The sequence below is a fragment of the Blastocatellia bacterium genome, from assembly GCA_035275065.1.
In the GTDB taxonomy this organism is placed as follows: Bacteria; Acidobacteriota; Blastocatellia; order UBA7656; family UBA7656; genus DATENM01.
In genome coordinates this window covers 1-114,956 of record DATENM010000145.1, presented here as the reverse complement: position 1 = coordinate 114,956, position 114,956 = coordinate 1, and the positions used below count along the sequence as shown (strand labels likewise).

Annotated in this window: 109 protein-coding genes (1 of these 109 running past the window's edge); 29 read left to right on the top strand and 80 right to left on the bottom strand. The window is 60.8% G+C overall.

Annotation, left to right across the window (positions count from 1 at the left end):
- The 5 genes from VJ464_27110 to VJ464_27090 all read right to left on the bottom strand — a co-directional run.
- Positions 1-437 carry the 5' portion of a DUF3887 domain-containing protein gene (locus tag VJ464_27110; protein ID HKQ08822.1) on the bottom strand. 16 nt of this gene lie to the left of the window's left edge, so only the first 437 of its 453 coding nucleotides appear in the window; it begins with the start codon at positions 435-437; its stop codon lies beyond the left edge, outside the window.
- A gap of 259 nt (positions 438-696) precedes the next feature.
- Positions 697-2,577, bottom strand: a complete 1,881-nt coding sequence (locus VJ464_27105; GenBank protein ID HKQ08821.1) for a hypothetical protein — start codon at positions 2,575-2,577, stop codon at positions 697-699.
- Between the two features lie 12 nt (positions 2,578-2,589).
- A complete protein-coding gene (locus VJ464_27100; GenBank protein ID HKQ08820.1) occupies positions 2,590-10,416 on the bottom strand; it encodes a tetratricopeptide repeat protein in 7,827 nt (2,608 codons plus the stop codon).
- A 95-nt stretch (positions 10,417-10,511) separates the two neighbouring features.
- Positions 10,512-12,875, bottom strand: coding sequence for a VIT domain-containing protein (locus tag VJ464_27095; protein HKQ08819.1), 2,364 nt, complete (start codon positions 12,873-12,875; stop codon positions 10,512-10,514).
- A 153-nt stretch (positions 12,876-13,028) separates the two neighbouring features.
- Positions 13,029-15,035, bottom strand: coding sequence for a hypothetical protein (locus VJ464_27090; protein HKQ08818.1), 2,007 nt, complete (start codon positions 15,033-15,035; stop codon positions 13,029-13,031).
- 300 nt (positions 15,036-15,335) lie between these two features.
- Here VJ464_27090 and pgsA point away from each other — a divergent pair, with 300 nt between their 5' ends.
- The gene (gene pgsA / locus VJ464_27085; GenBank protein ID HKQ08817.1) at positions 15,336-16,121 is read left to right on the top strand and encodes a CDP-diacylglycerol--glycerol-3-phosphate 3-phosphatidyltransferase; all 786 of its coding nucleotides are present in this window, start codon (positions 15,336-15,338) and stop codon (positions 16,119-16,121) included.
- A gap of 102 nt (positions 16,122-16,223) precedes the next feature.
- Here the strand turns inward: pgsA and VJ464_27080 are convergent, their stop codons facing one another.
- Complete coding sequence (locus VJ464_27080) at positions 16,224-18,002, bottom strand: hypothetical protein (GenBank protein ID HKQ08816.1); 1,779 nt, start codon at positions 18,000-18,002, stop codon at positions 16,224-16,226.
- Positions 18,003-18,092: 90 nt separating this feature from the next.
- Here VJ464_27080 and VJ464_27075 point away from each other — a divergent pair, with 90 nt between their 5' ends.
- Positions 18,093-19,040: a hypothetical protein gene (locus tag VJ464_27075; GenBank protein HKQ08815.1), complete on the top strand. Its 948-nt coding sequence runs from the start codon at positions 18,093-18,095 to the stop codon at positions 19,038-19,040.
- Between the two features lie 79 nt (positions 19,041-19,119).
- Here VJ464_27075 and rpoD read toward each other — a convergent pair whose 3' ends face one another.
- The 3 genes from rpoD to VJ464_27060 form a co-directional block, all read right to left on the bottom strand.
- Entirely contained in the window at positions 19,120-20,811 is a 1,692-nt protein-coding gene (gene rpoD, locus VJ464_27070; GenBank protein ID HKQ08814.1) for an RNA polymerase sigma factor RpoD, read from the bottom strand.
- Positions 20,812-20,877: 66 nt separating this feature from the next.
- Positions 20,878-21,159 carry a hypothetical protein gene (locus tag VJ464_27065; protein HKQ08813.1) on the bottom strand — a complete coding sequence of 94 codons (282 nt, stop codon included), beginning with the start codon at positions 21,157-21,159 and terminating at the stop codon, positions 20,878-20,880.
- 441 nt (positions 21,160-21,600) lie between these two features.
- Positions 21,601-23,370, bottom strand: coding sequence for a Stp1/IreP family PP2C-type Ser/Thr phosphatase (locus tag VJ464_27060; protein ID HKQ08812.1), 1,770 nt, complete (start codon positions 23,368-23,370; stop codon positions 21,601-21,603).
- A gap of 279 nt (positions 23,371-23,649) precedes the next feature.
- On the opposite strand from VJ464_27060, the gene VJ464_27055 reads away from it, so the two are divergent.
- The 4 genes from VJ464_27055 (at position 23,650) to VJ464_27040 (ending at position 28,619) form a co-directional block, all read left to right on the top strand.
- Positions 23,650-25,104, top strand: coding sequence for an efflux RND transporter periplasmic adaptor subunit (locus tag VJ464_27055; GenBank protein ID HKQ08811.1), 1,455 nt, complete (start codon positions 23,650-23,652; stop codon positions 25,102-25,104).
- A gap of 114 nt (positions 25,105-25,218) precedes the next feature.
- Positions 25,219-25,917 (top strand): ABC transporter ATP-binding protein, encoded by a 699-nt coding sequence (locus VJ464_27050; protein ID HKQ08810.1) that lies wholly within the window; start codon positions 25,219-25,221, stop codon positions 25,915-25,917.
- A 142-nt stretch (positions 25,918-26,059) separates the two neighbouring features.
- Positions 26,060-27,295, top strand: coding sequence for an ABC transporter permease (locus VJ464_27045; GenBank protein HKQ08809.1), 1,236 nt, complete (start codon positions 26,060-26,062; stop codon positions 27,293-27,295).
- A gap of 61 nt (positions 27,296-27,356) precedes the next feature.
- Positions 27,357-28,619 (top strand): ABC transporter permease, encoded by a 1,263-nt coding sequence (locus tag VJ464_27040; GenBank protein HKQ08808.1) that lies wholly within the window; start codon positions 27,357-27,359, stop codon positions 28,617-28,619.
- Positions 28,620-28,652: 33 nt separating this feature from the next.
- Here VJ464_27040 and VJ464_27035 read toward each other — a convergent pair whose 3' ends face one another.
- From VJ464_27035 to VJ464_26975, 13 genes are all read right to left on the bottom strand, one after another.
- Complete coding sequence (locus VJ464_27035; protein HKQ08807.1) at positions 28,653-28,871, bottom strand: hypothetical protein; 219 nt, start codon at positions 28,869-28,871, stop codon at positions 28,653-28,655.
- A gap of 320 nt (positions 28,872-29,191) precedes the next feature.
- Entirely contained in the window at positions 29,192-30,019 is an 828-nt protein-coding gene (locus tag VJ464_27030) for a Yip1 family protein (protein ID HKQ08806.1), read from the bottom strand.
- Between the two features lie 195 nt (positions 30,020-30,214).
- Positions 30,215-31,210: a dipeptide ABC transporter ATP-binding protein gene (locus tag VJ464_27025; protein ID HKQ08805.1), complete on the bottom strand. Its 996-nt coding sequence runs from the start codon at positions 31,208-31,210 to the stop codon at positions 30,215-30,217.
- A gap of 11 nt (positions 31,211-31,221) precedes the next feature.
- Positions 31,222-32,262 carry an ABC transporter ATP-binding protein gene (locus VJ464_27020; GenBank protein ID HKQ08804.1) on the bottom strand — a complete coding sequence of 347 codons (1,041 nt, stop codon included), beginning with the start codon at positions 32,260-32,262 and terminating at the stop codon, positions 31,222-31,224.
- A gap of 27 nt (positions 32,263-32,289) precedes the next feature.
- Positions 32,290-32,916, bottom strand: coding sequence for a Uma2 family endonuclease (locus VJ464_27015; GenBank protein HKQ08803.1), 627 nt, complete (start codon positions 32,914-32,916; stop codon positions 32,290-32,292).
- Between the two features lie 9 nt (positions 32,917-32,925).
- Positions 32,926-34,524: a methylmalonyl-CoA mutase family protein gene (locus VJ464_27010; protein HKQ08802.1), complete on the bottom strand. Its 1,599-nt coding sequence runs from the start codon at positions 34,522-34,524 to the stop codon at positions 32,926-32,928.
- Positions 34,502-35,848, bottom strand: a complete 1,347-nt coding sequence (locus VJ464_27005) for a glycosyltransferase family 87 protein (GenBank protein HKQ08801.1) — start codon at positions 35,846-35,848, stop codon at positions 34,502-34,504. Before VJ464_27005 ends, VJ464_27010 begins: the two co-directional genes overlap by 23 nt.
- Positions 35,849-35,859: 11 nt before the next feature.
- Entirely contained in the window at positions 35,860-36,690 is an 831-nt protein-coding gene (locus VJ464_27000) for a phosphatidate cytidylyltransferase (GenBank protein HKQ08800.1), read from the bottom strand.
- Between the two features lie 76 nt (positions 36,691-36,766).
- Positions 36,767-37,591 carry an isoprenyl transferase gene (locus tag VJ464_26995; protein HKQ08799.1) on the bottom strand — a complete coding sequence of 275 codons (825 nt, stop codon included), beginning with the start codon at positions 37,589-37,591 and terminating at the stop codon, positions 36,767-36,769.
- Positions 37,592-37,706: 115 nt separating this feature from the next.
- Positions 37,707-38,441: a tRNA pseudouridine(38-40) synthase TruA gene (truA, locus tag VJ464_26990; protein HKQ08798.1), complete on the bottom strand. Its 735-nt coding sequence runs from the start codon at positions 38,439-38,441 to the stop codon at positions 37,707-37,709.
- A 254-nt stretch (positions 38,442-38,695) separates the two neighbouring features.
- Positions 38,696-39,274 (bottom strand): orotate phosphoribosyltransferase, encoded by a 579-nt coding sequence (pyrE, locus tag VJ464_26985; protein ID HKQ08797.1) that lies wholly within the window; start codon positions 39,272-39,274, stop codon positions 38,696-38,698.
- Positions 39,275-39,310: 36 nt separating this feature from the next.
- A complete protein-coding gene (locus tag VJ464_26980; GenBank protein ID HKQ08796.1) occupies positions 39,311-40,762 on the bottom strand; it encodes an ectonucleotide pyrophosphatase/phosphodiesterase in 1,452 nt (483 codons plus the stop codon).
- A gap of 44 nt (positions 40,763-40,806) precedes the next feature.
- Positions 40,807-41,565: a ribonuclease Z gene (locus VJ464_26975; protein ID HKQ08795.1), complete on the bottom strand. Its 759-nt coding sequence runs from the start codon at positions 41,563-41,565 to the stop codon at positions 40,807-40,809.
- Positions 41,566-41,908: 343 nt separating this feature from the next.
- Between VJ464_26975 and VJ464_26970 the strand changes: the two genes are divergently transcribed.
- The 4 genes from VJ464_26970 to VJ464_26955 all read left to right on the top strand — a co-directional run bounded on the left by VJ464_26970 (position 41,909) and on the right by VJ464_26955 (position 47,652).
- A complete protein-coding gene (locus VJ464_26970) occupies positions 41,909-43,183 on the top strand; it encodes an MFS transporter (GenBank protein ID HKQ08794.1) in 1,275 nt (424 codons plus the stop codon).
- Positions 43,180-44,157, top strand: a complete 978-nt coding sequence (locus tag VJ464_26965) for an alpha/beta fold hydrolase (GenBank protein HKQ08793.1) — start codon at positions 43,180-43,182, stop codon at positions 44,155-44,157. Before VJ464_26970 ends, VJ464_26965 begins: the two co-directional genes overlap by 4 nt.
- A 79-nt stretch (positions 44,158-44,236) precedes the next feature.
- On the top strand, positions 44,237-47,149 hold the full coding sequence (locus tag VJ464_26960) for a UPF0182 family protein (protein ID HKQ08792.1): 2,913 nt from the start codon (positions 44,237-44,239) through the stop codon (positions 47,147-47,149).
- Positions 47,150-47,259: 110 nt separating this feature from the next.
- Positions 47,260-47,652 carry a hypothetical protein gene (locus VJ464_26955; GenBank protein ID HKQ08791.1) on the top strand — a complete coding sequence of 131 codons (393 nt, stop codon included), beginning with the start codon at positions 47,260-47,262 and terminating at the stop codon, positions 47,650-47,652.
- Positions 47,653-47,783: 131 nt separating this feature from the next.
- Here the strand turns inward: VJ464_26955 and VJ464_26950 are convergent, their stop codons facing one another.
- From VJ464_26950 to VJ464_26930, 5 genes are all read right to left on the bottom strand, one after another.
- A complete protein-coding gene (locus VJ464_26950) occupies positions 47,784-49,730 on the bottom strand; it encodes an ATP-binding protein (protein HKQ08790.1) in 1,947 nt (648 codons plus the stop codon).
- A 60-nt stretch (positions 49,731-49,790) separates the two neighbouring features.
- Positions 49,791-51,038: an HD domain-containing phosphohydrolase gene (locus VJ464_26945; protein ID HKQ08789.1), complete on the bottom strand. Its 1,248-nt coding sequence runs from the start codon at positions 51,036-51,038 to the stop codon at positions 49,791-49,793.
- A gap of 57 nt (positions 51,039-51,095) precedes the next feature.
- A complete protein-coding gene (locus VJ464_26940) occupies positions 51,096-51,464 on the bottom strand; it encodes an STAS domain-containing protein (protein ID HKQ08788.1) in 369 nt (122 codons plus the stop codon).
- 141 nt (positions 51,465-51,605) lie between these two features.
- Positions 51,606-53,924 (bottom strand): ATP-binding protein, encoded by a 2,319-nt coding sequence (locus tag VJ464_26935; GenBank protein ID HKQ08787.1) that lies wholly within the window; start codon positions 53,922-53,924, stop codon positions 51,606-51,608.
- A gap of 20 nt (positions 53,925-53,944) precedes the next feature.
- Positions 53,945-55,588, bottom strand: a complete 1,644-nt coding sequence (locus VJ464_26930) for a diguanylate cyclase (GenBank protein HKQ08786.1) — start codon at positions 55,586-55,588, stop codon at positions 53,945-53,947.
- A 491-nt stretch (positions 55,589-56,079) separates the two neighbouring features.
- Between VJ464_26930 and VJ464_26925 the strand changes: the two genes are divergently transcribed.
- The 5 genes from VJ464_26925 to VJ464_26905 all read left to right on the top strand — a co-directional run bounded on the left by VJ464_26925 (position 56,080) and on the right by VJ464_26905 (position 61,166).
- Positions 56,080-57,237: a pyridoxal phosphate-dependent aminotransferase gene (locus tag VJ464_26925; GenBank protein HKQ08785.1), complete on the top strand. Its 1,158-nt coding sequence runs from the start codon at positions 56,080-56,082 to the stop codon at positions 57,235-57,237.
- Positions 57,238-57,270: 33 nt separating this feature from the next.
- Positions 57,271-58,056, top strand: coding sequence for a hypothetical protein (locus VJ464_26920; GenBank protein ID HKQ08784.1), 786 nt, complete (start codon positions 57,271-57,273; stop codon positions 58,054-58,056).
- 65 nt (positions 58,057-58,121) lie between these two features.
- Positions 58,122-59,351, top strand: coding sequence for a class I SAM-dependent RNA methyltransferase (locus VJ464_26915; protein HKQ08783.1), 1,230 nt, complete (start codon positions 58,122-58,124; stop codon positions 59,349-59,351).
- A 249-nt stretch (positions 59,352-59,600) separates the two neighbouring features.
- Positions 59,601-60,395, top strand: a complete 795-nt coding sequence (locus VJ464_26910) for a Crp/Fnr family transcriptional regulator (GenBank protein HKQ08782.1) — start codon at positions 59,601-59,603, stop codon at positions 60,393-60,395.
- Between the two features lie 90 nt (positions 60,396-60,485).
- Positions 60,486-61,166: a Crp/Fnr family transcriptional regulator gene (locus VJ464_26905; protein ID HKQ08781.1), complete on the top strand. Its 681-nt coding sequence runs from the start codon at positions 60,486-60,488 to the stop codon at positions 61,164-61,166.
- A 222-nt stretch (positions 61,167-61,388) separates the two neighbouring features.
- Here the strand turns inward: VJ464_26905 and VJ464_26900 are convergent, their stop codons facing one another.
- Positions 61,389-61,814: a hypothetical protein gene (locus VJ464_26900; GenBank protein ID HKQ08780.1), complete on the bottom strand. Its 426-nt coding sequence runs from the start codon at positions 61,812-61,814 to the stop codon at positions 61,389-61,391.
- Positions 61,815-61,898: 84 nt separating this feature from the next.
- On the opposite strand from VJ464_26900, the gene VJ464_26895 reads away from it, so the two are divergent.
- Positions 61,899-63,527: a SagB/ThcOx family dehydrogenase gene (locus tag VJ464_26895; protein HKQ08779.1), complete on the top strand. Its 1,629-nt coding sequence runs from the start codon at positions 61,899-61,901 to the stop codon at positions 63,525-63,527.
- 164 nt (positions 63,528-63,691) lie between these two features.
- Here VJ464_26895 and VJ464_26890 read toward each other — a convergent pair whose 3' ends face one another.
- The 4 genes from VJ464_26890 to VJ464_26875 all read right to left on the bottom strand — a co-directional run bounded on the left by VJ464_26890 (position 63,692) and on the right by VJ464_26875 (position 68,165).
- A complete protein-coding gene (locus VJ464_26890) occupies positions 63,692-65,251 on the bottom strand; it encodes a radical SAM protein (protein ID HKQ08778.1) in 1,560 nt (519 codons plus the stop codon).
- Between the two features lie 37 nt (positions 65,252-65,288).
- Entirely contained in the window at positions 65,289-66,854 is a 1,566-nt protein-coding gene (locus VJ464_26885; GenBank protein HKQ08777.1) for a radical SAM protein, read from the bottom strand.
- A gap of 230 nt (positions 66,855-67,084) precedes the next feature.
- Positions 67,085-67,804, bottom strand: a complete 720-nt coding sequence (locus tag VJ464_26880) for a Crp/Fnr family transcriptional regulator (GenBank protein ID HKQ08776.1) — start codon at positions 67,802-67,804, stop codon at positions 67,085-67,087.
- 178 nt (positions 67,805-67,982) lie between these two features.
- Complete coding sequence (locus tag VJ464_26875; protein HKQ08775.1) at positions 67,983-68,165, bottom strand: hypothetical protein; 183 nt, start codon at positions 68,163-68,165, stop codon at positions 67,983-67,985.
- Positions 68,166-68,536: 371 nt separating this feature from the next.
- Here VJ464_26875 and VJ464_26870 point away from each other — a divergent pair, with 371 nt between their 5' ends.
- From VJ464_26870 to VJ464_26860, 3 genes are all read left to right on the top strand, one after another.
- Positions 68,537-68,845: an RNA-binding protein gene (locus VJ464_26870; protein HKQ08774.1), complete on the top strand. Its 309-nt coding sequence runs from the start codon at positions 68,537-68,539 to the stop codon at positions 68,843-68,845.
- A gap of 112 nt (positions 68,846-68,957) precedes the next feature.
- Positions 68,958-69,485 (top strand): hypothetical protein, encoded by a 528-nt coding sequence (locus tag VJ464_26865; GenBank protein ID HKQ08773.1) that lies wholly within the window; start codon positions 68,958-68,960, stop codon positions 69,483-69,485.
- Positions 69,486-70,099: 614 nt separating this feature from the next.
- Complete coding sequence (locus tag VJ464_26860; GenBank protein HKQ08772.1) at positions 70,100-71,080, top strand: acyl-CoA desaturase; 981 nt, start codon at positions 70,100-70,102, stop codon at positions 71,078-71,080.
- 140 nt (positions 71,081-71,220) lie between these two features.
- On the opposite strand, the gene VJ464_26855 is transcribed toward VJ464_26860, so the two are convergent.
- The gene (locus tag VJ464_26855) at positions 71,221-72,573 is read right to left on the bottom strand and encodes an alkaline phosphatase family protein (protein HKQ08771.1); all 1,353 of its coding nucleotides are present in this window, start codon (positions 72,571-72,573) and stop codon (positions 71,221-71,223) included.
- A 481-nt stretch (positions 72,574-73,054) separates the two neighbouring features.
- Between VJ464_26855 and VJ464_26850 the strand changes: the two genes are divergently transcribed.
- The gene (locus tag VJ464_26850) at positions 73,055-74,659 is read left to right on the top strand and encodes an NAD(P)/FAD-dependent oxidoreductase (protein ID HKQ08770.1); all 1,605 of its coding nucleotides are present in this window, start codon (positions 73,055-73,057) and stop codon (positions 74,657-74,659) included.
- A 197-nt stretch (positions 74,660-74,856) separates the two neighbouring features.
- Positions 74,857-75,258, top strand: coding sequence for a BON domain-containing protein (locus VJ464_26845; protein HKQ08769.1), 402 nt, complete (start codon positions 74,857-74,859; stop codon positions 75,256-75,258).
- Between the two features lie 85 nt (positions 75,259-75,343).
- Here the strand turns inward: VJ464_26845 and VJ464_26840 are convergent, their stop codons facing one another.
- The 6 genes from VJ464_26840 to proC all read right to left on the bottom strand — a co-directional run bounded on the left by VJ464_26840 (position 75,344) and on the right by proC (position 80,619).
- A complete protein-coding gene (locus VJ464_26840; protein ID HKQ08768.1) occupies positions 75,344-75,904 on the bottom strand; it encodes a Uma2 family endonuclease in 561 nt (186 codons plus the stop codon).
- 89 nt (positions 75,905-75,993) lie between these two features.
- Positions 75,994-76,392: a DUF3037 domain-containing protein gene (locus tag VJ464_26835; protein HKQ08767.1), complete on the bottom strand. Its 399-nt coding sequence runs from the start codon at positions 76,390-76,392 to the stop codon at positions 75,994-75,996.
- A complete protein-coding gene (locus VJ464_26830) occupies positions 76,370-77,152 on the bottom strand; it encodes a HipA family kinase (protein ID HKQ08766.1) in 783 nt (260 codons plus the stop codon). The genes VJ464_26835 and VJ464_26830 overlap by 23 nt, the downstream gene beginning before the upstream one ends.
- 14 nt (positions 77,153-77,166) lie before the next feature.
- The gene (locus VJ464_26825) at positions 77,167-78,003 is read right to left on the bottom strand and encodes a nuclear transport factor 2 family protein (protein ID HKQ08765.1); all 837 of its coding nucleotides are present in this window, start codon (positions 78,001-78,003) and stop codon (positions 77,167-77,169) included.
- Positions 78,004-78,031: 28 nt separating this feature from the next.
- On the bottom strand, positions 78,032-79,804 hold the full coding sequence (locus tag VJ464_26820) for a DUF885 domain-containing protein (protein ID HKQ08764.1): 1,773 nt from the start codon (positions 79,802-79,804) through the stop codon (positions 78,032-78,034).
- Positions 79,804-80,619: a pyrroline-5-carboxylate reductase gene (gene proC / locus VJ464_26815; GenBank protein HKQ08763.1), complete on the bottom strand. Its 816-nt coding sequence runs from the start codon at positions 80,617-80,619 to the stop codon at positions 79,804-79,806. Before proC ends, VJ464_26820 begins: the two co-directional genes overlap by 1 nt.
- Before the next feature lie 240 nt (positions 80,620-80,859).
- Between proC and cysK the strand changes: the two genes are divergently transcribed.
- Together cysK and VJ464_26805 are read left to right on the top strand one after the other, a co-directional pair.
- Entirely contained in the window at positions 80,860-81,804 is a 945-nt protein-coding gene (gene cysK, locus VJ464_26810; protein ID HKQ08762.1) for a cysteine synthase A, read from the top strand.
- A 29-nt stretch (positions 81,805-81,833) separates the two neighbouring features.
- Positions 81,834-83,354 (top strand): shikimate dehydrogenase, encoded by a 1,521-nt coding sequence (locus tag VJ464_26805; GenBank protein HKQ08761.1) that lies wholly within the window; start codon positions 81,834-81,836, stop codon positions 83,352-83,354.
- A 132-nt stretch (positions 83,355-83,486) separates the two neighbouring features.
- Here VJ464_26805 and VJ464_26800 read toward each other — a convergent pair whose 3' ends face one another.
- The 3 genes from VJ464_26800 to VJ464_26790 all read right to left on the bottom strand — a co-directional run bounded on the left by VJ464_26800 (position 83,487) and on the right by VJ464_26790 (position 85,099).
- A complete protein-coding gene (locus VJ464_26800; protein HKQ08760.1) occupies positions 83,487-83,966 on the bottom strand; it encodes a redoxin domain-containing protein in 480 nt (159 codons plus the stop codon).
- Between the two features lie 95 nt (positions 83,967-84,061).
- Entirely contained in the window at positions 84,062-84,628 is a 567-nt protein-coding gene (locus VJ464_26795; GenBank protein ID HKQ08759.1) for a peroxiredoxin, read from the bottom strand.
- A gap of 75 nt (positions 84,629-84,703) precedes the next feature.
- Complete coding sequence (locus VJ464_26790) at positions 84,704-85,099, bottom strand: transcriptional repressor (GenBank protein HKQ08758.1); 396 nt, start codon at positions 85,097-85,099, stop codon at positions 84,704-84,706.
- Between the two features lie 150 nt (positions 85,100-85,249).
- Here VJ464_26790 and VJ464_26785 point away from each other — a divergent pair, with 150 nt between their 5' ends.
- The 3 genes from VJ464_26785 to VJ464_26775 all read left to right on the top strand — a co-directional run bounded on the left by VJ464_26785 (position 85,250) and on the right by VJ464_26775 (position 86,541).
- Positions 85,250-85,711 carry a peroxiredoxin gene (locus tag VJ464_26785; GenBank protein HKQ08757.1) on the top strand — a complete coding sequence of 154 codons (462 nt, stop codon included), beginning with the start codon at positions 85,250-85,252 and terminating at the stop codon, positions 85,709-85,711.
- A gap of 116 nt (positions 85,712-85,827) precedes the next feature.
- Positions 85,828-86,259 (top strand): glycine/sarcosine/betaine reductase selenoprotein B family protein, encoded by a 432-nt coding sequence (locus VJ464_26780; protein ID HKQ08756.1) that lies wholly within the window; start codon positions 85,828-85,830, stop codon positions 86,257-86,259.
- Positions 86,260-86,289: 30 nt separating this feature from the next.
- Positions 86,290-86,541 carry a hypothetical protein gene (locus VJ464_26775; protein HKQ08755.1) on the top strand — a complete coding sequence of 84 codons (252 nt, stop codon included), beginning with the start codon at positions 86,290-86,292 and terminating at the stop codon, positions 86,539-86,541.
- A gap of 19 nt (positions 86,542-86,560) precedes the next feature.
- Here VJ464_26775 and VJ464_26770 read toward each other — a convergent pair whose 3' ends face one another.
- The 3 genes from VJ464_26770 to VJ464_26760 form a co-directional block, all read right to left on the bottom strand.
- Positions 86,561-87,796 carry a hypothetical protein gene (locus VJ464_26770; protein HKQ08754.1) on the bottom strand — a complete coding sequence of 412 codons (1,236 nt, stop codon included), beginning with the start codon at positions 87,794-87,796 and terminating at the stop codon, positions 86,561-86,563.
- A 264-nt stretch (positions 87,797-88,060) separates the two neighbouring features.
- The gene (locus tag VJ464_26765) at positions 88,061-89,074 is read right to left on the bottom strand and encodes a redoxin domain-containing protein (protein ID HKQ08753.1); all 1,014 of its coding nucleotides are present in this window, start codon (positions 89,072-89,074) and stop codon (positions 88,061-88,063) included.
- Between the two features lie 48 nt (positions 89,075-89,122).
- Positions 89,123-89,755: a hypothetical protein gene (locus VJ464_26760; protein HKQ08752.1), complete on the bottom strand. Its 633-nt coding sequence runs from the start codon at positions 89,753-89,755 to the stop codon at positions 89,123-89,125.
- A 115-nt stretch (positions 89,756-89,870) separates the two neighbouring features.
- Here VJ464_26760 and VJ464_26755 point away from each other — a divergent pair, with 115 nt between their 5' ends.
- From VJ464_26755 to VJ464_26745, 3 genes are all read left to right on the top strand, one after another.
- The gene (locus VJ464_26755; protein HKQ08751.1) at positions 89,871-90,389 is read left to right on the top strand and encodes a gamma carbonic anhydrase family protein; all 519 of its coding nucleotides are present in this window, start codon (positions 89,871-89,873) and stop codon (positions 90,387-90,389) included.
- A 96-nt stretch (positions 90,390-90,485) separates the two neighbouring features.
- Positions 90,486-92,261 carry an aspartate--tRNA ligase gene (gene aspS / locus VJ464_26750; GenBank protein HKQ08750.1) on the top strand — a complete coding sequence of 592 codons (1,776 nt, stop codon included), beginning with the start codon at positions 90,486-90,488 and terminating at the stop codon, positions 92,259-92,261.
- Positions 92,262-92,431: 170 nt separating this feature from the next.
- Positions 92,432-93,604 carry a hypothetical protein gene (locus tag VJ464_26745; GenBank protein HKQ08749.1) on the top strand — a complete coding sequence of 391 codons (1,173 nt, stop codon included), beginning with the start codon at positions 92,432-92,434 and terminating at the stop codon, positions 93,602-93,604.
- Here the strand turns inward: VJ464_26745 and VJ464_26740 are convergent.
- The 35 genes from VJ464_26740 to tuf all read right to left on the bottom strand — a co-directional run.
- Positions 93,601-94,113 carry a carboxypeptidase-like regulatory domain-containing protein gene (locus VJ464_26740; GenBank protein ID HKQ08748.1) on the bottom strand — a complete coding sequence of 171 codons (513 nt, stop codon included), beginning with the start codon at positions 94,111-94,113 and terminating at the stop codon, positions 93,601-93,603. The two genes, VJ464_26745 and VJ464_26740, sit on opposite strands and share 4 nt — an antisense overlap.
- Positions 94,114-94,296: 183 nt before the next feature.
- Positions 94,297-94,911, bottom strand: coding sequence for a thiamine phosphate synthase (gene thiE, locus VJ464_26735; GenBank protein HKQ08747.1), 615 nt, complete (start codon positions 94,909-94,911; stop codon positions 94,297-94,299).
- Positions 94,912-94,937: 26 nt separating this feature from the next.
- Entirely contained in the window at positions 94,938-96,320 is a 1,383-nt protein-coding gene (gene accC / locus VJ464_26730; GenBank protein ID HKQ08746.1) for an acetyl-CoA carboxylase biotin carboxylase subunit, read from the bottom strand.
- Between the two features lie 100 nt (positions 96,321-96,420).
- On the bottom strand, positions 96,421-96,915 hold the full coding sequence (accB, locus tag VJ464_26725; GenBank protein ID HKQ08745.1) for an acetyl-CoA carboxylase biotin carboxyl carrier protein: 495 nt from the start codon (positions 96,913-96,915) through the stop codon (positions 96,421-96,423).
- Between the two features lie 206 nt (positions 96,916-97,121).
- The gene (gene rplQ, locus VJ464_26720; protein HKQ08744.1) at positions 97,122-97,655 is read right to left on the bottom strand and encodes a 50S ribosomal protein L17; all 534 of its coding nucleotides are present in this window, start codon (positions 97,653-97,655) and stop codon (positions 97,122-97,124) included.
- A 111-nt stretch (positions 97,656-97,766) separates the two neighbouring features.
- On the bottom strand, positions 97,767-98,777 hold the full coding sequence (locus VJ464_26715) for a DNA-directed RNA polymerase subunit alpha (GenBank protein HKQ08743.1): 1,011 nt from the start codon (positions 98,775-98,777) through the stop codon (positions 97,767-97,769).
- Between the two features lie 101 nt (positions 98,778-98,878).
- Positions 98,879-99,517: a 30S ribosomal protein S4 gene (gene rpsD / locus VJ464_26710; GenBank protein HKQ08742.1), complete on the bottom strand. Its 639-nt coding sequence runs from the start codon at positions 99,515-99,517 to the stop codon at positions 98,879-98,881.
- A gap of 276 nt (positions 99,518-99,793) precedes the next feature.
- On the bottom strand, positions 99,794-100,201 hold the full coding sequence (gene rpsK / locus VJ464_26705; protein HKQ08741.1) for a 30S ribosomal protein S11: 408 nt from the start codon (positions 100,199-100,201) through the stop codon (positions 99,794-99,796).
- A 53-nt stretch (positions 100,202-100,254) separates the two neighbouring features.
- A complete protein-coding gene (gene rpsM / locus VJ464_26700) occupies positions 100,255-100,638 on the bottom strand; it encodes a 30S ribosomal protein S13 (protein HKQ08740.1) in 384 nt (127 codons plus the stop codon).
- A 17-nt stretch (positions 100,639-100,655) separates the two neighbouring features.
- On the bottom strand, positions 100,656-100,769 hold the full coding sequence (rpmJ, locus tag VJ464_26695; protein HKQ08739.1) for a 50S ribosomal protein L36: 114 nt from the start codon (positions 100,767-100,769) through the stop codon (positions 100,656-100,658).
- Between the two features lie 123 nt (positions 100,770-100,892).
- Positions 100,893-101,660: a type I methionyl aminopeptidase gene (gene map / locus VJ464_26690; GenBank protein ID HKQ08738.1), complete on the bottom strand. Its 768-nt coding sequence runs from the start codon at positions 101,658-101,660 to the stop codon at positions 100,893-100,895.
- 53 nt (positions 101,661-101,713) lie between these two features.
- The gene (locus tag VJ464_26685; protein HKQ08737.1) at positions 101,714-102,394 is read right to left on the bottom strand and encodes an adenylate kinase; all 681 of its coding nucleotides are present in this window, start codon (positions 102,392-102,394) and stop codon (positions 101,714-101,716) included.
- Positions 102,395-102,398: 4 nt separating this feature from the next.
- The gene (secY, locus tag VJ464_26680) at positions 102,399-103,853 is read right to left on the bottom strand and encodes a preprotein translocase subunit SecY (GenBank protein ID HKQ08736.1); all 1,455 of its coding nucleotides are present in this window, start codon (positions 103,851-103,853) and stop codon (positions 102,399-102,401) included.
- Between the two features lie 109 nt (positions 103,854-103,962).
- Entirely contained in the window at positions 103,963-104,436 is a 474-nt protein-coding gene (gene rplO / locus VJ464_26675) for a 50S ribosomal protein L15 (GenBank protein HKQ08735.1), read from the bottom strand.
- 96 nt (positions 104,437-104,532) lie between these two features.
- Positions 104,533-104,736, bottom strand: a complete 204-nt coding sequence (rpmD, locus tag VJ464_26670) for a 50S ribosomal protein L30 (protein HKQ08734.1) — start codon at positions 104,734-104,736, stop codon at positions 104,533-104,535.
- A gap of 54 nt (positions 104,737-104,790) precedes the next feature.
- A complete protein-coding gene (rpsE, locus tag VJ464_26665) occupies positions 104,791-105,294 on the bottom strand; it encodes a 30S ribosomal protein S5 (GenBank protein HKQ08733.1) in 504 nt (167 codons plus the stop codon).
- A gap of 2 nt (positions 105,295-105,296) precedes the next feature.
- Positions 105,297-105,656: a 50S ribosomal protein L18 gene (gene rplR / locus VJ464_26660; protein HKQ08732.1), complete on the bottom strand. Its 360-nt coding sequence runs from the start codon at positions 105,654-105,656 to the stop codon at positions 105,297-105,299.
- 128 nt (positions 105,657-105,784) lie between these two features.
- Complete coding sequence (gene rplF, locus VJ464_26655) at positions 105,785-106,339, bottom strand: 50S ribosomal protein L6 (GenBank protein HKQ08731.1); 555 nt, start codon at positions 106,337-106,339, stop codon at positions 105,785-105,787.
- A 79-nt stretch (positions 106,340-106,418) separates the two neighbouring features.
- Entirely contained in the window at positions 106,419-106,811 is a 393-nt protein-coding gene (gene rpsH / locus VJ464_26650) for a 30S ribosomal protein S8 (protein ID HKQ08730.1), read from the bottom strand.
- A gap of 97 nt (positions 106,812-106,908) precedes the next feature.
- A complete protein-coding gene (locus VJ464_26645; GenBank protein ID HKQ08729.1) occupies positions 106,909-107,064 on the bottom strand; it encodes a type Z 30S ribosomal protein S14 in 156 nt (51 codons plus the stop codon).
- A 217-nt stretch (positions 107,065-107,281) separates the two neighbouring features.
- Positions 107,282-107,827, bottom strand: coding sequence for a 50S ribosomal protein L5 (gene rplE / locus VJ464_26640; GenBank protein HKQ08728.1), 546 nt, complete (start codon positions 107,825-107,827; stop codon positions 107,282-107,284).
- A gap of 99 nt (positions 107,828-107,926) precedes the next feature.
- On the bottom strand, positions 107,927-108,259 hold the full coding sequence (gene rplX / locus VJ464_26635) for a 50S ribosomal protein L24 (GenBank protein HKQ08727.1): 333 nt from the start codon (positions 108,257-108,259) through the stop codon (positions 107,927-107,929).
- Positions 108,260-108,361: 102 nt separating this feature from the next.
- Entirely contained in the window at positions 108,362-108,730 is a 369-nt protein-coding gene (gene rplN / locus VJ464_26630; protein HKQ08726.1) for a 50S ribosomal protein L14, read from the bottom strand.
- A gap of 118 nt (positions 108,731-108,848) precedes the next feature.
- Entirely contained in the window at positions 108,849-109,238 is a 390-nt protein-coding gene (rpsQ, locus tag VJ464_26625; protein ID HKQ08725.1) for a 30S ribosomal protein S17, read from the bottom strand.
- A 41-nt stretch (positions 109,239-109,279) separates the two neighbouring features.
- Complete coding sequence (gene rpmC, locus VJ464_26620; GenBank protein ID HKQ08724.1) at positions 109,280-109,480, bottom strand: 50S ribosomal protein L29; 201 nt, start codon at positions 109,478-109,480, stop codon at positions 109,280-109,282.
- On the bottom strand, positions 109,477-109,917 hold the full coding sequence (gene rplP / locus VJ464_26615) for a 50S ribosomal protein L16 (protein ID HKQ08723.1): 441 nt from the start codon (positions 109,915-109,917) through the stop codon (positions 109,477-109,479). Before rplP ends, rpmC begins: the two co-directional genes overlap by 4 nt.
- A gap of 83 nt (positions 109,918-110,000) precedes the next feature.
- Positions 110,001-110,657 carry a 30S ribosomal protein S3 gene (gene rpsC, locus VJ464_26610; GenBank protein HKQ08722.1) on the bottom strand — a complete coding sequence of 219 codons (657 nt, stop codon included), beginning with the start codon at positions 110,655-110,657 and terminating at the stop codon, positions 110,001-110,003.
- 2 nt (positions 110,658-110,659) lie between these two features.
- Positions 110,660-111,025: a 50S ribosomal protein L22 gene (gene rplV, locus VJ464_26605; GenBank protein HKQ08721.1), complete on the bottom strand. Its 366-nt coding sequence runs from the start codon at positions 111,023-111,025 to the stop codon at positions 110,660-110,662.
- Between the two features lie 3 nt (positions 111,026-111,028).
- The gene (gene rpsS, locus VJ464_26600) at positions 111,029-111,319 is read right to left on the bottom strand and encodes a 30S ribosomal protein S19 (GenBank protein ID HKQ08720.1); all 291 of its coding nucleotides are present in this window, start codon (positions 111,317-111,319) and stop codon (positions 111,029-111,031) included.
- An 81-nt stretch (positions 111,320-111,400) separates the two neighbouring features.
- On the bottom strand, positions 111,401-112,225 hold the full coding sequence (rplB, locus tag VJ464_26595) for a 50S ribosomal protein L2 (protein HKQ08719.1): 825 nt from the start codon (positions 112,223-112,225) through the stop codon (positions 111,401-111,403).
- 93 nt (positions 112,226-112,318) lie between these two features.
- Positions 112,319-112,648, bottom strand: a complete 330-nt coding sequence (gene rplW, locus VJ464_26590; protein HKQ08718.1) for a 50S ribosomal protein L23 — start codon at positions 112,646-112,648, stop codon at positions 112,319-112,321.
- Between the two features lie 2 nt (positions 112,649-112,650).
- Entirely contained in the window at positions 112,651-113,376 is a 726-nt protein-coding gene (rplD, locus tag VJ464_26585) for a 50S ribosomal protein L4 (protein ID HKQ08717.1), read from the bottom strand.
- 115 nt (positions 113,377-113,491) lie between these two features.
- Positions 113,492-114,121 carry a 50S ribosomal protein L3 gene (rplC, locus tag VJ464_26580; protein HKQ08716.1) on the bottom strand — a complete coding sequence of 210 codons (630 nt, stop codon included), beginning with the start codon at positions 114,119-114,121 and terminating at the stop codon, positions 113,492-113,494.
- A 94-nt stretch (positions 114,122-114,215) separates the two neighbouring features.
- Complete coding sequence (rpsJ, locus tag VJ464_26575) at positions 114,216-114,542, bottom strand: 30S ribosomal protein S10 (protein HKQ08715.1); 327 nt, start codon at positions 114,540-114,542, stop codon at positions 114,216-114,218.
- Positions 114,543-114,646: 104 nt separating this feature from the next.
- Positions 114,647-114,956, bottom strand: a 310-nt coding sequence (gene tuf, locus VJ464_26570) for an elongation factor Tu (GenBank protein ID HKQ08714.1), incomplete at its 5' end; no start/stop codon positions are given.

The window sequence follows — 114,956 nt, the reverse complement described above, 5'->3', positions numbered from 1 at the left end:
GCAACATCCGTTCGCGGCTGTTCAACGCGGGACTGTGCGCGTTGCTTGAAGGCGAAGCCGACCAGTTTCCACTCGCCGCTTTCGTCAATGAAATTCAGCGTCAGGTCGCCCCGCGTCTGTTCAAACGCGGCGCTATAGATCGGCGAAGCGACGCGATCTTTGCCTTCGCCTTCATAGGCCATCTTGATGCGCCGATACTCTTGCAGCTTGCCTTTGGCGGTCAGTTCTTTCAGGCTTTCCAGGATCGTTTCTTTCGTCTGGTTGTCTTTGAACTTCCGAGCGGCGTCCTTATAGATGGCGTCATACTGCGCGGCATTCAAGCGTTGCACAAACAGCGCCGCCGCCTTATCAATATCTCCGGGCGGCGCTTCGTGCGGCAGCATCGAACAGCCTGCCATGAAAAGCGACAACAAGAAAAGAGCCAGTACCTTCCGCATCAAATCCTCATTAATCCGAGTGTACATCACGATTTTGACGAGCAAGAAAAATACCAGCCCTGGCGTTGCCCTACAAGAGGCAGTTGCCAGTTGTCAGTTACCCAGTCCCGTAGGGACGAGATGTTTATAGTTGACGCCGATCATAAGAACGCCAGCCTCGTAGGGGCGAAATGTCAACATCGCGCTCCTACGGAGCTTGGATTCTTTTCCACACTGGTTGCTATAAACATGGCGTCCCTACGGGACTGCCTACTGCGTGCTAAAACGAATAGACCAGCCGTTCGCTGATGATCTGGCCGCTCGATTCGCGCCGCAACCGCATATCGCGGATGGTCGTCGCCGACACCAGGCTCGACACATTGTCGCTGAAGAATTTGACCTCGCTGGCGCTGTCGTCAGCACTCTCCTCTTCCTCTTGATCGGCTTTCTTGACTTTCGGCGCGGGCGGCGCGGTGACTTTGCCGTCGAGCTTGGCCATCAGCTTGTCGAAGACCGGCTTCGCCTCACTGACGCGCACCAGCGCGTAGAAGCTGACCGTCCCGTCAATGCGCGGCGCTTCAGCGGTCGCGGCAGCGGCCTGCGCAATGTCCGCGGCGAACTGCTTGCTCGAAGCTAGCACCAGATATTTTCCAGTGACCGTATAAGCCGCGCCTTTCTCCAGCAACGATTGGCCGAGCACGCGGACGCCAGCGTCATCCTGCCAGGTGAAGCGCGGGTCTACGCCGGCGACGACGAAACGCGCCCGCATCTCTTCGACGATGGCGCGTTCGAGCGCCGCGCGGTCTATCGCCGCTTCGCTCTTCATCTCAACAACCACGGCGCGCTCGAAGTGAACGAATGGCCGGTCGGGATCGGCTTTCGAGCGCGTCAGCTCGCATACCGCCACCGGCGCGAGCCTGGTCATCGCGGCGACGAACGAAGTCGGCCCGGTCTGCGGCGCGGCCTCTGCCTTGCCTTTGCGAGCCGGCGCGTTGCCGCGCGGCGGCGCTTGCTCGTCGTCAACGTCGACGTCAAAGCGCGCATCGAGCTGGCTGTAACGCTCTGTGCGCCCGCCGCTGTCGTCATCCGAGGAAGACGGGCGCGACACATCGGGCCGCGTCGGTTCGGCGGTCGGCAGGTGGCCGAACAGCGCACTGGTCACGGTATCGGCCAGGTCTTCGGCTTTGACCTGTGGATGAATCTCTGCGAGCTGGGCGTCGGCGGGCGCGAACTTCAACAGCGCCGCCGCGTCACTGCCTTTCAACGAGCCCGCTTCACCATCGGCCTGCGAACCGGCCCCCGGCCCCCGGCCCCCGGCCGCCAACTTGAAGTAACGCTGCTCGGTCAACCCTTGCGCCGTGATGCGCAGGTCGAGCAAGCCGCTTTCGATGCCGTTCAACTCTTTGCCGACGTTCTGATGAATCCAGTAGCTGTTGAACAGGCGGTCGCGGTTCAAGCGCGCCTGATCGAGCCAGATCGTCAGGTCGTGCGTGGCGAAACCTTTGGCCTGCTCGGCCAGCGCCATCACGTCGCCGAGCAGCGAATCCGCGCCGTTGGTCTTGACCGCGGCGAGGGCGCGGATCATCAAGCCTTCGCTCGTCGTCACGATCAACTTGCCGCCGACGTGCGCAAAACAGAATTGCTGGCTGAGCCTGCCGCCGTCGGTCTGCACGTCCTTGGCGTAGTAGATGCCGCCGTCGGCATTGCGCTCCTGAAACTGCGGCAGCCTTTTGAACATCGTGGTCAGCAGCGCCCGCTCGCGCGGCAGTTCGGTGACAAAGGCCATGTCGAGCTTGCCGATGTCATAGACCGCCACTGCCGACGCGCCGCCCGCTAGCTCCGTCAGCCGGTCTTCGTCAATGCCGAAGCCGAGCGCCTTTTCAAAGTCGCCGCGACGGTCTTGGAATTTCAAAAAGACGCGCGACTTCGAGAAGGCGGTGTAGCTCGGGCTGGCGTAAAACTTGTTGCGCACGGTCGAAGCCATCCACGCCTTCATCAACGCCGACAGGTCGCGCGCCTGCACATAAACGAGCGCGCCGCGCGGCAGCGCCCCGGCCAATCGCAGTTGATCGGCAAGGGGCCGCTGCGGCTGGCCGTCTGACGCGTGCCACAGCGCCGCAATGACAAGGACGAGAACGACAAACGCTCTTGTGGTTTTCATAACTATCACCTTCTATCTTCCGATCACCCGCGCGGTGAAGATCGCGCCCGACGTGTTCTGCTGATCGATGCGCAAGAGCTGCGCGCCGCGCGCCTGCCGTGCCTGTTCGGCGGCCAGCAGCTCGGCGAGCCGTTTTTCAATCGCGGTCTTCTCCTCAGGCTTGCGCGCTTCGATGGCGCGCAGCCGTTCGAGCGCGATGGCGCGATCCAACTGTCCGAGCCGCGCCGCCGATTCGACGAGCGCCGCGACCAGATCAACCCGCAGCCGTGCGACCGCCGCGTCGTTCAGCTCGGCGATGGTGCGCAAGCCTTTGCTGCGCGCCCGCGCCACGTCCATTGACGGCTGGAACGAAACTTCGACCTCTGCATTATTCGCCTGCTGATTCTCTGCGGTGAGCGCCCGGCGAACGGCTGTGCTAAGCAGCGCGCGCTTGTCCTGCTCGCTGCCTGAATCACCGCCCTCTTCGGCAAGCCGCACCGCCGCCAGGTCGCGCGAGGCGCGGCTGTAGAGCGCGATCAGTTGGGCGCGCGGGCCGGCCATCGCGTAGGTCACCGATTCGGTGACTTCGCCATCGGCGTCCAGGTAGAGCGCGCGCTCGAAGCTCGCCGTCGCCTCTGGCTGATTGTTCGCGGCAAGCGCGATGACGCCGAGCTTCAGTTGCGCCACCGCCGCCAGCGACCCCGCGGTGATGCGCGAAAGCGCGGCGCGCGCTTCGCCGGCGTTGCCCGCCGCTTCGCTCGCCGCTGCACTCGCCAGCAATGCGCCGGCGTCGCCCTGCGCGGCTTTCTGCTCAAAGAGCGATGCGGCACGCGAAGCGAGCGAGCGGTCAGCGCGAACCAGGTCGGCCACGGTTTCGGCGGCCTGCGCTCGGATGCGGTTCGGCGTCGCGCGTTCTGTAATTAAGGCCGCAATCCGTTCGAGCGCATCAGCGGGCTTGCCGGAAGCGGCAATCGCCCGCGCCAGCTCTAGCCGGTTGGTCGCGTCGTCAGGATTGGCACGCGCCAGTTGCTCGCGGAAATCAATCGCTTCATTGTAATGCGCGATGCGGGCGGCGGTTTCGGCGGCCAGTTGCAGGGCGCGCAGGTTGTCGGTTGAACGCTCGACCAGCAAGCGCAGCCAGCGCGACGCCTCTTCCGGGTGATTACGGCGCGCTTCGATTTCGGCCAGCCCCGCGAGGCTGCCTTCGTCAATCGCCCGCGACCGCGCCGCCACGCGATAAGCGTCATAGAGCAACGCATCGGCGTCGGCTTCGCGGCCTTCGGCGAGCAGCAGATTGTAAGCGTTAATACATTCGCCGTGAACGCGACTGCCGTCTTCTTGCTCAACTCCCGACGGCTTGCCCTCGGCGCTGTCCAGCCCGCAATACATCCGCAGCTCGGCAATGGCTTTGGCGGCATCTTTGCCGGCGCGCAGCTCGATCAGCGCCGATGCCAGCGGCACCCAGTTGTAACGCGTCTCTGCATCGGTCGGGCCGCTGTCGTCGCCGCCCTGCGCCTTGAGCGCCAGCCGTGCGTCAGACAGCTCATGCTTAATCGTCGCCACCAGCAGCCGCGCTTCGTCGAACTGGCGGTTGCGAATCATGTAATCGATGAACTGGCGGCGGAAGTCGCCGAGCGCCCGCGACGCTTCGCCGGTCTCATAACCACTGGTGCCAAACGTCGCCGCCGCATGATCGCTCAAGCGTTGATGGACGGCGCGATAGATGCTGGCCAGCGCCGATTCGGGCAACAGGTTCTCACCGATCAGCAACTCGCCAATCGAGGTATTCTCGCCAAGCTCGGTCATCGTGGTGTGGAAGAAAGTCGCCACGTCACCAGTGAGCCTGGCGTCGCCGCGCGCTCGATTCGCGATCTCGCGCACCAGCGGATCGAGGCCGCTGACATCGCCATCACTGTTCTTGCGCCGCGTCGCATAGTTGACGAAACTCACGATGAAGTTTTGCAGCGGCGGCAGCGCTTCGCGCAGCATGTTGTTATCGGCCATCAGCTTCAAGTAGGTCTGCGCATCGGCGACCGACACGCGCCCGCTCAACAAACGGCCCCACTGTTCGCTGGCGGCCTTGCGGTCGCCGCGCGCCATCGCCAGTAACCCGCGAGCGATGATGACATCGGTGCTCGCCGGCGCCAGCTCCGCGGCAAGCTCCGTGTGCGCCGCCGCCCGCGTCAGGTCTTTGTGGTCGAGATAGTAGGCCGCCAGCTCAAGCTGTGCCTTCTCGCTCGAAGGGTGGCCTTCGATCTCGCCGGCGATAAAGTCGAGGCTCTCTTTGCCGCGCTGCGGCGTCAGCCCCAGCCAGTAACCATAATTCCGCGCCGCCACGAACCAGTCATCGCCGACCAGCGTCTGGTTGCCATCCACCTTGCGGTTGAGCATGTCGCCGATGCTCTTGATGTCGAGGGCGCGCTTGAAGAACCCTTCGGTTTCCGCCGAGGTGTCGCGCATAAACAGGCCGACTTCGCCGCTGCGCGACGCCTTCCAGGCGACCGAGCGCGCCGCGCTGTTGATGGCCCGGCGGGCGAGCGCCTTGTCATTCTTCTCGATCAAGAAGTTGACGAGTTGCAGTTGATAAGGGCTGTCGGCGGCGGCGATGCGTTCCAGCTCGTCGCGCTGGTTCGCCGCATAGAGCAAGGTCAGATAGCGCTCGACCCAGTCCGTGTTAGTCGTCACTTCAGCGCCGCTGGCGCTCTGATAGGCCGCGCGCAACGATTCCAGCTCGCGCGTCGTGTCGCCTGCCAATCGGTACTGGGTGGCAATCTGGTTTTGATAATCGAAGCGATCTTTGTACGGGTCGCGCTTCAATTCACCGGCGATTACCTCGGCGGCCTTGGCGTAAGCCGCGTGGCGATCATAAAACGCCACCAGGGCGCGCAGCTCGCTGTAATAGCTGGTGTCCTGCGTGGTCGGCTGCGGCGCATTTTTCGGGCGGCCCTCGTAGGCCACGTCCTTCAAACGCGTCTGCAATCGCTCTTCGACTTCAACCAGATTGGCGGAGCGAGCAATGCCGAGATAGCGCCGCAGCTCGTCGGCATCCGTATAAGCCGTCAGCTTCGCCGTCTCGGCGGTGAGCGCCTGCGCGACGGCGGCAGCATCCTGCGAGCCGGCGTAATCGATCACGCCGCGGGCAAAGTCTGTTCGCAAGGCGCTATCGATATACTGCACGACGTTCTTGGCGCGATAGCTGTCCGTGTCCGACGAGTTACTGCCGATGGCGGCGTACTGCGAGCGCATGCGCGCGAGCTTTTGATAGACCTGCCCCGCCGGCTGTGTCCGAACCAGCGCCTGTACGTAACCGCTGATGGCATCGCCGCCGAGGTATTCGTCCTTCATCACCTTGGGATAAGCCGCGAGCGCCGTTTCATAGATGCGCACGGCTTCGGCGTACAGGCCCCACGAAGCGAGCCGCTGGGCGACGACGATTTGATCTGCGACCTTGGTCTCTTTCTTGGAAGCGAGCGCCTGCCGCAAGGTCTGCACCGCATCGTCGCGCTTGCCCTGTAACACCTGTATGCGCGCCACCTCTGTCAGCCACGATGGGTCGCGGCCCGCCAACTGCCAGCCCTCGCGCAAGACGGTGATGGCGTCGTCGTAGCGCCGCTGCCGGGTCAGCAGGTTCGCCAGCGTCAGCCGAAAATCGGTGCGCTCCGGCTCGTTGGTGACGGCGTTGCGATACTGCTCGGTCGCGCCCGCCAGGTTGCCGCGCCGCTCGTAGACGCGGCCCAGCACCACCTGCCAGCGATAGTTCTTATACGACTCTTTCGTCAGCTTCTCGTAGTAAGCCGTCAGCCGGTCGAGCAGGTTGTGCGCCTCGGCGTACTCGTAAGCCGTGGCCAGCCGCTCGGCGTCTTCGGGGAAGAGGTTGATGATCTCGATGTGCTGGTCCACGGCTTCGTTGAACTTGCCGAGCGCCGTGTAGGTGCGAATCAACCCGGCGCGCAGATCGGCGACCTGCGCTTTGGCGTCGTCGCCGGTGAGCCCCGATTCTTTCACGTCCTTGAAGGCGTCCTGATAAAGCGCCGCCAGGTCGTTCATCTTGTTCTCGGCTCCGAGCGTGCGCGCCAGCTCCGAAAAAACTTCCGTATCGCTGCGGTTCTCGTTGTAGAAAGCGCGCAGCGTCGCTTCGGCGTCCGTGAGCTTATTGGCTTCACTCAAGCGACGAGCGTACTGCAAGGTCAGCAATCGGCGGTTCGGCCCCTGCGCCCTGGCGAGCGTCCGCTTGTAGAGATCGAGCGCCCGGTCGAGCAAGCCTGCGCGCCAGTAGAACTGCGAGGCTTCTTCGACGACGCCGACGTTCGTAGGGTAATCGGCGACCAGCTTGTCGATGTTCTTGATCGCCTCGTCCACCTGATTGTGGCGTTCCAGGAAGGCCGCGAGCTGCAAGCGATAGGTCATCGCTTCGCGCTCGTCGCGCGCCACCTGAGTCAAGCGCGCGATGACCTGCTGCTCGTCTTCGGGCCGCAAGATATATTGGAAGAGATCGCGCACGCTTTCGAGAAACTCGACGTTTGATGAGCGCGATACTTCCGTGCGCAAGCCCGCGAGCGCCTCGGCCTGATGGTCGCGCTCGGCGTTGTAGAGCGCGTAGCCAATCACTAACTGCCAGTCGTCCGGTTTAGCCGTGCGCGCCTGGTTATAAGCGGCGGCGATCTTGTCAGCGAGGCCGGCGCGTCTGGAAAGTTGCGCCAGGCGTTTGGCCACGGTGCTGCGCCCGTCGCCGGGTTCCGGCAACACCTTGACGTATTCGGCGATGGCCGCGTCAATGTCGCCCTTGCCTTCATAGACCGCGCCCATGCGATAGGCATAGATGGTCGGGTCGCCGGTCTGGCTGCGAAGTTCCTTGAAGACGCGCAGCGCATCATCGAATTGATAGTAGTCCCAGAAGACCGTCGCGACTTCGAGATAGGTGTTGCGCTCGCCCGGCTCAAGCTGGGTCAGCTTGTTCCACTCAGCGCCGGCGCGCTTGAAATCGCCCAGCTCGGCATAGGCTTCACCGGCCTTGATGCGGTACGAATGCTCCGACGGGTAGATTTCGGCCATGTGCGACAGCACCTGCGCGGACTCTTCGTAGAGCTTGTCGGAGCGCTGGCCGAACGAGCGCGTCAGGTCAGCCAGCCGGTCGGCATACTGCGGCTCGCCCGGATAGAGTGCCGTCAGTTGCCGATAGGCATCAATCGCCTCGTCGTGATGCGACAGCCATAGCGCCGCGTCTGCCGCAAAGACGTGATAAGTCGTGACGGTTGCGCCGGTATTCTGACTCCTGACTCCTGACTCCTGACTTCTGGCTTTCTGGTAGCGGTCGCGCAGTTGGTTGTTGCTCGACAGGTAGGCGAGGAACGGCTCGCGGATCGAGCGGTCGGCGAAGTAATACTGCGCCGATAGCTGCGCCCACGGCCCAACCTCTTTGTTATTCGCCAGGTAAGTCAGCATGCCGCGCACGAAGAAAAGGTTTTGCGGGAAGCGCTGGTGCGCGTAACTGTAAAGGTCGAAGGCCAGCTTCTGATCCCAGTTCAGCGAATCGCCCGCCGCCGACGCGCCGTAACCGGCAAAGCGCAACAGGTATTCAGTGATGTCTTCTTCGTCAAAGATGCTGATGAGCTGCCGCGAATAACGCTGCAATTCCCTGCCGCGCTTCTGCCGCACATACCAGCGCGCCAGCCGGTGATACCAGGTGTTGGAATCGAACTGGCGAATCGCCGTGTTGTACGCCTTCAACTGCTCGTTGACCAGCTCGGCCGAGCCGAGCCAGCGCAGGAACCGTTCGTATAGACCTTCTTCGCCCGGATGCTTGCGGATTTCATTCCAGAAGAAGGTGACCGTTTCCGTCTTCTTCTCATCGGCGGCAAGCGACGCGACGTAACGCTCAAGCACGCTGCTGTAGGTCGGCCCGCGCTTGTCGCTTTCATCGCCGAAGTTGGTCGGCTCGTCCGCATCCACGTCGCTGTCGCCTTCGTTCGAGCTGGTTGCCGAGCTGTCTTCGGTCGGGTCGTAGGTGTCGCTGTAGGCTTCGATGTTATAGCGAATGCGGTCCACGAGTTTGTCAAAAGCCGGCGAGATGCCATAGGTCCAGCGCTTCGCCGTCGTCGCGATCAGCGGTCGCCCTTTGGGCCGCGAGCGCGCCAGGCGATCCAGCAAATCGTTCAGCACGGCGCGCTCGCCGGCGCGGTCTTTCAGCGCCACGTAGGCGTCGGCGATGCGCAGCGACACGTCCGTGTAATGCGGCGAGGTCGGATAGAGCTGTTGGAATTCGCGGCCCGCTTCAATCGCCAGCCGATGCTCGCCGAGGCCGGCGAAGACTTCGGTGACGCCGAGGTACATGTCTGCGAGGTACTTCGACTGCGCGTACTCCTGTTTGAATGCGGTGAAGATGCGATAGGCGAAGGCGCGGTTGAAATAGCTGGCCGCGGCTTTCTCTTGCGTCGCATATTCGCTCGCCGGGTTGGTGCCGGAAAGAATCAGCGACAGCACGCCGTTCATAAAGCCCGGGTGGGCGTCTACCTGCGCCACGTCTTTGTAGAGCGACAGGTCGCCCGCCGCCACCCGCGTCGGCGTGCCGGCGGCGTCGAGCATGACGCGGAAGAGCCGGTGCAAGGCTTCTTCGCGCGAGGCGCTGCCGGGCTGCAAGCCGCCCGTCAGGTAAAGTGTGTAGAGGTAGCGCGACGCCTGATCGAAGTCGCCTACGGAGGCGAACAATGCCGCGACGGTTTCAAGCTCGCGGCCATTCCACGACGCGCTCACGGCTGCTGGCTGTGCGTTGCCGCCCGTCGTCGCAGGGCGTGACGAGGCGCGACCGGCGCGGCGCGCTTCCAGGTCGCGCAGCAGGCGCGAGGCCGGCTCGAAGTTGCCTTCGTAAGAATAGATGCTGAACAGGCGCGCGACGGTGTTGAGGTCGCTCGCGGTGCGCGCCCGCTCCTGCAAGCCACGGCGCACCGCGCGGTAGCGACCGAAGCGGCGCAGCAGCTCGTAATAATCGCCGCTGATGGCGCGCGGCCACGTCGGATCGAAGGCCGCGTCATAAACCTGTTCGGCGGCGCGGCGGTCGCCTTGCGCTTCGAGTATCGCGGCGCGGGTCTTCAAGAAGTAAGCCAGTTGACCGGCGAACTTCGGCTGGAAGGTCGTCAGCACTTCCAGCGCCTCTTTGCGATTCTCGGCGAGTTGCAGCTCTTCAACGTAGTCTTTGACCGGTTGAATATTCGACGGGTCGGCGGCGACCAGCTCGGCGAAGAAATCTGCCGGCTTGTACTCTTTGAGCGAATAGGCGCGCACGATACCGGCGGCCTGTTTATAGATGGGTGCGCGCTCGGTCACCGGCAAGGCTTTGCCGAGCTCGACAAGCGTTTTGACTTCGTCGGCGAAGCGGGCGCGGTTGTGATAGAAGACCGCAAGCCGGCGCAAGGCATCGGGCGAGCGCCGGCGGAGGTCGGCATATTGCGCCATCTCGGTCGCGGCTTTATCGAATTGCCCGAGCCGTTCAGAGAGCCGCGCCGCGTGCAGGTGCAATCGCGCATCTTTCGGATACTGGACAAGCAAGGTGCCGACGCGCTCAAGCGCCGGGGCATATGGCCGCGCGACGGACGCCTGAGTGCCGAAGAACTCTTCTTTGGTGTAGAGGGCTTCGTCAACCGCCGCTTGCGGGGCGCGATTCGGGTCGGGCTGGCGCAAGGGCGCGGTGGCGGCGCTCTGGTTGCGATTCGCCGGCGGCTTGCCTTTGGCGGTGGCCTGGCCACCCGCAGCATTCGGAGTTGAGGTTTTCGCGCGCTGCGCCGCCCGCTGTGCAAACAGGGTGGCAACAGCAAGGGAAGCGACCGAAAGGACAATCGCGACGGTCAGAAAGATTCGTTTGCGCATAAGCACCTGCGATCAATAAATCGTGAAGACAAACCCGAAAACAAGAAAACGGTTGATGCCAGGCGGTTCGCTCGGAACCGGAAAAAGTCACGCGATCAACTGCCGCCAATCACTTCGACCATCACCTCGGCGACCGTCGAGTTGTGCGCGAAGTCTTCGGCGGTGACCTGAATCGTGTAGGTTCCCGATGGCAGTCCCGCGGGGATGCGCAGGTGGCCGACATTGGCTTTTGACTTTGCATCCCAAACGATGGGCACCGGCAGCGCGCCAAAGACGCGCGCCGCAATCACCCGCGTGTCGCTGTCGGCGCGCACAGTGATCGTTAACTCTTCGCCGGCATGGGCGACGGTTTGATCTAACTTCGGCTCAAGGCGCGGCGGGCGGCTATCAATGACGAAGCTCTTGTCTTCTTGATAGGCGCGGCCTTTGTTGTCGACCAGCAACAGGCGGCAATGATAGACGCCGTCGCTCATCTCGCGCGGCGCGACGAAGCGCGTCTCCCAGACATCTTCGCCCTTCAGATAAGTCAATCGCCTGGTCAAGCCGAAGGGGAAGACCGCGGTCACTTCAACAATCGCTTGATCGGCGCGAACCCGCAACACAGGGTCGCCGGGGCGAATCACGCGAGGCCGCAGCAGCGACCGCGGCGCCGCCAGAAACGACGTGTAGGGCGTCACGAACTTGTACTTCTTTGAGAGCGCGATGATCTCGTCAATCGCCTCTTTGGTCTCGCCATTCAAAGCGATCAGCCTGAGCAGCGCGTCCACACGCGCACGCGCCCACAGGCGCGGCACATGGTCGTGCGTGTCATCGCGCTCCGGCAGCTCGACCTGCTGATTGAGCCGCACCGCCTTGCCTTCACTGTTGCCGGTGATTGCGAGCTGCGCCGGGCCGGGCCGCTTGTAGCGACCGACGAACGACAGCCGTGTGCCGTCATAGGCAGTCGCCTCGTAATCGGGATAGACCTGATAGAAGTTCGCCGCGTCCGTATTGGCCAGCTTCAAGGTATCAATCGGCGCGCGGCCTATCTTGCTGACAAAGCCCTTGAGCTTGAATTCCAGATCGTCGGTCTCGCGCGACCAATCGAAATAACCGCGCGACGCCCGCGCCAGCTCGCCGAGCAATCGCAGGTTGGTGTCCGAGCCGATGCCGAATACGTACAGGCGGGCGCGCGACCCGGCGTCGTTGGCTTTCTGAAAGCGTTCCGTGAGCGTTTTCAATCGCGTCGTGCCGAGCGACGAGTTGCCATCGGTGATCATCACGATGGCGCGCTCCTTCTTGGCCGGCATCGCTTTCGACAATTGCGTGGCGCGTTCGAGTGCGGCGGCCAGATCGGTGCCGCCCGACAGGTAACTCGACTTGATGAATGACAGGGCGCGCTCGATCTGCTCGGGGCGCGCGTCCACCGACTTGTCGCTCAAGGCGGTGACATCATCGTTGAACAGCATGAGATTGAACGTGTCCTGCGGCGTCAACGAGCGCAGCAGCGCTTCGGTCGCTTCATAAGCGCGGTCGAGCTTCTCCCACTGCATCGAGAGCGACGTATCGAGCATGACCAGCACCGAGCGCGGTTCGGGCGCGGCGACTTCGCCGGGGGCGCGGCCCGCTTCATTGAAGACGACGCCCGCTTCGAAATATCCGTCGGGCTCGCGCTCGGCCAATCGCGGGTCGCGCAACTCGTCGGCGGTAATGCGCTCCGGCGCGCGATAGGCGAGAAACTCGAACGCCGTGTGCGGCACGTTCAGGCCGTAGCGGAACGAGAAGTCCTCGGTCAGTTGGATGTCGTTGCCCTCGAACGACGCAGACTTGTACTCAGGGCGGTTATCGATGAAGTTGAGCGGATAGATTTTGCTGCGCACGCTCAGATCGCTCATCGCAAACTTGCTGGCGATCTGTAATCTAAGCGACAGGTGGTTGACCGTCTGCGCGCCGTACTGGCTCGGCTTGAAGGGGAACGAAAAGTACGATTCGAGATTATCCACAGGCAGCGCTTCGGTGTATTCAAGCTCCAGGCGCTTGGTGCCATACGCCGGGATGGGCGTGATCTTGACCGTAAAGGCGGTGTCCGACTGATCATCGCGCTCCTGTTCGAGCAGTCCCGGATCGATGGATTGCAGCGCCAGGTCTTCGTAGATTTCTTCGGCGCGGCGCTTTTCAAGGATGACGCCGGGGATGCGCACGTCGCCGTCCCAGACCGCAAAGTCCGAGATCGAGGCGGTCGTCGGGATCAGGAAGACGTACTGGCCTTCCTGCACGCGGGCTGTGTGGTTGCCGAAGATTTGCACGACGCGGACGCGCGCGTACTGGTTATCGATCTTGATGTCGACCGTCATCTCGTCGAGCGAGAGGATTGCCGAGTCAGGCTTCTGGGCGCTGGTCGGAATCAGCACGCCTGACTGCGCCTGCGCCGCCACGGGAATCAGCAACAAGACCAGCAGCGCAGCCATTCGCCGTGCCATTAAACTCAGAGAGGTGCGTCCACTTGATTTCATAAGCATCCTGAAGCGCGGGCCGCTCACCCGCGAAAACCGAAGGCGGAAGTGGTGATTCGATCACGCTTGCCCTGAATGCGCGGGCCAACGTTGCAGGGGCGTTTGGCTCGCGCTCGCAGGCTATCCGACGACTCGCTTCTCAATCCTGACAAGGCCATTCATGGTGCCGATATAAACGTATCGGTCATCGCCTGTGATGGCCGTCACGCTCGGCGACGGCAGGCCGGCGCTGAGCCGTTTCCAACTCCGCGCGCGCGTATTATATACCAATAATCCTTTATCGCTAGTGCCGACATATAATCGCTCGCCGTCAAAGTACATGGCGTTCTGATTGACTTCGAATTTGCCGACATCGCGATCATTGGCAAAGCTGATCCACTCGCCGGTCGGCAGCAACGCATCAACGCCGCCGCCGTTGGTGCCGACATAAAGGGTGCCCTCGGCTTCCGCCAGCGCCGTCACCCAGTCGTGTGACAGGCGCGAGTTCGACGTCTTGTAGGTTCGCACGACGCGCATGCCCTCAAGCTCGATCAGCCCCGCCAGGCTGCCGACGAAGAGCCGCGAGCCCGCCGCCGCCGACGTATACAGGTGATTGCTCGACAGGCCGTGAAACGAGGTCAGCGACCGCGCCCGCCCGCCCGCCACTTCCGTCAAGCCGCCTGCCGTCGCCAGCACCATCGCGCCCGCCGCCGAGGTGTTTGCCGTCATCAAAGAAACGTGAGCAATGGCATCGCTGATTAAGCCATTCTTTTCGCGGGTCATCACCGTCTGTTGCCTTCGCCCATCAACAGTGACGAGGCCGCGCGACGTGGCAATCAGCGTCTGCCCGGATGCCGGGTCAAAAGTAATGAAGTTCACTTCACGGACGCGCTCGTCTTCGATGTGCGCCAGGCGCTCGCTGGTTTCCGGCGCGATCACATCAGCGCCGCGGTCGAAATAGCCGACCCACAGGTGGGCGGCGCCATCGAGCGCCACGCCGGTGATGTGGTCGCCGGTGATGATGCGCTCGCTGACCAGCGATGCCGCGACCGGCTCGAAGGCCGGCCCGCCCGCCCCCGCCTCGCGCACGAATGCGCCATCGCGCGTCAGCGCCCACAATCCGCCATCATCGGCAAAGACCGTCGTCGGCGCATTCGCCGGCAGGCCCGGCGTTTCCGACAGGCCGGTACGCGGTTCGTTCGGGCTCGACTTCGTCCGTTCGGCGTTGATGTCAAATAGGCCGCCGCTGAACAGCCCGGCAAACAGCCGCCCGCCGATCACCGCAATCGAAGTGACGTTCGGGCGATTGGTGATGGCTTTGATCTCGTTGGCATCGCTCAGGCCGACGACGCCGAAATCGGTCGCTACCGCGAGCCCGCCGTACTGCGAATCGCTCGAAGGCAGCGCGACCAGCCCTGTGACCCGCGGTGAGGGCAAGCCGTCGCTCGTCGTCAGGTGCTCGATGTGGCCTTCGCGCCAGATGTAGAGCCCGCTGTCCTGTGTGCCGATGTAGAGCCGCGAAGCAAACGGCAGCACCGCGGTCACTCGCGTGAAATCGGCTCCCGGAGCCGAATTGAAGCGGCGCGTGAAGCGTTGCTGTCCATCAAACTCGAACAAGCCGCCGTCGAGTGTGCCGATTAACAACTCGCTTTCTGTCGCCGTCAGCACGCTCACCCGCGTCGCCTTCGGCTTGACGAAGCGATAGCCGGTGAAGCCATTGCCGTCGAATGCCATCAAGCCGCTGGCTGCCGTGCCGATATAGAGCCGATCACGAAAGACCGCCAGCGCCGTCAGGTCGTTGTCGCTCAGGCCATCGAAAGTGGTGTAGCGGTGTTTGACCGTGCCGCCCTCGTCGAGCGCGATCAGCCCGCCTGAGGTCGCCAGATAGCGCGTGCCGGCAAAGACCGCCGTTGCCCTCGCATCAGCGGCGTTCAGATAAACCGTCAGCCCGTCCGTCACCGGCGGGCGCAAGCGCGTCTCTTCAACGGTGATTTTTTGCGCGGCGGCTTCGGCTTCCTGTTCAGCGCTGATATGACGATTCAGCCTGACCACATAAATCAACAGCCCCGCCAGCGCGAGGACAATCGCAATGCCTGCGGCGATGAGCGCGCCGCGCCGATTGAACAGTCGCTTGATCCAGTTCAACATTGAAGACTCGGATTAAAACTCACAACGATGGTGGCGCAAGCTAACCGCCTTGCGCCACAGACTGCGCAGTGTCGCATAAGCTGACCGCGCGGCGCTACCCCAATCTGAAACTCACCACTCAACGCAGCCTTAGATGCAGCAAATCGAAAAACGACTGCGGCTTGTGGCGAGCGGTTCTTGACAACCACCGCGGGCCGCCAATATAGTCAACTTGCCAACAAAAGATGTGCTGCTCGCGTTAATTTTAATCGAATCACGGTTGGTTTTCGTGCCCGCGAAACCGGCTCAGGGATAAGTCGCTTGAATCTGCCGAACGCGCTCACGCTCTCCAGAATCTTCATCGTCCCGCTGCTGGTCGTCGTCTTGCTGACGAAGTTCCCCAGCGACTGGTTCGACGTACCGCAACAGTTCCTCGGGCTGGCGCTGTTTGTCGGCGCGTCGATCACCGACTGGCTCGACGGCTACCTCGCCCGCAAGCGCGGCCAGGTATCAACGCTCGGCATCCTGCTCGACCCCATCGCCGATAAGCTGTTGATCTCGGCGGCGCTGATCTCACTGGTCGAAAACCGCATCGCCCCGGCCTGGGCCATCGTCATCATCATCGGCCGCGAATTCGCCGTCACCGGATTGCGCTCGATTGCCTCGGCTGAAGGCTTCACCATCAGCGCCTCGATGAAGGGCAAGTTCAAAATGCTGACGCAGGTGATCGCCATCACCCTGTTGATCTCCGGCAGCGTGCCGGGCGGCCCGTCCGGCTTGCAACCGCCGCCACACGTGCAGCCCGAAATCGCCTTCGCCTCGTTCTCGGAATCGGCGCGCACGCTGGGCGCGGTCATTAGTAATCGAGCGATCACGCTCGATGATTTCCGCGTCCTCTGTTATGGCGCGGGCAGGGCGATGTTGTGGGTCGTCGTCTTCTTCGCGCTCTGGTCAATGGTTGACTACTTCACCAAGTTCTATGGCAAGGTGCGCGACCGCATCGAAGTGCGCGAGCGCCGCAGGGTGCGTATCCTGCGCCGCCGCCGCCGCAAAACCACCACGGGCCTCCCCGCCGAGACCGTCAAGGCTGAAGGCCGCCGGCAATAGCCGCTCGCCTATCGAAGCCCTCCGTCTCGTCAACCTTAGTCTCGCCTCCACTCAACCGACAATGTGGCTACTACGGGCAGCATCGGCGGCAATCACGCCTGCTCATTTCTCGGCGTCCCCGCCGCCGCCGACCAGCGATGCCAGCAAGCCGAAGTTGCCGATGGCCGAGCGCGTTTCGTTGTAGATGCCATAGGCTCGGAACTCTGTAAAGCCGACGGTCGGCGGCAGGCCGTCCAAAGCTCTGCGAACCTGCTCTTGCTCCAACAGCTCGCGCGAGCCATCGGTCACGCGAGTCAGCCTTGAAACGGCGAGCAACAGCTCGCCGGCCCGCCGGTCTGCCGGCTTCAGTGAAACGATTGAAGTGCCCGGCGGACGCAGCGCCATCGCCGTTTGCAGTCTTTCATCCGCGGCCACCACACTGCCGGCACCTTGCGCCTCCAGCAACTGTGTGATCTGTGGTTGGGTCGCCAGCACCAGATAGCTGCCGATGAAAGCGGCGGCGCGGCCATCTTCATTCGACGACAGGCGCAGCTCTGTGCCGCCGACACTGTCAGTCGTGATCTTCGCATCGCCGCGCGTCAGGTAGCGCGTGATGAAGGGCGCGAGCCGGTCTTTATCCTTGACGCTCAAAAGCATGGCTTGCGAGCCGCCGTCGCCGAGATTGATCAGGGTGATTTCATGGCCGATGGCATCGCCGACCGACTCGCCGCCTTCAATACCGTATTGCTTACGCAGGTTGATGACGAACTCGCGCAGGGCGAGGCCGGCGACAATATCAACGTGGGGCGCGAGCTGTTTCAGGGCGCGCTCAGGCAATTCGCCGGCGCGCTCGATGTTCAGCAGCGTCACTTCTTCAGCACTGCGGGGGATCAATTGCGGTGACTTGAAACCGGCTCCCTGTGCCGGTTTCAGCGCTTCGGTCAGGGCTTCGCCGATGCCCGGCTTCAACGCCGTGAGATAGCGATCCACGACGCCGCCGTCCTTGAATTCGGCGCTGTAGAGCAAGCCGGCAACCGCCTGACTGGCCATATGCTCAAGCAGGCCGGTGAAGGAGGCGACGGTTTCGGGTTCCGCGGCATAGCGACTGGCGGCCAGCGGCGGCAACAAGGCGATCAGTTTGTTGATGCCGGTTTCGGTAATAAAGGCAGTGACGGCTGCGCCCGCGGCCATATCGGGCTTGAGCCGCGCAAGCGTTGGGTCTTCGGCGAGCGCCGGCGCGCGCCCGGCAATCGTGTCGAGCGTCGCCTTCATGGCTTCAAGGTGATTGGTCAACACGATGACTGAGCCGAGCGCCGCCGCCACCAGTGGCCGGTCGGGGTTCGCGCCGCGAAAGATGAGCAGCCGCGTGCCCTGGTGCTCCCCTTCTTCCTGGGCCACCGTCATGCCATAGATTCTTTGCGCGACGATGATGGCGCGGTCGTTGACCAGACGCGCGGCGGTTGCCGGGCGGGCGTGGGTCTCGATAATCAACGCCAGTCGCGGCTTGAAGTGCAGGTACGGCCCTTCGTCAGTCTGCCCGGTCTGCGCTTCAACATCGGTGAGCGCCAGCGCCAATTGAGCGCGGCCCGCCAGCACCACTTCTTCGGGGCCGAGTCCTGTGCGCCCGACGAGGTCGGCCATCAAGCCAATCTGTCGGAGCTGGCTCGACAGCCCGAGCGCCGGCCCCAGCTCGCGCCAGGCCCGTGTGCCAGTCAAGCCATCGGCGACATCCGCGAGGTTATTGATTTCGAGATAGGCAAGCGACGACGCCGCAACATAACGCTCCATCTCCACAGGCTGCGGCCTGCGCAAAGCGAAGTAGCAGGCGGTTGCGACAAGCACCCCGAGGATGACGGCGGTAATGATCAGGTTCTTTCGAGTGAGCCAGTCGCGCAGATTCATTCAAGCGCATCTTATCACGGCTGTGCTATAATCGCCGCAGCCCCACCGACTCAAAAAAGTGAAAGCGAGAAAGCCTTGAATCAAGATGTGATGAACTGCCCACGTTGCCGGCGGCGCACGGCGGCAGCGCGCGGCACTTGCATTTACTGCGGCGAGACCCTGCCGATCAGCAAGCTGACCAGCGCGCCGCCGCAACGCAACCTCGACGCCGCCGAGCTCGCCTTCAACACGATTCTCGAACCGCCGCGACTGGCCGCCGGCGAAACCGCCATCGCCGCGCTCGCCGCCGCGCTCAAGGTTGAAAGCGGCGAGGCCAGCGAGATGGTTGCGGCTAACAAGCGATTGCCCATCGCGCGGTCACTGACGCGGCAGGAGGCCGAAATGATTGCCGCCCTGGTGCGCGATTGCGGGCTGGCGGCATTCGTCGTTGCTGATGAAGAGCTGGCCGTCGAGCGCGAATTGATCCGCGCCCGACACATTGAGATTAAAAATAATGAAGTCGTCGTACAGCACAGCGGCGGCGTGTTGACCATTCCCGCATCAGCCCTGCGGGTGATCGTCGTCGGCTCGCTGCGCCAGAACCGCGTAGATTATTCGGAAGGACTGCGCGGCATGCGCACGCAATCGGCGAGCGTGTTAGAGACGGCAGAGTTTCGCTCGGACGAAGCCGTGCTTGATGTCTATGGCGGCTCGCTTGAAGAGAGCTTTCGCTTGCGCGCCGACGGCTTCGATTATTCGGGGCTGGTCGCGCCGCTGTCATTTCGCACCGAGCTTAATTTTCGCGCGGCCCTGCGCGCGCTCGAAAAAGCAGCGCCGCAAGTCCTCGTTGACGAAGATTTCGCCCGTCTACGGCGCTTGCTCGCGCGCGCCTGGCCCGAGCGCAGCCACAACGAAGCGCGCGGCGTGAAACGCAAAGGCATCACCTACCGGCCCGTCGCGATGTCGAGCCTGACCACAGACAACCGCGACCAGTTCGAGCGCTATTCCCGCCTGATGTTCCTATCGGCAACCCGCAACCTGAGCTTTCGCGCCCAATGAAAACGGCTGAATCGAATCGCTTGCCGGTGCAAGCTTCGATTCAGCCGTTTTGAGGTTCGGTGCTTTAATGATCCGCCGATCAACCGCACAAACGGGCGGCGGGAACGAACGAGCGCAGCTTGCGCGAGCGCGCCGCGTGGCTCAGCTTCCTGAGCGCCTTGGCTTCGATCTGCCGCACACGCTCGCGGGTGATCGAGAAGTGATGGCCGACCTCTTCGAGCGTATGCTCGTTGCCGTTAGCGCACAATCCAAAGCGCATCTTGATGACTTTCTCTTCGCGCGGCGAAAGCATACGCAAGGCTTCGTCGGTCGCTTCCTTCAGGTTGTGATCGATCAGGGCGTCTGCCGGGTTGACGCTCGATTTGTCTTCGATGAAATCGCCGAGGTGTGAATTCTCTTCTTCGTCAACCGGGGTTTCCAGCGATACCGGCTGCTGGGCGATGCGCAGGATGGTGCGCACTTTGTCTACAGGCAGCTCCATGCGCGCGGCGATCTCTTCGCAGCTCGGCTCGCGCCCCAGCTCTTGCACCAGCGCCCGCGTCGCCCGCGTCAAGCGCGTGATGGTGTCGAACATATGAACAGGGATGCGGATGGTGCGCGCTTGATCGGCGATGGCGCGGGTAATCGCCTGGCGAATCCACCACGTTGCATAGGTCGAAAACTTGAAGCCGTGCCGCCACTCGAACTTGTCGACGGCGCGCAGCAGGCCGATGTTGCCTTCCTGAATCAGGTCGAGCAACGGCAGGCCGCGATTTGAATACTTGTTGGCAATCGAAACGACAAGCCGCAGGTTGGCTTCGGTCAGCTCGCGCTTGGCCTCGTTCGCCTCATAATCCCCACGCTCGATGGCCCACAGCGAGCGCTCGACTTCGCTGAGGCTGACGCGCCAGCCGGATTCCAGACCGGCGAGCCGTTGTTTGGCTTCGCGCAGACTCTTCTTCAAGCCGCGCTCGTCCTGATTGCGGCGCCGGGCTTCGAGCAGTTGTGTCGTTTTCGCCACATTGCGACGGGCGTCGCGTCCGGCTTCGACCGAGCGGCGGATCAGGGCGACTAGCTGTCGATGCTGATGTCGCGCCAGGTCGAGTGCCCGCATCAATCGGCCCATCTCGACGCGCGCCCGGCAGAGGTTGGTGTAAATCTTTTGCCGGCGCGCAGAGCGCTTCGGCTCGCTGCCGAGCCGTTCGGCAAGCTTTGAGGCTTTCGCGTAACTCTTCTTGATGGCGGCCAGGTCGGCCAGGGCTTGCAGGCGGTAGGCTTCAAGCACGACCTCGTCAACGCCGTCTTGATCGCTGAAGTCAGCGACTTCGCGGATGCCGAGCTTGCCGCGCCGCAACTGCTCGCCAAGGTCGAGCAGGTATTCGACGCAGATCGGCGAGCGCGAAACGGCGCGCACGCCGCGCTGGTTGCCGCGCTCGATGCGCCGCGCCAACACGATTTCGCCTTCGCGGGTCAGCAAAGCCACCGAAGCCATTTCGCGCATATACAGGCGCACAGGGTCATACGAGCGATCCATCTGGCCCGGCGACAGATCAACCTCCGTCTCGTCGTCGAGGCCCGCCGGCAACGCCGGGCTTTCGATCAAGTTGGAGTCTTCCGAATCGGTGAAGCTTTCGTCGGAATCGTTAATGGCCAGCGTTTCCAGTTCTTCGGACGGGCTCGGTTCGGGCGGCAAGAGTTGATTAATGTCGCCGAAGGCAAACAGCGAAATCTCTTTGCCAGTCTCGTTGATGGTGTCGAAAACATTCGGGTAAGTTTGATTGGTGCCCGGCATGATGAATCTCCCCTGCGCGATAGAATGGCTGATGATCGGCTTTGCAGCGCGGCGTTAAGACTGAGTTTAGGCGACCCGCTGGCCAGCCCGCGTCCAACCGCCGACGCTGATGGCGCCGCCGGCATTGCGGCGTACGGCTCCGGTCGGCAGTGCTTCGCCCTGGGCATTCAGCCACATCAGGCGGACGCCGCGCGCCAGGCGCAATTCGGTGAGCGCCTCTTCCATCTCGCGCAGCAAGGCTTCGGCGTGACCGTCGCCGGCGCGCTCGGATTCAACTTCGCTCGCAATGACTGAAATCAGTCGGTCAAGCTCGCCCACTTCTTCGATGAGGTGTTGATGTCTTGGCATCGCTTCGTGTCCTTAATGTTTGCGGAATGGGAATTCTAAAACCCTGGGCGCAGGGTGGGTCACAGAATCAAGCAGGCTGTCGTGGCCGGCATGGCCCCCGTCATCCCGGCACGACAGCCTGCAATTCTGCTGCGTAGCCTCTGTTACAAAACAGCGAGCGACGTCGCCCCCTTGACCTCACTCGTTGCGCTTTTCAAAGAAGCTACGCCGCGACAAGGAGCAATGCTCGTGCCATCGCCAAGGCCCAATTGGGGTAGCATAACCGGCCTGGAAATAAAGCCGGCTGAAAACTCTAGGCCGGAGAGGGTAACGGATTCTGGAAGGCCGCCTGACAAAACTTGTCAAAGCAAGGAGTCAGGAGTCAGAAGTCAGGAGTCAGAATAAAAACCGGAGGCGGAGCCGACTTCCTCTTCCATTCTGTCTTCTGACTCCTGACTCCTTTTAGGATAGGCGCACGACGATGACCGAGGTATTGTCTTCGCCGCCGGCGGCGTTGGCGGCGACAACCAGCTCTTTGGCGGCGGCGTACGGGTCGGGGTTGACCATGAGGATGTCGCGGATGTGATCATCGCCCAGCATGCCGTTCAGACCATCGCTGCACAGCAGCAGGGTGTCGCCGCTCACCAGCTTGCGGCGGATGATATCAATTTCGATCTGATCGTCGGCGCCTATCGAGCGGTAAATGACATTGCGGTAGGGGTGAATGCGCGCCTCGCTGCGCGTCAGGTTGCCGGTATTGACCATGCGTTGGACCAGCGAATGGTCTTCGGTGAGCTGCTCGAATTTTTCGCCGTTGAGCAGGTAACAGCGGCTGTCGCCGACGTGCGCGATGCTCAGGACTTCGCCGACCAGCATGGCGACGGTCAAGGTGGCTCCCAGGCCGCGCTCGTCGGGGTTGGCGCGCGCGTAGGCCAGGACTTCGCGGTTGGCATGGACCACCGCCTGCCGCAACATTTCGGTCGTCGCCATCTCGTTGCCGTCGGCGATGGCCAGGCGCAGGCCGCCGGTCTGCGTCGGCGCGGCGATCTTCTCTTCGTGGGTCGAGCGCAAGCTCGCGGAGATCAGCTTGTCGGTCATCCACTCGGCGACGGCGCGCACCGAAACCCGCGAAGCGACCTCGCCCGCCGCCTCGCCGCCCATGCCGTCAGAGACGACATAGATGCCGATCTGCGTCTGCACAGACTCGTAATACTGCGTCAGGTTGAGCGCCAGGATGCTGTCTTCGTTCAGCTCGCGCACCAGCCCGACATCCGTGAAGTGGCCGGATTGCAGCACAACCGGGAGGTTCAGGTCGTTGAGCGCCGTGCGGAACTCTGCGGCGCTCTGAAAGCGCGCCTGCGGCTGATCCGCGAGCGCCCGCGTCAACAACCGCTCAAAGTTCGGGAAGACCGTCGCCACAGGGTAAAGGCAACTGGCCTCTTCGCCGCTCAAGCTCTCGCCGGTCAGCATGAATTGCAGCAGCGCCCCGATGGCGTAAACGTCCGAACGCACGTCGTAGACGGCATCATCTTCAAACAGTTCGGGCGCGGTAAAGCCGCGGCTCGGATAGATCGGCGCGTCGGCGACTGCCGACAGCATCTGTCGCGCCCGCTCAAATCCGACCAGCCGCACCTTCATTGCTTGATCGATGAAGACGCTGTACGGCTCGAAGCCGTTGAAGACCCAGCCATTGCGGTGGAATTGCTCGGCCAGCGTGCAGAGCTGGACGCCGATAGCGCGCGCCGTCTTCTCGTCCACTTGATCGATGTGGGCGACGGCCTGGCCGTGAATCTCTTCGAAAACCAGGTAAGCGGCTTCGCCTTCGACCGTATGCTCGAAAGGCTTGAACAGGCCGAAGCGCTCGAAGGCGGCGCCGGCCTCTTCGAGGCTGCCGGAGGTGCGGCCCGCGGCGCTGCCGGCGGCGGCATTCACAGGCGACAGCCCGGTCAGCGCGTCGTCATCGGTCAGGCGGCGCTCGACAATAGTGTAATTCGTGCCGGAAGCGTCCAGCGCCGTCGCCGAATAGGCGTTATAGGTTGGCGCCGTCCACAGCAGCAATTGAATCTTAAAGCGCGAAGCGATGATTTTGCCCGGTTCGGCGGGTGCCGGTGGCGGAATCGGCGCGGTCAAAGATGAGCCGAGCTTCGCGCCACAGACCTGGCAAAAATGCGCCCCCGGCTCATTGTCTGTCGCCCCACATACCGAGCAGGCGTTTTCTATATTTCTTGTCACTTCATCCATATAGCGGTTAACAAGCATAGCACAAGCGATCCGCTCTTTGTAATGAGCAAAATGACAAAGGCCAGCCGCTCCGGCTTTTTGACATGGCGGTGAATAGAGGGCTAAAATCTGGCTTTAGCCGGTTGCCTTTGGGCCGATGCCAAGCGGGCGCTTAAAATCATCGCTAAGTCGGTATCACTGCGACAAGATTCTTGAAACCTCAAGCAAAACAAGGGCGTAATACGAGTCGGTTAGATAATCGTAATTCAATTCGGAGGACAGACCCTTCTTATGGCACTCAATCGTAGGAAAAAGACCGTCATCATTGTGCTGGTGGTCGTCGGACTCATTACCATCATTGCTTTATCGAGAGTCTTTAAGAAACGCGACGGCGAGCCGGTGCAGGTCGGCAAGATCGAGCGCCGCACGCAATTGATCTCGAAGGTCACGGCGTCGGGCGAGATTCGCCCGGTACATATTTACAACCTGACCGCAGAGGTGCCGGGCCGCGTCGAAGCCATCTACGTCACCGAGGGACAGACCGTCAAGAAGGGTCAGCCGCTCGTCAAAGTTGACCCGACGCAATCGAGCTTCGCGGTCACGGCGGGCGAAGCCAGCGTCCGCGTCACGCAGTCCGACGTGCAGAACCAGCAGGTCGCTCTCGACCAGGCGCGCAACAACGTCAACCAGTCGAAGGCCAGTCTCGGCGCTGCCGAGGCCGAGCTTGAACGCTTGCAAGCCGACCTCCGTTATGCCGAAAGCGAGTACAAGCGCAATCAAGAGTTGGTCGAGAAGGGCGTCATCAATAAGTCGCAATTCGAGTCGGTGAAATCGCGCTACGACCAGGCGCGCGCCTCGGTCAACGCGCAGCAGGCGCGCATCAACCAGATCAAGGTGCAGGTCAAAGACTCCGAGCTGGCGGTCAACCGCGCCGAGGCGGCTTTGAACTCCTCAGAGCAGCGCGTCAAGCAGGGGCAGGCGACACTGGCGCAGCAGGCCGATCAGTTGAAGAAGACGACGCGCTTTTCGCCGATTGACGGCGTCGTTTCGAGCCTGCCGGTCAAGGTCGGCGAATACGCCCTGGCGAGTTTTTCGACAACGCCGCTGCTGACGGTCGCCGATATGTCGCAGATCAACACCGAAATTCACGTTGACGAGACAGACATCGCCGACGTGCAGTTAGGGCAGAAGGTCAAGGTCAAGGTTGACGCGCTCGGCGAGCAGGAGATCGACGGCGAAGTCATCGAGAAAGGCGCTTCGGCCATCACCAAGTCGGGACAGACCATCGCCTCGAACGCCAACTCGCAAGAGGCGAAAGATTTCCTCGTCAAGATCAAGCTGAGCCCCAACGAAGAAGTTCGCAACAAGCTGCGTCCGGGCATGTCTGCAACCGCGACGATTACGACGGCGATGGTTGAAAACGTCACCACCGTGCCGCTGCAAGCCATCGTGCCGCGCGAGCTGCCGAAGGACAAAGCCGCCGAGCCGCAAGCGCAACCGCAGCCGCCCGCCGACGGGCCCGCAAAGAAGAAAGAGGTCGAGGGCGTCTTCATCTACGACAACGGCAAGGCGCGCTTTGTCGAAGTCACTACGGGGATCAAGGGCGATCAGGAGATCGAGCTGAAGACCGGCCCGAAGGAAGGCGAGCGGATCATCATCGGTCCCTACAAGACGCTACGCAACTTGAAGGACGGCGACCTGGTGAAGGAAGAAGCCAAGCCCGCCGGCCCCGAGACCAAGAGTTAGTCGCTTGACCATTAAAGGCCACGCAACACGCTAATGACAAAGGATCCGAACTCAAATGAAGGCGACGCTATGATTGATGAAGCGGTGTTAGAGAAGGAACTCGCATACCTGGAAATGGCTCCCCCGCCGTCGGATATCGTCATCCGTACGGACGAATTGCGGAAGACCTACGTGATGGGAGCTGAAGAAGTCCACGCCTTGCGCGGCGCGACCTTCGAGATCGACCGCGGCGAGTACGTGGCCATCATGGGGCCATCGGGATCGGGCAAGTCAACCTTGATGAACCTGATTGGCTGCCTCGACACGCCGAGTTCGGGGCAGTACTGGCTCAACGGCAAGCAGGTATCAGAGATGGACGACGACGAGCTGGCCTACATTCGCAATAAAGAGATCGGCTTCGTCTTTCAGACCTTCAACCTGTTGCCGCGCGCCACGGCGCTGCACAACGTCGAACTGCCGCTGATCTATAACGGCACGCCGCGCAGCCAGCGCATCGAGATGGCCAAGCGGGCGCTGGAAAAAGTTGACCTGGCCAATCGCATGGATCACAAGCCGAACGAGCTGTCGGGCGGTCAGCGCCAGCGCGTCGCCGTCGCCCGCGCCCTGGTCAATAACCCGTCGATCATTCTGGCCGACGAGCCGACCGGCAACCTCGATTCGCAGACCTCGCAGGAGATCATGGGGTTGTTCGATCACCTCAACCGCCAGGGCAACACCATCATCCTGGTGACGCACGAGCACGACATCGCCGAACACGCGCACCGCATCCTGCACATCCTCGACGGTCGCATCAATAAGGACGAGCGCCGCTGAACCGCGCGCCCGCGCCGCAAATCAGACAAAGGCATCAGGCGGTAAGTCTGCCTGATGCCTTTGCGCTTTTCTGGCCCGCAGGTTAGGCGCGACGGCTCGCCTTTGCTATAATTGCCACACCGATTCACTTGGATCAGAACTCATGTACAAGTATATTGAAGCCGCCCACATTGCGCTCACCTCGATCCTGTCGCACAAGCTGCGCTCGTTTCTGACCCTGCTCGGCGTCATCATCGGCGTCGCCGTGGTGACGGCGGTGGCGACGGTCATTGAAGGCGCCAATGTGTATATCAAGGAGAAGATCGCGACGCTCGGGTCGGGCGTCTTCAGCCTGCAAAAAGCCAGCATCACCAGCTTTGGCGATTTTCAGAAGTTCATCGATGCCTGGAAGCGCAACCCCGACCTGTCGCTCGAGGACCTGGCGGCGCTGCGCGAGCAGGTCAACCTGGCCGACCAGATTGGCGCCACCGATGGCACCGCGCACACGATCAAGTATGGCAACATCGTGCTTGAGAACGTCGGCGTCAACGGGGTGACCCCGAACATGGTTCTGCTCACCAGCGTCGAAGTCGAGCAGGGGCGCTACCTGAGCGACTCGGACGACGAGAGCCACCGCGATGTCGCCTTCATCGGCTCGGAGGTCGCCGAGGGCCTCTTCCCCGATAGCGACCCGATTGGCAAAGAGATCAAGGTGGGGCGCGAGACCTTCACGGTCATCGGCGTCGCCAAAAAGCTCGGCTCGGTGCTCGGCCAGTCGCAGGACAATTTCGTGCAGGTGCCGCTCAATACTTTTATCAAGTCTTTCGGCAAGCGCAGCTCGAACAGCTTGCGCATCATCGTCCGCGCCCGCAAGGACGTGCCGGTGGAAAAGGTTCAGGATCAGGTGCGCGTCGTCATGCGCTCGCGTCACAAGCTCAATTACAATCAGCCGGACAACTTCTCGATTGCCACAGACGAAGTGACCGAGCAGCTTTTCGGGGCCATCACTGGCACGGTGGCGGCGGTCGCCTTCCCTGTCGTCGGCATTTCGCTGGTCATCGGCGGCATCGTGATTATGAACATCATGCTGGCGACCGTAACCGAACGGACGCGCGAGATCGGCATTCGCAAATCACTTGGCGCGACGCGGCGCGACATCCTGGTGCAGTTCCTCGTCGAGTCGGCGATGTTGTCAGGCTTTGGCGGGCTGATCGGATTGTTAATCGCCGTGACCTTAATGATGCTGGTCGGGCGGGTCGTGCCGATACCGGTATCGGTGCCGCTGTGGGCGCCGGTGGTGGCCATCGGCGTCTCAACCCTGACCGGCATTTTCTTCGGTCTCTACCCGGCGAACCGCGCCGCCCGGCTTGATCCGATTGTCGCGCTGCGCGCCGACTAGGGGCTGGGAACTAGGGGCTAGAGGCCGGATGTCTTTCTAGTCCCTGGCCCCTCAAAAGAATATGCATATACAAGAGATTGGCGAAAACATTCTGATGGCGTTCGACACGCTGCGGACGCACAAGGTGCGGTCGGCGCTGACGATGCTCGGCGTCATCGGCGGCACGATGACGGTGATTGCCATCTCGTCGTTCCTGACCGGACTGCGCGAGTTCGTGCTTGAGCAGACGAAGCGCTTCGGCCCTGATATCGTCTTTGTCACCAAGTGGGATAACATCGGCATCCGCTTCAGCCGCCCGTCGCAGGCCGAGCGCATGCGCAAGGATTTGACCATCGAGGACGCCAACGCCGTCGCCGAGCTGCCTTCGGTCATGGCCGTCAGTCCGACGATGATCGTCGGCTCGTTCGGGCCGGGCGGCACTCAGCCAGTCGTCAAGTATCAAGGATCGGAAGCCAATCGCCCAATCATCTTCGGCGTTTCTTCAAATTACGACATCGTGCGCAACGTCTTCATCGATCAGGGCCGCTTCTTCAGCACGGCAGAACAACAGCACCATGGGCAGGTGGCAGTCATCGGCTACGCCATCGCGGAGACGCTCTTCGGGTCGAACGACCCGATTGGCAAAGAGATCGATGTGGACGGCAAGGTCTATCAGGTCATCGGCGTGATGGAGAAAGCGCCGGGCGGGCTCTTCGGCGGCGACCCGGTTGAAGACCGCGAGCTGCTCGTCCCCTTCGACACCATGAAGCGCGACCACCCCGAAATCAAGGACATCACGATCAACGCGCGCGCCCAGCCCGACCAGTTCGGTCGCATGGTGGATCAAGTCACCGAGTTGATGCGCCGGCGGCGCGGCGTCGGCAACAAAGAGCCGAACAACTTCGGCGTCTCGACTCCGGGCAGCATCTTTGAAGTCATCGCGCAGTTTGCCGCCGTTGCCAGCTACATCGTCTTTCCGCTGTCGGCTGCCGGGTTGCTGGTGGGCGGCATCGGCGTAATGAACATTATGCTGGTGAGCGTCACCGAGCGCACCAAAGAGATCGGCGTGCGCCGCGCCATCGGGGCGCGCAAGGCGGATATCATCTGGCAATTTCTGACCGAAGCCATCACGCTGACGGGGATTGGCGGGCTGATTGGCATTTTCATCGGCTGGGTCGTCAGCCTTGGACTGCATCAGTTGGCGCCGACCTTGCCATCGGTGATTCCGTTATGGGCAGTCTTGATGGGGTTCTTTGTCTCTTGTTCGATTGGTTTGATTTTTGGCATCTGGCCGGCGATGAAGGCGGCACGGCTCGATCCGATTGAGGCGCTTCGTTACGAGTAGGGGCGAAGATGCGGCGTTTTGGCGTCGCGCCGCTCAATTCGTGACAATGTGATAGCCGACGCCTTGCGGGATGGGGCGCTGCCGGCCTGAGGCGCACTGTTGATCCTCTTCATCAAGCAACATCAGCATAGAGCATTCCAGGTCGACGACGGATGAGACATAAAGCGTGGGCCGTATGCCTTTAGCGGCGCGTTGAAAAAGCATTTGCTCGTAAACATCAACGATGTCAACTTCTGAATCATCAACTTTCATCCGCTTCCCACTCCTTCGTCAGTTGCTTTACACAAGCTTCACTGCATTCAAGAGCAATCACTGTGCCGAGAACAGGGTATACGTTCCGCCAGCGCCGAGCGTTACAAATCATCCGAGAAGGCGAAGACTCGCCGGATAAAGAGCGAACGAAGCAGGTAACTTTGAAGGCGTAGGTGGGAAAAATTGCACGATTAGGGAACAGCGGACGCGGCCCTAGGCTGGCCGATGTTCATACAACCCGACGAACATCAGCCAGCCTCACGCGTCATCTACATCAAGCGTGACGGGCCGGTTCAATCACAGCCTGGCTTCCACAAGAATCAACCGAAGAGACCTCGCCAACCGACCTTGACCAGCACAAACACGAGCCACAGGCCGAATACCATGCCGCCGGTCTTTTTCGCCGTGATCTTCCGGGAACCGGCGACGGCAGCCAGGCCAATGGACAACAGAATCAGGTACCAGATCGAGAAGATGTCGAGCGAGCCGGCGAAAGCCATGAGCGCCGGAGAACTGCCCGCCGGCAGAAAGGCCGCGGCATTCGAGGGCACAATGTTCAACCCCTGTGTCGGATCAACATTGTTGAGCGTTTCCTGATCCTGCACCATCACGACGACAATGGTCACAATGGTCTGCACCAACGCTGTCGCCAGGTAAGACCAGGAAACGACCGAAAGGATTTTCTTAAACGTCGTCTTTGCCTGAATCAACATCATGCCGAGAGCAAAGACGCCGGCGATAAACAGGTAAGCAATTGGCGTCCCGACCGCGCCAATGAGCGGGAAGATCGGCACCAGCTTTTTCGAAAACTCGACGCGCTGTTCGATCTGCTCTGGGGGGATAGATTGGCCCGTGCGGTCAAGCTGCCGTTGAATCTGCGAGCGGAAGATGCGGTCCCAGTCCGGTTTCACCTTCCAGTTAAAGAACAGGCCGGCGGCCACCGCCAGAATCATGCCTAAGATGATCGGCACGATAATCGTCGGCTTGCGGTTGATGTCCTGAAACGTCTCGCCGGGCGAAAAGAGGGCTCCGATCAAACGCTGCATGGCGTTCATGCGTGCCGGCTCTTCGGGTGGCGTTTGCGGCGCGGTCTGCGGCACGGCGTAAGCGGGCGCGCCCGTATCAATCTGGTTTTCGGTTTCGCTCATAAGCCATCTCCTGAGGGTAATGTAATAGACTTCAAGATTCGCGATGCTGAGAGACTACATCGGTTTAGTGATAAGTGACAAGTGATAAGAAAGAAGTGATGAGTGATGAGTGATGAGTGAAGCGAGCGAGGCGTTCAGCGCGTCCTCTTCTTACTCCTCACTCATCACTTTCCGCTCATCACTACTTGTCACCTGTCACTCGTCGCCGGTCCTGCCTGAGACCAGGCGGCAGGCGACGAAATGATCTTTTTCGACTTCGACAAGCTGCGGGTCGTCTTCGGCACATTGCGGCTCGGCAATCGAGCAGCGAGTGCGAAAACGGCACCCGGAAGGCGGCTTGATCGCCGTCGGAATCTCGCCCGCGAGCGGCAACCGTTCACGCCGCGCATCGGGGTCAGGGATGGGAATGGCCGAGAGCAACGCACGCGTGTACGGGTGAAGCGGGTTGCGAAAGATGGCTTCGCTCGGCGCCACCTCGACCAGTTTGCCCAGGTACATGATGCCGACGCGCGTCGAGATGTGCTCGACCACCGACAGCCCGTGCGAAATGAACAGGTAGGTCAAGCCCAACTGCTCCTGCAAGTCTTGAAGCAGGTTGACGATCTGTGCCTGGACGGAAACATCGAGGGCGCTGACCGGCTCGTCGCAAACGATGAATTTCGGGTTGAGCGCCAGAGCGCGGGCAATGCCGATGCGCTGCCGCTGGCCGCCGGAAAACTCATGCGGATAGCGCGCCGCATGCTCCGGCTTCAGGCCGACGCGCTCAAGCAGCTCGCTGACGCGCGCGCGGCGCTCGCCGCCGCTGCCGGCGCGATGAATCACCAGCGGCTCGGCGATGATCTGGCCGACCTGCATGCGCGGGTTGAGCGAGGCGTAAGGGTCTTGAAAGATGATCTGCATCTCGCGCCGCAAGTGGCGCAAGTCGCCTGCGTCTAAGGCGCGCAGGTCGCGCCCTTCAAAGTTGACTACGCCCGCCGTCGGCTCGATCAAGCGCAGGATGCAACGGCCCGTCGTTGATTTGCCGCAGCCGGATTCGCCGACCAGGCCGAAGGTTTCGCCGCGCCTGATGGTGAAGCTGACATCGTCAACCGCTTTCACCGTGTCGCCGCCTGCGCCAAGCAAGCCGCCGCCCGCCGGGAAGTATTTCTTCAGCCCTCGGACTTCGATTAAGTTGCCGTTGTTATCCTGCATCTTCTTGATGATCAATCCGCCGCGAGAAGACCTTCGCCGGCGCGCTCGGGATGCGTCATCGCCGCGTCGTCGCCGACCGATTCAAAGCGGATACAGCGCGCCCCGTGCGCCTCGCCCGCCGCGAGCAAAGCCGGCTCGGCTTCCGTGCATTCGCGGATGACATAGGCGCAACGCGGCGCGAACTTGCACCCGGCGGGCAGTTCGAGCAGGCTCGGCACCGAGCCCTCAATCGTTTGCAATCGCCGTTGCTTGATTCCCTCGTCGGTCAATCGCGGCACCGAGCGCAACAAGCCTTCAGTATAAGGGTGGCGCGGCGCGCCGAATAGCTCGCGCACCGGTGCTTCTTCGACAATGCGGCCCGCGTACATCACCGCGACGCGGTCGGCGGTTTCGGCGACGACGCCGAGATCATGTGTGATCAGCAGCATCGACAGCTTGAATTCGTCTTTCAAGGCGCGCAACAGTTCGAGAATCTCTGCCTGAATGGTCACGTCGAGTGCCGTCGTCGGCTCGTCGGCGATCAGCAAGCGCGGATTGCAGGCCAGCGCCATCGCGATCATCACGCGCTGCCGCATGCCGCCGGAAAGTTGGAAGGGGTAATCGGCGGCGCGGCGCTCGGCATCGGGGATGCGGACGCGGCCCATCATCTCGACGGCGCGAGCCCATGCCTGCTTGCGCGGCAAGCCCTCGTGAAGCTGCACGGCTTCGGCGATCTGGTCGCCGACCGTGTAGACAGGGTTGAGCGAGGTCATCGGGTCTTGAAAGATCATGGCGATCTCGCGCCCGCGCAATCGCCGCATGGCATCCATATCCAGCGACAAGAGGTTCTGATTATCAAACAGAATCTCGCCGCTGACGACGCGGCCCGGCGGCTGGATGAGCCGCATGATAGAAAGGCTGGTGACGGATTTGCCGCTCCCCGATTCGCCGACCAGCGCCAGGGTCGAGCCTCGCGGGATGGCAAAGCTGACATCATCGACGGCGCGGACGACGCCGGCGCGCGTCGGGAAGTGCGTGCTGAGATTCTTGATTTCGAGGATGTTGTCTTGCAATGTTAGAGAGTCCCGTTTCCCTTCCCGTTACCCTTCCTCGTCGTCCGTCTCTTCAGGCGGAAAGACGACACGTTCGTACACCTCCGACAGGCGCAGCTCACAATTTATCGAGTTGATGAACAGTTTTTGCTCTAACCCGGTATAGAGATAGGAAATCCAACCACCATCTGCCTGACGGATCAAATGCTCGATGACAGGCCGGGTCTGCGAGACCAACAAGTAATCGCTTAAGGTAGGACTCCATATTCGATACCGTTCAAACTTCTCACCACGATCAAAGCTTTCGGTCGATTCTGAAAGCACTTCAATGATGACGGTCGGGTTCAACACCACATCCGTATGCTTATCGTGGAATTGCGGCTCGCCGCATATAACAACAAAATCGGGGTAAGAGAACAAACCCTTCCTACTTCCGGGACGCGGAATCGGGCCGCTGCGGACTTTGGTGTCTTTTATTCTCATCCGGCAAGGCGTCCCCCTAAGTTGCGGGTGCAATAGTCCTGCTATATTTGCGGAGATGTCTCCGTGCGCAATGCTTTCACCCGACATCAAGATGACGTAGCCATCAAGGTATTCATGGCGCTCTTCTGCTTGCCGTTCCATCTCCAGGTACTCTTCAATCGTGTAAAGCAGTTCTGATTTTCTGATCGCCATGATGTTTCCTCACTCATAGCTCGCGCCGGTGTATTCGCCGAAGACGGCACGCAATCGGTCGGAGATTTCGCCGAGCGTCGCGTAGGCTTCGACGGCGCGGATGATGTGCGGCATCAGGTTCTCGTCGCTGCGCGCCGCCCGCTCGATTAAATCGAGCGCTTCGCCAGTCGCCGCTTCAGCGCGCCGGGCGCGCACGGCTCGCAAGCGCTCGACCTGCTCGCGCTCCAGCGCTTCATTGATCCGCAGGATGGGGACATCAGACTTTTCATCCATCGTGAAGCGGTTGACGCCGACGACAACCTGCTCGCCGGATTCGATGGCGCGCTGGTAATCATAAGCGGCGCGCTCGATCTCGCGCTGCACAAAACCGCTCTCTATCGCCGTCAACATGCCGCCGAGGTCATCAATCTTGCGAATGTAATCCGACGCCAGCCGCTCGATCTCGTTCGTCAGGTATTCAATGGCATACGAGCCGGCGAGCGCGTCCGCCGTGTCGGCGACGCCCGATTCATAGCCGATCACCTGCTGCGTGCGCAGCGCAATGCGCGCCGCATGCTCGGTCGGCAATCCCAGCGCTTCGTCCATCGAGTTGGTGTGCAGCGATTGCGCGCCGCCTAGCACTGCGGCCAGCGCTTGAATAGTCGTGCGCACGATGTTGACTTCGGGCTGCTGCGCCGTCAGCGACGAGCCCGCGGTCTGCGCGTGAAAGCGCAACATCAGCGAGCGCTCGTCGCGCGCCTGGAAACGCTCGCGCATGATGCGGGCCCACATGCGGCGGGCGGCGCGGAACTTGGCGACCTCTTCGAGAAACTCATTATGCGAGTTGAAAAAGAAAGCGATGCGCGGCGCGAATTCGTCAACCGCCAACCCCGCATCAATCGCCGCCTGCACATAAGCAATCGCGTCGGCCAGGGTGAAGGCGACTTCCTGCGCGGCGGTCGAGCCGGCTTCGCGAATGTGATAGCCGCTAATCGAAATCGTGTTCCAGCGCGGCACCTCGCGGGCGCAGTAGGCAAAGATGTCCGTGACAATGCGCAGGCTAGGGCGCGGCGGATAGATATAAGTGCCGCGCGCGATGTATTCCTTGAGGATGTCGTTTTGAATCGTCCCTGAAATCTTCTCCGGCGCAACGCCTTGCTTCTTGGCGACGGCGACGTACATGCCGAGCAGTATCGCCGCCGTCGCGTTGATCGTCATCGAAGTCGACACTTGATCGAGCGGGATTTGATCGAGCAAGCGCTCCATGTCGTCGAGCGTATCAATCGCCACGCCGACCTTGCCGACTTCGCCGCGCGCCATCTGGTGATCGGAATCGAAGCCCATCTGGGTCGGCAGGTCGAACGCCACAGACAGCCCTGTCTGACCCTGCGCCAGCAAGTAACGAAAGCGCCCATTCGATTCCGCTGCGGTCGCGTAGCCGGCATACTGGCGCATCGTCCAGAGCTTGCCGCGATACATAGTCGCATAAGGCCCGCGCGTGAACGGGTAGCGGCCCGGATCGTTCAGGTCGCGTTCATAATCAGCCTCGCCGTCCGCCGGGCGAAAGACCGGCTTCATCGCGATGCCGGAACTGGTCGCTTTGTCTTCATCGCGCGCTTTGGTGGTCATAACCGGCCTCCGACAGCCTTTCACGCTTGAGCTTAACAAACTGCTGCGCGGCTTGCCACACAGCCGTCGCGTAAACGATGAAGGCGGCCAGCAGGATCAGCGAGCGCGCATCGGCCCACGACGCAAAGCCTTCACCAAAGAGATTCTTGCTCGTCAGGTTCGACAGCGCAAAGACGGCGACCAGCACGCCGAACAGCAAACGTTTGTGGGCAAGGGTTGAGGCTTGAAGCGCGCGTTGAATGACGAAGGCGACAGGCAGAATCAGGATGACGAAGTGAGCCTTCCAACTGAGCGGCGACAGCATCACCATGCAACAGAAGAACGGCGCGGCGGCGGCCATCTCACTGCGCGCCACTGCCGCCGCCGCCAGCGCGACCAGCAGCAGAATCGCTGCCAGCGCCAGCGTCAGGGGGCTCGATGGCTGGCGCACCGAGCCATCCGCAGGCGCGTCGCTCACCTGCGGATGCTCGGCGGATTGCATGCCTTCGGTCAAACGGGCGACGAAACCGCGCAGCGATTGGTTGCCGCCATAGGCCAGGTCGAAGCCTTGCTGATTGCGCACCGTGCGGTTGAAAAATACGCCGAAGGTTTCGGTAGCGCGCGCTCCGAAAGGCAGGAAGCTGGCCGCGATCAACATGGCGGCGCAGAGGGCCGTGGTCGCCGCAAAAAGCCATCGCCGCTTCGCCAGGTGATAGCCCAGCAGCAGCGCCGGCGTCAGCTTGATTGCCATAGCCAGGGCCAGCGCCGCGACCGACCAGCGCCGCCGATTAGTCGCATAACAGTAAACGTGCGCGACCGCCAGCGCCGTAATGATGAGGTTGACCTGTCCGAGCTTAAAGTTATCGAGGATGAACCGCAAAAGGATCACGGCAGAAAGCAATGCGATCAGCCCTTGCCGCCGCGATGAGCCAGTCACCCACTCGACAACTGTACGAGCCGCGCTCGTCGCCCAATGAGTCGGCAAGGCGCTCGCCGCCCCTGCGCCTTCGCTCGTTTGCAAGCCAGCAAGGCCCGCGGACAGCCGCGCCGCAATGACCGCGGCCGTCAGGCTGATGAGAAACCAGACGTAGGCCGCCGCCGGCAGCGGCAGCCAGGCCAGCGGCATCATCAACTCGGCCAGCACCGGCGGATAGAGATAGGGCGTCCAGGCATGCAGCGATTCCTGGTACGGGTCGCGCCCGGCGAGCAGCTCGCTCGCCGCGAAGTAAAATACATTGAAGTCGTTTTCGTACTTGTGAGGATTCGTGCCGCTCTGCCGCGCGAAGTAAACGCCGCTTGCCAGCACGACGACGCAGGCGAGCGCAATGAGAAGGCGGCGGGTCATCTTCGTCAGGCTTACCACTTCGGCAGGAACCAGCGTGCGTAGTAATAAAGCAGCGGCGCGCAGAAGAGCAGGCTGTCAACGCGGTCGAGCATGCCGCCGTGACCGGGCAGCAGGTTGCTCGAATCTTTGACCTGCGCGCCGCGCTTCAGCATTGACTCAGCGAGATCGCCGACCTGCCCGACCACGCCGATGGCCGCGCCCAACAGCATCGCATGCAAGAGCGGTATCTCAGGAAAGAAGGTGTAGCGGCAAAGCGGCCCGACGAGGATTGCCGTGATGAGGCCGCCGACCGCGCCTTCAATCGTTTTGCCGGGACTGATGCGCGGCGCCAGCTTGTGGCGTCCGAGCGAGCGGCCCGTGTAAAACGCGCCGGTATCGGTGAGCATCACCATCGCAAAGAACATCGTCAGCAGTTTCGCCGCCAGGTGCGGCACCGGCGGCAGCGTCAAGCCATCGGTGATCATGCGCACGCCGACCAGATAGCCGGCCAACATCACGACGTAGATCACGCCCATCAAGGTCACCGCCACCGCGCCGAGCGTCTTGCTCAAGTCTTTCGCCGTCGCCAGCTCTATCGTCAACGAAACGATGACCAGCGCCGCCAGCACCGCGGCGATTCCGGCCAGCGCATCGGCAACAAAGCACGCCAGCACCAGCACGCCGGCAACATAACCCGGAATCACCTGCGCCCGATTGCCGATCTTTGCACAGATGTTATAAAACTCGCCGAGCGCCAGCAGCGCCGCGACACCCGCAAGGAGGACGAAGAAGTAAGGGACCTGGCTCCAGACGGTGTAAAGCAGAATAGGGAGCCCGACCAGCGCCGTGAGGATTCGTTTCATAGAAAGTGATGAGTGATGAGTGATGAGTGATGAGTGGCAGAACGTCGCCCGCTACTCATCACTCATCACTCATCACTTATTTCATATTCGCGGCCAGCAGCGCGGCCTTGTCTGCGGCATTGACGCCGCCGTAACGTCGGTCGCGTTTCTGGTACTCGATGATCGCTTCAAAGAAGCTGGCGCGGCAGAAATCGGGCCAGAGCGTTTCGGTAACATAAATCTCGGAATAGGCGATCTGCCAGAGCAGGAAATTCGAGATGCGCAATTCGCCGCTGGTTCGGATCAACAGGTCGGGGTCGGGCAAGCTCGCCGTATACAGGTGCCGCTCGATGTCGCGCTCGCTGATCTCTTCGGGATTGCGGCCACTTTGTTGGTATTCGAGGACGAGGGCTCGGCAAGCCTCGGTCAACTCCGAGCGCCCGCTGTAGTTGAGCGCGACGGTCAAGACCGTGCCGGTGTTGGCTTCGGTCTCACGCCGCGCGTATGCCAGTTCGCGGCGCACCGCCGGTTCCAGCTCGGCTTCGCGCCCAATGGTCTGAAAGCGAATGTTATTCCGCTTGAGGCTGCGAATCTCTTTGCGCAAAAACTCGCGCAGCAATCCCATGAGCGCCGTAATCTCCAGGCGCGGGCGCTTCCAGTTTTCCGTCGAGAAGGCGTAGAGCGTCAGGTAGCCGATGCCGAGCCGGGCCGTGGTTTCGACCGTGGCGCGCACGGCTTCGGCGCCGACGCGATGGCCGGCGACGCGCGGCTGATTGCGGCGACCGGCCCAGCGGCCATTGCCGTCCATGATGATGGCGATATGTCGGGGGAGATGGTCGAGGTGAATCTGCCGGAGCAGAAATTCGTCGCGTGAGCCGCTGGCGATCAGGCCGTCAAAGTTCTTCAGTACGTTGTTGCTCATCAGTCTAATCAGTGACAAGTGACGAGTGACAAGTGACAAGATGAGCATGCCGGCTGGGCCTTGCTAGGATAGCGACTTACTTCGTCTTGTCACTTGTCACTTGTCACTTGTCACTCTAATAGTCCACTCGCACCAGAGTCAAGCCATGCGCCGGAGCCTTCGGGCCGGCCTCACTGCGCTGGCGGCTGGCGAGCGCCGCGCCGACGCTCGCGGCGCGGCGACGACCGCGCCCGACGTCGATCAAGGTGCCGGCAATCGTTCGCACCATGTAACGCAGAAAGCCTTCAGCAGCCGCGGTGATGCGAATCCGCTGGCCGTCTTCTTCGATGTCGAGCCGTGTCAGCCGGCGCACGCGATCTTCGGTTTCATTTGCCGCGACGGTGAAGGCGCTGAAGTCATGCTGGCCGATGAGCAATTCAGCCGCGCGCCGCATCTCGGCAACATCGAGGGTGCTGCGATAGTGATAAACGTAGCGAAAGTCCGCGGGGCGGACGACCGGCGCGGTGCAGATCACATAGCGGTAGGTTTTTTCTTTGGCCGAGAAGCGCGCGTTGAATGACGAGTCGGCAAGCTCGACGCGCATGATGCGCAGGTCGCGATTGAGATTGCCGTTGACCGCATCGCGTAATTCGTCGAGAGCAAACTCGTGTTGCAGAAAGACGCTGGCCACCTGCGCCTCGGCGTGGACGCCCGCATCCGTCCGGCCCGCGCCGTGCAGCGTCACCGCTCGATGGTCGAGCAATGTCAGCACCCGCGTCAACTCGCCTTGAACCGTCCGCGCGTTGGCCTGCATCTGCCAACCGTGATAGTTCGTGCCATCATAAGCAATCGTCAGCTTGTAGTTCTTCATTCAGTGGTCAGTGGCCGGGAAATAGGAGGCAGGCAGCAGGCAGCAGGAGGCAGTTAGCCATGCAGAGTAAGCTCCGTTAGGAGCGCAATGTTTATAGTCACCAATGCCTTGATGATTCTAGCTCCGTTAGGAGCGCAATGTTGACATCGCGCCCCTACGGGGCTTGGATTCTTTTCCACGCTGGTTGCTATAAACATCACGTCCCTACGGGACTGCCTCCTGCTGCCTGCTGCCTGCCTCCTCACTACCGGCTACTACTTCCGACTTCCAGGCTTGATGGCCGGCGTGCCTTGCTGGCACAGCGGGCAGGTCGCCGGATCGTATGCCGGCACGTCGAGCGTCAGCAAGGCGACGCGGCGCACGCCAATGTCTACTGCGCCGCCTGAGCGGTCAACGACCGAGCCTGCGCCGACCACCACGCCGCCGGCGCGCGTCACGGCATCCATCGTTTCGCGAGTCGAGCCGCCGGTGGTCACAACATCTTCGACAACCAGCACGCGCTCGCCTTCTTCGAGACGAAAGCCGCGGCGGAGCGTCATCGCGCCATTCTCGCGCTCGCTGAACAGAGCGCGCACGCCCAGCGCCCGCGCCGCTTCGTGAGCCACGATGATGCCGCCGATAGCCGGCGCGACGACGGCGCTGATCGCTTCGTTGCTAAAGTGCGCGGCGAGCTGGCGGCCTACCCATGCAGCGCGCTCAGGGTGTTGCAAGACCAGCGCGCATTGCAGGTAACGCGGGCTGTGCATGCCGGAGGTCAACTGAAAATGACCTTCCAGCAGCGCGCCGGTCTCCTGAAACATCGCCAGGGTTTGTTGCTCGGTTTCTTTTTCCATTCTGACTTCTGACTCCTGACTTCTGACTTCTGACTCTTATTTGCCCTTCTTGTTTTTCGGCGGCGCGGGCGGAATCAGATCGGGCTTAATCAGTTCAGGCAGCGGCGAGCCTTCGGGGTTCTCGAATCGCAACCCGAGAATGGCCGCGGCCGTGGGGCCGATGTCGATCATGCGAGCCAGCGCGACCCGCGCGCCCAGCCGCGCGCCTGCGCCATAGACGATCAGCGATGAGCGCATCTCGGCGCGCGACGGCAACTGGCCGTGCGTGCCGTGATAATTCTTCGCCTCGTGAACCTCCGGGCCGGTCAGCTCTTCGCCGAACGAGAAGCCGGGCGCGGCCTCAAGCATCAGGTAAGCCGCGGGGATCGCGCCGAGCTTTTTCAGCTCTGCCTGATTCAGCACACGGCTGATCGGACTGCCATCACGTTGCGCCATCTCTGTGAACAGGGTCGTCACTTTTTTCGCAATCGCCTTGTCGTTGGCGTCCTTCAGCATGATGGCGCACGAGCCGCCTGCCGGCCACGCCGCCACTTGCCAGTCGGTCGGCTTGCCGCTGGCATCTAAGGTAATGAGCCGGGCTTTGGCGAGCGTGACGTTGGGCTCGAATTTCTTAGTGACCGGCGCGAAGCCGTGATCGGAGACGAGAAAGAAGGTCGTGCGGTCAAAGGTGCCGGCTTTGCGCGTCGCCGCGATGATGCGCCCGACATAACCGTCTAATCGCTCGGCGGTCTTCAGTGCTTCGGGCGAGCGCGGCCCGTAGGTGTGATGCGCGCCGTCAAGCTCGATCAGATGAACCAGCAGCAGGTTCGGCTTGTAGGTTTGAATGATATGCTCGGCGTAAGTTGTGCGCCGTCCATCGGTGGACTTATCGTCGCTCGGCTGTGCGGCGGTCGCTTTCTCGATCAGCCCCGGCGTTGAATACTGCAAGGTGCGCTTGCCGGTCTGTACCTTCTCTGTAGGGTCGGCGATCTCCGGCACGTTGTAATCGATCTCGGCGCCCGCCGTCACCGGCCAGCCGACGTTGGCCGTCGTCAGCCCGGCGCGCTTCGCCATAGACCAGAGAGTTTCGATCTTCAGGTCTTTCGAGAACCAGTACCACTCCTTCGTCTGCTCGGCGGGCGGCGCTTCAAAGATGCGGTTCTGGACGATGCCGTGCAGCGCCGGGCGCACGCCGGTGATCAGCGTCGTGTGCGCCGGGTAGGTCACCGACGGGTAGACGCCTTCGACGCCTTCGGCGTAAGCGCCGTTGAGCTTCATCTCTGTGAGCGTCGGCACCTTCAGCCCGAGCGGCGCGGGCGCGGTGTAGTATTCAGGAATCAAGCCGTCAATCGAGATCATCACCACATAGGCGTCCCGGCGCGCCTGCGCCGTTTGCGGGGCCGCATCGGGTCTGGCTGATTGAGCGGCCTGCGCCCGCAGCGGGAGGGCAAAAACCAAGATCAGCAGCAGCGCCGTGATGAGTCTGTGTGAGCGGGAGTGTTTTGTCATACGTTCAATCCCCATGCGGCGAATTCAAACGCCTATTCGCGCCGTTAGATTTCAACCTGAAGGCCATCTCTGCCGATGATGATGTCGCCAGAGTAGTCGCGGCGTATCTCGCGACTGACTTCTGCTTCGTCAACCTCGAAATAAAAGTGCGTGACGATCAAGCGTTCGGCTTCGGCCAAAGCCGCCATGCGCGCGACGTCGCGGATCGAAACGTGAGCGATGCCTTCGCGGCGCTCGCGGAACGAGCATTCCGAAATCATCGCCGTGGTTCTGGCGAAGAAGCGCGCCACCTCTTCGCTGTAATCGGTGTCGCCCGTGTAACAGATCACTTTTGCGCCGCTGGTCACGCGCGCGGCAAGGCTTTCGTCGGTGTGCGGCGTCTTGGTCACCGCGAGCCGGCTGTCAGCGGATAATTCGAGCTGCTCGCCGGGCGCGAGCAATTCTAGATTGACCGGGAACTTCGGCTCAAACAGCTTTTCACCGAATGCCTGGCTGAGCCCGGCCATCACGCGGTCTAATCCGCGCGGGCCGATGACGGTGAGCGGCTCGCGGCGCTCGCTTCGCATGCCGTACTTGAAGGCGAAGAAAAGCGACGCCAGCTCGCCGCAGTGGTCTACATGAAAGTGGCTGATGAAGAGGTGCGTCAGGCGCTCCCAGTCGCAGCCGTAACGCGCCAGCGCATGCACCGAGCCGGCGCCACACTCCATCATCAAGCGCACGTCCCCGCTTTCGATGAAGTAGCCCGCCGAGTTGCGCGCCCCGTCGGGCACCACCGTCCCCGAACCGAGTATCGTCAGCTTCATGTCAGCCTCTTAGGTGGTCGCGTGATACGGTGATTCTAGCACGCCGCCGCCGCGCCTTGCATCGCCGTCTGGTCAGGGTCTATTCATTCAGGGAAATTGAACCGCCAAGACGCCAAGGACGCCAAGGAAACGCCAAGTCTTCTTGGTGTTCTTGGCGTCTTGGCGGTTCATTCCCCGACCGTTTCTTGAGATTGAATAGACTCTGCCGTCAGGCCGCCTTCGTTGACAGACACGCTGCCGGTCTTCTAGCATCAAAGCTTGCTGCTGGCGCGTGACGCCATAGCTTTTACAACTCTTTTGCAACTCCGCGAAACCGCTCGCGACACAAAGCGTAGAAGAAAACGTGACCGCACCCAAAACCCACCAGGCAGGGGCAAGCAAGAAGGCGAAAGCCAAACCGCCCGCCGTCGAGCGCGCCGGTATCGTTATGGCGGTGCTGCTGCTCATCTTCTTTCTCGGCACCAGTGATAACCAGATGATCTCGCCGCTGCTGCCGCGCATCGCCGAAGACTTCGGCTATGGCACGAGCGTCGGCGAAGTCGGACGCCTGCTCTACCCGGCCTACGCGCTAGCCGCCGCCGCCGCGGCACTGCTCATCGGGCCGATGTCGGACAAGTTTGGCCGCCGCCGCTTCCTGCTTTATGCGGCCATCCTTTTCGCCGCCTCGCTGTTGGTGACGGCACTGACTCGCAATCTCTACCTGCTGGCCGCCGTGCGCCTGGTGACGGGGCTGGCGGCGGGGACGTTTTCGACCTGCTCAATCGCTTACGCGGCCGATTACTTTCCCTACGAGCGGCGCGGCGTGGCGATGAGCGTTGTCCAGGCGGGCTACTTTTTCGCCCTCGTGCTCGGCGTGCCGGTGGCCAATCAGCTTGCCAACTGGAAAAGCTGGCGACTGAGCTTTGCGCTGTTCGGCGTTGTCTCCCTCATCGCCTTCGCGCTGGTCGCCGCCTTGCTCCCCGAGGACAAGCACACGATGGCCGAGATGAATCTCGCATCGCGCATGGCACGGCGCTTCGACAACATCCGCGTCTCGTTTGAGGGCGGCTCGCGCGTCGCTTCCATCGCCGCGGCGTTTTTCGTGTCGGGTGGATTCGTCGGCTTCTTCTCTTATCTCGGCTCATGGTTGAAGCAAGGGTTGAATCTGTCGCCTACGGCGGTCAACAGCTTCTTCGCGCTGGTCGGCCTCGCTTTGCTTGCGGGGGCGTTTGTCGCCGGGCCTGTGGCCGACAAATTCGGCAAGCGCGGTCTGTCTATTCTTGCGACGCTCATTCTTGCGCCGACGCTGATGCTGATTCCGCGCCTGGGATGGGGCGTGGGGCTGTTTGCGGTCTTCCTGATTTCGGCGCTCGCCTTCGCATTCCGGCAAGGCCCGCTGCAAGCGCTGGCCACAGAGCTAGTGCCGCGTCGGGCTCGCGGGGCGCTCGTCGCCGTGCGCAACACGGCGTCGCAGGTCGGCATTGCGATGTCGACGCTTGCCAGCGGCGCGCTTTATGATAAGCTCGGGTTTACCGCCGTCGGATTGTTCAGCGGCGTGCTGACCCTGGCCGCCGCCGCTTGCATCTTGATGATGCACGAGCCCGAGGCCGAGCCGGCGGCGCAGGAGCCCAAGGCATGAGCGTTTCGCACGCTTCGTCGGAACCCGAAAGCCCAACCCGCCAATCCAAACCGCGCCGCCGCTGGCTCGTCTGGCTGCGCCGCGTCGTCATCCTGCTGATCGTCATTTTCCTGGCGCTCGTCTACGTCGTCTTTCCGCTGTGGGCGTCGGGACTGGTGACGCGGGCGACGACCCGCCCCATGGACCGCCGGCTGACTTCGACGCCGCGAGACTTTCAGGCGGAATACCGCGACGTCGAATTCACGACGGCGGACGGCGTGCGCTTAAGCGGCTGGCTGCTGCCAAGCCGCGAACGCCATGCGACGATTATCTTTTCGCATGGCCTGTTTCGCTCGCGGCGCGAGCTCTTGGAGCGCGCCGTTGACCTGTGGCGGCTCGGCTATGGCGCGCTGTTGTACGACGCGCGCAATCACGGCGACAGCGGCGCGGCGCGCGTCACGCTCGGGTATGACGAGCGCCTCGACGCCGAAGCCGCCGTGCGCTATTTGCGGGATGAGGTTCACACGACGGATAAGATTGTGCTGTTCGGCATTTCGATGGGCGCGATGACGGCGCTGCTGGCCGCCGCCGAAACGCCCGAAGTCGCCGCCGTCATCTCCGACAGCTCGTACCTGAATTTCAAAGACACCTCGGATCATCACATCCGCCTGTTTCTGCACCTGCCGGCCTTCCCGCTGGCCAACGAGATTCGCGCCTTGATGGAGCGGCGCGGCCAGTTCGACGGCGACAAGCTGGATGCGACAGATGCGGTGCGACGAATCGGCGAGCGGCCCGCGATGTTCATCGCCGCGGCTAACGACCCGCGCATGCCGCCGGACATTGCCGAGAAGCTTTATGACGTATCGGCGAGCGACAAACGCAAGCTCGCAATCATTGACGGCCCCGGCTCAGAGATTCACGGCCACGCCTATCAAGCCAACCCGCAACGTTACGTCAGCGAAATCGCGGCGTTCCTCAAGGACGCGCTGGAGTAGCGCAAGCAAGCAGCTTGCGCTGCGACCTACAACCTGCCGCGCTTTGCCTTTCCCATAAGGCAGGACTATGATGGCGGCTATGGAAGACGACTCGCTGTTTAACAAGAAGGTGATTGACGTCGGCCCGCCCCGCAAGCGGCGCGTCTGGTTGATCGTGCTGGCCGCCATCGTCGTCGCGCTGCTGCTGGCCGGCTCGAAACTGCTCAGCATCTATACCGACGCGCTGTGGTTTAACTCCATCGGCTTTTCGAGCGTCTACTGGTACAAGTTCCGCCTCGGCGCTTTGCTGTTCGTCGTCTTCTTCGCCGTCACCTTCGTCGTCATCAAGCTTGCCTTCTGGCTCTTGAGCCGCCTCTTTCCTGAGCTGACCGAGCGGCCACATCTACGCATCGCCTCGGCCGAAGACATTCGCGAAGTCAACTTCCTGCCCTTCATCTACCGGCCCGGCATCTGGCTGCTGTCGGTCGGCGGCGGGCTGATGGCCGGCGTTCAGATGAGCCAGGAGTGGCCCGAGTTCGCGCTCTTTTTGAATTCGCAAGCGGCGGGCGCTACGGATCCCATCTTCAACCGCGACGCCAGCTTTTATCTCTTCCGCCTGCCGGTCTATGACCTGCTCGCCGGCTGGTGGCAAACGCTCGCCGTCTTACTCTTCCTGGTGACGGCGGCGGCGGCGGCTTACGTCTGGTATCTGGAGCGCGTGCGTAACGAGGCGCGAACGCAGACACGCCGCCGGGCGACGATTGCCGTCAGCGCCGCCGGAGCGTTTGCGGCGCTGGCCCTTGCCGCCAGCACCTACCTTGATCGCTTCGAGATGCTCGCCAACCAGCACGACCTGTTCACAGGCATCAACTACACGGACGCCAACGTGCGCTTGAAAGCCCTGAACGTCCTGGTGATCCTGCTGATACTTTCGGCCATCGGTCTCATCATCAACGCCATCGCCTTGCGCCAGTTGCGACTGATCTGGTGGCTCGCGGCGCTCGTCGTTGTCGTCGCCGTTGTCGGCCTCGGCATCATCCCGCAGTCGGTGCAATCCTTTTCGGTGAAGCCGAACGAGCTGGCGAAAGAATCGCCTTACATCGAGCACAACATCAGCAAGACCCGCGAAGCCTTCGCGCTCGACCGCATACAGGATCGCCCCTTCGCCCCGGCGGCGACGCTCACCGCGCAGCAGATTCGCGCCAGCGGTGAAACCCTCGACAACGTCCGCTTGTGGGATCGCCGCGCCCTGCAAGCGACGCTCAGCCAGATTCAAGAGATACGCACCTATTATGATTTTCGCATGCCGGACGTTGACCGCTACGTCGTGAATGGCAAGCTGCGCCAGGTGATGCTGGCGGCGCGCGAAATGAACGTCGAGCAGTTGCCGGAACAGTCGCGCAACTGGATCAATCAGCACCTCGTCTACACGCACGGCTACGGCGTCACCATGAACACGGTCAACGAGTTCACTCCAGAAGGCCAGCCGCATCTCGTGCTAAAGAACATGCCGGTCGAAAGCGACGCGCCGGAAGTCAAAGTCACGCGCCCCGAAATCTACTTCGGCGAAGACACCACGGCGCACGTCTACGTCCGCACGCGCGCCCAGCAGGGGACGCAGCCCGAGTTCAACTACCCGGCGCCCGGCGACATCGATTCTTACACGATGTATGAAGGCGACGGCGGCATTCCGGTCGGCGGCTTCTTTCGCAAGCTGGCGTTGAGCCTCTATCTCGGCGACGGCTCGAACCTGTTGTTTAGCGACTACATCAACGCCGACAGCCGCGTGCTGCTACACCGCGAGGTGCGCAGCCGCGTGGCGCGCGTCGCGCCCTTCCTGATGTTCGATGACGACCCTTACATTGTCATCAACCACGAAGGCCGGCTCTTCTGGATGGTAGACGGGTTCACCGTCTCTGACCGCTACCCCTACAGTACGGCCTATGATGTCGGCGGTCGCCGGGTGAATTATATTCGCAACTCGGTCAAGGCGGTCGTTGACGCCTATGATGGCGCAGTGACGTTTTACGTCTTCGAGACCGATGACCCGATCATTCAAGTTTACCGGCGCATCTTCCCGGCACTGTTCCGCTCCGCCGATGAGATGCCCGAAGACTTGCGGGCGCACGTCCGCTACCCGAGCTTGCTGGTCAACGCGCAGGCGCAGGCTTACCTGCTCTATCACATGACCAACCCGCAGACGTTCTACAATCACGAAGACCTGTGGGCGACGGCGGCATCGGAAACGCCGATCAAGCAAGGCCAGGAGCCAGAGCCGATGCAGCCTTATCACGTGCTGATGGATTTGCCAGCCGAAGCCAATGCCTCGCTTGAGTTCTTGAACATCTTGCCGTTCACGCCGTCGGGCGGGCGCAGCAACATGATCGGCTGGCTGGCGGCGCGCAACGACGGCGCGAATTATGGCCGGGTCGTCGTCTACAGCTTCCCGAAGAACGTCACCGTCAATGGCCCTGCGCAGATTCGCGCCCGCATCAACCAGGACCCGCAGCTCTCGCAGTTGATGACGCTGTGGAGCCAGCGCGGCTCAGAGCTGTTGCGCGGCAACCTGCTGGTCATCCCGCTGGCCGATTCGCTGCTCTACGTCGAAGCCTTCTACCTTCAGGCCGAGGGCACGCAGTCGAAGCTGCCGGAGCTAAGGCAAGTCGCTATCGCGACGCAAGACCGGCTGGCTTATGGGCGAACCTTTGAAGAAGCCCTGCGCGCCCTGTTCCCCGAACTCGGCCCGTCAGCAAAACCATCCGCCCCGCCAACGTCCACGGCACAGGCATCCGCGCAACAACAACAGGCAGGCAAGCCGCAAGCGCCGACCGCACCCGCGCCGACCGCACCCGCGCCGAGCGCCGATGACGGGCGCTTGATTCAGCAAGCCGCACAGCTATTCACGGAGTACAAACGGTTGACCGCCGAAGGCAAGCACCGCGAGGCCGGCGAAAAGCTCGACCAGTTAGAGCAGGCGATCAATGAGTTGAATCGCCGTCGCGGCGGGCAATGATCCGCCCGCCTGCGGCGAGCAGGCAAAGCCAACCGTGGCGATGCCAAATTCAGAGTTAGTCATCTCTCTGTTCAACGGGCAACACATAACTTCATCAAGGGCAGCCGCGCATGCAACCGATGATTCAAACCTCCGATCTCCAGTCGGGTGTCGTCTCCTCCCCGGCCGAGGCGATGTTAAGTCGCGCCATCCGCGAAACGCTCAGGGCAGCAGCCAGAGACCGCGCCCGGCTTTTCGAGCGACTGGTCCGCGAAATCGAGAGCTACATGGCTGCCCATCCAGAAGAACGTCCCTGGACCTGCAAGGTCTACACAGGGACAGAGGGTTCGCGAATATTTCGGGGCGGAGTCGGCCATTCACTGGTGATCGACCCGGATGGCCGTCTTTGGCGGGCGCGGAGCTACGAGGATTTCGAGACGACCTACACCTTCAGCGCAGGCAACTGTGAGGTCGGCACGCTGACGCCGCGCTTCGATCAGATGCGGGAATACGTGTCTGAGTAAGCTTTGGCCGATGGAGATTGCAACGGTTCCGGTCGCGCGGAAAAGGCAGGGAGTCATTCAAGGCCGGAAGCCTAGGAGTCTCTGTTCCTCTGGCGCTGGTCTTTCATCACGCCGGCTGCGCAGCCGCCGGTTTACGCTTTGCCGGCGTGGCGGGCCAGACCAGCGACGACGGCGACCAGTCGGGTGGGATCAACCGGCTTTGAGATGTGGATTTGATAGCCGGCGGAGCGCGCCCGCAGGCTGTCCTCTTCCCTGGCATACGCGGTCAACGCCGCCGCGGGGATATTGCCGCCCTCTTCCGGCGCCAGCGTGCGCACCTTTTTGATCAACGCAAAGCCGTCCTCGCCAGGCATCCCGAGGTCAGAGATCAAGACGTGCGGCTTCCAGTCGCGGAAAGCGCCCAGGGCTTCCGAACTGGTGCCGGCGGCGTGGACTTCGGCGCCAGATTCGCTCAGCACCAGGCGAAGAATCTCGCGCGTGTCGGGGTCATCATCGACCACCAGCACGCGCAGCCCGCCCAGGTCCGCCGCGCCGGCCAGAAGTGCGCTCGCCGCTGCCGTTCGATCCCCGGAGGTTGAAGCAGCCTGTGGCGCGAGCGCCGGCGCGACACGGACATCGGCCAGCGGCAGGCGCACAGTGAAGACCGCGCCGCGCCCACGGCCCAGACTGTCCGCCGTCACCGTGCCGCCATGCAGCTCGGTCAGGTGCCGAACAATCGCCAGCCCCAGGCCGAGCCCGCCATGCTCGCGCGTCGTCGATGAATCGGCCTGGCGGAAGCGGTCAAACACATAAGGCAAAAACCGCGGGTCAATGCCGATGCCGCTGTCGCTGACGCGAATCTCGACCTGCGCGTCAACCCGCTTCAGCTCGACTTCAATCCGCCCATTCTCCGGCGTGAATTTGATGGCGTTTGATATCAGGTTCCAGACGATCTGCTGTAAGCGGTCGGCATCACCCAGGACAATATCGGCATCGCGGTCGAGCGCCGTCACAATCGTAATCGCTTTGGCGGTCGCCGCCGGGCTGTTCGTATCGATAGCCGCGTCAATGATGGGCGCCAGCTCGACGGCTTCCGGCTCGATGCGCAGCTTGCCGGTGATGATGCGCGAGACATCGAGGATGTCTTCAATGATTCTGGCCTGCCCTTGCGCGTTGCGCTCGATGACGGATGCCGCATTGCGCGTCGTCTGGTCATCGAGCGAGCGGCGGCTCAACAGGCTGGCCCAGCCGAGAATGGCGTTGAGCGGCGTGCGCAGCTCGTGCGACACGGTCGCCAGGAATTCATCCTTCAAACGATTCGCCGCCTCGGCCTCGCCACGCGCCGTCTGCTCGCGCCGCAAGAGCTGTTCGCGTTCTTTTTCAGCCAGGCGGCGCTCGCTGACGTCATGAAAGACAATGATGACGCCGATCATCTGGCCGGTCGGGTCTTTGATCGGCGCGCCGCTGTCTTCGATGGGAATCTCGCGGCCATCCCTGGCAATCAGCAGCGTATGATTGGCTAGCCCGACGACTTTGCCTTCCCGCTGGATGGCGGCAAAAGGACTTTCGACCGGCCCGCGCGCCTCTTCGCTGACGATGCGGAGAACTTCATGGAGCGGCTGACCGGTCGCCTCTGCCGCCGTCCAGCCGGTGAGCGCTTCGGCGGTCGGGTTGATAAAAGTGACCGCGCCATTCATGTCGGTCGCGATCACGGCGTCACCGATGCTCGCCAGCGACACGCGCAGGTACTCGCGCTGATCGCGCAAACGCCGCTCGGCGCTGCGGCGCGAGCCGGTGAAGAAGGCGAGCGCCGCAAAAAGCACCATGCGATTGACCATGGTGACGGCGTATCGCCAGGTAAAGGGCTGGGTGGCAAGAGAGAAATAATCAATCGCCACTTCGAAAGCGATGCCCACCAACAGGCCAGAGCCTTTCCCACCGTACCAGGCGCTGGCAATCAGCAAGGCGATAATCAGGATGGTCGGATCAATCGCCAGGGCGAACCAGCGCTTGAGACCAAGAAAGAACAGCAGCAGGGCCGCGAATGCCACCACCGGCAGCACGTAGCGCAACGTGACTGATCGCAGCTTCTTGTTCATCCGTAATTCCTTGAACCCAAACTCTACACCGTTTGCCGGCCCTGATTCCAGCAGACCGCTTCAACTGGCGAGCGGCTGGGCTTCGAATTCAAGGATCATCTCGCTCAGCGTAGCGATGATGGCGGGACGGTCGAATTTGATGCCGATCACCGGCAGGAAGACGCGCTCGCGGGTCGCGCCGGTAATCTCTTTCAGCAACAAGCGGCAGAACGCCGCGGCCACCGTGGCGCAAAACTGTGTGCCGGTGTTGCGCGACAGGTCGGCGAGCGCCCGATCCAATGGCAGCCGCGCCCGGTAAGGCCGGTCGGTCATCATCGCGTCGAACGAATCGGCCAGCGTGACAATGCGCGCCCCCAGCGGAATCTGCTCGCCGCTCAGACCCCGCGGATAGCCTGTGCCGTCAACCTTCTCGTGGTGCGACCCGGCCATCTGGGCGATCTCGTCCCACGGGTGGCGAATGTGCGAGAGGATTTCAAAGCCGGTGGCGGCGTGCTTGTTCAACTCTTTGAACTCGCGCTCGGTCAGCGGGCGCGGGTTGTTGATGATCGAGCGATCAACCGTGATCTTGCCGATGTCGTGCAGGTAGCCGGCGACGGTGATGTAATCGAGCTGTCGGCCCGCCATCCCCAGCTCGCGGGCGATGGCTTCGCAGTAACGCCCGACGCGCTCCGAGTGGCCGCTGGTGTAGGCGTCCTTCAAATCAATCGCCGCGCCGAACGCCTTGACCGTGTCGCGATAAATCTCGTGCATCTCGCGGTAGAGCCGCTGATTCTCTTCGGCCTTGCGGCGCAGCGAGACCATCAGCCGGTGGTTGTAAAAAGCGATGGCGATGTGGCGGGTGATGGTGTTGATGATCTCGACATCTTCGGCGTCGTAGTCTTCGCGGGTGAACTTTTCGGAAAGAAAGATCATGCCCATCAGCTCGCCGCGCGCCACCATCGGCACCGTCGTATGCGCGCGCAGGCGCTTGAAGACGTCGCTGTTGCGGTGGACGAACGCGGACAGGCCATTCTGCTCGGCCTCTAAGTTGACCGGCACGCTATGCCCGGTCAGTTGCGCGACCTCTTCGTGATCCAGGGTGATCTTCTGGCCGACGGCCTTTTGTAAGCCTTTGGCGGCGACGACTTTCAGTTGATGCGGCTCGTGGCTGTAGCGGGCAATGGCGCCGCGCGGGATGGCCAGCGTGCCCAACAGCATATGCAGCGAGGCGCGCACGACTTCGTCAAAGTCGTGCGTCGAGCTGATCTCTGTGCCCAGCTCGGCCAGGGCGCCGAAGTTGTGCAGCATCTTTCGCATGGTCAAACTCATGGGTGCAATCTCCTTGGTTCGTTAGAGGTGAGCGAAGTGCGTCGCGGTCGCGGCAGTTCAGACCGCCGCGCTTTGCAGCTCGCCATGCAGATTGGCTAACGCGGATTCTTCGCTGTCAGCGATCTGAATGTGCGACGCCAGACCGAGCATCTCGAACAGCTCGCGGTTCGACGGGCTCAAACTGGCAAGCACCAGCATGCCGCGGGCGTCGTTGACTACCTCGATGACGCCGAGCAGGATGGAGATGCCGATGCTGTTAATCAATTCGGTCTCGGCAAAGTTGATGACGATGTGGCGCACGCCGGCATCGAGCAGTTCCAGGCAGCACCGCTCGATGCTCTCGCCGCGCAACTGATTCAGGTAAGCGCCGGGATAAAGGACGGCAGCGCCTTCGACGCGCCGCATACGAATGTCTGTGGTATTCATGGCTTCCCCCAAGGCTTCAGGAGTGACAAGTGACAGGGGACAAGTGACAAGAAGAACTGCGCCCGGGCGTTCTTACCCGGAAGCGGAGTGACAACGTCTTGTCACTTGTCACCTGTTACTCGTCACCTTCTGTTGTCCTGCCTACTCTTCGGGGCGTTTCAGGTATTTGGTCATCACCAGGCTGGCGCCGTCGTCGGCGCGCTCGAAGTGGACTTCATCCATCAAGGAGCGGATGATCTGCAAGCCGCGACCGCGCTTGCGGGCGGCGGGCGAAACTGGCATCGCGGGGGCTGATGCGTCGTTTGCGCCGAAGGTTTTGCCTTTATTGGACACGGTGATTATAAGCCGATCCTCGTCAACTGCAAACCGCTGATAGATGCGGCGGTCGGGCGAATCCGAGTGCTCGGCGGCGTTGATGCAGGCTTCGATCAAGGCGGTCTTGATCTGGTTGATCGATTCCTGATCGAAGTCGGCGGCGCGGGCAATTTGTTCGACCGTGCGCGCGGCAATCAGCTCGGCCTCGCCTTCGATAGGAATGATTAGCTCGAACTCGCTGGCGGGGCGCTGATGGCCGCCGGTGGCGAATTTCACCAGACAATCTTCGATCAGGTCGAGCTGGCTGAAGGTCGAGCGGTGCGCCCGCAACGTCACCAGCCGCTCAGAGGCGACCGCCGAGAAGCCTTCTTTGCTGATGTACCAGCGCACCATGCGCGGCGCGGCGCGGTCACCCGCCAGGCGCGCGGCGGCTTCGAGCCGCTGGTCTATGTGGTTGAGCGTTTCGACATCAAGCGGCTCCTTCGAATTGATCAGGGCAATCAGCCAGACGACTTCATTGGCATCGCTGTAGATGCCGCCTTCAAAGCCGCTCGCGGCAAACAGCCGCCAGCCGATGCCGGGCTTTTCGCCGGCGCCATTATCATTGACCAGAACAATCTGCGGCAGGCGAACGCGCTCGGTGTCGTCGTCAAGCGCGCGCCGCACCTGCACACGGCTCATCCCACGGAATTGCTTTTCGTACTGCGCCAGGTCGAACAGGCTCGCCGGCACGCTCTGGAAATCGAAGCGCGACAGCAGCTCGATCAACTGCGACTCGACGGCGCGGTGATAGCGCGACATCATCAGGCGGTAAGAATGCTTGAGCTTTTCGCCGAGCAGCGTTTCGCCAGCCACGGGGCGGCGGGCGCCGGCGATCTCGTTGCGGTATTTCGAGCGCACAAAGTCTGCGAGCACCGTGTCATCGGCGGCGCGCAGGAACCCGTAGCTGATCTCCAGAAACTCGCGCATGTGGAGCTGCGCCAACAATGATTCGGCTTCATTGATCTCTTCGCCCATGCGCTCGACCACCGCGTCAATCGGCAACGCCTCGCTGCTTTCGAGCGTCAGGTTGAGCGCTTCGATGGCTGCGCGTTGCTGGCGCGAGCTTGGCGCGACATCGCGGAGCAGGGCGCACAAGTAATGATTGATGCGCCCGCCGAGGACTTCGTCCGTGTAGACGCGCTCGAACTCCATGAACGTCCTGAGACTCGCGCCGCGCGCCGCCGCGGCGTCCAGCACGGCGCGAATGTAAAAAAGGTCATGACCGAGCTGTTGAATCATCAATTCGACGGTCGAATCGCTAACCTCGACATCGAGCGCCACGGCCATGGCGCGGATCAGCTTTTCCATCGGCTCGTCGTCCATCGCTTCGATGGTGAGCAGCTCAAGGCGGCGGTAAAGCTCTTCGTCGGGCGGTATCAAATTTGTCATCACGCGCCGCAACCCGCAGAGCAGGTAAGCGGGCGCTGCCGGCCCCGCCTGCTCCGCGGTCAGGGCGCGCACCAGCTCGGCGCGGATCATGGGAGCGTCGGTCAGCAGATGAAAATTGTCGAGCATCACGAACGGCGAGAGCTGGGCGCGGGCCGCGACGACTGGCGGCGATTGCAAAGCCGAGCGCAGCATCAACGACGGATCGCCAGTCGCCATGGCGCGGTTGAAGGCGTCAACCATGGCCCGCACCCAGATGTAATCTTCCGGCGGCGCGGCGCGGGTAATCACCGCCAGCGGCTCGCTCGCGGCTTCGATCAGGCGTGGATCGTGGCGGCGGAAGGCGATGAACTGGGCGATGAACTGCGCGAAGAAATCGCGCGCCAGGCGCTCGCCGTCCAGACTGTAAGGCTTGAGCGCGTAATAGATTGGCACGGTCTCGATGGCTTCGCTGAACAAGCGGTCATAGGCTTTGCGCAGCAGCTCGGACTTGCCGACGCGCGGCGCGCCAAGCAGCAAGGCATTCGCAACGGGCCGCCCGCGCATGGTTTCGCGGCTTGCGGTCGGCTGGGCGTCGGCGTCGTTTTCGGCCGCCGGCGGGCGCAGCGCGGGCCGCCGGCGGCCGAGCGCCAGCAAGCGCTCAAGCTCGGCCTCGCGGTCGAAGAATTCGCCGTCGGCAAGCCGACTCATGACCTGTTTCGCGTCGCGGTGGTTCATCCGTCTCCGCTGACCGTCGCTCAATCTGCCGCGTCGTAAACGGCAACGCAGTTACGACCGCGCATCTTTGCCTGATAGAGGGCGCGATCGGCCGCTTCGATAATGGCCAGGGGGCTTTGTCTTGCGGGGCTGAAAGAAGAGACGCCAATGCTCAAGGTCACGCGGCCCATGCGCTCACCGCTTTCAGCGCAGTAAACGGTCTCGCTGACGGCGGCGCGCAGTCGCTCAGCGACGCGCACGGCGGTTTCCGGCTCGGTCTCCGGCAGGATGATGCAGAACTCATCGCCGGCAAAGCGCGCAGACATATCGATGGCGCGCACCAGTGTGCGCAACAACTGCGCCGTCTGGATCAACACCAGGTCGGCGTTCGTGTGACCGTACAGGTCGTTATAAGACTTGAAGTGGTCTACGTCAATAATCATGAACGACAGCGGCGTGTCGTAGCGCTTCGAGCGTTCGACCTCTTCGAACAGGCGGTCGCTCAGGTAGCGGCGGTTCGGCAAGCCCGTGAGCGGGTCTGTGAGCGACATGCGCTGATAGGCCTCGGCCTTGCGGTGCCACTCGGTGCGATCAATGATCAAGGCCAGGTGCGGCGACATCAACTCAAGGATGCTCAGGTCCTCGTCGTCGTAGGGCAGGCCGTCGCGGCGCTCCGTCAGGTTGATGACGCCGACCTTGCGGGAGCCCAGGGTGATCGGGTAGCTGATGAAGGATTTGCTGCGATAATGGCCGGCGCGCGTTTGCGGCAGGCGGGCGTCGGTCTCGACGTCGCGCACCACCAGCGGCAGCCCCGAAGCCAGCACCGCGCCGGCGACCCCTTCGCCGAGCTTGATGCGCACGGGCATCAACGTATGCTCGGCTCCCAGAGCCGCTTCCAGGGCAAGCTCGTTCGATTCCTCGTTGAGAATCATCAGCGAGCTGCGCTCGGCCTTGAGCATCTCGCTGAACTTGGCAAGCACGCTCTGGTAGACTTTGCCGGAGTCGAGCGACGCCGCGACGCCGCGCAGGAAGTTATAGAACTGGCCGATGGCGCGCTTGCGCGTTTCAAGCTGGTCGGTCAGCCGGATGATTTCCAGATGCGCGTCGAGTAATTCGGGCGAGGTCTGCGGGCCTGCGGCGGCGGGCGCTTCGGCGCGCGGCGCGTTGTGGAAGTGATACGAGGCCGTCGACTCCACAATCTCGGCGGCCTGCTTGAGGTCGCGGGTGTCGAGAAACTTGACATTTTTCAGGCACTCGCCGCTGTTGACCCCCGGCAGGTCGTCGTAATCGCCCAGGAAGCGCATGTACTCGGCGGTCGAGCTGAAGGCGCGCCCACCGAGAATTACCAGCTGGCGCTTGCCGATGGAAACCGGCATGGCGAAGCAGTGCAACCCGGCATGGCAGGTGTATTCGGTTAGCTCGCCGCTGGCCAGCGCCTGGTCATAGGCGTTGCCGCAATCGGCCTGGCACAACGGCGCGTAATCGGGCGCGACACGCATCGCCTTGCAGATGCTGTTGTCGTTTTCGATGCGCCCGATGGCGGCGCCATCCTGGCTCAAGGTGACAAGCGCAACGCCGTTCTTCTCGGCCAGCGAACGTTGCAGACGCAGCCACACAACCAGGGCATTGTCAGAGACAGACTCGTCTCTGGCCGCGACGGTTGGCTTTGCGGATTCTCTGGTCAAGCGTCCAGACCTTTCAACAACAACTGCTTTACATTCTGGATAACGCAGGTATGCGCCATCGAACGGCTCATACGTTCCTGCGCCTGAGCCGGCGAGATGGGACTTTCGACTGCGGACTGCAAAGCAGGGCTTGTCTGCTTATGAATAAAGGATGACGAGCAAACTCGAACGCATGATAACTGATCGCACGGGAATCAAATACCTCTGCTTGTTTTGACCCCTTTTGCAAAGTAACACAGCCGCCAGGGCTTTTTCAATAGAAACTTCCCTGCCCCATACGGGGTAAGGTAAAGGCAATAGGCAAAAGGCGTGTGATGGCCTGTGATGCGCTGACGCGCGCGGCGGCAAAAGGCAAAAATGCAGAGCCACTAGTGGCCAGGGGAGCGATTCGCTTCCGCCACTTTTCCCTCCAGTCGCCGGGATGGTTTGCTTGACAGGCCGCAGGCCGGCTTTTACCATCCATCGAGGAAACGATTGAGGGGAGGTTTGATTTGCAAACAAGAACAAAACGCCCACAGCCCGACATCCGCGCGATCACGCGCCTCGTGCCCGCGAGCGGCAATCTCGTGCAGGGACAGAACGAAGTTCGCCTGCACCCGGACCTTGAGCAAGCCGCCAAAGACGTCATCAGCGAAGGTCTCAACCATTACAGCTTTTTTGAAGGCACCGACAGCTTGCGCCGCGCCGTCGCCACCAAGCTGCAACAGCTCAACGGCGTCACCGTAGACCCCGACAAGCGCCCGCTCGAATTGATGATCACGCCGGGCGCGACCGGCGGCCTGGTGGCCTTCGCGCACACGTTCCTGCGCGGCAAAGCGGCGCTGGTCTTCGAGCCCTACTACCCTTATCACAAGCGCACGGTCGAAAGCGCCGGCGGGCGGGTCGATGTCTTCAAGCTGCGCGGCGACCGGCTAGAGCTTGACCTCGACGAGCTGCGCCGCGTCTGCCGCGACGCCGCCCGGCGCGCTGAATTTCCGTTGAAAGCCATCATTGTCTGCTCGCCCGCCAACCCGACGGGCCGCGTCATGACGCGCGACGAGCTGCGCGGCATCGGTCAGATTGCCGAAGAGTTGAACCTGCTGATTCTGTCCGACGAGGTCTATGAACATTTCACGCTCGAAGCCGACGATCATGTGGCCACGGCCAGCGTACCGGAAGCCGCGCCGCACACGGTGACGATCAGCTCGTTTTCAAAATCGTGGGCGATATCGGGCTGGCGATTGGGCTATGCCTATGGGCCGGGCGAGCTGGCCAGCCAGCTTGGGCCGCTCGGCAATCTTTACTACGTCTGCACGCCGACGCCGCTGCAACACGCGCTCTCGCGTGTGCTGGTCAAAGACACAAGCTATTACGACCGCCTCAGGGTAGACTTCGCCCGCAAGCGCGCCACTTTGAATGCGGCGCTCGAACGGGTGGGCTTTCAAATCTACCCGTCGCGTTCCAGCTTCTACACCTGGGCGCGCATTCCCGAACGCTTCACCGATGCCGTCGAGTTGAATGAGCGGCTGATTCAAGCGGGCGTCGCCGGCGTCCCCGGCAGCGCCTTTATGGACGAGCCGGAGCAGGACGTTTATATGCGCTGGTGCTTTGCGCGCGAAGACGCGATGCTGGAAGCGGCGGCAGAGCGACTGGTCAAGGCGCTATCCTGATTGGCAGATCAACCGACAGCGGGCCGAAGAACCTTGGACGATACAGTAGAGCAAGCCGGCGGCGCTGACCGGCTGAATTACTTCAACTACTTCACCGAAGTCGAAGAGGAGTTCGTGCGCCGCCGCGGCAAGCCGATGCTGGTCTCGCCGCTCGACTGGGCGCTGATTGAAAGCTGGAAGATCGCCGGCATCCCGCTGCACGTCGTCTTGCGGGCGATCAATAAATCCTTCGACTCCTACGACGCCCGCGCGCGCAAGTACCGCAAGGTTAATTCCATCTTCTACTGCCAGCAGGAAGTCGAAGCCTCGTTCGCCGAATACCGCTTGGCGCAGGTCGGCGGCGCGCCTCCTGGCAGCCTCACAGAGATAGAAGAGCCGGCAACCGCCGCGGCCGAGCGGCAAACGGTCGAGCCATTTCCGAAGCCTGTGCTGCTCGATTTCCTGTCGCGCTCGGACGCGGAGTTGCGCGCCGCGGCGGCGCTCGCTCAGGAGAGTAAGCGCGGCGAAGTCGACAGCGCCATCGAGCGGGCGCGGGCGCGGCTCGCAGAGATTCGCGCGACCATCGAGCAGGCAACCCGCGCCAATGCCGAAGCCATCGAGCACGACCTTGACGCCATTGATCGGATGTTGCTGGCGAGCGCGCGCCGTGCCCTCGGCGATGACGACTTCGCCCACCTGCGCGAAGAAGCCGAGGCGCAGTTACAGGCTTATCGCAAGAAGATGGACAAAGCCATCTACGAGCAGACGCTCGAAAACTTCGTCGCCCGCCGCCTCCGCGAAAGCAACGGCCTGCCGCGCCTGAGCCTCTTTTATCTCTGAGCCTTCTCTCGCCGCGCCCCCCGCGTCTCTTTCCACCGTCGCCGGCTAGCTGTTATGGTGGAAGAGTGACTACGCAATCGCTCAAACTGGACGACCACATTGAGGTGACCACCGAACGTCTCGCCTATGGCGGCGACGCCATCGCGCATCACGAGGGCTTGACGATCTTCGTCCCACTGGCCGCGCCCGGCGAGCGTTTGCGCGTGCGCGTCGTCGAGCGCAAGAAGAACTATGCCCGCGCTGTCGTTGACTCGATCATTGAACCGTCAGCGGAACGCCGCGCGCCCTTGTGCGCCTACTTTGGCGAATGCGGCGGCTGCCAGCTTCAGCACTTAACCTATGACGCACAGCTCGCGGCGAAATCCGGCTTCATTCGTGACGCGCTGACGCGCATCGGCAAGATCAGTTGGCCGCAAGAGATTGCCGTGTTGCACGCCGCCGAGACCGGCTACCGCGCACGCGCCCAGGTCAAGCTCGCAAGCGACAGGTCAACGGCGGATCAACCGCTACGCATCGGCTTCAATCGTTCGGCCTCAAGCGCGGTTCGCGATATTGCCAGTTGCCCTGTGCTGGTGCCGGAACTCGACGCCGCGCTTTCTCAGTTGCGCGAGGCGGCGAGTGATTCGACAGGCGCGGCGCGCGCCGATCTTTCACGCTTGCGTGAAGTCGAGATGGCCGCGGGCGACAACGGCATTGCCATCGCGCCGGCGGTGAGCGGCCTGCCTTCAGGGACAATCACTCGCACGATCCATGATCTGACCTACAAGTTCAGCCCGACGACTTTCTTTCAAGGCAATGCGCTGTTGCTTGAGGCGCTGACCGGCGAGGCGCTGGATGATTATGCGGGTAGTGTAGCGGTCGATCTTTATGCCGGTGTCGGGCTGTTCAGCTTGCCGCTGGCGCGGCGCTTCAACCGCGTCATCAGTGTCGAATCCGACCTGGAAGCGGTACGCTTTGCGCGGCAGAACATCGCGGCCAACCAGACCGCCAATGTCGAGTTGCGGCATACCCGCGTCGAGCAATGGCTCGCTGATTTCACAGCGCCGCGAACCACCGCGAGTGAGCCGGTTGAATTGTTGGTGCTCGACCCGCCGCGCGCGGGAGCCGCCGCCGCGCTCGCAGGCATCATCGCCTTAGAGCCGGCGCGCGTCGTTTATGTCTCGTGCGACCCGCCGACGCTGGCGCGCGATCTGCGCCGTCTGCTTGATGCCGGCTACAGGCTCGACCGCGTCACCGGCGTTGACCTCTTCCCGCAGACTTATCATGTCGAGACGGTTGCCCACCTGACCCGGTAGATCATGCCAATTACAAAAGCCCTTGCGGATTCATAAAAGTCCTTGCGAAAAACGACAGAAGTTCCCGCGAAAAAATATTTACTATAACGACTGCTTCTCTTGAACTATCGGAGGCTAAGCAATCACCCGTGCCGAGGGGGTTACTGTCCAATATTGCACGGCAATCATTCGCGATTGAGCATAAACTATTATTGGAGAAGATAATTGGTGATTTTTACCTAAACAACATCCGAAGCGGAGACCCTGCCTATGATCGAGCATAATCCCAACACGATTCTATTCCAGGAACAGATGCGCGACTCTTTGCGGCGTGAGACGCGCAACTCCAGCGCGATCAATATTGCCAAAAACGACTACGTCTACACGGTCGGCGAGGCAGTCGAGATGATCTACTTCATCGAAAGCGGCAAGGTCAAACTCGTCATGGTCTCGTCGGAAGGCAAAGAGTGCATGCTGGCGATCCACGGCACAGGGGATATTTTCGGTGAGTTGTGCCTATCGGGACTGAAGGGGCGGCTGGAAAGGGCGACCGCCATGGAAGACACGGTTTTGAAACGGGTCCACTGCGACCAGTTCCTTGAGCGGCTGGCCAAAGACTCTCTGCTGGAAGGCTTCATCAAATACCTGACGGTGCGCGTCGCCGACCAGCAGGAGGTCATCGCCAACTTGGTGACCGTCGATAGCGAGCAGCGGCTCGGGCAGACGCTGTTGCAAATCGCCAGAAAGCACGGTTTGAAAGACCCGCGCAGCATCCGCATCGAGCTGAGAATCTCACACGAAGAACTGGCCTCGATGGTCGGCACGACGAGGCCGCGCGTCAGCGTCTTTATGCAGCGCTTTCGCAACCTCGGCCTCATTGAGATGACCACCGAGCACCATCTCATCATCAAGGAGCACAAGCTGATGACTTACCTGGCGTCCATTGTCCAGTCCGCTGCATGCCAGCTGAATCCCCATCAAGGAGAAGATGATGACAGGATTTTATCGGGTCGTGTTAAGCGCCATACGGGGACGACGTACCAATGCAAGCGAGCGAATCGGTAGGCCGGGGCTGATGGCGATCCAATCAATCTCGTTATATACTGAGGGAGTCCGCTGTCCATGTATTCGGTAGCATCAACCGGTTAGAGGCCAATGATTCAAGAGACTCCTCAGGCTGACCGCTTCATTCAACAATTGCGCGATTGCTTGCGTCGCGACCTCCGGGACGCGCGCCCAAGCAAGGTCGCCAAACATGAAAACGTCTACACCTGTGGGGAACCGGGCGACACGGTCTACTTCATTGAAAGCGGCCAGGTCAAACTCGTCATGGTTTCACTTGAAGGAAGAGAGTGCATCTTTGCCGTCCACGGGGCCGGCGAGGTGTTCGGCGAGTTGAGCCTGTCAGGGTTGGGCGAACGGATTGAGACCGCGACGGCCATGGAAGAGACCAACTTAAAAGTCGTCCCTGCCTCGAAGTTCTTTTCGCTGCTGGGTAGTGCTTCGCTGCTTGAGGGATTTGTCCGCTACCTCGCCATGCGGATTGCTGAACAACAGCAGGTGATCGCTCATCTGGTGACCGTAGACAGCGAACAGCGCCTCGGCAAGACCCTATTACAACTGGCCCGCAGCCTCGGCAATCAAGGCCCTGATCGCTTACGCATCGAACACAAGATTAGCCAGGAAGAATTGTCTAAGATGGTCGGCACGACGCGATCACGGATCAGTGTTTTTATGCAGCGCTTTCGCAACCTCGGGCTGATCGAGACGAGCGACGAGCACTTCCTCATCATCAAAGAGAAGAAATTCACAGATTATCTGGCTCATATCGCCTAGCGTTGTGGGTCAGTCGCCGGCCAGCGGCCAATCATGCTTACCAGCATTCGCAATTATCTTCACACGATTGTTTAATATTGGACAGAAGCCCACCGCGCGGTGGGCTTATCATCTCAAACAGCAGCATGTTCAGGTTGAGGCGACTTCGCGCCTTTGACCAGCAAGTCGGGAGAAAAAATGAAAAGAATGACCTTGATGAAATCAATTCGTTTGCTCATTTCGTTATTGCTCGTCTTGAGCTTCGGTCTCGGCGTAGATGCCCAGAGGCGTGATCGAGACGATAGGTATCGGCGAGATGATGGCCGGTGGGAACGCCTCGGAGATTCGCGTGTCGATGGCCGGCAAGATCATGACACCATTCGTGTGAATGCCCGCGGACGGTTCCGAGCGATCCGGTTTTTTGTTCAGGGTGGGGACATTGAGGTCCAGCGCGTCGTGGTGCACTTCGAGAACGGCGCCGACACCGAGGTTCAGGTTCGAGAGCGAATCCGCAACGGCAGGACGACGAGGGCAATTGACCTGCCGGGGGACGAGCGCAGAATTCGCAGTGTCGAATTCTGGTATGGCAGGGATAATTGGGGCCGAAGCCGACCGCAATTGATCCTCTATGGGCGGCGCTGAAAGGCGACTCAAAATGGATGGCGGCATGGGCTTTTAAGACTTGCGGCGCGGCAGCGCTCGTTGCCGGAGTCTCTCAGCGCCGCCGATCATGCTATAGTTAGCCGCATCCGCATGAAACGAATCTCTAGCAACAAGGCAGACGCGCTTCAGCAGGTTTTTGAGTATCACCAGGCAACCAAGCATTACCCGCACCGCTACGCCGCGAGCCTGGGCTACATGGATTGGGCCAATCAGCCGAATCCCTTTCGCCGGTATGAGGGCGCGCCGCTAATCGCTCTGGAGAAAATCCCGCCGGCGGATGAGCCGCTGTACGATGAGGCCTTTGCTCCGGGCCGGGTGCGGCCAGCAGCGGTGAGCGTGCGCAGCGTTTCTCAGCTTTTCTTCGACAGCCTGGCAATCTCGGCATGGAAGCGCGCCGGTGATATCAGTTGGGCGCTGCGGGTCAATCCGTCGAGTGGAAATCTCCACCCGACCGAGGGCTACTTGATCTGCGGCCCCCTGCCGGGGCTATCAGATAACGCCACGGTCTGCCATTATGCGCCGAAAGAACATGGGTTGGAGCAGCGCGCAGAGTTTGCGTCAGGGGTGTGGGAAAGGCTTTGTGGGCGACTGCCAAAGGACACGCTGTTGATCGGGCTCACGTCCATTCACTGGCGAGAGGCATGGAAGTACGGCCACCGCGCCTATCGCTACTGCCAGCATGATGTGGGCCACGCCATCGGCGCGATGAGCGTCGCTGCCGCCGGGCTGGGCTGGCAGACAAGGATTCTCGACAACCTGGGTAGGGATGAGCTGGCGCTACTCACAGGCACATTTCTTGCTCACGACGCCGAAGCGGAAGAACCGGACGTGCTGATGGCGGTTGGTCCCTTTGTAGCCGAGACCACTGAAACCGGTCTGCCCGAAGACGCCGTTCGGGCTTTCGAATCTCTCGACTGGCGGGGCAGACCCAATCAACTGAGTAAGGCCCACGTGGAATGGGGCATGGGTGAGATAGCGGAAGCGGCTCGCAAGCCGCGTGGCGCGGGTCAGTATGAGAGCACTCAAAGGCCGCCCGAGCCGGAGTCATTGGAAGTTCGCCCAGTTTCTCTGCGCCAGATGATTCGTCAGCGCCGCAGTGCTGTGGCAATGGACGGACAGACGCGAATCTCGCGCGAGACGTTCTATCGCATCCTGCGAAGAACTCTGGCAGTCCCCGGTTCTCTTCCCTTCAGCACGCTTCCCTGGAAACCTCGCCTTCACCTGGCCATTTTTGTTCACCGCGTGGATGATCTACCGGCGGGACTTTACCTCCTGGTGCGCGACCCCACACAGAGAGAGGCGCTGGAAGCAGCGCTCACTCAGGCTGATCAGTGGCGTCGGCCACCAGGATGTCCAGAGCAACTCGAACTTTACTGTCTCATCCAGACCGAAGCAGGCGAGGCCGCCCGACAGATTTCTTGCCTCCAGGCAATCGCCAGGGATGGTTGTTTCAGCCTCGGCATGATTGCTGAATTTGAGGGGGCGATGCAACGCTACGGCGCGTGGTTTTATCCTCGTCTCTTTTGGGAAGCCGGGGTCATCGGCCAGGTGCTTTATCTGGAAGCTGAAGCGGCAGGCATCCGCAGCACCGGCATCGGCTGCTACTTCGACGATCCGATGCACGAAATACTTGGCCTCAAGGGCCGCAAATACCAGGACCTCTACCATTTCACGGTCGGCGGCGCAGTAGCAGACCATCGGCTGACTGAAGAGGAGTGAATCTGCAATTGATAATCCAAGCGCCGGCCAAGCGCCATTTCCCAGCCATCATGGAAATCGATGATGGAGGCAGCGTCAGAGAGGCACCCTGGTATTGTTCAATCGTTGCAATAGGCTGGGAAGAAGGAAGCATGCGCCGCCAATTCTGTTGAGCCAACGCCGCATTAACCGGTCCTCTCAAGGTCGACGGTCTGTTCAGCGACTTCAGGCCAGTCGCGCTTCTTGCGATTGATCCTTAACCCTTCGCCGACGAGCTTAAAAATGGTCCGCCGGTTTTGCGCAATCACTTTGATCCAGGCGAGCTTGCCCATCTGTGGGAAGTAGATGCCGCGAAAACACAGGCGCGCAATAAAAATATTGACGCGATGGCCGAGCGGCTTGTCGCTGATTGAGTCTACCGCTGCGGCGATGGCCTCGGGGCTGTAGGAACTCGACCAGGCGTGATTCACTTCCGCGTGCGTCTGCTCGATGCTCATCTTCAGCGGCGTATGCGCCATCTTGTAAGGTTGGAAGTCCAGCCAGTGCAGGGGCCGCGTCAATCGTCCTGCCACTTCTAACCGCTTGTAAAGCGGCGTCGAAGGAAAGGGGATGAGTGTGCCAAACACCGGCAATCCCGGCGGCCAATGGCGAATCTGCTCAAGCGTCCGGTCGGCGGCTCCCGGCCTGTCATTATCCATGCCAAAGATAAACGAGGTGATGGCGTGAATATCTCGCCGCGCCAGCCGTTCGAGCACGGCTTTATATTCGTCCGGCTTGTTGAAGCCTTTGTTGGCAATGGCGAGATTGGCCGTGTCTATCGATTCCATGCCGATGAATATCCACTTGCCGCCCGACGCCGCGATCAGGTCAACCAGTTCTTCGTCGCGCAGCAGGTTGGCGCTGATCTGCGCCACCCAGTTCATCTGCGCGCCGGCGGCGATAATGTCGCGCAGCAGCGACTTGGTGCGCTTGATGTTGATGGCGAAATTGTCATCAATGAAGAAGACGGCAATCTGCCCGCCTTCACGGCGAGCGCGGGCTTTCAGCCGCAGCATTTCCTCGACGACGCTTTCGTTTGAGCGAAAGCGGATCGAATCGCCGAAAAAGCCGGTCACCGTACAAAACTCACAGCCATATGGGCAGCCGCGCCCGGATTCAATCGGAATCAAGCTGAAGGTTCCCCACCCTCCGGCCAGACGCTTGAGAAGAGGCGCGAAGACTTTGGGAACGAGATTGAACTGATTCAGATCCATTGTCTCCCAGGGGATCGTCGGATAAGGCTGGAGGCTGGGCTTGCGCTCCTTGCCCGTTTCATCAACCGGCGCATAGACCTCTTTGAGCTGGCCGCGTGCGGCATCCGTAACGATCTGCGGCCAGGTCTCGTCGGCTTCACCGAGGGCCACCGCGTCGGCATGGCGCGGCCCGCCATTGCGCCCGAGCGCTTCATCCGGCACTTCGGTCACATGGGGCCCGCCCATCACGACAGGCACGCCTGTGGCGCGAATCGCATCGGCCATTCGATAGGCTTTCTGGATCATCCGCGTCATGGCGCCGATGCCGACCAGGCCGATCTGCTGCTCGCGCACGAATCGCGCGATGCCCTCTTCATCCATGCGTTGCGCGTTGCCATCGATCAGCAAGACCTCGTGCTCGGGCGGCGTCAGCGCCTGGAGCAGGAACATCCAAAGGTGCGGCATGAAGTTGCGCGTCACGCCATTGTCGGGATTGAAAAGTAAGATTCTCATCGTAGCCTTTCTGTCAGAACGGAATCATAGAAACGGCTCACACCACCTCTAAAACCGGGAGCACCAGCTTTTTGCGCCGGTTGAACTCTTCATCTTGAGCTGAAAGCGCCAGGCTCCTAGGCAATGGCGCGAGATCGAAATCGTAATACTTACGCCGCAGATGTTGATAGTCGCGGGCCTCGTCGAGGCGGAACCGGTAGATGCCGCCATCCATGGGATGCAAGCCCTGGCCGACCGCCAGGCGGACAAAGAAACTGTCACGGTATGCCCCTACGGTTCGCTCCCAGCCGCCCTCCCCTTCTCGCTTGAGTTTCTTCATTCGCCGCCAGGTTTCTGAAAGACTGTAGAACTGTTTGTAGCAATCAAAAAGCAATCCATGCAGGCGTTTTTTGCTCAGGTTTGGATGTGTCCAGGTCAGCCAGCTGGCGTCAAAACGATCCAGGTTCGGCTCCGTAATCAGGCCCGCTGCCAGGAACTCGTCATACTGCTCGGTCCCGGGAATGGGACACAAGATGTAATACCATGCGACATCCGGCGCCAGCTCCAACAGCACCCGCTGGTGCTCCCGAATGCTATCCTCGGTGTCGTCCGCAAAACCGATGATGTTGGACAAGTGCACCTGGATGCCGTTTTCATGGCACAGGCGGACGAGTCCGGCGTACTCTTCCGGGTGGTTATGCGCCTTGTGCATCTTCAGAAGGGTTCGGCGGTCAAAACTCTCTGTGCCCAAAAAAATGTGCGCACAACCGGCGCGCGCCATCAGCTCAATGAGTGCGGATTGTTTGAACACCTGCGTGTCGCACTGAGCAAAGAACGGCAGGCCGAGCTTCTCATCGATCATGGCCTGCAACAGCTCCGGGGCCTCGGCGTACTTGTTGAAATTGTCGGCAGTGAAAACAATATTTCGCACGCCCGCCGCCTTGGCCCGCTTTAAGCTCTCCATGGTGACCGAGATCGGCTGACTACGGACGACCTGTCCGGCAATTTTAATGACGGAACAGAACGTACAGGCATACGGGCAGCCGCGAACCGGATAGCAACCGCACGATTTATCGAGGTAACGGCGCAACCTTTTCTTGTCCGGCGGATTGACAATCGGCGCTTCTAACTCTTGCTGCCAGCGCTGCTCTTTGCCGTAGACGGGTTGTAGTTGGCCGTGCAAGGCATCCTCCAAGATGGTCGGCAGAACCAGCTCGGCCTCCGACAGGGCGAAGCTTACCCCCCGCCCCTGGAGCATGGTCGTGTCACAGGTCATGGCATGGGGCCCGCCGATAACGGCGTGCGAACCATGCTCGACGGCGTAGGCGGCCAAATCTAAAGCGCGATGGAGTTGGTGACTCTGCACGCCGACCAGGGCGACCAGATTTTGTACGTCACCGCCCGGTTTTTGCAGCAACTCAAGGTAGCGGAGATTCGGCTCGACGTATTCATCGATGGTATGCACTTCAACCGGCACGCCGGCCACCTCAGAGGGCGTGAGGCTGGCGATGTAGTAAATCGTGCTATTGGTCATAAAGCCTTTCCAGAACCTCTCCAATAAACCTCTTGGATTGTATTTCGAGGGCTTTATCACCACGACGCGCAGTTTCGACGGATTGGCCACGATTTTCCTTCCCAATGTGTGCCGTCCACATAGAAATCAGCGGATAGCGTATTTTACCGGTGATTGGCAGCGGCACTGCTTCGCCGCAGGGATGCCAGGCAGGCCGAGCAGCGGAATCCTTGCTTATATTTCATCATCTGCAATGCTCGACCGTGAATGGAAGCTGTGAACACAAAAGGTCCGCGGCTTCAACTGTAGCATACGTTTGATGGCAAACATAAGGGGTTCGGTTAAAGGCCAAGCCCGACACGCTCAAACTCCGCTTTGCTGATCCGGTAACAGTCGCACGACGCGGCGGCCAGGCGCTGGACGTCCAACACGGTGACGTTGCCGCGGCTATAGCGGATCAGCCCGGCTTTCTGCAACCCCCCGGCGGCGATGGTTACATCCGTCCGCCGCGCTCCCAACATGCTGCCAATAAACTCATGGGTGAGACACAACTCATCGGAACTCGTCCGATCTCTAATCATCAACAGCCATCGACAGAATCGCTGTTGGATCGGGTGAATGCGATTGCAGATCGCGGTCCGCGCCACCTGTATGAAGAGGCCGTGCATATATTGCAACAGAAGACCATGCAGGGCGCCATACTGGTTGAACTCGGCAATCAGCGCCGTCGCATTCATTCGCATTGCGTCGTCCGCCCCCTGCACAATCGTCTGATAGGGCAGTCGCTTGATGCCGGAAATGATTGAAATGCCGGTCACGCCTTCGTTGCCCACCATGCCGACTTCAATCGTCGTGCTATCTTCTGTCTTCCAGATGAGAGAGGCCACGCTTTTAATGGGGAAATAGACATAACGGATGGCTTCGTCAGCCTCATACAAAACATCTCCCAGTTTCAACGAAACGGGCTTTAGGCCAGAAAGTATGCGCTGATAATCGCCCCTCGGCAGAGAGGCGAGGATGCGATTTTCAGATCCTAATGTGACCTTGCGAGATGGCAGCATTCAGGGCCTCCGACTGCCTTGCGCTTGCCGCCGCCCGTCGGCAGCGTGCGGCTGATATAACCAAGCGATGCACAGGAGCTCCGTGGATGACGGTCGTTAATACCTCTCCTGTACATCGACTGGTGGACGCTTCTACGATACGCCAACTGTCGATTCAGCAATGTCGCACATTGCACACTCATCGAAATAAACACCCGATGCGCAGAGCGGGCAGGCAGCAGGGCCAGGCAATCGATGCCAGATACGCCGTGAGGTCGTTTTCCTTGATGATGAGGGGATGCGCTTCACTGATCTCGATCAGGTTAAGATTGCCGAAGCGCCGCATAAAGACGCTGATCCGCGACCGCGCCGTGCCGGCCATCGAGGCTAATTCCTCGCATGTGCCATCGTTCCCTGCGGGCGATTCTCAGGTACTAAACGCGTGCCACTCTCTGGCCCATCCCAGTTTAGGCCGGATACGGAACGGGCGCTGTGCAATATTGCACAACTGACGGAGCTGATTTCATCGGCATTGCGGCGGCGTCAGCGATCCAGGGTGCTGAGCTTTGCCATGGTCAGCGATTCGCTTTAATCCTCCGGCTGTGGTAATATGATTATGTTCGTTATGGCAGTGCGAGTGCTGCTGTCCTTCTCATTTCAGGAACGTCCCGCTGTTCGGAGAATGTTTGATTCCCAATTTCAGCCCATCCCGCAAAGCCTCGGAAATTCCTCCTAACCCGTTTCAGGAGAAACATGTCTAAAAGAATCTATGTTGGAAACCTGTCGTATCAAACGACAGAAAGCGACCTCACCACACTATTTGAGCAGGCCGGCGAGGTCGAATCGGCTTCGCTCATCACTGACCGCGACACCGGTCGGTCGAAGGGCTTTGCCTTTGTGGAGATGGGCCAGGAGGCTGCCGATAAAGCCATCACCCAGTTCAACGGCACGGAACTCAATGGCCGTGCGCTGACCGTCAATGAAGCGCGCCCGCGCGAGGAGCGTTCGAGCAACGGCGGGGGCCGCAAAGGCGGTCGCGGCAGCTTCGAAAAACGCTACTAAATCCAGCTAAGAAAGAAACCTGATGGATGGGATAAACGGAATAATACGCTGTTTATCCTATCCGTCTCTTGAGCCTAAATATGTTGCAGGCAACCTGGGAGGATAGATGACAATGAAGACGGATGATGTCCTTATTTATAAAGATGCGCAAATGGCTTCACGCTATGGCACCGGCGTCGTAACCTCGGTAACTGCCGATGAGTACACCATACTCTGGTCAGGGCGCGGCTTGACGAAATACAAGCGCGCGATCCTGGACGAGAAGTTGGAGCAGACCCTTCAACAAGTAGACAATCGGGCGGGTTTCCCAAAGCAGCGGCACCTTCAGCTAGGCCAGGCCAAGGTCAAAGTTGCCTTCAACGAGAACTATGATCGCGCCAAGCTTGCCTTGCTGTGTAAGCAGCTGAAGCTGGCCGAGGCGCGCCGGGCAAAAGAGGTGGCAGACGGACTGGTCGCACAGCTTTTCACCAAGAAGCTTGCAATCCGTGGCACAACCAAAGCGATCTTATGTGAGCTGGCCGGATTATGTGATACCGGAGAATCCGCCGCCTGTCATGAAGCCCGCAATATCAGCCGCGAACTATTCTTCGGTTATATACTGCAAAAGTCTGATTTCCAGGAACTCGATCCCCATAGCTGAAGGATTGTCGTTATCACGATTTGCCTGAACTTCCCTTTGAAGTGAGCCCGAATCTGCCTTGATCGGTTTGTCCCGCTGAACCTATCGCTCGATGCAGACGACCTGCGGGCAGTCTCGGTAGCAAATCGTATTGCCGAACTGGCGATGAAAAAGAAGGGGCGACCCTTCGGGGTCGGCCCTTCTGAGGCAGGACACGATACCATCCCCAAGCAGTGTACGGGGTATCGTTGTGAGGATAACGGTGCCGTCACCCTACATCCGCCGGTTGACTTTTCTACGATACCCCGATTGTGCCCGTCCCTGACTGTTCACTATTGCACAGCACCCCTCATTTAGAAGTCCTATACTAAAGTTGCCTGGAGTGTTGTCAGAGACGACAATCTCTGTCCGATACCTTGCAAACAGGGCCGGGGGCAATAATAAAGCTGATCAAGGAGATTGCCATGACAACTTGCCAGGCGGTTGAGCCGCATAACACCGACCAGCCTGTTCACCCCCCAGGAACTGACGAAAGATTGAAATTCGTCGGCAATAATGATTTCCAAATCGAAGTTCGGCGACGCATCGATGAGTTTTTCCGAAGCACCGGGCGGCGTCAGCGAGACTGCCCGCAAATGTATCTGAAGACGGCCATCCTGCTCGCCGTCTTTGGTGTCTGCTATGTGCTGCTGGTTTTCATGGCACAGGCTCTGTGGCAAGCCCTGCCGCTGGCCGTCTTGCTCGGGTTAACCACCGCGGCAATCGGTTTCAACATACAGCATGACGGCGGTCATCATGCCTATTCGAATCACGCCCGGGTCAATAGACTGATGGCGAGAACCCTGGATATGGTCGGCGGGAGTTCTTACCAGTGGCACTGGAAGCACGCCATCTTCCATCACACCTATGTCAACATCACGGGCCATGACACGGACATCACGCTCGGCGCAATTGGCCGGCTGACGCCGCATCAAAGGCGCTTCTGGTTTCACCGCTGGCAACAGTTCTATCTCTGGCCGCTTTATGGCTTGCTGGCGATCCACTGGCATCTGGTTGGTGATTTCCGCGACGTCACCCTCGGGCGCGTCGGCGAACATCGTGTGCCGCGCCCGAAGCGCGGGAACCTCGGCGTTTTCCTTAGCGGCAAAGCGATCTTTGTTGCCCTGGCATTCGGCATTCCCCTGCTGTTGCATCCCGTGTGGGTCGTAGCGATATTCTACGCGGTAGCGGCGCTGGTGCTTGGCATGGTGTTGAGCGTCGTCTTTCAACTTGCGCACTGCGTCGGGGAGGCGGAGTTTCCGTTGCCGCGAGAAGAAAGCGGGCGAATTGAAAACGCCTGGGCCATCCATCAGGTAGAGACGACAGTGGACTTTGCACGGCGCAGCCGTGTGGCAGCCTGGTTGTTGGGCGGCTTGAATTTTCAAATCGAACACCACCTGTTTCCGCGAATCTGCCATGTCAATTACCCTGCCATCTCGAAGCTCGTCGAGCAGACCTGTCGAGAATTCGGGGTGAAATACCATGAGCACACGTCTTTCTGGACAGGCGTCCGGTCGCACTTTCGCTGGCTGCGGCGGATGGGTATGCCGGACGTGAGCGAACGAGAGATCGCCTGAAGGAAGACTTCATTGGTTCGAGGAAGCCCGCTGTCCTTGGCAATCAAAGGCTCGACAGGATGGAGGCCGATGATGCCACCAGGCCGTCAAAGCCTTGAACGTCGCGGCAGGGTTAAAGCCAAGCAGCCGAGTTCCAAACCTTATGTCTTCGGAGCAGAAGACTGTGCCTGCATGACGGCGCGCGCCAGCGCTTTCAACTTCAGGAACTTCATCTTGCGATCAGAAGAAAGGTCAAGATCAATGTAACATTCTATCGGGACGTGAGGCGCGACCAGCGGGCCGGGATTATTGTCCGGCGTGTCGGTCAACGTCAAGGCATCGAAGAGGTCGGGCGCCGCTCGATCCCTTTCAGTCAGGTAGTTGTTGCCGGTGGCAGCCAGCTTAAGGTCGAACATGTTGGTCAGGGTCTTGATGACCGTGGTGTGATCGAAGGGCAGGTCGGTGGGACTGAAGTTCCAATCCGGCACGGCCCGCACAATCGTCCGCGGCGAGATGTAGGGCGAGATGAAGACCGCGGGGACGCGCACCCCATAGCGATCAAAGTTGAATGGCGGGTTGATCGAGTAGATCGTGTCGGGCGGCGGCGCCGGCGGCGGCGTGACGTGGTCATAACAGCCGCCATGTTCATCATAGGTGATGATGAGCAAAGTGCTTTCCCAGTACTGGCTCTGGCAGATGCGGTTATAGACATCTGCAATCAGCGCTTCACCGGCGGTCACATCGTGCGGCGGATGCTCGTCGTTGGGAAAGAAGGCGTAAGCCGGCTCGATGAACGCATAGTCGGGGAAGTTGTCGCCATCCAGGTCGGACTGGAAGTGCAGCTCATAGCTGTCAATGTTGGGCGACGTGAAGCTGCCATCCTGAAGCAGCACCCAGTTGAACGCCACGTCGTGGAAGTAGGACTTCCACGTCCTGCCGCTGTCCTCGAACATATTGAAGACGGTTGGCAGGTCGGCGAGGTACTGAAAAAAGTCCGGGTCGAACAATGCCCCATCGTAAAGCAAGCCCGCCGATGTGCCGGTGGCGACGTACAGGCGATTTGGAAAGGTTTCCGTCGGCGCTGAGCAGAACCATTGATCGCTGACCGCGAAATGTTTCGCCAGGGTGCTGATGATCGGCACTTGCTCCGGCGTGTAACTGTACATGATGTGCGGGGCGAGTTCCGCGCTGCCTGTCACCTGAAAGTAGTCGCGGAGAAAACCGCTATTATCACCGAGTGGCGTTTCGGGCGTGATATTCAGCTCGGTGTTCACATGGTCGAAGCCTTCGCCGGGGTCCGGGTTCGGATTCTTTAAGCAGCCGGTCGTCAACGAAGACGGCAGCGGCTGGGCATAGACCTTTCCGGTCGCATGAATCTTGTTGTAATAGGTGTTTGGGGGGATGCCATTAAATTCGGACCGATCCGGGTATAGAAATCCCATCATATTATCGAGGGATCGATTCTCCAGCATCAGCACAACGACGTGTTTGATTTTGTCCTTTATGTTGCTCACCTTCGTCTCCTTTGCATCAACCGTGATTGGGCCTGAAGATGTATCATCTTTTACAGTGCAATGCAATGGTAGCGCCAGTAGAAACAGGGTCTATTCATTCTCCGGACTTAAACCGCCAAGACGCCAAGACCGCCAAGAGAAGACAGAGCTTTTCTTGGCGGTCTTGGCGTCTTGGCGGTTCATCCCCAATGGTTATTCGAGAATGAATAGACCCTGCCAGTAGAAACTTTCTTGTTGCTTTTAAACCGCCAGTTCGTTTACAGTTGTCGCGTCATACCCCTTTGGACCCGCCCCCTGAAAGGCTCGTTATGATTCAAGTGGTCGTCGTTGTTCTGGCCTGCATTCTTGCATTCCTCTGCGCCTTAACGCTCGCCGGCATCTCTTTATCGGCCTTCGCTAAACTGATGCGATCCACTGACGAAGGGCGCGACAAGCAGAGTCTCTAAGCACCCTACTTCAGCTATTCATCCGCCTCAGCGACATGGCAAAAGCGATTGACGCAATCATCATCGGCGGGGGCCACAACGGACTGGTCACCGCTGCTTACCTGGCGCGCGCCGGCCTGTCGGTCACGGTGCTGGAGCGCCGCGAAGTCATCGGCGGCGCTTGCGTGACCGAAGAGATTTGGCCGGGCTATAAAGTCTCGACGCTCTCTTACCTGTGTAGCCTGCTGCAACCCAAAATCATCCACGAGCTTGAGCTGCCGCGCTTCGGCTTTCACCTCTACGCGAAAGACCCTTCGTTCTTCTCGGCCTTTCCCGATGGCCGCCACCTCTTCTTCTGGCAAGACATGGCGGCGACGCAGAAAGAGCTGGCAAAGTTCTCCAAGCAAGACGCCCAAACGTATGCGGATTATGAGCAGCAACTGGCGCGGCTGGCCGAGTGGGTCGAAGGGTTATTGATGCGAACGCCGCCCGACATCATCCACCGCAAGATCGGCGACCTGCTGGCGCTCGGTCGCCTCGGCCTCGAAGCCCTGCGCTTCCGCGACCCGGACATCGTCCACCTCGTGAAGATCATGACGCAGAGTGTGCGCACCTATCTCGACGAGCGCTTCGAGTCGGATCACATCAAGGCGACGCTTTCGACCGATGGCGTCATCGGCACCAACGGCGGCCCATCAACGCCGGGCACGGCTTACATCATGCTGCATCACGTGATGGGCGGCGCGACCGGCATTCGCGGCCTCTGGGGCTTTGCGCGCGGCGGCATGGGCGCGATCAGTCAAGCCATCGCCGAATCGGCGCGCTCGCGCGGCGCGACGATCCGCACAGGCGTCACGGTCTCGCACATCCTGATTCGCGAGGGCCGAGCCTTCGGCGTCGCTCTCGATTCCGGCGAAGAGATTCACGCCCGCGCCGTCATCTCGAACGCCGACCCGAAAACGACTTTTCTCAAATTCATCGAGGCGAAAGAGCTGGATAGCGATTTTCGCCGCGAAGTCGAAAACATTCGCATGCAGGGCTGTTCGTTCAAGATCAACCTGGCGCTCGACCGTCTGCCCGATTTCACGGCTTATCCCGGCACGAGGCTTGGCCCGCACCACAAAGCGACGATGCACGTCTGCCCTTCGATGGAGTACGTTGACCGCGCCTGGGATGACGCCAAGGCGGGGCGCTGTTCCGAGCGCCCGCTGCTTGAATTGACGATCCCGACGGCGTATGACGATTCGATTGCGCCGCCGGGCAAACACATCATGTGCGTCTTCGCGCAGTACGCGCCTTACGCGCTGCGCGACGGCGACTGGGATTCGCTGCGCGACGTCTTCGCCGACCGCTGCATCGATCTGCTGGCCGAGTACGCGCCGAACATTCGCGACGCCATCATTCACCGCCACGTCGTTTCGCCAAAGGACCTTGAGCAGCAGTATTCGCTCACCGGCGGCAATATTTTTCATGGCGATATGACCATCGATCAGCTCTTCTTCATGCGCCCGCTGGCCGGCTGGGCACGGTATCGCACGCCGGTCGCGGCGCTCTACCTGTGCGGGTCGGGCACACACCCCGGAGGCGGCGTGATGGGCGCGCCGGGTCACAACGCGGCCCGCGAGATTCTGACGGACTGGCGCGGGCGCAAGCTGACTTGACGGCGAGAGCGATTTCGCAAATAATCTCGGCGTTTCCGGCGGCGCATGGCCGCCGCGCAGTTTCGCCGACGATCCGCCGCGAGTCGCTTCCCCACGCTCGACGGCAATCCGTTCACATCTATCGCAATCGGGGCAGGCTGTCAGTTGCGGCGATACGAATGCGCCGCGCCCGGCCCCGGCTGAAAAGGAGATTGGCTATGAGAAGACCCCTTGTTGCATTGTTGGTGCTGGTGTTGATGTGCGGCGCGGCATTCGCGCAGAACAAGAACGCGGCGAAGCCGAGAAAGCCTAAGATGCCGCCGGTTGACTGCACAACCGTAGACGATGTGACGCTGGCTAAGAATGTCAGCGAGCGAATCGCGGCAGCGCCATCGCTTAAAGATCAAGCGATCACCGCGACGGCGGACGGCGGCGTGGTCACGCTGACCGGCAAAGTCAAAACCGGCAGCAACAAAGGCACGGCGACGCGCGTAGCCCGTGCCGTGAAGTGCGTGAAGAGCGTCACCAACAAGCTCGACGTTGAAATGAAGACCGCCGTGCCGCGCACCAATAAGAATGGCGCCGCGGCTTCAAAGAAAAAGAGCAACAAGAATATGTGAGCGACCTGCTATTTGTCTCATAAGCCGAACGGGGAGCCTGGCGAGGCTCCCCGTCTCCTTTCCCGCGTATTGAAAGCGCGACGAGTTAAACGCCGAAGATGCTTTCGACCTTGCAAGCGAATCCTGGTAGCACGGAAGACAGCAGCTCATCTGCTTGTGAATACCTCGCCTTCAGTTCCAGTCGCTGGCCCTCAAGAAGGTAAACTTCAATGGTCTGTAGGTAGGGATCAACCACCCAGTATTCTTTCACCCCATACTTGCCGTAGAGTTGGCGCTTGGCAACGCGGTCTCGCTTTTCGTTCTCGGCTCCCGGAGAAATGATCTCGACGACCAAATCAGGCGCACCGGTTATGCGGTCTCCGGCAGCAATCTCATCTCGTCGCTCATAGGTGATGAACGCCAAATCGGGTATCACCCCATCATAATCGCTGAAGATGACACCCGGCGTGGTCAGGATTTCTCCAATGGGATTGCGATCAAGGTAAGTGAGAAATGCCCCGAAAAGCTTTCCCATCACACGTTGATGTTTGAGATTGGGGGCACGAGACACGAATAGTTCCCCCTCAATGATTTCGTAACGGTAGCCATCATCCGGCAGGGCGTCGAGGTCATCGATGGTCATCAGCGGTTCAACGTGCGTGCTCATAAAACCTCCGTGTTCTGCGATTCTATCACAAGCGGCTGACGCGGCAACATCGCGCAAAACTGACGCTCGACCCTGCATAAGATTTAACCCTATGCATTACACGCCGGGCGCACCATCGAGTTGAGCAGGTGCTCAAGCGTGGCGCTCGGATCATGGCAGTAGCCCGTATGCACGGGCGATATCTGAACCATCGTGCTGCGCGGCGCCGTCAGCCAGTAGAAGCGCTCGCGCTGTGACAGCCGGCCAATCGGCCCCGCCGGCTCGCCGCCCGCGCAGATGACCGGGAAGGTCGCCAGGTGTGCGCGGATGGCTTCGATGTCCATCGTCGCATCGAGCGCCCGCAAACGCTGCTCATCCAGCTCGATGCGGGCTTCGAGAAACTTCTTCTCCGGGCACGAAAAGATCACGCCGACGTTGACGAACTCTTCGCGCTCGACACGCGGGACGACGCGAATGATCGCATAATCATAGATGCAGTGATCGGGCACGAATCGCTTCCTCCACGAACCCGCGCGGCGCTTCCAGCCGTGTCACCAGATATTCAACATACGCCTTGCGGTACTCATCAGGGCTGCCGAATAACGCATCGCCAGTCAGCCACTCGTCAGGAATAAGTTTAACCACGCGGTCAATGACTTCGGGCGTGAGGCGCTCGGTCATCCGCGCATCGGCGGCGTCGAGCGCGCCGGCAAAACGCAGCAACACATGATCTTTGATCAAGGCGAAGGGGTCGCGGCTGCGCTCGCGGTAGTTGGCCCAGGTGTGATGAAAGTAGAGCGCCGCGCCGTGATCGATGAGCCAGAGATTGCGGTGCCACATCAGCATGTTGGTATTGCGCGGCGTGCGGTCTACGTTCGTCACGAAGGCATCGAACCAGACGACCGAAGCGGCCAGGTCGGCATCAATGCGGTCGGCGACGGGATCGAACATCACCGAGCCGGGCAGGTAGTCGAGCGCCAGGTTGAGGCCGCCGCTCGTCCGTATGAGATGTTGAATCTCCGGGTCGGGCTCTGTGCGGGCGAATTCCGCGTCAAGCTCGACAAAGACGATGTCCGGCACAGGCAGCCCGGCGGCGCGGCCCAGCTCGCCCGCCACCAGCTCAGCGATCAAGGCTTTCAATCCCTGCCCCGCGCCTCTGAATTTCAGCACGTACATGCCGTCGTCATCGGCTTCGACAATAGCCGGCAGCGACCCGCCCTCGCGCAACGGCGTGACGTATCGTGTAGCGGTGACAGTTCTGACGCTCATCGCCTGCTCAGCTTTCAAGGGCGGCTGGAATGCATGGCCACCGCTTTCCATGCGCCATCCTGGTTTACTAACGTCAAGGTGTAAAAAACGGTGAGGGGGCTGGCATCACCAGACGCAGAGCTGGGGGAGATGCTGCGCTGTCGTGATGACTCGCCGCGCGCGACAGCCGTATCGCCATACACGGCGACGGTCACGTTCCGGTTCTCCAGCTTCGCATACTTCAATTGCCCTTGGCCGAGCAAGTCGAGCAACTGTTGCCGCGTTTTCTGTTCCCCGTCGTGATGCGTCCAGATGAAGCTGGCATCCATCAGCAATTCCAGTTTCTTGACATCAGCCGCGAGCAGCGCCTGATGAAAAGCGGTTTCGGCCGCCGCCACTTCTTTTCGGGCCTCTTCTTCGGGGCGAGCCATCTTCGTTGATTGCCAGCCGACGACTTGCCATTTGCCGTTCCGCTTGACGAACGTGCCGGTGTTCAGGAAACGGCTGACCTGCGTCGTCCCGCCGCGCTCGGTCGTGCCGACCAGGCGAAAAGCCACCACCGCCGTGTTGCCGTACTGCTGAATGCGAATCTCTTCGGCGGTGTAATTCGTCGTCGGGTCACCGGGCTTGGAAGGCGGAGCCGAGTGCAAGCCACGCATGATGTCGGCTTTGCCTGTGCGCCGACCGGACGAGCGCGTGTAGATCAAATCTTCGGCCCAGAAGCGGTCATGTATTGCCGCATCGTTGCGCGAAGCGCCGGCTAAGAACTCTTTCAATAATTCGGTCAACTCGGCGGCATCCGACTTCGTCTGCGCGTGCACGCCGAGCGCCGCCATCAAGATCACAACCAGCAGTGAAAGCACTCGCTTCATGGATTTTCCTTCTCAAGGTAATTTTCGGTTATTCCAGCAGCTTGCCTTTATCGCCGGGCATCAGCAACTGGCGATGCACCCAGAGCGGCGCGTTGCCGTTTTGCAGCAACTTGTCGTGGAATTCCTGTAATGAAAATTCCTGGCGGCGATAGCGGCGGTAATCGTCGCGCATCTTCAAGATCGCCAGCTTGCCGACCGTGTAAACCAGATAGGTCGGATCGAAGGTGCCGCGCTCGGCTTCGATGCGCGACGGCGTTTCGCCCATGTAAGCGTTCTCCATGAAAAAGCGCGTCGCCTGCTCGACGGTCATCCCTTCGGTGTGCTCGCGGATGCCGACGACGAAACGGCACAGGCGCAAGAGCGCGTCGGCGAGCTGTCCCATCTTCAGCTTCGGGTCATGGTTTTGGAAGCCTTCTTCAATCATCATCTGCTCGGTGTAATGCGCCCAGCCTTCGACGAAGCTGCCGGGCGCGATGGCCGAAGTCTTTCGCACCGGCGATGCCACCTGCCTGAGATAGATGCCCTGCACGTAATGGCCCGGATAGGCTTCGTGGATCGACGTCGTCCACAACTGCTCGTAATTGATCGACGCCAGGTACTCTTCCTTCTGTTTCTCTGTCCACTTCGGGTCAACGTCGGTAATCAGGTAGCGCGCCAGCACCGAAGGCCGCTCGAACGCGCCGGGCGCCCACATGCTCGCCGTAGACCAGCGCATGAAATCCGGCGTCGGCGCGACCACGGGCTTCTGTTCGGTCGGCAAGGTAATGATCTGTTTTTCCTTGATGAACTTCACCAGCTCATCGAGCTGCTTGCCGGCCTCCTGCACGAGCGTGTCGGCTTTCGGGTGGTCGCGCTGGATGTCTGCCCAGACGGCTTGCGGGTCGCGGCGCGCATCGATCAGCCGTGCCGTCTTGCGGAACTCGTCCTGCGCTTTGCTCAGCTCGCGGTAGCCGATCTTCAACAGCGTATCAACCGGAATGTCTATGCCTTCATCATAGCGCAGTTTCGCTTCGTAATTTTCCTTGCCGATGGCAAAAGTCGCTGCCGGGTCGGGCTTCGTCTCTTGCAGGTGTTTAAGGTATTTGGCCAGCGCTTCGGCGGCAACCTGGGTTGACTTCTTAAAGTCGGCCTGCAAGCGGTCATCTTTGACGGCGGCAAAAGCTTTCGGCAGGTCGTTCCGCACAAAGTCGAGCGTCCCTTTGAAACCTTCGATGCCGACTTTCAAATAAACGGCGGGCGGATTGTGAACGTTCTGCCGGGCGGCATCGAGAAAGCGCGGCACCAGCTTTTCTTTCGCGAGGATGTGGCGCAGGCGTGAATCCAGCGGCGCATATTCAAACGAGGCGATTTGCAGCAGCGCGCTCGACAGCACATCGTTATAGAGTCCGGGGTTGCGCTCGAAGCTCTTGATCTGCTCAAGCTCCAGCAGGCGCGATTTCATGTTCGAAGCGAGAATCTGGTAATCGAGAATGTCCGACAGCCCCAGCTCAAGCGGCGGAATCTTTTGCAGACGCGCTTGGAATTTCTTGATCGCGGCGATCTCATCATTGATGGCCGCCGTGCTGTAATCTTCGAGCAGCCCGTCCCAGGCATGCAGCCCCGAGGCGGCGGCGGCCGTCGGGTGGCGCAAGTAAAGATCGTTCAGATACTCATCCGCCAGCTTGGGGAAGCCCGCCGCCGCAATTGCGCTCTTGTCTTCGTCCTTCTGCATGATGGCGGCTGATGGGAATGCAGCAGATACAAGAAAGCATGTGAGAATGAAAACGAGAAACGCCGCGCCGCTCTTGCTCTTTGCCTTCATCAGGTTTCCAGTAGCTCCTTTGCTCGCTGGGTCGCCTTGACGACCGCTTTGATCAGCGTCACACGCAGACCGCCTTCTTCCAATTCGAGAATGCCATCAATCGTGCAGCCGGCGGGCGTCGTCACCATGTCTTTGAGCTTGGCCGGATGCTCGGCGGTCTCAAGCACCATCGAACCCGCGCCGACAACGGTTTGCGCCGCCAGCTCTGTCGCCACGTCGCGCGGCAGCCCGACTTTGACGCCGGCCTCGGCGAGCGATTCGATGACGATATAGATGAACGCCGGGCCGCTTGCCGATAGCCCTGTGATGGCGTCCATGTGCTTTTCGTCGGCGACCACGGTGCGCCCGACGGCGTCAAAGATGAACTTGGCCAGTGCGACGTGCTCGCTCCCGGCATTGCTGCCGGGGGCAATCCCCGTCATCCCTTTTCGCAGAAGACTGGGCGTGTTCGGCATAGCGCGGATCACCGGCACCGGCGCGCCGAGATGCTTTTCGATGAACGCTGTGCTGACCGATGCGGCCACAGAGATCAACACCTGTGAGGCGCGCAGCGCTTCGCTGATTTCGACGACGACGCGCGGCACAGTCTGCGGCTTCACAGCGAGGATGATAACGTCCGCCGCCTCTGCCGCCATGCGATTCGACAGCGTGCCGGCCACGCCGAAGCGCTCGCGCATCTGGTCGAGGCGCTGCTGATGGCCGGCGGTGACGGTAACATTTGTAACTTCGATGACGCCGGCTTCGATTAGCCCTTTGATCAGCGTTTCGCCGAGCTTGCCGCAGCCCAGCACGGCGAGCTTTTTATCCTTCAACATTCCATGTACTCCGTCGGTGCTTGCTATGAGTTTGATCATAGCAGACGGCAATGAGAAATGATGAGTGATAAACGTTGAATGATGATCGGACTCGGGAGATCAACCGCCAAGACGCCAAGGACACCAAGAGAAAGCCGCTCGTCTTTGGCATCGGCTTGGCGCTCTTGGCGTCTTGGCGGTTGATTCCTTGTCTTTATTCATCATTTATCGTTCATCATTTCTTTGTGCTAGGCTATTTACATGGCACGTCGCCCGAAGATCAGCAACAGCATACTCGACACCATCGGCCACACGCCGCTGGTACGCCTGAATCGTTTGCCCGCGGCGGGCGCTGCCGAAGTTCTGGCCAAGCTCGAATCATTCAACCCCATGTGCTCGGTCAAAGACCGCATCGGCGCTTCGATGATTCTGGCCGCCGAGCGCGCGGGCCGCATCACGCCCGGCAAGACAACGATCATCGAGCCGACTTCGGGCAATACCGGCATCGGCCTGGCGATGGCCGCCGCCGCCCGAGGTTATCGCTTGATTCTGACGATGCCCGATTCGATGAGCGTCGAGCGGGTTCGCGTCCTGCGGGCGCTCGGCGCCGAAGTCGTGCTGACGCCGGGCGCGCAGGAGATGCAGGGTTCTATCGCCGCCGCCGAGCAGTTAATGAAAGAAACGCCCGATAGCTTTATCCCAATGCAGTTCAGTAACCCCGCCAACCCCGGCATCCATCGCGAGACGACGGCGCTGGAGATTATCGAGGACACCGACGCGCGGCTCGACGCGCTGGTCATCGGCTTCGGCACCGGCGGCACGATCACCGGCGTCGGCGAGGTGATCAAAGACCGCCTGCGCGATGTAACGTTGATCGCCGTCGAGCCGAAAGATTCGCCGCTGCTCTCAGGAGGCAAACCCGCGCCGCACAAGATTCAAGGCATCGGCGCGGGCTTTATTCCGGCGGTGCTTAACATGGAAGTCATTGATCGTATCGTGCCCGTCGAGTACGCCGACGCCAAAGAAACGACGCGGCGGCTAGCGCGCGAGGAAGGCATCCTCTGTGGCGTTTCCTCGGGCGCCATCTGCTGGGCGGCGCTGAAGATTGCCGCCGAGATGGGAGAAGGCAAGCGCGTCGTCACGATCCTGCCCGATTTCGGCGAGCGCTATCTGTCAACCGATGTCTTCGCGTTTGACGAAGAGTGAAGCCGGCTCGAACCGCTCGCCTGCAAGTGATGCCTGACAAATCAGCCAGAATCTGTGCGGTTATTACCGAGTCCGGCGTGGCCGCGGCGCGCGCCGCCATGCAGAGTGCCGCCGCGGTCGCCGACATAATCGAGCTGCGGCTCGATTACCTGCGCGACTTCGATTTCAACAATCCGGACAGATTAAGCGCCTTGCTGGATGACAAACCGCTGCCGGTCATCGTCACCTGTCGCGCGGTTGATGAAGGCGGACAGCAGGAGGTCGCTGAAGCCGTGCGCCTGCGATTGCTCACAGAAGCGTTGCGGCGCGGCGCGGACTATTGCGACATCGAAGCGGCGCATTACGACGAGGGCACGGCAGCGCGATTGGATGCCTCGCGGCTGATCGTTTCTTATCACAACTTCTCGAAAACGCCCGCCGACCTGTCGGCCATCTACGAACGACTGACGCGACGACCCGCGGCAATTCACAAGATCGCCGTGCGCGCGAACGACATCACCGATGCGCTGAGGGTGCTTGGCTTGCTCGACCGCGCCGCCACTGAACATCGCCCGCTGATCGCCATCGCCATGCAGGAAGCCGGTTTGCTCACCAGAATTCTCGGTCCCGTGCGCGGCAGCTTTCTCACCTATGGCTCACTGGCACGCGGCCACGAAAGCGCACCCGGCCAGGTGACCTGCGAGGAGTTGCGTGACCTCTATCGCATTCACCGCTTGACACCCGACACACAGGTTGTCGGCATCGTTGGCCGTCCGGTCTCGCACTCGGCTTCGCCGCAAATGCACAACCGCGCCTTTCAAGAGATGGGATTGGATTTCGTTTACCTGCCTTTTGAAGTGAATGAGGTTGGCGAATTCTTCAAGCGCCTTGTTCGTCCCGCGACCCGCGAGATTGATTGGCCGTTGCGCGGCTTCAGCGTCACCATCCCGCATAAAGCGGCGGTGATTCCCTTCCTTGATGAGCTGGATGAAACGGCGCGGCGCATCGGCGCAGTGAACACCGTCGTCATCAAAGGCGAGCGGTTGATTGGTTATAACACCGACGCCGATGGCGCGATGGCACCGCTTGAGGCGGTCACTGATTTGCGGCAGGCGCGTTGCGCGGTGATCGGCACCGGAGGCTCGGCGCGCGCCCTCGTCTTCGGGCTGCGCGAGCGCGGCGCGCGGGTGACGCTCTTTGCCCGCAATCCGGCAAAAGCCGCCGCGCTCGCTAACGAATTCGACCTCGCGGCTCACCCCGTCGAATCGTTGGCCACAAGCGACGCCGAGATCATCATCAACACGACGCCCGTCGGCATGCTGAATCACGACGAAGGCACGAGCCTCGTTCGCCGCGATGTTTGGGCCGACCGCAAGATCGCCTATGACCTGATCTACAATCCGCCGGAGACCCGCTTTCTCGCTGACGCCCGCCTGCACGGTTGTGTAACGATCAACGGCGTCGAGATGCTGGCGGCGCAGGCGGCGCGGCAGTTTGAATTATGGACGGGCCGTAAACCGCCCATTGAAGTGCTGCGCGCCGCCATCCTTGAAAAGGTAAACCCGGCTTAGAGCCGAATTCATTCGGGTGTAGCGCAATCTATTAGATTGCCCGAGCCACAGCGCAAGCTAACAGATTGCGCTACATGGTAAACCCAATCGAAACGGCTTAAAGTATGCGCCGGGTGATCTGCCGCAAGGCTTCTACTTTACCTGCGCTTCCTGGGCGGTTGCTGCGAGCAGCCGTTTCAGCGTCGGCGCGATCAAATCAATGCCGCGCTCGCCCGCCGCAAACCCACGCAGCTTGCCTTCGGCGTCAAACAGGTAATAAGCCGGCACGTAGCCCTGGTCATTTTGAAAGGCGTCGCGCAGCCGGTGCTCGTTATCAATCGCACAGGCTTCTTCGATGCCATAGCTGGCAATCGCCTCGCGCACGCCGCTCAACTCAACGTCTGCCGGGTAGCGCGGCATGTGAACGGCGATGACCCGCAATCCGTCGCCGCGGTGCGCCTCGCGCCACTCGGCGACGCGGGGCAGGTTCTCTTTGCAGATGCCGCAGCTCTGCGACCAGAAATGCACCAGGGTCAGGCGGGCCGGCTCGCCAGGCGCTTCCGCGGCGTTGCCGTTAATCCACGCGGTCGCGCCGTCGAGCGCCGGCATCGGCGTGTTAATTCTCATTGGCATCTTGACTACCTCGACTTGATCTAACCGGGTTGATAGACGAATGGGCGATGAAGGCTTGCGCGCTCATCGCCCATCAATCGGATTGGAGTTGATCGTTAAGCGCCGAGCGTCTTCTGACCCGGACGCCACTCCGCCTGGCAGAGGCCGCCGGTCTGCAACGCCTGAATGACGCGCAAGGTCTCTTCCGCCGAGCGCCCGATGTTCAGGTCGTGAACGACCTTGTAACGCAGGACGCCTTCAGGATCGATGACGAAGAGGCCGCGCAGGGCGATGCCTTTGTCTTCGATCAGCACGCCGTAATCGCGCGCCACCGTGCCGGTAATGTCCGAGGCCAGCGGGTAACGCAGCCCTTCGACGCCGCCGCTGTCGCGCGGCGTCCGCAGCCAGGCGCGATGCGAGTAGACCGAATCCGTGGAAACGCCGACGATTTCGGCGTTGATCGCTTCGAAATCATCGTAACGGTCGCTGAAGGTCGTCAGCTCCGTCGGGCAGACGAAAGTGAAGTCGAGCGGATAAAACAGCAGCACCACCCACTTGCCTTGATAGTCGGAGAGCTTGACGCTGGCGTCCAGCTTCTCGATGTTGCGGGTTGACGCCATTTCAAAATCAGGCGCCGGTTGGCCGATCTGAGCTTTCTCAATTGACTTTGCAGTTGCTGACATCTTTCCTCCCTCAATTTGAATTACCATGTCGCGGCAAAAAACCTGGCCGCATCAATCATTGCGTGAACGTCCGTATTAATCCGCACGGCAGTCGGGACAGAGGCCGAGCAGCGTCAGATGAATGCTCGCGGGCTTGAAGCGCGTGCGCCGCGCCGCCGCGCGCATCAGCTCGACGGTCTCCGCCAGGTCGAAGTCTACGAGCTTGCCGCAGCCTGTGCAGACGGCGTGGTCGTGGCGGCTGGTCTCGCTGTCGTAGCGGCTGGCGGCGTTGCCGAAAGTGATTTCGAGGATCAGGCCGGCGTCCTTCAGATAGCGCAGCGAGTTGTACACCGTCGCGTAGCTGATGGTCGGCAGGCGCTTTTTGGCCTCGTCGAAGACTTCGGCGGCAGTCGGGTGATGCTCGGCGTCGGTGACGACTTGGAGCACAACCTCGCGCTGCGGAGTCAGGTTAGCATTGCGGGCTGTGCCCATCGGTTTTCCGTGAACTGCCATAACGATATTTAGAATAATTCTAAATCTAATCCCTGTCAAGGCCGAAATGCTCGCTTCGCCTTGACTTCGACCGGCGCTTGGCATACATCATAATTATGTGTAGTTAAATCTTTGACTGGAGGAAAGCCAATGGCTGTAGAAGTAGGCGACATGGCGCCCGACTTTGAGCTGCCGAGCCACAACGGCAACAAAGTCAAGCTGTCCGACTTTCGCGGCAAGAAGAACGTCTTCATCGCGTTCTACCCGCTGGCCTGGACACCGGTTTGAACCGTACAGATGCCCTCGTATGAGGCTGATCTCAGCCGCTTCGAGGAGCGTGATACCCACGTGCTGGGTATATCGATTGACTCCGTTCCCTGCAACAAAGCCTGGGCCAAGAGCCTCGGCGGCATCTCCTACGATCTCCTTTCAGACTTTGAGCCCAAAGGCGCGGTGGCGCAACAGTATGGCGCTTACCGGCCCGAAGGCTATTCCGAGCGCGCCCTGTTTGTCATCGACAAGGACGGCAAGATCGCCTACAAAGACATTCACGCAATCGGCGACCAGCCCGACAACGAAGTCATCCACGACGTGCTGAGAAAGCTCGATTGAAAGCCGGCGGACGCTGATCACCAGGAAGGATGAGCGACGCCCTGCGCGAATCGTTTTTGTCGGCTCGTCAACGCGCCGGCTCATCCTTCCTACAACGTCACGACTGAAGAGATACGATGATGTCCCAACTGTCCCGCAAGTGTGTGCCGTTCACCCCTTTTGACCGCGAGCTGTCACGTGCCGCGATTGCCATCGTCACGGCGGCGGGCGTCCACCGCAAGGATCAACCGCCCTTCAACATTGCCGACGATCTGGGCGACCTGAGCCTCCGCGTCATCGGCGCCGACGCCCAGGCCGGCGATCTGATGGTGACGCATCACCACTACGACCATACGGACGCCGACCGCGACATCAACGTGGTCTTTCCCATAGACGCGCTGCGCGCCCTGATTGCCGAAGGCATCGTCGGCGGTGAAGCCCGCGAGCACGTCGGTTACATGGGCTATACCATGCAGCTCAAGCGCATGTATGACGAGACCGCGCCGCAGATTGCCGAAGAGATTGACCGAAAGTCGCGTGCTGATGCCGTGATCCTGACCGGCGGCTGACCGAACGTTTGCCACCGCACGGTCGTTGCGGTGCAACGAGAGATCGAAATGCGCGGCATCCCGACGGTGCTGATTACCGTAAGCCCGGAGGTTTCTAAGCAGATGCGCCCGCCGCGCGCCATGTCCCCCAGAGGCTTCAAGATTGGCAATTCGATGGGCCGGCCCGAGATGGCCGGCCTGCACAAGCAGGTCTTGCGCGATGCCTTGAGCTTACTGGCGGGGCCGGCGCGTCCCGGCGAAGTCATCGAATTCGACTACCCGGAATACGGCGGCGACGAGTAGTCCCCCCGGGTGGGCGGGACTATTTGTTCTCGTTGATCTTCATGCCGAGGAAGGTCCCGGCGCTGATCCCCATCAACCCTAAGAGCGTCTCACTGAACTGCGGCATCGCCAGGACTTTGTACACCTGTACGATGAAGATAATGCCCAGCACCAGCGTCCACACGGCGTTTTGGAAGCGGTGGAAGCTCACGCCAGTCTTGTCCGTGATGATGTCATACCACCAGTGCCCGGTGGTCGGCTCGGCGGCGGGCGGAGCCGGTGGCGCACCGCCCGCGGGCGGGGCCGCCGCATTCGCCGCGCTGCCCGCATCGAGCGCGGCTGAGCCGACGACCTGGCCGGCGCTGATTCCGAGCAGCACGAGAACGGTCCCGGTAATCGACGTGCTGAAATCTCCCGTGATAATCCCAATCAGCAGGTAGCAGGCCAGGATGATAAAAAACCACCAGGCCGCCTGCGTGCGGGCAAGACTAAACGCTTTGCGCACATTATTCGGCAGCGGGTCCCCCGGTTCGCGCAGGACATCACTCCGTTTAGCGAGCACCAGGAACCCCACGAGCAGCGCAAGGAATAAAAGCAGCCAGAAAATGAACCACCCGGCCGGAACGACCTTGAGGTTGACCTTCTGATTGGAGTCCACCGCATACTCCCCGTCCAGGCCGACACTGACGTCGGTTGGCCTCGGGGACAAGGAAGGCGATCCCAGAATGAACGTCCAGACATCTCTCGAGTCGTCCGTGCGCTTGAGCGGGAAGACCAGCCGTTGACCTTTCGGATCGGTCGGCGGGAAAGGCGTGAGGTTCTTTACGGGCCTCCCATTTAAGAACAGGACGATCTGCTTGTGCGGTGTCGTGCATTGCGCCCTTTGCATCAAGGTGTCTAAATTATTGACCTCCAGCGTCAGATCGTCTCCGAGTTGCACCTCGGGTGGCTCACGCGGGGGGGCCGCCTGGTCCTTCGGCTCCCCGATGCGATTACCCTTGAATACGTTCGTCACGGTGACGTCCTTGAGATCGGGGCAGCCGGTCGTCGTAGGGACTGTCGAAGTTGTCGTCGAGGTCGTCGTACCGCCGGCCTGGGTGTTGGTGTTGTTAGTGTTGGCGGTCGTGCTGGTGCGGGTGCCGCTGCTGTTGGTGTTGCCGCTGGTGTTGCTGTTGGTGTTCTGCGCCACGGCAACGACGGCGATGAGCACGATCACAAACAAAACGAGCAGCCAGGGCGGCTGCTTGAACGAGGGCGCGCGTGATTCTGTTTGCATAGGGGCTCCTTCGCGTCCTTAGATAAGCGACTTACAAGTCTTTGGGGGAACACTAGAGGCGGGTGGACAATATTACAAAGCGGCAGGGCTGTCAATAACTTCTTGATGACGCCTCACCCCCCGTGCGGCTATGGTTTCGCCGTCGGAGCGCATTAAGCCGGGCGCAGATCAACATGCGCCGGCGCTGTCGCGTAGAATGAAAGGGCGGCCTGAAGCGTCAGGGCCTCAGGCCGCCCTTTCATTGATGCGCCGGGAGCAGAAAACCTACTTCGCCTTTTCCTTCAACAGCTCGCCAATCTTGTCATAGAGCCGGCTGCCGCGCAGCCCCGAAGCGCGGATGATTCCCTGCTGATCGATCAAAAAAGTGGCCGGGATTGCATGCACGTTGTAGAGCTGGGCGATGCGGTTATTCCAGCCCTTGCCGTCGTAGAATTGCGGCCAGGTGACGCGCTCTTCTTTGACATACTGGTCAAAGGCTTTGCGGTTGTCGTCCAGATTGACGCCGATGATGACGAAGTTCTCTTTCTGATACTTCTCCCAGACGCGCTTGACCGCGGGCATCTCGGCGCGACACGGGCCGCACCAGCTCGCCCAGAAATCGAGCAGCACGATCTTGCCTTTGAGCTTGTCGAGCGACAACAACTCGCCCGTAGCCGAGGTCACTTTGAATGGCATGGCGAAGCGCGCGCTGACGAGCTTCGGGTTGGCAATGATCGCCCGCACGGCTTCGGCTTCGACCGCCTGCGGGCTTTTTTCGAGGTAGGTCTTCAAGGCCGCGACGCCTTCTTCGGTCTTGCCGGCCTTGAGCAGCGCGTAACCGAGATTGTAATAGGCTTGGAGAATCTTGCCTTCACTGACTTCAATCGAGCGCTTGAACATGGCGGCGGCTTCGGCAAACAACGACTTATCGTCCGCGAAATAGAAGGCAACGCCCGCCAGATTGTACAACTCGGCCTTGCTCGGCGAAGCCAGCTCGGCGCCCTGGCGATAGGCGGCGGCGGCCTCTTTGTATTTGTTCATCTGCATATTGCTCTGACCAATAAGCGTGAAGCATTCGACGCACTGATCGTTCTTGAGCTTGGCGGCGCGCGTCAGCTCTTTGACCGCGTCATCGAGCTTGCCCTGGCGCAGCAGGACGCGGCCCTGAGCGAAGGCTTTGCCGAATTCGTCATCGGTCTCGAAGGCCGGGTTGTGAAAAGTCTCCTGAGCAAAAGCAGAGACAGCCAGCAAGGTGGCCGCAATCATGGCAAACAGGCAATGGCGAAAACTCGTCTTCATTATAAATCCTTCGATCAGGACACGGCCTCATTTGCCCAACGGGCCGCGTCAATTGAGTTGTAGTTCGAGGGCGCTGCCGCTCTCTGTGACCCCGAGGCGAGCGCCAATCAGCTTGAGACCTGTCGTGCGAATCACGCTGTCAGGCACGATAAAGAATAGCATTCCCCGCCGCGATTCGCCCATAGCCAGCGGCGCACTGGTGTCGAGCAAGTAGGCCGCAAAATCTTCCCGCGATTTCTTATAGCCCGATTTATTATAGGTCGAGATGCCATAGTATTTAATCAACCGCCCGAAGGCGCGTTTGGCATCGGCGGCCTTGTACGCATGGCCGTCAGAGGTGCGCAGCTCGAAGCGCGCCTTGTGCAGGTCGAGCGGTTGGGCTGTCTGGTTGACCACCGTCACGTTTACCGGCAGCACGCCCGCCAGCACCAGGTTGGCGTCGAAAGTCGCCAACAGAAAATCTTCGTCTCGCACGGCGGCAGCCTGCATGCGAACGCTGGCGGTGTGGGCTGTCGGCGCATCGGCAAGGGGTGGCAACGTCACCTCACTCTTAACGTTGAACGGCTTGCCGCCGCCGCAGCCGACAAACAAGAGCAATGTCAGGCCAATCGTGATCGCCGCCAGCAAATAGATTCCCCGCTTCATCAGGCTGATGCTAGTCGAGCGGCTTTTGAGTGTCAACTTGCGACGCTTTCCGGCGATGTGCTAACGTGAGTGTTTTAAGTACCCGGCGCGTTTTCCGCCTGTGCGAGACGCGCGTAGAAAAGGCGAAGCAAGTGACCGACGGGCACCGCTTATGATTCGTACCTACAAAGGCATCACGCCGCATATTGCGCAGACGGCATTCATCGAAGCGAGCGCCCAGATCATCGGTGACGTCCACGTCGGCGAGCAGTCGAGCGTCTGGTTCAACTGTGTGCTGCGCGGCGATGTGTATCACATCCGCGTCGGCAGCCACAGCAACATTCAAGACGGCACAATCATTCACGTGACCAGCGGGCGGTTCGCTACGATCATCGGCGACGGTGTCACGGTCGGGCACGCGGCGGTGCTGCACGGCTGCACGATCAAGGATCGCGTGCTGGTCGGCATCGGCGCAATCGTCCTCGACAACGTCACGGTCGGCGAAGAATCGTTTATCGCCGCCGGGTCGCTGGTGACGCCGGGGACGGTGATCCCGCCGCGCTCGATGGTCATGGGATCACCGGCCAAAGTGCGGCGCGCAGTCACCGACGAAGAGGTCGCGCTAATCAATCGCCACTGGCAGAGCTACGTCGAGTACAAGGCGACTTATCAGGCAGAGTTCGGCGGTTGATTCACAGACGGCGCGGCAGGCGCGGTATCCGTTCGCACTATAACTACTATCCGGCGGCGGTCGGCGGTCAGCCTTCGGCAGTCGTCATTGGGAATTATGCTTGACACTTTAGGGACATTGAAACGCACGAAGTATTGCGGCGAGCTTCGCCCGGAGCACGCCGGAGAAATGGTCTGCCTGATGGGCTGGGTGCACAACCGGCGCGATTTCGGCAAGCTGACGTTCATTGACCTGCGCGACCGCCTTGGCGTCGTGCAGGTCGTCTTTGACGAGGAAAAGAACCCGGAAGCGCACCAGCGCGCCAAGGAGCTGCGCAGCGAATTCGTCATCGCCGTCGTCGGCAAGGTCGTCATGCGCGACAAGGATCAGACCAACGCGAAGATTAAGACCGGACGCATCGAAGTCAAGGCGCGCGAGCTGTACCTCCTTAACGAAGCCAAGACGCCGCCCTTCTCGATGGATTCGAGCCGCGAGAACGAAGAGATACGCCTGAAGTATCGCTACCTCGACCTGCGCCGCGAGAAGATGCAATACAACATCCGCCTGCGCCACCGCGCCACCATCGCCGTCCGCAAGTATATGGACGAGCATGGCTTCTACGAGATCGAAACGCCGATGCTGATCAAGACGACGCCCGAGGGCGCGCGCGATTACATCGTGCCGAGCCGTCTATGGAAGGGCCGCTTCTACGCGCTGCCGCAGTCGCCGCAGATCTTCAAGCAACTGCTGATGGTCGCCGGCTACGACAAATATTTTCAGATCGCCCGCTGCTTCCGTGACGAAGACGCGCGCGCCGACCGCCAGCCGGAGTTCTCGCAGATCGATATCGAGATGAGCTTCATTCGCCCCGACGACCTCTTCAAGACGCTCGAACCGATGTTCGTCGAGATGGCGAAGCTGATTGAGGTGAAGGTAGAAATCCCCTTCCCGCGCATGAGCTACACCGACGCCATGCGCCGCTTTGGCACCGACAAGCCGGACACGCGCTTCGCGATGGAGTTGCAGGATTTGGGCACAGCGCTGGCGGGCACAGAGTTCGCGCCTTACAAGGCGGCGCTCGAATCCGGCGGCCAGGTCAAAGCCATCACCGTCAAAGGCGGCGCGAAGTATTCGCGCAAACAGCTCGACGAGCTTGCCGAAATCGCCAAGCGTTACGGCGCCGGCGGCATGGCGACCATCAAGATCGCGGACACCGGCGAAGTGACCTCGTCGCTTACGAAAGCGCTGGGCGAAGAGAAGGTCGCAGAACTGGCTTCCACAGCCGGTTGCGCGGCGGGCGACGGTATGCTCATTGTCGGCGGCAAAGCGTCTGCGGTTGCCGCGGCGCTTAGCGCCTTGCGGCTCGAAGTCGCCGAGCGCGAGAACCTGATCGATCAGAGCCGGTTCAATTTCCTCTGGGTGGTTGACTTCCCGATGTTCGAGTACCACGAGGACGAGGGCCGCTGGTACGCCATGCATCATCCGTTTACGAGCCCGCACGACGAAGACTTGCCGATGCTCGAAAGCGATCCGGGCCGTGTGCGTGCGAAGGCGTATGACCTGGTGTTGAATGGCACCGAGCTGGGCAGCGGTTCAATCCGTATCCACTCGCGAGATTTGCAGCGCAGCATTTTCAAGGTGCTGGGCCTGACCGAAGAAGAAACGCGGCAGAAGTTCGGCTTCCTGCTCGACGCGCTCGAATACGGCACGCCGCCGCATGGCGGCATCGCTTTCGGCTTCGACCGCCTGGTGATGCTGCTGGCGCGCGAGAAATCGATCCGTGATGTCATGGCCTTCCCGAAGACGGCGAGCGCCGTGGACTTGATGAACGACGCGCCCGGCACGGTCTCCGAAGACCAACTGCGCGAGCTGCACATTCGCATCGCTGATTGAAGGTCGAGTCCACCACTATAATACTTAACGCGAGAGCCATGGAACGCCATCACAGCGTCCCGTGGCTCTCGGCTTTTCAGGCAACGCCCGATGCGTTGACCTTCCGAAAACATGGGTTTAGACTTACCCACAGCTGCCCGTACCCGCACCGTCCCAACTCGGAGGAAGTTATGCGACGGCTCATCTGCTGTGTCACCCTGCTCTCGTTCATCTTCGCCTGCTCATATGCTGCCCTCGAAATGCGCCCGGCGTTGCCATTCGCAAGCTCGGCTATGGCGGCCAGCGCGGCGGCTCCTGAAGACATCGTCCCCCTGCCCTTCGACACGCTGCTGACTGGCACGATTCCGCCGCGTAGCCCAGACGCCTGTGGGCTGGGGCAGACGGAGTACGCGATTCAGTACCCCGGCGGCGCGACGCAGATCAAAATAGAGATCAGCACGCCTTCCAGACTCGACCTGAGTATTTTCGCACGCTTTGGTCAGAGGGCGATCACAGACGATGGCAGAATCGTCGCCGATTTCTCCGCCAGAGGAGGCGCGCCGCTTACCTTTCCCGTGACGGGACCACACCTGTTCGAGGCGGGCACTTACTTCATCGCCGTGGGCAATTGCAGTCCGGAGATGGCAACCTATACCATTCGCGCGTCGCTGCTCGTGCCGCCCGACGCTGACACCGTAGAGCTACCCTTAATTCAGTTTCCAGCCGTCACCACATTCGGCGAAATCCCTGCCGCGACGCCCGGCTCCTGCTCGCTGGGCCGTACGCAATATAAAGTCACCACGCCCCCAGCCGGCCCTTGCGGCGTCGTCGTCCTGGTCGGCTTCGGCGCGCAGAGCAATCAAAGCATCAACATCTATATCCGGCGCGATCAGCGAGTGGCCGTGGAAGATGGGCGGATCATCGCCGACATGACGACGACCGCTCCGAGGAATTCTCAATTTATTAGCGTGCCGTCGGGCGGCACCTTCTTCATCGCCATCGGCAACTGTTCGCTGGGGACGGCCGATTACGTCATATCGCTGAATCAAGTGATCGCCGACCCGGTACTGGATATACCGCTCGTCAATGGTTGCCATCTCCTGCGCAACCCGACGGGGTCATTCGTCTTAGAGGTCTTTGGCTCGAACATCAAAGAGGGCGCGACGGTCACGGTCGGTGGCGTGTCGCCCAAGAAAGTTAAGTTCGTCGAGCTTGAGCCTGGGACAACCAACCACTACCGAATCATTCGCCTGGTGAAGAGGTTCTGCGGCAACTTGCCCGGCAATATCGTCGTGAGCAACCCACCCGGCCCCTGTGGCAGCATCAGCACTGCTTTCTTCTGTAATCAAGTTTGCGCCAATTAGTTGTTCGAGATATTCGATTTCGATTTGACGATGGTGCCGTTCAACGGGTGTGCGCCGTCAGACTCAATGATGATCTTCTCTTGAGTGGCGGCCTTCGCCGTGCCCATCGTCGCCGCGTCGAAGGCGCGATTCTTTTCAAAGTCCCAGCCCTTCTGAATCGCCCCGCCGACCGCGCCGTTGATCGTGACCCAGCAAGTCTTCACAGTCGGACTCGCCGCGGCACTCCTGTTTTTGTCGGGCAGCGACACGATCAGGTAGTAGGAGCCTTTCGGCAAGACGCCGAAATCGAACTTGCCATTTTGATCCGTCGTCCGCGCGGCAGGCGAACCGCCGGGATTTCTTCCGAGCTTCACGTCAACGCCTTTCAGCGGCGCTCCCGGCACGGCTTGCGGCCCGGTTTGCGTAGCCACCGGCTGCGGCGTGGCCGTGATGATTGTCGAGAGCAGACAGAGCGCGGTGAAGACCAGCGCCGGCAGCGCATGTAAAGGGATCGCGTTTCGTTTAACCATTGCAAAGCTCCTTATGTCATCCGTCCTGAGGCGCTCCTGGCTTCATGGCGGTAAACCGGATTCGTCGTCTCAATCAGGGGAGTTCGTTTCTGGGTAGAATCATAACATACGTACGAATGGCGTAGCGGAGTTAGATTCGCGGGCAAAGCGGGCCGCACGGTCCGGCGCCGCCACTCATAAGGATCAAAGGCGACGAAGATACTCGCGCGTGCGGTCGGTGATGTTGCCGGCGTAGAGGTCCGAAATGACGGCGACGCTGTCGGCACCTGCGGCGATGACGGCGGGCGCAGTCTCAAGCGTGATGCCGCCGATGGCGACCAGTGGCTTCGTCAGGCGAGATTTTAATCCCCCAATCAACTCAAAGCCAACTACCGGGTCGGCCTTCTCTTTTGTCGTCGTCTGAAAGACGGGGCCGATGGCCAGGTAATCCACCGGCGTAGAATCGGCTTCCAGAGCCTGTTCGACGTTGTGCGTCGAATAGCCGACGATGCGGCTGGCGCCCATCAGGGCCCGCGCCCGCCGGGGCGGCAGGTCGTCCTGGCCGAGATGTACACCGTCGGCGTCAACGGCGAGCGCGATGTCTACGCGGTCATTGATGATGAGGCGGACGCCGAGGGCGCGGGCGACTCGCATCGCCTCGCGCGCGGCGTCGTAGAACTCACGGGGCGAAGCGAGCTTCTCGCGCAACTGCACAATGGTCGCGCCGCCAGCCGCCAGGCGCTCAACTTGTTCGGCGTGCGTCAGGCCGCTCAGTCGCGTGTCTGTGATGGGATAAAGTTTAGGCAGCGTGAAGGTCATCGCTCAACATCCGGCGGGGCCGCCGGTCATTCGCCCGCGCTGGCCTTCTGCTCGGATTTCTTCGCCGCCCTGGCGGGGATGAAGCGCTCCATAAATTTCGTAGACATCTTGCCCGCTTGAAAGTCGGCGTCGGCGAGAATCCGCTGGTCGAGGGGGATACTGGTTTCGATCCCTTCGACGATGAAGGCTTCCAGCGCCCGGCGCATTCGCGCGATGGCCATGTCGCGCGTGCGGTGGTGGACGATCAACTTGGCGATCAGCGAATCGTAATGCGGCGGCACGAACCACCCCGGATAAGCCGCCGTGTCAATGCGCACACCGGGGCCACCCGGCAGGTTCAGCGTCGTAATCAACCCCGGCGACGGCGCATAGGTGGTCGGCGATTCGGCGTTGATACGGCACTCGATGGAATGGCCGCTAAAGCCAATCTCGTCCTGCTCGAACTCCAGCGGGTAGCCGGCAGCGATCAGTATCTGCTCGCGCACCAGATCGGTGTTGGTCACAAACTCGGTCACCGGATGCTCGACCTGTATGCGCGTGTTCATCTCCATGAAGTAATAATTCAGGTTCTCGTCGAGCAAGAACTCAATGGTGCCGGCGTTAACGTAGCCGATTTCGCGACACGCCTGCACCGCCGCTTCGCCCATCGCCTGCCTGAGCGCAGGGGTCAGCGCCGGCGACGGCGATTCTTCGATCAGCTTCTGGTGACGGCGCTGGATCGAGCATTCACGCTCGCCAAGATGCACCACGTTGCCGAGCGTGTCGCCCATGACCTGAATCTCGATGTGGCGCGCGACCTCGATATATTTTTCGATGTAGACCGCGGGATTGTTAAAAGCGACTTCCGCCTCGTGACGCGCCGCAGGCAGCGCCGTCAGCAGCTCAGAGGGATTGCGGACGATGCGCATACCGCGACCGCCGCCGCCGGCGGATGCTTTGATGATCACCGGGTAACCGATACTTGCGGCAATGCGGATTGCTTCCTCTTCTTCTTCGATAATGCCATCGTAGCCGGGCGTGATCGGCATGCCGGCAGCCTTCATCGCCGCCCGCGCCTGCGCTTTGTCGCCCATCAGCTTGATCGTTTCGGGGCGCGGGCCGATGAATTTAATGTTGCAGGCTTCGCAGACTTCGGCAAAGTAAGCGTTCTCGGCGAGAAAGCCATAGCCCGGATGGATGGCGTCAACGTTGGCGATCTCGGCGGCGGAAATGATGGCGGGAATATTCAGGTAGCTCTTCGCCGAAGGCGCCGGCCCAATGCAAATGGCGGCGTCGGCGAAGCGCACGTGCAGCGCGTCGCGGTCAGCTTCCGAATACACCGCAACCGTCGGAATGCCAAGCTCCTTGCACGCCCAGATGACGCGCATGGCAATCTCTCCGCGATTGGCGATGAGAATTTTTTTAAACATAGGAGTCAGGAGTCAGGAGTCAGGAGTCAGGAGTCAGAATAAAAGTGGGGGCGAGGCCGGCCCCTTTCCATTCTGACTTCGGTCTTCTGACTCCTGACTTCTAGGTCGTTATCCCAAACAGCGGCTGGCCGTATTCGACGGGCTGGCCGTTCTGGACGTAGATTTCGGCGATCACGCCGCTGATTTCAGCCTGAATCTCGTTCATCAGCTTCATCGCTTCGATGATGCAAACGACCTGATCGGCTTCGACGCGGTCGCCGACATTGACAAACGGCTTGGCTTGCGGCGAGGCCGCGCGATAAAACGTGCCGACGATAGGCGATCTAATGAGGTGCTGCGCGGACTCAGTCTTCGGCGGCTCGGGCCGGGCCGGCGGAGGCGCCGGGGGGGAAGGTTGGGCGGCGGCAGGCGCGACGGTTTCCGTTACGACCGGCATCGGCGCCGAGAGGATGACCGGCGTCGGCGCCGCCTGAATTACCGCCGGCTCTTTGAAGCGGCTGATGTGCAGCCGAAAGCCGTCGTGCTCGATCTCGAACTCGGCGAAGCCCTTTTCGCTCACCAGCTCGATTAGCTTTTTGACCTCTTTCAAATCCATCGTTTGCCCTCAAAGATGCGGGTTTCTGATTTCTGGTTATTGTAGATCGCGTTGTCCGATCAACCAGGAACCAGGAACTAGAAACCAGAAACTAACACGCCGGCTCAATAAGCGAAAGCCCCAACCGCGTGCGGCTGAGGCTTTCAATCATACAACGAAGGCTCAACCAACCGCCCGCCTGCTGGTGCCGCGCGCGTTGGCCGAGCTTAGGCCTTCGCTTGATCCTTTTTGAACCGACCGAGCAGGCCGCGCTTCTTCTTGGCCTCGGGCTTGGCCTCTTCCTTGACGGGCGCGACTTCGCTGCCAATCAATTCGATCAAGGCCATTTCAGCGCCATCGCCGCGGCGGGTGCCGAGCTTGAGGATGCGCGTATAACCGCCGGGGCGCTCGGTGTAGCGCGCGGCGATTTCATCAAACAGCTTGTCAACGGCGGCGACGCCGGCCGTACGCGGCGCGCGCGGGCGCTTGTAGCCGCCGTCCGGCGTGCGGTTGGCGTTGCCGCTGTGAAAGTAGGCCGCCGCCTGACGCCGCAAGTGCAGCGCCTGCTCCGGCCCTTCGGCTGTAAGCGCGCGCTTGCCCAGCGTGATGACGCGCTCGGCGTACGGGCGCAACTCTTTGGCCTTCGGCAGCGTCGTGATCAGGCGCTCTTCAACCATCAGCGAAGTGCAGAGGTTGCGCAGCATCGATAACCGATGCTCGGTCTTGCGCCCCAGTTTTCTATGAGCCACTTTATGTCGCATAACAAACCCCAGGAAAGAAAATCATGAATGATGAATGATGAATGATGAACCAGGAACGGTGAATACAGTCGAGCCATTCAGCGTTCATCATTCATCGTTCATCGTTTCCCTTTAGGCGGTGGCCTCGTCAATCAGCCGCCCGTGATCGTCAAAGCGCATGCCGAGATGCAACCCCATGGACTGCAAAATCTCCTTGATCTCGTTCAGCGACTTGCGCCCGAAATTCTTGGTCTTCAACATCTCGGCTTCGCTCTTCTGCACCAGCTCGCGGATGGTGCGAATGTCGGCGTTCTTCAGGCAGTTGTACGAGCGCACGCTCAGTTCCAACTCGTCCACCGAGCGGTCGAGATTTTCGTTGAAAGCGCCGCGCTCGCCGCCTTCGGCATCGCCGTCGGCATGGTCGGGCTCTTCCTCGAAGTTGATGAAGATCTGCATGTGATCTTTGATCAACTTGGCGGCCAGGCCGATGGCGTTGGCCGGCTGCACCGAGCCGTTCGTCCAGACTTCAATCGTCAGCTTGTCGTAATCGGTGTCCTGCCCGAGGCGCGCCGAATCGACCGTGTAGTTGACTTTCTTGACCGGCGAATGCACCGAATCAATGGGGATATAGCCGACGGCCAGGTCCTCGTCGTAATTGCGCTCGGCGCTGACATAACCACGGCCCCGCTTCAAGCGCATCTCAATGGCCAAGCTTCCGCCTTCGGAAACCGTCGCGATGTGGACGTTGGGATCGAGAATTTCGACTTCGCTGTCGGTTTCAATCTCGCCCGAAAGCATCTCGCCCGGCACGGTGCGCTCGACGCGCAAGGTCTTCGGCCCCAGCCCGTGCAGCTTGAACGGGATGCGTTTGAGGTTGAGGATGATGTCGGTGGCGTCTTCGACGACGCCGGGGATCGAAGAGAACTCGTGCAGCACGCCTTCGATCTTGATCGCCGTGATGGCCGCGCCTTCGACCGACGAGAGCAGCGAACGGCGCAGACAGTTGCCGATAGTCGTCCCGAACCCGCGTTCGAACGGCTGCGCGTAGAATTTGCCGTAGCGGCTGGTCGCCGTCTCCGATTCAGAGGCGAGGCGCTTGGGCTTCTGGAATCCAATCATGAATTGGGTTTCGGTGTTGGTCATTGCTTCCCCTCAAACAGGTTATAGGTGTTGGGTGTCATGAGCTGATTCGCGGCGACTGCCCGCCCGCGTTCCAGCCGATGACACCCAACACCCTGCGTGAACTACTTGGAATAAAGCTCGACGATAAGTTGTTCGTTGATATTCTGGCCAATGTCTTCACGACGCGGCAAGGCAACGACGCGGCCACGCATGTCATCAGCAGAGATAACTTCGAGCCAGCCCGGGCGGCCGCGCCCCGATGCCGTCTGGAAGGCGCTCTGAATGTGCCCATTGGCGCGGCTGCCTTCGCGGATGGTGATTTCATCGCCGACCTTGACCTGGAAGCTTGGGATATCCACTTTGCGGCCATTGACGAGGACGTGACCGTGGCTGACTAACTGCCGCGCTTGCGGGCGCGACATCGCATAGCCGAGACGATAGACGACGTTGTCGAGGCGACGCTCAAGCAAAGCGAGCAAGTTCTCGCCCGTGACGCCTTTGGTACGCACGGCGCGCTCGAAATAGAGCCGGAACTGGCGCTCCAGCATGCCATAAATGCGCTTGACCTTCTGCTTCTCGCGCAATTGCTCGCCGTAGCCGATGAGCTTGGCACGGCGGACGTTGCGGCCGTGCTGACCGGGCGGCTGGGTGCCGCGTTTTTCAATCGGGCAGCTCGGCTTGTAGCACCGCTCGCCCTTCAAAAACAGCTTCATTCCTTCCCGGCGGCACAAACGGCACACCGGGCCACGATATCTAGCCAATGCGTTCTCCCTCCATCTACCGTCCCTCGCGGGAACCGGCAAAAGTTTACAAGCCCTCCGAATTTTGGATTTTAGATTTTAGATTTTGGATTCCGGGAAGACGTGCATTGAGTTGAACTCGTGCGCTTCTGCCAATCTAAAATCCAAAATCGCAAATCCAAAATTGAACGGCTCTTCTTCCTTTAAGGCGCGCAGGCGGCGTCAGGCCGGCGCGCGCCCGAACATGAAATCAAGTAAGAGCAGGCCGCGCCGGCCCGCTCTTTGAAAAATCTCTGACTAAACGCGACGACGCTTCGGCGGGCGGCAGCCGTTGTGGGGGATCGGCGTGACGTCACGAATGATCGACACGTTGATGCCGGCGGACTGGATCGCGCGCACCGCCGATTCGCGGCCTGATCCCGGCCCTTTGACACGGACTTCGGCGTGCTGCATGCCAACGTCACGCGCCGCTTGCGCGGCACGGCTGGCCGCCTGTTGCGCGGCGAACGGCGTGCCCTTGCGCGAGCCATGAAAGCCGAGCGCGCCTGCCGACGACTGGCTGATCAGGTTGCCCGACATATCGGTGATCGCCACCAGTGTGTTGTTGAAGCTCGCCTGGATGTGAACGATGCCCTGCGGCACGATGCGCCGCTCTTTGCGCTTGAAGGCTTTCTTCTTGCCGCCTTTTGCTTGTGCTTTTGCCATAATTCTTTAAGTGACAAGTGACGAGTGGGTGATCTTGTCACTCGTCACCGTGGTTATTTCTTGCCCGGCGCTTTCTTCTTAGCGACCGTCATGCGGCGCGGGCCTTTGCGCGTGCGGGCGTTGGTATGCGTGCGCTGGCCGCGCACCGGCAGGCCGCGGCGGTGGCGCAGGCCGCGATAGCAGCCGATGTCCATCAACCGCTTGATGTTCATCTGCACTTCTTTGCGCAGGTCGCCTTCGACCATGCCCTGCTGATCAATGACCGTGCGGATGCGGTTGACCTCTTCTTCGCTCAGCTCGCGGATGCGCTTATCGATGTTGATGCCGGCCTCGCCGAGAATCTGGTTGGCGCGCGAGCGCCCGATGCCGTAGATGTATGTCAGACCGATCTCGGCTCGCTTATTTGCCGGAAGGTCTACGCCTGCGATGCGTGCCATTCGTCCTCCGTCTTCGACTATCCTTGCCGCTGTTTATGCTTGGGATTGGTGCAGATCACTCGAACAACGCCGCGGCGGTGAATGACCTTGCAGTTATCACACATTTTCTTAACCGATGCCCTGACTTTCATAATTGCTTTCCTTCCTTCATCGAGCGGGCGCTAGGTGAAGAATCCTTCGCACACAAGAAACGATTAGTTTACCATCGCCCGCCGGCTTTCGCAACCTGCCTCCGCAGGCGGCCCGCCGCTGCCCTACCCGACATTCCCATTCCCGTTTAATTCAGTGAGAATCTGCGGCCCGTCAGCGGTGATTGCCACTGTATGCTCGAAATGTGCCGACGGCCTGCCGTCCAGGGTGATTACCGTCCAGCCGTCGGACAGGACTTTGACGTCGTGGCGCCCGATATTGACCATCGGCTCGATAGCCAGCACCCAGCCTTCGCGCAAGACAGGGCCGGTGCCGGGCTTGCCGTAATTCGGCACCTGCGGGTCTTCGTGCATCGCCCGACCGATGCCGTGCCCGCAGAAGTTGCGCACCACCGAATAGCCGAGCGGCTCGACATACGCCTGCACGGCGTTGCAGACATCGCCGAGGCGATTGCCGACGCGGCAGCGGGAGATCGCTTCAAACAGTGAGCGGCGCGTCGTGTTGATCAGCTTCCAGGCGTCATCGCTGATCCGCCCAACCGGCACCGTCACCGCCGCGTCGCCGACATAGCCCTGCAAGGTTGCGCCGCAGTCAATGCCGATGATGTCGCCCTCGCGCAGCTTACGTTTCGAAGGGATGCCATGCACCACTTCATCGTTGATCGAGGCGCAGATCGAAGCCGGATAGCCGTGATAGCCCTTAAAAGTCGGCACCGCACCCGCGGCGCGGATCAGGCGCTCGGCTTCGGCATCGAGGTCGCGGGTGGTAATCCCCGGCTGCACGATCTCCGAGAGCTGCTTCAACACGCGGGCGACAATCTGCCCCGCAGCGCGCATCTTTTCAATCTCGATTTTCGATTTGCGAATCACCATGACAAAGACCCCTGACCACTCGATTGCAGTGATCGGCTCTCCTCATCGCTTACTCACTGCGCCGCATTGCCTCGCTCCGAGTTCGAATCACTTTCGACAATCTCGGCCAGGCGATTGAAGACGGCTTCCGGCGTTCCCGTGCCGTCAACCCGCTGGAGTCGGCTCGACGCCTCATAGTATTCAAGCAGCGGCCGCGTCTTCTCCTGGTAGAGCTGCAACCGCTGTTGGATCGCTTCGATGGTGTCGTCGGGCCGGGTCATCAGCGCCTCGCCGTCCAGGTCGCAAACCTCGTCGTGTTGGGGCGGCTTGAACTCCATATGATAAATCGAGTTGCAGCGTTTGCAGATGCGCCGGCCGGTCAGGCGGCGCAGCAGCAGCTCGCGCGGCACGTCAATCTTGATGACGACGATGCGATTGCCGTCCTCCTGCGCGATCATTTCAAGCAAGCGCGCTTGCGGCAAGGTGCGCGGGAAGCCATCGAGGATGCACCCGCCGACGCAATCGTTCAGACAGAGCCGCTGCTTAATCACCTCGGCGAGAATATCGTCGCTGACCAGCTCGCCGGTGGCGAGGACCGCTTTGACGTGCCGGCCGAACTCGGTTTCCTCCTTGGCGATCTCGCGCAGGATGTCCCCCGTAGCGACGATTGGCAGACCGAAACGGTCTGCCAATAATTGCGCCTGAGTGCCTTTGCCTGCACCTTGCGGCCCCATCAAAACGTAGAGGTTCGACATAAGCTCAATACGAGCGCCGCCCCCGCATGCGCCGCCCGCGCGGCCCGAGGAAGCCGTCGTAGTGGCGCATGATCAGCTGCGACTCGATCTGGTTCATCGTGTCCATCGCCACGCCGATGACAATCAGCAGGCTGGTGCCGCCGAAGTAGAAGTTGACGCCGATGCCGGTCGTGATCCACGAAGTCAGCGGGTTGCCGCGCAGCAGGTTGTCGAGCGACTGCCCGATGAAAGGCAGGTATTGAACCGCGAAGCCCGACAAGATGAACTGCGGCAGCAACGCCACCACCGCCAGGTAAATGGCGCCGGCCGTCGTCAGCCGCGTGAGAATCTCGTTCAGGTAATCCGAGGTGCGCTTGCCCGGGCGGATGCCGGGGATGAACGCGCCGTTCTTGCGCAGGTTGTTCGCCACTTCGTCAGTGTTGAAAATGATCGACACGTAGAAGAAAGTGAAGAAGATGATCGCCGCCGCATAAATCAGGTAATGCAGCGGGTGACCCTGGCCGCCCATCTCGCTGGCCAGTTTCCCCAGCCATGCTTTCCAGCCCGTGGTATTCTCGGGGTCCGTGCCGAGGAAGCCGAGGATGGTCTGTGGGAAGGCGAGGATCGAAGACGCGAAGATCACAGGGATGACGCCGCCCATGTTGACCTTCAACGGCATGTGTGTCTGCTGCTGCGGGATCGATTGCCGCCCGACCATGCGCCGCGCATGGTTGATGGGAATCTTGCGGAAGCCGCGCTCGACGAAGACGATGGCCGCGATCACCAGGATCATCGCCACGACCAGCAAGATGACGCCAATGGCCTGGCCGGTGCCGCCGCCCGTGAGCTTCTCGTACATGGTCTGCACCGCCGAAGGCAGGCGCAGCACGATGCCGGCGAAGATGATCAAGCTGATGCCGTTGCCGACGCCGCGCTCGGTGATCTGCTCGCCGAGCCACATAATGAACGTCGTGCCGGTCGCCAGCGTCAACATCGTCATCAGCACGAAGTTCAGCCCGGGGTTGTAGACCAGATTGCCCGAAGAGGTGACCTGATTCTGCAACCAGTAGGCGATGCCGAACGACTGCACCGCGCAGAGCACGACCGTCAGGTAGCGCGTGTACTGGGTGATCTTGCGCCGGCCCAGATCGCCTTCTTCCTGCAACGCCTTCAGCCGCGCGCTCACGACGGTCATCAGTTGCAGGATGATCGACGCCGTGATGTAGGGCGTGATGCCGAGGGCGAAGATAGAGACGACTCTGAAGTTGCCGCCGGAGAACAAGTCCATGACGCCGGCCAGGCTGCGGTGCATCACGCCCTGCTCCCACAGGTTCGAGAGCACCTGCGGGTCAATGCCCGGCGTGCGCACGTGCGAGCCGATGCGGTAAACCGCCAGCATCGCCAGCGTGAACAGGACGCGCTTGCGCAGGTCAGGGACGGTGAAGACGTTGCGGATGCTGTTGACGAAATTCTCGATCATGACTTTGCAATTCCCCTGGGCGTTGAACGAATCGCGCGGCGATTCTTGATTTATGGCCGAGCCCTTATTTTACAAGAAGCCGGCCATAAACCAGAAACCGAAATGGCGTTTACGCCTCAAAGCTTTTGCCGACCAGGCTGGCGGTGCCGCCGGCGGCTTCGATCTTTTCTTTCGCCGACTTCGTGAAACGGTGTGCGGTGATGCTCAGCTTCGCGGCCAGCTCGCCGCCGCCTAAGACGACGACGCCCTCAAAGCGTGCCAGGTGACTCTTCTTAATCATGCCGCGCTCGACCATCAGCTCCGGCGTGATCGGCTCGCTGCCGTCAAAACGCTCGGCCAGTTCTGATAGCTGCACTTCGATCCAGACCTTTTTGAAGATGTTCGTAAAGCCGCGCTTGGGCAGTCGCCGTTGCAGCGGCATCTGGCCGCCTTCAAAGCCCGGACGGCCCGAATAGCCGGAGCGCGATTTCTGCCCTTTGTGGCCGCGCCCCGAAGTCTTGCCGAGCCCCGAGCCGGGGCCGCGCCCGACGCGCTTCTTATCTTTGTTTGCGCCCTTCGGCGCGCCGATGTTGTGTATGCCTATTGCCATGATTTGACTCCGGGGGTCAGGGGTCAGGGGTCAGGGGCCAGTTGTAAAACTTAGTTTTCTTCACCGGCCCCGGCCCCTGTCACCCGGCCCCTATTCAATGATTCTCAGCAGGTGCGGGACCTTCTTAACCGCGCCGCGCATGGACGGGGTGTCGGGCCGCTCGACGATCTGATTGAGCTTGGTCAGCCCGAGGCTGCGGACGATCTCTTTATGCGCTCTGGGCGTGGCGATAGTCGAGCGATACCACTGAATCTTGATGGTCGCGCCCGGCGCTTCGTTGTTGGCCGTTGCCATGATAACTCCCTTCGAGCCGTTTCAAGCTTCGCCTGCGAAGCCTGCGGCCATTCGTTAAGCGCTCGCGGCTTCTTCTGCCGCCTGCCGCCGCAGCCGCGACACCGAGGTCGGGTCTTTCAACTCCCGGAGACCTTCAAAGGTGGCGCGGACGACGTTGTGCGGGTTCGAGGTGCCGATTGATTTCGTCACCACATCGCGCACGCCGACCAGTTGCATGATGGCGCGCACGGCGCCACCGGCGATGACGCCCTTGCCTTCGGGAGCGGGCTTGAGCAGCACGCGCCCTGAGCCAAAGATGCCGGTCACCTGGTGCGGCAGGGTGTGGCCCGACAGCGGCACGCGAATCAGATTCTTCTTCGCCGCCTCGATGCCCTTCTTGATCGCCAGCGGCACTTCGCGGGCCTTGCCACTGCCGAAGCCGACGACGCCATTCTCGTTGCCGACTATGACCAGCGCCGCAAACGACAGGTTCTTGCCGCCCTTGACCACCTTGGTCACGCGGTTGATTGAAATCACCTGATCCTTCAGATCGAGACCTGATGCGTCAATTCGTTCCATTATTAAAACTCCAGTCCAGCTTCGCGCGCCGCTTCGGCGAGACTGCGCACGCGCCCGTGATAGATGTAGCCGCCGCGGTCAAAGACGACGCGGGTGATGCCCTTCTCTTTGGCGCGCTCGGCAATCGCTTTGCCGATCTCTTTGGCTGCCGCAATGTTGCCGCCGGTGCGTCCCTTCCAATCTTTTTCCGTTGTCGAAGCCGAGGCCACGGTGACGCCCTGCGCGTCGTCAATGATCTGCGCGTAGATGTGGTTGACGCTACGAAAGATGGCCAGCCGCGGGCGCTCGCCGCTGCCGCCGACTTTTTGGCGGATGCGCTGATGCACCGCCCGCCTAATGTCTTGTCTGCTTTTCTGTGCCATATCGTTTGTCCTTATGGTCGCTGATTGTGCCGGCTTGCGGCATCACTTCAGCAACTCTCAGATGGTGACGAGTGACAAGTGACAAGGTGATTCCGTTTTTCTTGTCACTCGTCACGTGTTACGTCCCCTTACTTGCCGGTCTTGCCGGGCTTGAGCTTCAAGGCTTCGCCGGCATAGCGCACGCCCTTGCCCTTGTACGGATCGGGGCGGCGCAGGCTGCGCATGTCGGCGGCAATCTGGCCGACCTGCTGCTTGTCAATGCCGGTGATCGTCAGGGTCGTCTGGTACTGCTGAATCGGCTTGTTGACACGCTCGACCTTGACATCAATGCCCGACGGCAGCGGGAACTCGATGGGGTGCGAATAACCGAGGTTGAAGATGACGCGACTCTTCTGCAATTCGACCTTGTAGCCGACGCCGACGATGTCGAGCTGCCGCGTATAGCCATCGGTGACGCCGGTGACGGCGTTCTGCACCAGGGCGCGCGCCAGTCCATGAACCGCCGCGTGGTCGTCACTGGTGCGCTCGGCGACAAGCTGATCCCCGTCGACGCGAAACTGAATGCCGGCGGGCACATTGGTCGTCAACTGGCCTTTCGGGCCGCTCACTTCGATCACCCCGTCCGTGATGTTGACCTTGACGTTCTTAGGAATGCTTATTGGCTTCTTGCCTATTCTCGACATAATGATAACTCCGCATTCAGGAGTCAGGAGCCAGGAGTCAGAATGAACTCTGACTCCTGGCTCCTGACTCCCTTCACTCTTAATAGACCCGGCAGATCAACTCGCCGCCGACACGCTCGCGGCGCGCCCGGCGGTCGGTCATCAAGCCGCGCGAGGTCGAGAGGATGTTGACCCCCAGGCCGCCCAGCACGCTCGGCACCGCTGTGCCTTTGACGTAGACGCGGCAGCCGGGCTTTGAAACGCGCTCCAGCCGCGAGATCACCTGCTCGCCCTTGGTGCCATAGCGCAGGTAGATGCGGATGTTGCGGCGCACGCCTTCGCCGATGACCTTAAAGTTGTTGATGAAGCCTTCTTCTTTCAAAATGCGCGCGATCTCCAGCTTGATGTTCGAGACCGGCACGTCTACCTTCTGGTGCTTGGCCGCGTACGCATTGCGCATTCGCGTCAGCATATCAGCGATTGGATCTGTCATCACTTCTCCTGAAATCCGTGACAAGTGACAAGTGACAAGTGACAAGAAAAACTCCGCCCGCTCTTGTCACTGTTCACCTGTCACTTGTCACTCTCTTTTACCAGCTCGACTTCGTCACGCCGGGAATGTGGCCTTCGAGCGACAGCCCGCGGAAGCAGATGCGGCAGAGCGCGAACTTGCGCAGGTAGCCTTTGCCGCGACCGCAGCGCCGGCAGCGGTTATGCACCCGCGACGTGAAGATGTTCAAGTTCATGCCGGCGGCCTTGGCGCGCTTCACTTCTTTCTTGCCGGCGGCGCCGTACTGCTCTTTGACCCGCTGCTTGGCGTTCGCCAGCGCCCGCTTCAGCTCGTTCGCTTTATAGACTGATGATGTTCTTGCCATAAGTTAGTTCTCAGTTGTCAGTTGTCAGTCGTCCGCTCTCAGCCGAATCGCGTTGCGCGACTAGCAACTGAGAGCCGGTCACTGGTAACTACTTCATAAACGGCATGCCGAATTGCCGCAGCAGGGCGCGGCCTTCTTCGTCTGTGCGTGCCGTCGTCACAATAGAAATGTTCATGCCCCGCGTGCGATCAACGCGATTGAAGTCGATCTCCGGGAAGATCAACTGATCCTTGATGCCAATTGTGTAGTTGCCGCGGCCATCAAAAGCGCGCGGGCTGACGCCGCGGAAGTCGCGCACGCGCGGCAGCACGGCGTTGATGAAGCGATCCAGAAACTCGTACATGCGGTCGCCGCGCAGCGTCACCGAAACGCCGACCGGCATCCCCGTGCGCAGCTTGAAGGCGGCAATCGATTTCTTCGCCTTGGTGATGACCGGCTTCTGGCCGGCAATCGTCGTCAGCTCCATCGTCGCCTGGTCAAAGACCTTCGGGTTGCTCTGCGCCTCGCGGCCCACGCCCATGTTTAAAACCACTTTTTCGATCTTCGGCGCGGCCATCGGGTTCGTGTAGTTGAACTCTTTAATCAAGGCCGGCAGAATCTCGCTATTGTATTTCTCTTTCAGTCTCGCTGCCATATCCGTCCTCGCATCTGATGCGCCGGGGCGCGCCTTCAGTCGCTTTGTCTGGCTGCCGCCGCGCCCTCTCGAAGAGCGCCTCCCCGCGCGGCCTCTGGGTTACTGTTTCTCGATAGCCGCGCCGCACTTCTTGCATGCGCGGTGGCGCTTGCCGTCTTCGAGCACCTGATGCGCCGAGCGCGTCGCCTGACCGCAGTGCGGACAAAGCAGCATCACGTTCGACACGTCAATCGGCGCTTCGCGCTCAAGGATGCCCGACTGCACGCCGCGCCGCGAGTTCGCCTTGGTGTGGCGCTTGACGACGTTGACGCCTTCGACGATCACCTTATGCTTGCGCGGCAGCACTTCGATGATTCGCCCCGTCCTGCCGCTGTCTTTGCCGGTGATGACGACCACGCGGTCGTTCTTTCGCACATTGATTTCTACGTTCATAACACCTCAGGAGTCAGGAGTCAGGAGTCAGGAGTCAGAATGAGCAAGGAAGCCGGCTCGGCTTTTATTCTGACTTCTGACTCCTGACTTCTGAATACTTTCTCAAATCACTTCCGGCGCAAGGCTGACGATCTTCATGAACCGCTTGTCGCGCAGCTCGCGGGCAATGGGGCCGAAGACGCGCGTGCCGACGGGCTCGTTGTCCGGCTTGATGATCACCGCCGCGTTCTGATCGAAGCGAATATAAGTGCCGTCCTTGCGGCGCGTCTCTTTGCGGGTGCGGACGATGACGGCGCGCACCACCTGGCCCTTCTTGACCGCGCCATCGGGCGCCGCTTCCTTGACCGCCGCGGTGATGATGTCGCCGAGCCCTGCGCGCAGACCCGTGTGGCCGCCGAGCGGCAGGATCATCGAGATGCGCTTGGCCCCGGAGTTATCCGCCACCTCAAGGATTGATCTCATCTGAATCATGACTTTGTCTCCGACGGGTGTTGGGTGTTGGGTATGGGATGTTGGGGATTAGGAGTTGGTCAGAAGCATTCATCTCTTGACCGACACCCGACACCCGGCACCCGGCACCCGACACCCATCACCTGGCTTTCTGAACAATCTCGACGACGCGCCAGCGCTTGCGCGCCGACATCGGTCGCGTTTCGACGATGCGCACGGTATCGCCGACCTTCGCTTCCATCTCGTTGTGCGCCATGAACTTGGTGCGGCGGCGGATGTAGCGGCGGTACTTCGGGTGGCGCACCAGCCGCTCGACGCGGACGACCACGGTCTTGGTCATCTTGTCGCTGGTCACTAACCCGACCTTCTCCTGGCGGCGGTGCTGCGGCCCCGTAGCTGCGGCCTGCGGCTCGTCTGTGCCGCCGATGGCCGCGGCCACTTTGCCGAGCGTCGAGCCGATGGCGCGCGCCACGTCGGTCAGCACGCCTTCGCCGCTCTCGCTCGTTTGATCGTTTCTGTTCTCTTCCATACTCACCCTTCAACGTGGCGCGCTGTAGCGCGCCGTGACTCTTACTTTCCGGCTTCGAGGCCGCGCTCGCGGATCAAGGTCAGCACGCGCGCCAGGTCTCTGCGCGACTCGCGCAGATTCTTGACCACGTCCGTGTTGCCGAGCGACAGCTTGAAGCGCATGCGGAAGATGCTCTCCTTCATCTCGGCGACTTTGGCCCGCAGGTCGTCGTCGTTCAAATCTCTCAGCTCATCAGCCTTCATACCAGCCCTCCTGCGTCTTGCTGCTTGCGCGTGATGAACCGGGTCTTGATGGGCAGCTTCTGCGCCGCCAGCCGCATGGCTTCGGCGGCGGTCTTCTCATCAACGCCTTCCATCTCGAAGAGGATGCGGCCCGGCTTGATGACCGCGACCCAGCCTTCGGGCGCGCCCTTGCCCTTGCCCATGCGGGTTTCCGCCGGCTTCTTGGTGATGGGCTTATCCGGGAAGACGCGAATCCAGATTTTGCCGCCGCGCTTGATGAAGCGGGTCATCGCCACGCGCGAGGCTTCGATCTGCTTGCCGGTAATCCATGCCGGCTCCAGCGCCTTCAACCCATACTCGCCGAAAGAAATCTCCGCGCCGCGCGTCGCCACACCGCTCATGCGGCCACGCTGCTGCTTGCGATACTTCATTCGCTTGGGAATCTTATATTCAGCCATATTTCACCATTGCGGATTGCGGATTGCGGATTGGTAGATTCGGGAACCTCGTTCCAAAATCCGCAATCCGCAATCCGCAATCGTTATGCTCTCCGCGGTTGCGGCGCGCGGCGCGCGGTCAGCTCGTCGCCGCGATAAATCCACACCTTGATGCCGATGACGCCAAACGTCGTGTTGGCTTCGGCGAATCCGTAATCGATGTCGGCGCGCAACGTGTGCAGCGGCAGGCGGCCTTGCAAGTACCATTCGCTGCGGGCGATTTCCGCGCCGTTCAAGCGGCCCGATACGCGCACCTTGATGCCCTGAGCGCCGAAGCGCTGAGCGTTCTCGACGGCGCGCCGCATGGCGCGGCGGAAGGCGATGCGCTTCTCTAACTGCTGGGCGATCTGCTCGGCTTGAAGCTGCGCGTTCAACTCCGGCTTGTGAATCTCCTGGATGTTGACGTAGACCTCGCGGCCCGTGCGCTCTTTGATCTCTTGCTTGAGCTTATCGATCTCCGCGCCCTTGCGCCCGATGATGATGCCGGGGCGCGAGGTGTGGATGATGATCTTCAGCTTGTTGGCGGCGCGCTCGATGTCGATGCCCGAGACGCCGGCGCCGGCAAACCGCGACTTCAGCTCGCGCTTGAGCTTCAGGTCTTCGTGCAGCAGGTCGGCGTACTCGCGCTTGGCGATCCAGTTCGAGTGCCACGAGCGGTTGACGCCGAGCCTGAACCCATAGGGATGAACTTTCTGGCCCATAATTACTCTTCTTCCTTCTCGGTTTCGACTTCGATAGTGATGTGGCTCTGCCAGCGGCGCTCGCGATAAGCGCGGCCCATCGGCGCCGGCCTGACGCGGCGGCGATACTTCGTCGGTCCCAGGTCAACCATCGCCTTCGAGACCAGCAGGCGGTCAACGTCAATGGCGACGTTCAACTGTTCGGCCTTCTGTTCGGCGTTGGCGATGGCCGAGCGCAGCGTGATTTCAATCGGCGTCACGGCGCGCTTGTTGGTGCCTTTCAGGATCGCCAGCGCTTCGTTGACGTTGCGCCCGCGGATCAGGTCAATGACCAGCCGCGCTTTCTGCGGCGAGCCTTTGATGTACTTGGCGACTGCGCGTGCCTTCATCGCTTACTTGCCTCCCTTCTTGACCGTCTTGTCGCTCTTCTCGGGGTGGCCTTTGAAATGGCGGGTCGGCGAAAACTCGCCGAGCTTGTGACCGACCATGTTCTCTTGAACGTAGACCGGGATGAATTTCTTGCCGTTGTGAACCGCCAGCGTGTGGCCGACCATTTCGGGAATGATCGTCGAGCGGCGCGACCATGTCTTATGGACGCGCTTCTCGTTCGCCTGATTCATTCGCGTGATGACTTTCAGCAGCGGCTCGTCAATGAACGGCCCTTTTTTAATTGATCTTGCCATAACTTTTCAGGTGATGGGTGTCGGGCGTCGGGTGTCGGGGTTTTCACCAGCCCCTGACACCGAACACCCAACCCCCGGTTCTTATTTCTTGGCCCGGCGCACGATGAATTTATCCGTGCGCTTGTTATTGCGAGTCTTGTAGCCGCGCGTCGGCTGGCCCCAGGGCGACACCGGGTTGCGACCGCCGGAGGTCTTACCTTCGCCGCCGCCGTGCGGGTGATCCACAGGGTTCATCGCCACGCCGCGCACTTTCGGCCGGCGGCCGAGCCAGCGCGTGCGGCCCGCTTTGCCGAGGCTGACGTTGCTATGCTCGATGTTGCCGATCTGGCCGACCGTCGCATAGCACTCGATGTTGACGCGGCGAATCTCGCCGCTCGGCAGTCGAAGCTGCGCCCAGTCGCCTTCTTTAGCGACCAGTTGCGCCGCGCCGCCGGCAGCGCGCACCATCTGCGCGCCTTTTCCCGGTCGCAGCTCGACGTTGTGAATCGTCGTGCCGAGCGGGATGAAGCGCAGCGGCAGGGCGTTGCCGATGATGATGTCGGCCTCGGGACCGCTTAAGACCGTCTGCCCGACCTTCAAGCCGAGCGGCGCGATGATGTAACGCTTCTCGCCGTCGGCGTAGCTCAAGAGCGCGATGTTGGCCGAGCGGTTCGGATCGTATTCGATTGTCGCCACCTTGGCCGGGACGCCGGCCTTGTCGCGCTTGAAATCGATGATGCGATACTGGCGCTTGCTGCCGCCGCCGCGCCGCCGCACGGTGATGTGGCCGTCGCTGTTGCGCCCCGAGATGCGCTTCTTCGGCGCGAGCAACGGCTCGTACGGCTTGTCCGTGGTAATCTCGTCGCGCGTCAGATAGGTCTGGTAGCGCCGCGCCGGTGATGTCGGTGTTAGCTTTTTAATTCCCATCACAGTTCCATTTTGGATTTTAGATTTTAGATTTTGGATTGAAGACGCGGACGCTGTTCCGGCAATCTAAAATCCAAAATCCAAAATCCAAAATCAAATTGCGTCTTCGTACATGATCGGCTTCTCGCCGCTCTTGAGCGTCACGTAAGCCTTTTTCCAGTCGGCACGGCGGCCCACTTCGCGGCGCATCGGCAGGCGCTTCTGCTTGCCGCGATAATTGACGACGCGCACCTGATCGACCTGCACCTTGAAGATCTGCTCGACGGCGCGCTTGATCTCAAGCTTCGAGGCATGGACATTGACCTTGAGGGTCAGCAACTGGCGGTCGTTGCCGTTGCGGCCCATCGCCTCCGGCTCGTCTTTCATCGTCAGCGCCTTCTCGGTAATGACCGGCCCTTTGATGATGTCCCAAATCGTTTTCATGACTATTCCTCTTGCGCGTCCGGCGCGCGCTCTTCGACCGGCGCTTCGTCAGCTTGGACAGGCGCTTCATCGGCTTGCGCCGGCTGTGCCTGCGCCGTCGCGTTGCCGCCGAGCTGCTTGTCGAGCAGCGCCGCGGCGTCCCTGGTCAACGCCACCTGCTCGTGCGTCAGCAGGTTGTAGACATTGATGCCGCCGGGCGCAACACAGGTGACGTGTTGCAGGTTGCGCGACGACAGGGCCAGGTTGCCGTTTTCGAGCGCGTCAACGATTAGCGTGCGGCCTTCGAGGCCAAGCCCGGCAAGCGCCGCCACGAAATCTTTCGTCCGGTGCGTCTGCAACTCGAAGTTGTCAACGATGACCAGTCCGCCTTCGCGCAGGCGCTCGGAAAGCACGGCGCGAATCGCGCCGCGCCGCATTTTCTTCGGCAGGCGGTACGACCAGTCGCGCGGCTGCGGCCCGTGGACATTGCCGCCGCCTTTCCAGAGCGGCGAGCGGAGACTGGCGATGCGGGCGCGGCCTGTGCCCTTCTGCTTCCAGAGCTTCTTGCCCGAACCGCGAACGTCACCGCGCGTCTTGGTCGCGCTGGTGCCGGCGCGTTGATTCGCCATATACGCTTTGACCGCTTCGTAAATCAGCGGCTTGTTGAGCGGCGCGCCAAACACGTCGTCAGACAACGTCAGCTCGCCGACCTCTTCGTTCTTCAGATTCTTAACCTTCACAACAGGCATTGTCTTGCTCCGCCAGGATTCAGGATTCAGGGTTCAGGGTTCAGATTGAAAGCGGCGGCGATAGCCGACTTCCCTATTCATTCTGACTCCTGACTCCCGACTCCTGACTCCTTCGCTATTGTGCTTTCTTAATCAGCACGTATGCGCCATTCGGCCCCGGAACCGCGCCGTGAATCATCAGCAGATTGTTATCCGGATCAACGGCGACGACGCGCAGGTTCTTGATCGTCTTGCGCTCGTTGCCCATCTGGCCGGCCATCTTCGTGCCTTTGTAAACACGCGACGGATAGGCCGATGCGCCGATGCCGCCGGGGGCGCGGTGAAACATCGAGCCGTGGGTCGCGCGGCCGCCGCCGAAGCCGTGCCGCTTGATGAAGCCGGCGAACCCCCGCCCCTTCGAGCGCCCGATGATCTCGACCAGATCGTTCTGGTTGAAGATATCAACCAGCACTTTATCGCCGACGTTCGTGCCATCCTCGCTCGCCTGGACGCGGACTTCGCGCAGCACGCGAGTCGGCGGCACGCCGGCACGCTTGAAGTGCCCTTCGGTCGGCTTGTTCACCTTGCGCGGCGCTTTCTCTTCGACCAGGCCGAGCTGAACGGCGTCGTAGCCATCCGTGTTGACCGTCTTCTTTTGCACGACGATGCAGGGGCCGGCCTTGATTACCGTCACCGGCGTGACCGAACCGTCGTCGGCAAACAACTGCGTCATTCCGAGCTTCTTGCCAATAATTCCGTTGACCATGTTTCTAGTCCTGAGTGATGAATGATGAGTATGGAGTGTTGAGCCGAACGCCAATGGCGTTTTACTCATCACTCATTACGCATTACCCATTACTTTATTTGTGGTCCTTGCCGAAGGCTTTGATTTCGACATCCACGCCCGCCGGCAGGTCGAGCTTCATCAGCGCATCAACCGTCTGCGGCGTCGGGTCGAGAATGTCCATCAGCCGCTTGTGCGTGCGAATCTCGAACTGCTCGCGCGACTTCTTATCCACGTGCGGGCTGCGCAGCACGGTGTACTTGTTCTTCACCGTCGGCAGCGGAATCGGCCCGGCGACACGCGCGCCCGTGCGTTTAGCCGTGTCAACGATCTCAGCCGTTGACTGGTCAAGCACACGGTAATCGTAAGCTTTCAAGCGGATGCGAATCTTTTCGTTCAGCATAATTCTCTTTCACTCGACGCCCGCGCTGCTGATTGCCAGTAGCGCGAACGCTCACTTATTGCCTTCAAACTGGCTCCGAGAGCCAGATGCGGCGAACGGCGCGACTACTCCAGGATTTCAGAGACGGTGCCGGCGCCGACCGTGCGCCCGCCTTCGCGGATCGCAAACCGCAGCCCCTTCTCCATCGCTATCGGGTTGATCAACTCGATCTCCAACTGCGAATTGTCCCCAGGCATCACCATCTCCACTCCCTCCGGCAACTGCGCCACCCCTGTCACGTCCGTCGTCCGAAAATAAAACTGCGGCCGGTACCCGCTGAAAAACGGCGTGTGCCGCCCGCCCTCTTCCTTCGTCAGCACGTACACTTCCGCCTTGAACTTCGTGTGCGGGTTGATGCTCCCGGGCTTCGAGATC

Bases quoted from the DNA above. Each gene is read 5' to 3' on its own strand.
- VJ464_27105 (HKQ08821.1), bottom strand. From the start codon at position 2,577: ATGAAAACCACAAGAGCGTTTGTCGTTCTCGTCCTTGTCATTGCGGCG.
- VJ464_27100 (HKQ08820.1), bottom strand. From the start codon at position 10,416: ATGCGCAAACGAATCTTTCTGACCGTCGCGATTGTCCTTTCGGTCGCT.
- VJ464_27095 (HKQ08819.1), bottom strand. From the start codon at position 12,875: ATGGCACGGCGAATGGCTGCGCTGCTGGTCTTGTTGCTGATTCCCGTG.
- VJ464_27090 (HKQ08818.1), bottom strand. From the start codon at position 15,035: ATGTTGAACTGGATCAAGCGACTGTTCAATCGGCGCGGCGCGCTCATC.
- VJ464_27080 (HKQ08816.1), bottom strand. From the start codon at position 18,002: ATGAATCTGCGCGACTGGCTCACTCGAAAGAACCTGATCATTACCGCC.
- VJ464_27075 (HKQ08815.1), top strand. From the start codon at position 18,093: ATGAACTGCCCACGTTGCCGGCGGCGCACGGCGGCAGCGCGCGGCACT.
- rpoD (HKQ08814.1), bottom strand. From the start codon at position 20,811: ATGCCGGGCACCAATCAAACTTACCCGAATGTTTTCGACACCATCAAC.
- VJ464_27065 (HKQ08813.1), bottom strand. From the start codon at position 21,159: ATGCCAAGACATCAACACCTCATCGAAGAAGTGGGCGAGCTTGACCGA.
- VJ464_27055 (HKQ08811.1), top strand. From the start codon at position 23,650: ATGGCACTCAATCGTAGGAAAAAGACCGTCATCATTGTGCTGGTGGTC.
- VJ464_27050 (HKQ08810.1), top strand. From the start codon at position 25,219: ATGGCTCCCCCGCCGTCGGATATCGTCATCCGTACGGACGAATTGCGG.
- VJ464_27045 (HKQ08809.1), top strand. From the start codon at position 26,060: ATGTACAAGTATATTGAAGCCGCCCACATTGCGCTCACCTCGATCCTG.
- VJ464_27040 (HKQ08808.1), top strand. From the start codon at position 27,357: ATGCATATACAAGAGATTGGCGAAAACATTCTGATGGCGTTCGACACG.
- VJ464_27035 (HKQ08807.1), bottom strand. From the start codon at position 28,871: ATGAAAGTTGATGATTCAGAAGTTGACATCGTTGATGTTTACGAGCAA.
- VJ464_27030 (HKQ08806.1), bottom strand. From the start codon at position 30,019: ATGAGCGAAACCGAAAACCAGATTGATACGGGCGCGCCCGCTTACGCC.
- VJ464_27025 (HKQ08805.1), bottom strand. From the start codon at position 31,210: ATGCAGGATAACAACGGCAACTTAATCGAAGTCCGAGGGCTGAAGAAA.
- VJ464_27015 (HKQ08803.1), bottom strand. From the start codon at position 32,916: ATGGCGATCAGAAAATCAGAACTGCTTTACACGATTGAAGAGTACCTG.
- VJ464_27010 (HKQ08802.1), bottom strand. From the start codon at position 34,524: ATGACCACCAAAGCGCGCGATGAAGACAAAGCGACCAGTTCCGGCATC.
- VJ464_27005 (HKQ08801.1), bottom strand. From the start codon at position 35,848: ATGACCCGCCGCCTTCTCATTGCGCTCGCCTGCGTCGTCGTGCTGGCA.
- VJ464_27000 (HKQ08800.1), bottom strand. From the start codon at position 36,690: ATGAAACGAATCCTCACGGCGCTGGTCGGGCTCCCTATTCTGCTTTAC.
- VJ464_26995 (HKQ08799.1), bottom strand. From the start codon at position 37,591: ATGAGCAACAACGTACTGAAGAACTTTGACGGCCTGATCGCCAGCGGC.
- truA (HKQ08798.1), bottom strand. From the start codon at position 38,441: ATGAAGAACTACAAGCTGACGATTGCTTATGATGGCACGAACTATCAC.
- pyrE (HKQ08797.1), bottom strand. From the start codon at position 39,274: ATGGAAAAAGAAACCGAGCAACAAACCCTGGCGATGTTTCAGGAGACC.
- VJ464_26980 (HKQ08796.1), bottom strand. From the start codon at position 40,762: ATGACAAAACACTCCCGCTCACACAGACTCATCACGGCGCTGCTGCTG.
- VJ464_26975 (HKQ08795.1), bottom strand. From the start codon at position 41,565: ATGAAGCTGACGATACTCGGTTCGGGGACGGTGGTGCCCGACGGGGCG.
- VJ464_26965 (HKQ08793.1), top strand. From the start codon at position 43,180: ATGAGCGTTTCGCACGCTTCGTCGGAACCCGAAAGCCCAACCCGCCAA.
- VJ464_26960 (HKQ08792.1), top strand. From the start codon at position 44,237: ATGGAAGACGACTCGCTGTTTAACAAGAAGGTGATTGACGTCGGCCCG.
- VJ464_26955 (HKQ08791.1), top strand. From the start codon at position 47,260: ATGCAACCGATGATTCAAACCTCCGATCTCCAGTCGGGTGTCGTCTCC.
- VJ464_26950 (HKQ08790.1), bottom strand. From the start codon at position 49,730: ATGAACAAGAAGCTGCGATCAGTCACGTTGCGCTACGTGCTGCCGGTG.
- VJ464_26945 (HKQ08789.1), bottom strand. From the start codon at position 51,038: ATGAGTTTGACCATGCGAAAGATGCTGCACAACTTCGGCGCCCTGGCC.
- VJ464_26940 (HKQ08788.1), bottom strand. From the start codon at position 51,464: ATGAATACCACAGACATTCGTATGCGGCGCGTCGAAGGCGCTGCCGTC.
- VJ464_26935 (HKQ08787.1), bottom strand. From the start codon at position 53,924: ATGAACCACCGCGACGCGAAACAGGTCATGAGTCGGCTTGCCGACGGC.
- VJ464_26910 (HKQ08782.1), top strand. From the start codon at position 59,601: ATGATCGAGCATAATCCCAACACGATTCTATTCCAGGAACAGATGCGC.
- VJ464_26905 (HKQ08781.1), top strand. From the start codon at position 60,486: ATGATTCAAGAGACTCCTCAGGCTGACCGCTTCATTCAACAATTGCGC.
- VJ464_26900 (HKQ08780.1), bottom strand. From the start codon at position 61,814: ATGCCGCCATCCATTTTGAGTCGCCTTTCAGCGCCGCCCATAGAGGAT.
- VJ464_26895 (HKQ08779.1), top strand. From the start codon at position 61,899: ATGAAACGAATCTCTAGCAACAAGGCAGACGCGCTTCAGCAGGTTTTT.
- VJ464_26890 (HKQ08778.1), bottom strand. From the start codon at position 65,251: ATGAGAATCTTACTTTTCAATCCCGACAATGGCGTGACGCGCAACTTC.
- VJ464_26880 (HKQ08776.1), bottom strand. From the start codon at position 67,804: ATGCTGCCATCTCGCAAGGTCACATTAGGATCTGAAAATCGCATCCTC.
- VJ464_26875 (HKQ08775.1), bottom strand. From the start codon at position 68,165: ATGGCCGGCACGGCGCGGTCGCGGATCAGCGTCTTTATGCGGCGCTTC.
- VJ464_26870 (HKQ08774.1), top strand. From the start codon at position 68,537: ATGTCTAAAAGAATCTATGTTGGAAACCTGTCGTATCAAACGACAGAA.
- VJ464_26865 (HKQ08773.1), top strand. From the start codon at position 68,958: ATGAAGACGGATGATGTCCTTATTTATAAAGATGCGCAAATGGCTTCA.
- VJ464_26860 (HKQ08772.1), top strand. From the start codon at position 70,100: ATGTATCTGAAGACGGCCATCCTGCTCGCCGTCTTTGGTGTCTGCTAT.
- VJ464_26850 (HKQ08770.1), top strand. From the start codon at position 73,055: ATGGCAAAAGCGATTGACGCAATCATCATCGGCGGGGGCCACAACGGA.
- VJ464_26845 (HKQ08769.1), top strand. From the start codon at position 74,857: ATGAGAAGACCCCTTGTTGCATTGTTGGTGCTGGTGTTGATGTGCGGC.
- VJ464_26840 (HKQ08768.1), bottom strand. From the start codon at position 75,904: ATGAGCACGCACGTTGAACCGCTGATGACCATCGATGACCTCGACGCC.
- VJ464_26830 (HKQ08766.1), bottom strand. From the start codon at position 77,152: ATGAGCGTCAGAACTGTCACCGCTACACGATACGTCACGCCGTTGCGC.
- VJ464_26825 (HKQ08765.1), bottom strand. From the start codon at position 78,003: ATGAAGCGAGTGCTTTCACTGCTGGTTGTGATCTTGATGGCGGCGCTC.
- VJ464_26820 (HKQ08764.1), bottom strand. From the start codon at position 79,804: ATGAAGGCAAAGAGCAAGAGCGGCGCGGCGTTTCTCGTTTTCATTCTC.
- proC (HKQ08763.1), bottom strand. From the start codon at position 80,619: ATGTTGAAGGATAAAAAGCTCGCCGTGCTGGGCTGCGGCAAGCTCGGC.
- cysK (HKQ08762.1), top strand. From the start codon at position 80,860: ATGGCACGTCGCCCGAAGATCAGCAACAGCATACTCGACACCATCGGC.
- VJ464_26805 (HKQ08761.1), top strand. From the start codon at position 81,834: ATGCCTGACAAATCAGCCAGAATCTGTGCGGTTATTACCGAGTCCGGC.
- VJ464_26800 (HKQ08760.1), bottom strand. From the start codon at position 83,966: ATGCCAATGAGAATTAACACGCCGATGCCGGCGCTCGACGGCGCGACC.
- VJ464_26795 (HKQ08759.1), bottom strand. From the start codon at position 84,628: ATGTCAGCAACTGCAAAGTCAATTGAGAAAGCTCAGATCGGCCAACCG.
- VJ464_26790 (HKQ08758.1), bottom strand. From the start codon at position 85,099: ATGGGCACAGCCCGCAATGCTAACCTGACTCCGCAGCGCGAGGTTGTG.
- VJ464_26780 (HKQ08756.1), top strand. From the start codon at position 85,828: ATGATGTCCCAACTGTCCCGCAAGTGTGTGCCGTTCACCCCTTTTGAC.
- VJ464_26770 (HKQ08754.1), bottom strand. From the start codon at position 87,796: ATGCAAACAGAATCACGCGCGCCCTCGTTCAAGCAGCCGCCCTGGCTG.
- VJ464_26765 (HKQ08753.1), bottom strand. From the start codon at position 89,074: ATGAAGACGAGTTTTCGCCATTGCCTGTTTGCCATGATTGCGGCCACC.
- VJ464_26755 (HKQ08751.1), top strand. From the start codon at position 89,871: ATGATTCGTACCTACAAAGGCATCACGCCGCATATTGCGCAGACGGCA.
- aspS (HKQ08750.1), top strand. From the start codon at position 90,486: ATGCTTGACACTTTAGGGACATTGAAACGCACGAAGTATTGCGGCGAG.
- VJ464_26745 (HKQ08749.1), top strand. From the start codon at position 92,432: ATGCGACGGCTCATCTGCTGTGTCACCCTGCTCTCGTTCATCTTCGCC.
- VJ464_26740 (HKQ08748.1), bottom strand. From the start codon at position 94,113: ATGGTTAAACGAAACGCGATCCCTTTACATGCGCTGCCGGCGCTGGTC.
- thiE (HKQ08747.1), bottom strand. From the start codon at position 94,911: ATGACCTTCACGCTGCCTAAACTTTATCCCATCACAGACACGCGACTG.
- accC (HKQ08746.1), bottom strand. From the start codon at position 96,320: ATGTTTAAAAAAATTCTCATCGCCAATCGCGGAGAGATTGCCATGCGC.
- accB (HKQ08745.1), bottom strand. From the start codon at position 96,915: ATGGATTTGAAAGAGGTCAAAAAGCTAATCGAGCTGGTGAGCGAAAAG.
- rplQ (HKQ08744.1), bottom strand. From the start codon at position 97,655: ATGCGACATAAAGTGGCTCATAGAAAACTGGGGCGCAAGACCGAGCAT.
- VJ464_26715 (HKQ08743.1), bottom strand. From the start codon at position 98,777: ATGACCAACACCGAAACCCAATTCATGATTGGATTCCAGAAGCCCAAG.
- rpsK (HKQ08741.1), bottom strand. From the start codon at position 100,201: ATGGCAAAAGCACAAGCAAAAGGCGGCAAGAAGAAAGCCTTCAAGCGC.
- rpsM (HKQ08740.1), bottom strand. From the start codon at position 100,638: ATGGCACGCATCGCAGGCGTAGACCTTCCGGCAAATAAGCGAGCCGAG.
- rpmJ (HKQ08739.1), bottom strand. From the start codon at position 100,769: ATGAAAGTCAGGGCATCGGTTAAGAAAATGTGTGATAACTGCAAGGTC.
- map (HKQ08738.1), bottom strand. From the start codon at position 101,660: ATGGTGATTCGCAAATCGAAAATCGAGATTGAAAAGATGCGCGCTGCG.
- VJ464_26685 (HKQ08737.1), bottom strand. From the start codon at position 102,394: ATGTCGAACCTCTACGTTTTGATGGGGCCGCAAGGTGCAGGCAAAGGC.
- secY (HKQ08736.1), bottom strand. From the start codon at position 103,853: ATGATCGAGAATTTCGTCAACAGCATCCGCAACGTCTTCACCGTCCCT.
- rpmD (HKQ08734.1), bottom strand. From the start codon at position 104,736: ATGGCAACGGCCAACAACGAAGCGCCGGGCGCGACCATCAAGATTCAG.
- rpsE (HKQ08733.1), bottom strand. From the start codon at position 105,294: ATGGAACGAATTGACGCATCAGGTCTCGATCTGAAGGATCAGGTGATT.
- rplR (HKQ08732.1), bottom strand. From the start codon at position 105,656: ATGGCACAGAAAAGCAGACAAGACATTAGGCGGGCGGTGCATCAGCGC.
- rplF (HKQ08731.1), bottom strand. From the start codon at position 106,339: ATGTCGAGAATAGGCAAGAAGCCAATAAGCATTCCTAAGAACGTCAAG.
- rpsH (HKQ08730.1), bottom strand. From the start codon at position 106,811: ATGACAGATCCAATCGCTGATATGCTGACGCGAATGCGCAATGCGTAC.
- VJ464_26645 (HKQ08729.1), bottom strand. From the start codon at position 107,064: ATGAACTTGAACATCTTCACGTCGCGGGTGCATAACCGCTGCCGGCGC.
- rplE (HKQ08728.1), bottom strand. From the start codon at position 107,827: ATGGCAGCGAGACTGAAAGAGAAATACAATAGCGAGATTCTGCCGGCC.
- rplX (HKQ08727.1), bottom strand. From the start codon at position 108,259: ATGAACGTAGAAATCAATGTGCGAAAGAACGACCGCGTGGTCGTCATC.
- rplN (HKQ08726.1), bottom strand. From the start codon at position 108,730: ATGATTCAGATGAGATCAATCCTTGAGGTGGCGGATAACTCCGGGGCC.
- rpsQ (HKQ08725.1), bottom strand. From the start codon at position 109,238: ATGGAAGAGAACAGAAACGATCAAACGAGCGAGAGCGGCGAAGGCGTG.
- rpmC (HKQ08724.1), bottom strand. From the start codon at position 109,480: ATGAAGGCTGATGAGCTGAGAGATTTGAACGACGACGACCTGCGGGCC.
- rplP (HKQ08723.1), bottom strand. From the start codon at position 109,917: ATGGCTGAATATAAGATTCCCAAGCGAATGAAGTATCGCAAGCAGCAG.
- rpsC (HKQ08722.1), bottom strand. From the start codon at position 110,657: ATGGGCCAGAAAGTTCATCCCTATGGGTTCAGGCTCGGCGTCAACCGC.
- rplV (HKQ08721.1), bottom strand. From the start codon at position 111,025: ATGAAGGCACGCGCAGTCGCCAAGTACATCAAAGGCTCGCCGCAGAAA.
- rpsS (HKQ08720.1), bottom strand. From the start codon at position 111,319: ATGGCAAGATCAATTAAAAAAGGGCCGTTCATTGACGAGCCGCTGCTG.
- rplB (HKQ08719.1), bottom strand. From the start codon at position 112,225: ATGGGAATTAAAAAGCTAACACCGACATCACCGGCGCGGCGCTACCAG.
- rplW (HKQ08718.1), bottom strand. From the start codon at position 112,648: ATGAAAACGATTTGGGACATCATCAAAGGGCCGGTCATTACCGAGAAG.
- rplD (HKQ08717.1), bottom strand. From the start codon at position 113,376: ATGCCTGTTGTGAAGGTTAAGAATCTGAAGAACGAAGAGGTCGGCGAG.
- rplC (HKQ08716.1), bottom strand. From the start codon at position 114,121: ATGGTCAACGGAATTATTGGCAAGAAGCTCGGAATGACGCAGTTGTTT.
- rpsJ (HKQ08715.1), bottom strand. From the start codon at position 114,542: ATGCTGAACGAAAAGATTCGCATCCGCTTGAAAGCTTACGATTACCGT.